The 115,343-nt window shown below is 41.2% G+C and carries 93 protein-coding genes, 4 tRNA genes and 2 pseudogenes (1 of these 99 running past the window's edge); 69 read left to right on the top strand and 30 right to left on the bottom strand.

Translation table 11 applies throughout. From position 1 onward, the window contains the following. The 12 genes from ACSLUK_RS04880 to ACSLUK_RS04825 form a co-directional block, all read left to right on the top strand. Positions 1-98 carry the 3' portion of a hypothetical protein gene (locus tag ACSLUK_RS04880; protein ID WP_448547401.1) on the top strand. It extends 850 nt beyond the left edge of the window, so only the last 98 of its 948 coding nucleotides appear in the window; its start codon lies off the left edge, out of view; it ends in the stop codon at positions 96-98. Next, a complete protein-coding gene (locus ACSLUK_RS04875; protein ID WP_448547400.1) occupies positions 95-1,300 on the top strand; it encodes a TIGR04063 family PEP-CTERM/XrtA system glycosyltransferase in 1,206 nt (401 codons plus the stop codon). The genes ACSLUK_RS04880 and ACSLUK_RS04875 overlap by 4 nt, the downstream gene beginning before the upstream one ends. Continuing rightward, positions 1,300-2,388, top strand: a complete 1,089-nt coding sequence (locus ACSLUK_RS04870) for a glycosyltransferase family 4 protein (RefSeq protein WP_448547399.1) — start codon at positions 1,300-1,302, stop codon at positions 2,386-2,388. The genes ACSLUK_RS04875 and ACSLUK_RS04870 overlap by 1 nt, the downstream gene beginning before the upstream one ends. A gap of 4 nt (positions 2,389-2,392) precedes the next feature. Beyond that, entirely contained in the window at positions 2,393-3,751 is a 1,359-nt protein-coding gene (locus ACSLUK_RS04865; protein WP_448547398.1) for a phenylacetate--CoA ligase family protein, read from the top strand. A 121-nt stretch (positions 3,752-3,872) separates the two neighbouring features. Continuing rightward, on the top strand, positions 3,873-5,198 hold the full coding sequence (locus ACSLUK_RS04860; RefSeq protein WP_448547397.1) for a putative O-glycosylation ligase, exosortase A system-associated: 1,326 nt from the start codon (positions 3,873-3,875) through the stop codon (positions 5,196-5,198). After that, positions 5,191-6,144, top strand: a complete 954-nt coding sequence (locus ACSLUK_RS04855) for a polysaccharide deacetylase family protein (protein ID WP_448547396.1) — start codon at positions 5,191-5,193, stop codon at positions 6,142-6,144. The genes ACSLUK_RS04860 and ACSLUK_RS04855 overlap by 8 nt, the downstream gene beginning before the upstream one ends. Before the next feature lie 2 nt (positions 6,145-6,146). Continuing rightward, positions 6,147-8,441: a heparinase II/III family protein gene (locus ACSLUK_RS04850; protein WP_448547395.1), complete on the top strand. Its 2,295-nt coding sequence runs from the start codon at positions 6,147-6,149 to the stop codon at positions 8,439-8,441. Continuing rightward, positions 8,431-9,864: a right-handed parallel beta-helix repeat-containing protein gene (locus ACSLUK_RS04845; RefSeq protein WP_448547394.1), complete on the top strand. Its 1,434-nt coding sequence runs from the start codon at positions 8,431-8,433 to the stop codon at positions 9,862-9,864. The genes ACSLUK_RS04850 and ACSLUK_RS04845 overlap by 11 nt, the downstream gene beginning before the upstream one ends. Before the next feature lies 1 nt (position 9,865). Next, the gene (locus ACSLUK_RS04840) at positions 9,866-11,068 is read left to right on the top strand and encodes a glycosyltransferase (protein ID WP_448547393.1); all 1,203 of its coding nucleotides are present in this window, start codon (positions 9,866-9,868) and stop codon (positions 11,066-11,068) included. 3 nt (positions 11,069-11,071) lie between these two features. Then, complete coding sequence (locus ACSLUK_RS04835) at positions 11,072-12,601, top strand: lipopolysaccharide biosynthesis protein (RefSeq protein WP_448547392.1); 1,530 nt, start codon at positions 11,072-11,074, stop codon at positions 12,599-12,601. Then, on the top strand, positions 12,591-13,751 hold the full coding sequence (locus ACSLUK_RS04830; protein ID WP_448547391.1) for a carboxylate--amine ligase: 1,161 nt from the start codon (positions 12,591-12,593) through the stop codon (positions 13,749-13,751). Before ACSLUK_RS04835 ends, ACSLUK_RS04830 begins: the two co-directional genes overlap by 11 nt. Further along, the gene (locus tag ACSLUK_RS04825; protein ID WP_448547390.1) at positions 13,748-14,911 is read left to right on the top strand and encodes a DegT/DnrJ/EryC1/StrS family aminotransferase; all 1,164 of its coding nucleotides are present in this window, start codon (positions 13,748-13,750) and stop codon (positions 14,909-14,911) included. Before ACSLUK_RS04830 ends, ACSLUK_RS04825 begins: the two co-directional genes overlap by 4 nt. Here the strand turns inward: ACSLUK_RS04825 and ACSLUK_RS04820 are convergent. Then, the gene (locus tag ACSLUK_RS04820; protein ID WP_448547388.1) at positions 14,900-15,976 is read right to left on the bottom strand and encodes a hypothetical protein; all 1,077 of its coding nucleotides are present in this window, start codon (positions 15,974-15,976) and stop codon (positions 14,900-14,902) included. The two genes, ACSLUK_RS04825 and ACSLUK_RS04820, sit on opposite strands and share 12 nt — an antisense overlap. 163 nt (positions 15,977-16,139) lie before the next feature. On the opposite strand from ACSLUK_RS04820, the gene ACSLUK_RS04815 reads away from it, so the two are divergent. The 3 genes and pseudogenes from ACSLUK_RS04815 to ACSLUK_RS04805 all read left to right on the top strand — a co-directional run bounded on the left by ACSLUK_RS04815 (position 16,140) and on the right by ACSLUK_RS04805 (position 19,214). Further along, positions 16,140-16,970: a polysaccharide pyruvyl transferase family protein gene (locus ACSLUK_RS04815; protein ID WP_448547387.1), complete on the top strand. Its 831-nt coding sequence runs from the start codon at positions 16,140-16,142 to the stop codon at positions 16,968-16,970. A gap of 267 nt (positions 16,971-17,237) precedes the next feature. Beyond that, positions 17,238-18,221 (top strand): annotated as a pseudogene (locus ACSLUK_RS04810) (acyltransferase family protein); the annotation flags it as partial. Between the two features lie 216 nt (positions 18,222-18,437). Beyond that, on the top strand, positions 18,438-19,214 hold the full coding sequence (locus tag ACSLUK_RS04805) for an SGNH hydrolase domain-containing protein (RefSeq protein ID WP_448547643.1): 777 nt from the start codon (positions 18,438-18,440) through the stop codon (positions 19,212-19,214). 433 nt (positions 19,215-19,647) lie between these two features. Here the strand turns inward: ACSLUK_RS04805 and ACSLUK_RS04800 are convergent, their stop codons facing one another. Next, positions 19,648-22,857, bottom strand: a complete 3,210-nt coding sequence (locus ACSLUK_RS04800) for an InlB B-repeat-containing protein (RefSeq protein WP_448547386.1) — start codon at positions 22,855-22,857, stop codon at positions 19,648-19,650. A 275-nt stretch (positions 22,858-23,132) separates the two neighbouring features. On the opposite strand from ACSLUK_RS04800, the gene ACSLUK_RS04795 reads away from it, so the two are divergent. Next, positions 23,133-24,554, top strand: a complete 1,422-nt coding sequence (locus ACSLUK_RS04795) for a mannose-1-phosphate guanylyltransferase/mannose-6-phosphate isomerase (RefSeq protein ID WP_448547385.1) — start codon at positions 23,133-23,135, stop codon at positions 24,552-24,554. Between the two features lie 19 nt (positions 24,555-24,573). Here the strand turns inward: ACSLUK_RS04795 and ACSLUK_RS04790 are convergent, their stop codons facing one another. Then, a complete protein-coding gene (locus ACSLUK_RS04790) occupies positions 24,574-25,785 on the bottom strand; it encodes a hypothetical protein (RefSeq protein WP_448547384.1) in 1,212 nt (403 codons plus the stop codon). A gap of 8 nt (positions 25,786-25,793) precedes the next feature. Continuing rightward, on the bottom strand, positions 25,794-27,356 hold the full coding sequence (locus ACSLUK_RS04785) for an MBOAT family O-acyltransferase (protein WP_448547383.1): 1,563 nt from the start codon (positions 27,354-27,356) through the stop codon (positions 25,794-25,796). A 148-nt stretch (positions 27,357-27,504) separates the two neighbouring features. Between ACSLUK_RS04785 and ACSLUK_RS04780 the strand changes: the two genes are divergently transcribed. From ACSLUK_RS04780 to prsT (ACSLUK_RS04735), 10 genes are all read left to right on the top strand, one after another. After that, positions 27,505-30,195 (top strand): AMP-binding protein, encoded by a 2,691-nt coding sequence (locus tag ACSLUK_RS04780; protein WP_448547382.1) that lies wholly within the window; start codon positions 27,505-27,507, stop codon positions 30,193-30,195. Continuing rightward, positions 30,195-31,610: an MBOAT family O-acyltransferase gene (locus ACSLUK_RS04775; protein ID WP_448547381.1), complete on the top strand. Its 1,416-nt coding sequence runs from the start codon at positions 30,195-30,197 to the stop codon at positions 31,608-31,610. Before ACSLUK_RS04780 ends, ACSLUK_RS04775 begins: the two co-directional genes overlap by 1 nt. A gap of 39 nt (positions 31,611-31,649) precedes the next feature. Further along, complete coding sequence (locus tag ACSLUK_RS04770) at positions 31,650-33,026, top strand: phosphohexomutase domain-containing protein (RefSeq protein WP_448547380.1); 1,377 nt, start codon at positions 31,650-31,652, stop codon at positions 33,024-33,026. Between the two features lie 6 nt (positions 33,027-33,032). Further along, complete coding sequence (locus ACSLUK_RS04765) at positions 33,033-34,097, top strand: GNAT family N-acetyltransferase (protein WP_448547379.1); 1,065 nt, start codon at positions 33,033-33,035, stop codon at positions 34,095-34,097. Then, positions 34,094-34,348, top strand: a complete 255-nt coding sequence (locus ACSLUK_RS04760; protein ID WP_448547378.1) for an acyl carrier protein — start codon at positions 34,094-34,096, stop codon at positions 34,346-34,348. Before ACSLUK_RS04765 ends, ACSLUK_RS04760 begins: the two co-directional genes overlap by 4 nt. A 26-nt stretch (positions 34,349-34,374) precedes the next feature. Next, positions 34,375-35,154 carry an alpha/beta hydrolase family protein gene (locus ACSLUK_RS04755; RefSeq protein ID WP_448547377.1) on the top strand — a complete coding sequence of 260 codons (780 nt, stop codon included), beginning with the start codon at positions 34,375-34,377 and terminating at the stop codon, positions 35,152-35,154. Continuing rightward, positions 35,147-35,974 (top strand): hydrolase 1, exosortase A system-associated, encoded by an 828-nt coding sequence (locus tag ACSLUK_RS04750; RefSeq protein WP_448547376.1) that lies wholly within the window; start codon positions 35,147-35,149, stop codon positions 35,972-35,974. The genes ACSLUK_RS04755 and ACSLUK_RS04750 overlap by 8 nt, the downstream gene beginning before the upstream one ends. Before the next feature lie 107 nt (positions 35,975-36,081). Further along, positions 36,082-38,346 (top strand): non-hydrolyzing UDP-N-acetylglucosamine 2-epimerase, encoded by a 2,265-nt coding sequence (wecB, locus tag ACSLUK_RS04745; protein ID WP_448547375.1) that lies wholly within the window; start codon positions 36,082-36,084, stop codon positions 38,344-38,346. Between the two features lie 87 nt (positions 38,347-38,433). Then, positions 38,434-41,181: an XrtA/PEP-CTERM system TPR-repeat protein PrsT gene (prsT, locus tag ACSLUK_RS04740; RefSeq protein ID WP_448547374.1), complete on the top strand. Its 2,748-nt coding sequence runs from the start codon at positions 38,434-38,436 to the stop codon at positions 41,179-41,181. 9 nt (positions 41,182-41,190) lie between these two features. Further along, a complete protein-coding gene (gene prsT / locus ACSLUK_RS04735) occupies positions 41,191-43,950 on the top strand; it encodes an XrtA/PEP-CTERM system TPR-repeat protein PrsT (RefSeq protein WP_448547373.1) in 2,760 nt (919 codons plus the stop codon). 66 nt (positions 43,951-44,016) lie between these two features. On the opposite strand, the gene ACSLUK_RS04730 is transcribed toward prsT (ACSLUK_RS04735), so the two are convergent. From ACSLUK_RS04730 to ACSLUK_RS04685, 10 genes are all read right to left on the bottom strand, one after another. After that, positions 44,017-44,730 carry a PEP-CTERM sorting domain-containing protein gene (locus ACSLUK_RS04730; RefSeq protein ID WP_448547372.1) on the bottom strand — a complete coding sequence of 238 codons (714 nt, stop codon included), beginning with the start codon at positions 44,728-44,730 and terminating at the stop codon, positions 44,017-44,019. Between the two features lie 365 nt (positions 44,731-45,095). Continuing rightward, positions 45,096-45,821: a PEP-CTERM sorting domain-containing protein gene (locus ACSLUK_RS04725; protein ID WP_448547371.1), complete on the bottom strand. Its 726-nt coding sequence runs from the start codon at positions 45,819-45,821 to the stop codon at positions 45,096-45,098. A 437-nt stretch (positions 45,822-46,258) separates the two neighbouring features. Continuing rightward, positions 46,259-46,969, bottom strand: coding sequence for a PEP-CTERM sorting domain-containing protein (locus tag ACSLUK_RS04720; RefSeq protein ID WP_448547370.1), 711 nt, complete (start codon positions 46,967-46,969; stop codon positions 46,259-46,261). A gap of 472 nt (positions 46,970-47,441) precedes the next feature. After that, a complete protein-coding gene (locus ACSLUK_RS04715) occupies positions 47,442-48,170 on the bottom strand; it encodes a PEP-CTERM sorting domain-containing protein (protein WP_448547369.1) in 729 nt (242 codons plus the stop codon). Between the two features lie 319 nt (positions 48,171-48,489). After that, positions 48,490-49,557, bottom strand: coding sequence for a hypothetical protein (locus tag ACSLUK_RS04710; protein ID WP_448547368.1), 1,068 nt, complete (start codon positions 49,555-49,557; stop codon positions 48,490-48,492). 1 nt (position 49,558) lies between these two features. Continuing rightward, the gene (locus tag ACSLUK_RS04705) at positions 49,559-50,419 is read right to left on the bottom strand and encodes a ThiF family adenylyltransferase (protein ID WP_448547367.1); all 861 of its coding nucleotides are present in this window, start codon (positions 50,417-50,419) and stop codon (positions 49,559-49,561) included. A gap of 12 nt (positions 50,420-50,431) precedes the next feature. Beyond that, the gene (locus tag ACSLUK_RS04700; protein WP_448547366.1) at positions 50,432-51,202 is read right to left on the bottom strand and encodes a PEP-CTERM/exosortase system-associated acyltransferase; all 771 of its coding nucleotides are present in this window, start codon (positions 51,200-51,202) and stop codon (positions 50,432-50,434) included. A 92-nt stretch (positions 51,203-51,294) separates the two neighbouring features. Next, positions 51,295-52,521: a pyridoxal-dependent decarboxylase, exosortase A system-associated gene (locus tag ACSLUK_RS04695; RefSeq protein WP_448547365.1), complete on the bottom strand. Its 1,227-nt coding sequence runs from the start codon at positions 52,519-52,521 to the stop codon at positions 51,295-51,297. Beyond that, the gene (locus ACSLUK_RS04690; RefSeq protein ID WP_448547364.1) at positions 52,518-54,119 is read right to left on the bottom strand and encodes an acyl-CoA ligase (AMP-forming), exosortase A system-associated; all 1,602 of its coding nucleotides are present in this window, start codon (positions 54,117-54,119) and stop codon (positions 52,518-52,520) included. Before ACSLUK_RS04690 ends, ACSLUK_RS04695 begins: the two co-directional genes overlap by 4 nt. Before the next feature lie 93 nt (positions 54,120-54,212). Continuing rightward, a complete protein-coding gene (locus ACSLUK_RS04685) occupies positions 54,213-55,049 on the bottom strand; it encodes a patatin-like phospholipase family protein (protein ID WP_448547363.1) in 837 nt (278 codons plus the stop codon). A gap of 164 nt (positions 55,050-55,213) precedes the next feature. Here ACSLUK_RS04685 and ACSLUK_RS04680 point away from each other — a divergent pair, with 164 nt between their 5' ends. Continuing rightward, on the top strand, positions 55,214-55,978 hold the full coding sequence (locus tag ACSLUK_RS04680) for a S1C family serine protease (protein WP_448547362.1): 765 nt from the start codon (positions 55,214-55,216) through the stop codon (positions 55,976-55,978). A gap of 43 nt (positions 55,979-56,021) precedes the next feature. Here ACSLUK_RS04680 and ACSLUK_RS04675 read toward each other — a convergent pair whose 3' ends face one another. From ACSLUK_RS04675 to gpmM, 3 genes are all read right to left on the bottom strand, one after another. Further along, positions 56,022-56,804 carry a divergent polysaccharide deacetylase family protein gene (locus ACSLUK_RS04675; protein ID WP_448547361.1) on the bottom strand — a complete coding sequence of 261 codons (783 nt, stop codon included), beginning with the start codon at positions 56,802-56,804 and terminating at the stop codon, positions 56,022-56,024. Positions 56,805-56,894: 90 nt separating this feature from the next. Next, positions 56,895-57,995 carry a murein hydrolase activator EnvC family protein gene (locus ACSLUK_RS04670; RefSeq protein WP_448547360.1) on the bottom strand — a complete coding sequence of 367 codons (1,101 nt, stop codon included), beginning with the start codon at positions 57,993-57,995 and terminating at the stop codon, positions 56,895-56,897. An 83-nt stretch (positions 57,996-58,078) separates the two neighbouring features. Then, a complete protein-coding gene (gene gpmM / locus ACSLUK_RS04665; protein ID WP_448547359.1) occupies positions 58,079-59,620 on the bottom strand; it encodes a 2,3-bisphosphoglycerate-independent phosphoglycerate mutase in 1,542 nt (513 codons plus the stop codon). A 287-nt stretch (positions 59,621-59,907) separates the two neighbouring features. Between gpmM and ACSLUK_RS04660 the strand changes: the two genes are divergently transcribed. From ACSLUK_RS04660 to gpsA, 4 genes are read left to right on the top strand one after another with little or no spacing between them, the layout of a single operon-like run. After that, complete coding sequence (locus ACSLUK_RS04660) at positions 59,908-60,336, top strand: rhodanese-like domain-containing protein (protein WP_448547358.1); 429 nt, start codon at positions 59,908-59,910, stop codon at positions 60,334-60,336. 27 nt (positions 60,337-60,363) lie between these two features. Beyond that, on the top strand, positions 60,364-60,618 hold the full coding sequence (grxC, locus tag ACSLUK_RS04655) for a glutaredoxin 3 (RefSeq protein ID WP_448547357.1): 255 nt from the start codon (positions 60,364-60,366) through the stop codon (positions 60,616-60,618). A gap of 47 nt (positions 60,619-60,665) precedes the next feature. Beyond that, positions 60,666-61,175, top strand: coding sequence for a protein-export chaperone SecB (secB, locus tag ACSLUK_RS04650; RefSeq protein WP_448547356.1), 510 nt, complete (start codon positions 60,666-60,668; stop codon positions 61,173-61,175). A gap of 11 nt (positions 61,176-61,186) precedes the next feature. Further along, entirely contained in the window at positions 61,187-62,185 is a 999-nt protein-coding gene (gene gpsA / locus ACSLUK_RS04645) for an NAD(P)H-dependent glycerol-3-phosphate dehydrogenase (protein ID WP_448547355.1), read from the top strand. A gap of 36 nt (positions 62,186-62,221) precedes the next feature. Here gpsA and trmL read toward each other — a convergent pair whose 3' ends face one another. Next, a complete protein-coding gene (gene trmL / locus ACSLUK_RS04640) occupies positions 62,222-62,686 on the bottom strand; it encodes a tRNA (uridine(34)/cytosine(34)/5-carboxymethylaminomethyluridine(34)-2'-O)-methyltransferase TrmL (protein WP_448547354.1) in 465 nt (154 codons plus the stop codon). A 98-nt stretch (positions 62,687-62,784) separates the two neighbouring features. On the opposite strand from trmL, the gene ACSLUK_RS04635 reads away from it, so the two are divergent. After that, positions 62,785-63,660, top strand: coding sequence for a cation diffusion facilitator family transporter (locus ACSLUK_RS04635; protein WP_448547353.1), 876 nt, complete (start codon positions 62,785-62,787; stop codon positions 63,658-63,660). A 10-nt stretch (positions 63,661-63,670) separates the two neighbouring features. On the opposite strand, the gene ACSLUK_RS04630 is transcribed toward ACSLUK_RS04635, so the two are convergent. From ACSLUK_RS04630 to ACSLUK_RS04620, 3 genes are all read right to left on the bottom strand, one after another. After that, complete coding sequence (locus ACSLUK_RS04630) at positions 63,671-64,672, bottom strand: alpha/beta fold hydrolase (protein WP_448547351.1); 1,002 nt, start codon at positions 64,670-64,672, stop codon at positions 63,671-63,673. 72 nt (positions 64,673-64,744) lie between these two features. Then, entirely contained in the window at positions 64,745-66,130 is a 1,386-nt protein-coding gene (locus ACSLUK_RS04625; RefSeq protein ID WP_448547350.1) for an ATP-binding protein, read from the bottom strand. Next, complete coding sequence (locus ACSLUK_RS04620) at positions 66,130-66,807, bottom strand: response regulator (RefSeq protein ID WP_448547642.1); 678 nt, start codon at positions 66,805-66,807, stop codon at positions 66,130-66,132. The genes ACSLUK_RS04625 and ACSLUK_RS04620 overlap by 1 nt, the downstream gene beginning before the upstream one ends. 278 nt (positions 66,808-67,085) lie before the next feature. Between ACSLUK_RS04620 and ACSLUK_RS04615 the strand changes: the two genes are divergently transcribed. Continuing rightward, on the top strand, positions 67,086-67,565 hold the full coding sequence (locus ACSLUK_RS04615) for a Spy/CpxP family protein refolding chaperone (RefSeq protein WP_448547349.1): 480 nt from the start codon (positions 67,086-67,088) through the stop codon (positions 67,563-67,565). 35 nt (positions 67,566-67,600) lie between these two features. On the opposite strand, the gene ACSLUK_RS04610 is transcribed toward ACSLUK_RS04615, so the two are convergent. From ACSLUK_RS04610 to rsgA, 5 genes are all read right to left on the bottom strand, one after another. Next, entirely contained in the window at positions 67,601-69,508 is a 1,908-nt protein-coding gene (locus ACSLUK_RS04610) for a TonB family protein (protein ID WP_448547348.1), read from the bottom strand. A 101-nt stretch (positions 69,509-69,609) separates the two neighbouring features. Next, on the bottom strand, positions 69,610-69,996 hold the full coding sequence (locus ACSLUK_RS04605; protein ID WP_448547347.1) for a BlaI/MecI/CopY family transcriptional regulator: 387 nt from the start codon (positions 69,994-69,996) through the stop codon (positions 69,610-69,612). Between the two features lie 146 nt (positions 69,997-70,142). After that, complete coding sequence (locus ACSLUK_RS04600; RefSeq protein ID WP_448547346.1) at positions 70,143-70,877, bottom strand: glycerophosphodiester phosphodiesterase; 735 nt, start codon at positions 70,875-70,877, stop codon at positions 70,143-70,145. After that, positions 70,877-71,743: an archaetidylserine decarboxylase gene (gene asd / locus ACSLUK_RS04595; RefSeq protein WP_527252147.1), complete on the bottom strand. Its 867-nt coding sequence runs from the start codon at positions 71,741-71,743 to the stop codon at positions 70,877-70,879. Before asd ends, ACSLUK_RS04600 begins: the two co-directional genes overlap by 1 nt. Positions 71,744-71,772: 29 nt before the next feature. Beyond that, positions 71,773-72,807 carry a small ribosomal subunit biogenesis GTPase RsgA gene (gene rsgA, locus ACSLUK_RS04590; protein WP_448547345.1) on the bottom strand — a complete coding sequence of 345 codons (1,035 nt, stop codon included), beginning with the start codon at positions 72,805-72,807 and terminating at the stop codon, positions 71,773-71,775. Positions 72,808-72,952: 145 nt separating this feature from the next. Between rsgA and orn the strand changes: the two genes are divergently transcribed. The 5 genes from orn to ACSLUK_RS04565 all read left to right on the top strand — a co-directional run bounded on the left by orn (position 72,953) and on the right by ACSLUK_RS04565 (position 79,681). Further along, the gene (gene orn, locus ACSLUK_RS04585) at positions 72,953-73,498 is read left to right on the top strand and encodes an oligoribonuclease (protein ID WP_448547344.1); all 546 of its coding nucleotides are present in this window, start codon (positions 72,953-72,955) and stop codon (positions 73,496-73,498) included. 110 nt (positions 73,499-73,608) lie between these two features. After that, positions 73,609-74,094, top strand: a complete 486-nt coding sequence (locus ACSLUK_RS04580; RefSeq protein ID WP_448547343.1) for a DUF4442 domain-containing protein — start codon at positions 73,609-73,611, stop codon at positions 74,092-74,094. A 127-nt stretch (positions 74,095-74,221) separates the two neighbouring features. After that, positions 74,222-77,782: a hypothetical protein gene (locus tag ACSLUK_RS04575; RefSeq protein WP_448547342.1), complete on the top strand. Its 3,561-nt coding sequence runs from the start codon at positions 74,222-74,224 to the stop codon at positions 77,780-77,782. Next, a complete protein-coding gene (locus ACSLUK_RS04570) occupies positions 77,779-77,988 on the top strand; it encodes a DUF1289 domain-containing protein (RefSeq protein ID WP_448547341.1) in 210 nt (69 codons plus the stop codon). Before ACSLUK_RS04575 ends, ACSLUK_RS04570 begins: the two co-directional genes overlap by 4 nt. A 22-nt stretch (positions 77,989-78,010) precedes the next feature. Further along, positions 78,011-79,681 carry a response regulator gene (locus tag ACSLUK_RS04565; RefSeq protein WP_448547340.1) on the top strand — a complete coding sequence of 557 codons (1,671 nt, stop codon included), beginning with the start codon at positions 78,011-78,013 and terminating at the stop codon, positions 79,679-79,681. A gap of 16 nt (positions 79,682-79,697) precedes the next feature. On the opposite strand, the gene queG is transcribed toward ACSLUK_RS04565, so the two are convergent. Continuing rightward, entirely contained in the window at positions 79,698-80,843 is a 1,146-nt protein-coding gene (gene queG / locus ACSLUK_RS04560) for a tRNA epoxyqueuosine(34) reductase QueG (RefSeq protein ID WP_448547640.1), read from the bottom strand. A gap of 20 nt (positions 80,844-80,863) precedes the next feature. Here queG and ACSLUK_RS04555 point away from each other — a divergent pair, with 20 nt between their 5' ends. From ACSLUK_RS04555 to ACSLUK_RS04500, 12 genes are all read left to right on the top strand, one after another. Then, a complete protein-coding gene (locus tag ACSLUK_RS04555; protein ID WP_448547339.1) occupies positions 80,864-82,390 on the top strand; it encodes an NAD(P)H-hydrate dehydratase in 1,527 nt (508 codons plus the stop codon). Between the two features lie 5 nt (positions 82,391-82,395). Then, positions 82,396-82,884: a tRNA (adenosine(37)-N6)-threonylcarbamoyltransferase complex ATPase subunit type 1 TsaE gene (tsaE, locus tag ACSLUK_RS04550; protein WP_448547338.1), complete on the top strand. Its 489-nt coding sequence runs from the start codon at positions 82,396-82,398 to the stop codon at positions 82,882-82,884. A gap of 39 nt (positions 82,885-82,923) precedes the next feature. Then, positions 82,924-84,222, top strand: coding sequence for an N-acetylmuramoyl-L-alanine amidase (locus ACSLUK_RS04545; protein WP_448547337.1), 1,299 nt, complete (start codon positions 82,924-82,926; stop codon positions 84,220-84,222). Positions 84,223-84,225: 3 nt separating this feature from the next. Beyond that, a complete protein-coding gene (mutL, locus tag ACSLUK_RS04540) occupies positions 84,226-86,058 on the top strand; it encodes a DNA mismatch repair endonuclease MutL (protein WP_448547336.1) in 1,833 nt (610 codons plus the stop codon). A gap of 6 nt (positions 86,059-86,064) precedes the next feature. Next, positions 86,065-87,024 carry a tRNA (adenosine(37)-N6)-dimethylallyltransferase MiaA gene (gene miaA / locus ACSLUK_RS04535; RefSeq protein WP_448547335.1) on the top strand — a complete coding sequence of 320 codons (960 nt, stop codon included), beginning with the start codon at positions 86,065-86,067 and terminating at the stop codon, positions 87,022-87,024. 116 nt (positions 87,025-87,140) lie between these two features. Continuing rightward, positions 87,141-87,401, top strand: coding sequence for an RNA chaperone Hfq (hfq, locus tag ACSLUK_RS04530; RefSeq protein ID WP_448547334.1), 261 nt, complete (start codon positions 87,141-87,143; stop codon positions 87,399-87,401). Positions 87,402-87,434: 33 nt separating this feature from the next. Then, on the top strand, positions 87,435-88,721 hold the full coding sequence (gene hflX, locus ACSLUK_RS04525; protein ID WP_448547333.1) for a ribosome rescue GTPase HflX: 1,287 nt from the start codon (positions 87,435-87,437) through the stop codon (positions 88,719-88,721). Between the two features lie 55 nt (positions 88,722-88,776). Then, positions 88,777-89,916: an FtsH protease activity modulator HflK gene (hflK, locus tag ACSLUK_RS04520; protein ID WP_448547332.1), complete on the top strand. Its 1,140-nt coding sequence runs from the start codon at positions 88,777-88,779 to the stop codon at positions 89,914-89,916. 3 nt (positions 89,917-89,919) lie between these two features. Then, positions 89,920-90,804: a protease modulator HflC gene (hflC, locus tag ACSLUK_RS04515; protein WP_448547331.1), complete on the top strand. Its 885-nt coding sequence runs from the start codon at positions 89,920-89,922 to the stop codon at positions 90,802-90,804. A gap of 81 nt (positions 90,805-90,885) precedes the next feature. After that, positions 90,886-91,071 (top strand): DUF2065 domain-containing protein, encoded by a 186-nt coding sequence (locus ACSLUK_RS04510; RefSeq protein ID WP_448547330.1) that lies wholly within the window; start codon positions 90,886-90,888, stop codon positions 91,069-91,071. Between the two features lie 128 nt (positions 91,072-91,199). Next, positions 91,200-92,498, top strand: a complete 1,299-nt coding sequence (locus ACSLUK_RS04505; RefSeq protein WP_448547329.1) for an adenylosuccinate synthase — start codon at positions 91,200-91,202, stop codon at positions 92,496-92,498. 528 nt (positions 92,499-93,026) lie between these two features. Then, positions 93,027-94,271 carry a malic enzyme-like NAD(P)-binding protein gene (locus ACSLUK_RS04500; protein ID WP_448547328.1) on the top strand — a complete coding sequence of 415 codons (1,245 nt, stop codon included), beginning with the start codon at positions 93,027-93,029 and terminating at the stop codon, positions 94,269-94,271. A 55-nt stretch (positions 94,272-94,326) separates the two neighbouring features. On the opposite strand, the pseudogene ACSLUK_RS04495 reads toward ACSLUK_RS04500, so the two are convergent. Next, positions 94,327-94,503, bottom strand: a pseudogene (locus tag ACSLUK_RS04495) (IS4 family transposase); the annotation flags it as partial. A gap of 125 nt (positions 94,504-94,628) precedes the next feature. Then, positions 94,629-94,958 carry a met regulon transcriptional regulator MetJ gene (metJ, locus tag ACSLUK_RS04490; protein ID WP_448547327.1) on the bottom strand — a complete coding sequence of 110 codons (330 nt, stop codon included), beginning with the start codon at positions 94,956-94,958 and terminating at the stop codon, positions 94,629-94,631. A gap of 182 nt (positions 94,959-95,140) precedes the next feature. Here metJ and metB point away from each other — a divergent pair, with 182 nt between their 5' ends. From metB to ACSLUK_RS04475, 3 genes are all read left to right on the top strand, one after another. Continuing rightward, positions 95,141-96,301 (top strand): cystathionine gamma-synthase, encoded by a 1,161-nt coding sequence (gene metB, locus ACSLUK_RS04485; protein WP_448547326.1) that lies wholly within the window; start codon positions 95,141-95,143, stop codon positions 96,299-96,301. 30 nt (positions 96,302-96,331) lie between these two features. Further along, positions 96,332-98,797 (top strand): bifunctional aspartate kinase/homoserine dehydrogenase II, encoded by a 2,466-nt coding sequence (gene metL, locus ACSLUK_RS04480; RefSeq protein ID WP_448547325.1) that lies wholly within the window; start codon positions 96,332-96,334, stop codon positions 98,795-98,797. A 100-nt stretch (positions 98,798-98,897) separates the two neighbouring features. Continuing rightward, positions 98,898-100,361: a hypothetical protein gene (locus tag ACSLUK_RS04475; protein WP_448547324.1), complete on the top strand. Its 1,464-nt coding sequence runs from the start codon at positions 98,898-98,900 to the stop codon at positions 100,359-100,361. Between the two features lie 62 nt (positions 100,362-100,423). Here the strand turns inward: ACSLUK_RS04475 and argE are convergent, their stop codons facing one another. Beyond that, positions 100,424-101,569: an acetylornithine deacetylase gene (gene argE / locus ACSLUK_RS04470; RefSeq protein WP_448547323.1), complete on the bottom strand. Its 1,146-nt coding sequence runs from the start codon at positions 101,567-101,569 to the stop codon at positions 100,424-100,426. Positions 101,570-101,799: 230 nt separating this feature from the next. Between argE and argC the strand changes: the two genes are divergently transcribed. The 16 genes from argC to ACSLUK_RS04390 form a co-directional block, all read left to right on the top strand. Beyond that, positions 101,800-102,825 carry an N-acetyl-gamma-glutamyl-phosphate reductase gene (gene argC / locus ACSLUK_RS04465; protein ID WP_448547322.1) on the top strand — a complete coding sequence of 342 codons (1,026 nt, stop codon included), beginning with the start codon at positions 101,800-101,802 and terminating at the stop codon, positions 102,823-102,825. Beyond that, the gene (gene argB / locus ACSLUK_RS04460) at positions 102,822-103,598 is read left to right on the top strand and encodes an acetylglutamate kinase (protein ID WP_448547321.1); all 777 of its coding nucleotides are present in this window, start codon (positions 102,822-102,824) and stop codon (positions 103,596-103,598) included. Before argC ends, argB begins: the two co-directional genes overlap by 4 nt. A 44-nt stretch (positions 103,599-103,642) precedes the next feature. Next, positions 103,643-104,554 (top strand): ornithine carbamoyltransferase, encoded by a 912-nt coding sequence (locus ACSLUK_RS04455; protein ID WP_448547320.1) that lies wholly within the window; start codon positions 103,643-103,645, stop codon positions 104,552-104,554. Positions 104,555-104,603: 49 nt separating this feature from the next. Next, complete coding sequence (locus tag ACSLUK_RS04450; protein WP_448547319.1) at positions 104,604-105,836, top strand: argininosuccinate synthase; 1,233 nt, start codon at positions 104,604-104,606, stop codon at positions 105,834-105,836. 10 nt (positions 105,837-105,846) lie between these two features. Next, positions 105,847-107,721, top strand: coding sequence for an argininosuccinate lyase (gene argH, locus ACSLUK_RS04445; protein WP_448547318.1), 1,875 nt, complete (start codon positions 105,847-105,849; stop codon positions 107,719-107,721). A gap of 141 nt (positions 107,722-107,862) precedes the next feature. Continuing rightward, positions 107,863-109,047 (top strand): outer membrane beta-barrel protein, encoded by a 1,185-nt coding sequence (locus ACSLUK_RS04440; RefSeq protein WP_448547317.1) that lies wholly within the window; start codon positions 107,863-107,865, stop codon positions 109,045-109,047. 11 nt (positions 109,048-109,058) lie between these two features. Continuing rightward, entirely contained in the window at positions 109,059-109,580 is a 522-nt protein-coding gene (locus ACSLUK_RS04435; RefSeq protein WP_448547316.1) for a polysaccharide biosynthesis/export family protein, read from the top strand. Next, complete coding sequence (locus tag ACSLUK_RS04430) at positions 109,577-111,736, top strand: GumC family protein (RefSeq protein ID WP_448547315.1); 2,160 nt, start codon at positions 109,577-109,579, stop codon at positions 111,734-111,736. The genes ACSLUK_RS04435 and ACSLUK_RS04430 overlap by 4 nt, the downstream gene beginning before the upstream one ends. A gap of 89 nt (positions 111,737-111,825) precedes the next feature. Further along, on the top strand, positions 111,826-112,854 hold the full coding sequence (gene murB / locus ACSLUK_RS04425; protein WP_448547314.1) for a UDP-N-acetylmuramate dehydrogenase: 1,029 nt from the start codon (positions 111,826-111,828) through the stop codon (positions 112,852-112,854). After that, positions 112,847-113,824 (top strand): bifunctional biotin--[acetyl-CoA-carboxylase] ligase/biotin operon repressor BirA, encoded by a 978-nt coding sequence (gene birA / locus ACSLUK_RS04420; RefSeq protein WP_448547313.1) that lies wholly within the window; start codon positions 112,847-112,849, stop codon positions 113,822-113,824. The genes murB and birA overlap by 8 nt, the downstream gene beginning before the upstream one ends. After that, entirely contained in the window at positions 113,821-114,549 is a 729-nt protein-coding gene (locus tag ACSLUK_RS04415) for a type III pantothenate kinase (RefSeq protein ID WP_448547312.1), read from the top strand. Before birA ends, ACSLUK_RS04415 begins: the two co-directional genes overlap by 4 nt. A gap of 122 nt (positions 114,550-114,671) precedes the next feature. Continuing rightward, positions 114,672-114,747: transfer RNA gene (locus tag ACSLUK_RS04410), tRNA-Thr, on the top strand. A gap of 30 nt (positions 114,748-114,777) precedes the next feature. Next, positions 114,778-114,862 (top strand) — tRNA-Tyr (locus ACSLUK_RS04405). A 28-nt stretch (positions 114,863-114,890) separates the two neighbouring features. Beyond that, positions 114,891-114,964: transfer RNA gene (locus ACSLUK_RS04400), tRNA-Gly, on the top strand. Between the two features lie 12 nt (positions 114,965-114,976). Beyond that, positions 114,977-115,052, top strand: a tRNA-Thr gene (locus tag ACSLUK_RS04395). Positions 115,053-115,135: 83 nt separating this feature from the next. Continuing rightward, positions 115,136-115,343: GTP-binding protein (locus tag ACSLUK_RS04390; protein ID WP_448547311.1), on the top strand; the 208-nt coding region annotated here is incomplete at its 3' end.

The following is a 115,343-nucleotide window of genomic DNA, read 5'->3' as shown; positions in this document are numbered from 1 at the left end:
TTAAAGCAAATGTGTACGACGAATTAATATCGGCGTGCGATTCGTTTAACCTACCATCAAGTGATGAAATTGAAAAATATAGGATGGTAAAGCTTTGAAAGTACTACACGTTTTAGATCATTCAATACCTTTACACAGTGGCTACACTTTTCGCACGCGCTCAATTTTAAAGCAGCAGCGCCTCGCAGGAATTGAAACTTGCCATGTCACGAGTCCTAAGCATGGTAATGCGGAAAAAGAAGTTGAAGAGGTTGATGGCTTAACTTTTTACCGTTCTGCACAACCCAAAGGACTGATGTCTAAGCTGCCAGTGTTAAATCAACTAGCGCTTATCAAGCCGATGACAGAACGAATTCTTGAAGTTATAGAGATAGAAAAGCCGGATATTATCCATGCACATTCACCTGCTCTGAATGGTTTAGCGGCACTCAAAGCATCGAAGATTTCAGGCTTACCGGTGGTATATGAAATTCGCGCGTTTTGGGAAGATGCCGCGGTTGATCATGGCACTTGTGCGGAAGGGGATTTACGTTACCGTTTAACGAGAGCGATGGAGACCCATGTTGTTAAACATGCCAATGCGGTAACTACTATCTGCCAAGGGTTAAGAAGTGATCTAATCGCACGTGGATTCCCCGAGTCTAAATTTACGGTAATACCCAATGCTGTAAATGTTGAACAATTCGATGTTATTACGGAAAAAGACGAAGCGTTAGAAAAGGAACTTGGTTTAGAAGGTTGTGAAGTACTTGGCTTTTTAGGGTCCTTTTATGCCTATGAAGGGCTTGATTTGACTGTCGCTGCGCTTGCCGATATTGCGAAAACCAGAGACAACGTGCGATTACTACTTGTTGGCGGTGGTCCACAAGAAGAGAACCTAAAAGCACAGGTGAAGTCACTTGGTATTGAAGATCGTGTCATCTTTACTGGCAGAGTACCTCATGCTGAAGTCGGCAAATATTATAGTTTGGTAGATTTGCTGATTTACCCAAGAAAATCAATGCGATTGACTGACTTGGTTACACCTTTAAAGCCCTTAGAGGCGATGGCACAAGGTAAAGTAGTGCTTGCTTCTGATGTTGGTGGCCATCATGAAATGATTGAAGACAATAAGAATGGCTACTTATTCAAGGCTGATGACATCAACCATTTATCGGAAAAGATAGCTGCGCTGATTGAACAAAAAGACCAGTGGCCGACAATTGTCCGCAATGGACGAGACTATGTGGAAAATATTCGAAACTGGCAAACCAGTGTAAGCAATTACTTACCGCTATACCAAGGCTTGGTGGCTAAGTAATGGCGAGTACGATTAAGCGTGTCACGATCGTTGGCCCTTTGCCACCACCAGCTGGAGGTATGGCTAATCAAACGCGTAAACTGGGTGAATTTTTAAGATCTGAAAATGTTGAAGTAAACATTGTGCAGGTAAATGCATCGTATCGACCCAAATGGATAGGAAAGATCCCTGTGGTTAGAGCGTTTGCACGTTTAATATCGTATATATTGGTACTGAGAGCTGAGCTGTCGAAGAGTGACGTAATTCATATTATGGCTAACTCTGGCTGGTCGTGGCATTTGTTTGCCACACCCGCAATTGTGATTGGTCGAAGTCTCAAAAAGCCCGTTATCGTCAATTATCGAGGGGGCTATGCGCGTGCTTTTTTCGAAAAATCATGGCGGTCAGTTAATTGGTCGCTTAAGAAAGTGCAAGGAATCGTTGTGCCATCGCCTTTTCTTGAAGAAGTTTTCGCTGATTTCGGTTATCAAGCGGCAATAGTACCAAACGTATTGGACGAAACGCTATTTTATCCAGTGAAAAAACCAGTTTCAGCGCAGTTACACGTGATAGTGACGCGCAACCTAGAAGCCATTTATGACGTTGCTACAGCGATTCGCGCGTTTGCATTGATCAAGCAAAAGTATCCACAAGCAAAATTATCCGTTGCAGGGACAGGGCCTGAACTAACGTCATTACAAACGCTGGTCGCTGACTTGTCATTGACAGGTGACGTTACATTTACAGGACGCTTAGGCCCTAGTGAGATGGCGCAATTATATCAACACGCGGATCTGATGCTTAACACCAGTACTGTGGATAACACACCTAATTCTATTATCGAATCATTAGCTTGTGGTACGCCTGTGATTTCAACAAATGTTGGCGGTATTCCCAAGCTGGTTCAGCACGAGCACGATGCATACCTTGTCGACGTGGCTAACGAAAAGAAAATTGCTGAATATGCGTGCAAAATAATCGAAAATGAAGACATTAGAGCCAACCTGATTGAGAATGGACTGACTACAATCAGCAAATTTTATTGGTCAAACGTTTGGCAAAAATTGCAGAATTGTTATTGTCAGGCGATAGAAAAAAACGAGAGTTAACATCATGTTTAGCCGACTATATACCAAATTAGTATCATCAGTGTTGTTTCCACTGCATGAAAAAATGAAAAAACACCAAACGGTGTCAATTAATCGTGCATTGGAAAAGTCTCAATGGTATTCGCAAGATAAGCTAGCCAAGCTGCAATTAGAACGGTTGCGCTCGTTTTTGAGCAAGATCGGTGAAAATGTTCCTTACTACAAATCGTTGTTTGAAGAGAAAGGGTTCAAGCCTGCAAAATTGACGTCCGTAGAACAGCTATCTGAACTTCCATTTCTCTCAAAGGCGGTAATTCGTGACAATTTTGACCAACTTAAAGCGCAAAACGGCGGTGAAGTTAAGCCTTTCACTACAGGTGGTTCCAGTGGCACACCGTTAACATTTTTATTGAGTAATGAACGAGTGAGTCATGATGTAGCCGAAAAATGGCGAGCAACTCGTTGGTGGGATGTGGATATTGGCGACAAAGAAATTGTTGCTTGGGGCTCTCCCATCGAGCTCGGTGCCCAAGATAAGGTCAGAATTGCGCGTGATAAGCTGTTTCGGTCAACGCTTATTCCAGCATTCGATATGGATGAAAGCAAAATCTTGCATTTCATTGATGAAATCAAACGCATTAAGCCGAAGATGTTATTTGGCTACCCCTCTGTTTTTAGTCTTATCGCCAAAACCGCCCAAACGCATAATATTGATATGAATGATGTTGGCATCAAAGTGGTGTTTGTTACTTCTGAGCGTCTTTATCCGTATCAACGAGAAGTCATTGAACAAGTGTTTGCTGCGCCAGTGGCCAATGGCTACGGAGGCCGAGATGCTGGCTTCATTGCACATCAATGCCCCGGTGGAAAAATGCATTTATCCGCAGAAGATATCGTTGTTGAAATCGTAGATACAGAAGGTAATCCTGTTCCTGTGGGCGAAAAAGGTGAGATCGTTGTCACGCATCTAGCGACATCCGACTTTCCGTTTGTTCGCTATAAAACTGGGGATATTGCCGCGATTGATCCAGAGCCTTGTAGTTGTGGTCGCGGATTACCTGCGCTTAAAGAGATTGAAGGTAGAACCACTGATTTTATTGTTGCTGAAGACGGCACCGTCATGCACGGGCTAGCGCTTATCTATGTGCTACGAGAGTTGGAAGGGATTGAAGAATTCAAAATTGTTCAAGAAACTAAATTGTTAACGCGAGTGCAAGTTGTACCAACTGATACGTTAACTGACAAATTGAAAACACAAATAATTGATGGGTTTAAAGCTCGCCTTGGCGACAATGTACAAATAGCGTTAGAACAAGTCGACGCCATTGCAGCGGAAAAGTCAGGTAAATTTAGATACGTTATTTCAAAAGTAGAGGCGGCGTAATTATGGAAAGTTTTCTTTGGGCCTGCAACTTGTGTGCTGTTGTCTATTTGTGCTTTTGGGCTTTAAAAGAAGACGATAAGCCTGATACGAACGAAAATTCAAACGAAAAAGGTGATGATAAGTGAGAGATCTACTTTTTATAGTCATATTTCCACTTTTGGTTTATGCATCATTCAAAAGACCATTTATTGGAGCAGCGATGTGGCTATGGGTTGCCATGCATTTTCCAAATGGTTGGGTATACGGCTTTGCAGGCTCGTTCCGCTATAACTTACTTATCGTAATTTTTGCATTTCTTTCATATGTTTTTTGGAAGGACAAAGGGAAAGTAAGTCTAGATAAAACATCCTTCTTAATAGGGCTTTTTCTTGTTTGGACGCTAATTACTAGCATATTTACGATATCTTTACCGGAATTTGTCTGGGCTGAATGGATTGAATTTCTAAAAATAACACTACTCTACTTTTTCTGCATTGCGGTGCTTCGCAAAAAGTTACATATAGACGTGATGATCTGGGCATTAATCTTTTCGATCGGCTTTTATGGCTGCTTAGAAGGGCTTAAATATATTGCTTCTGGTGGCGGACATCGAATTCACGGACTTGCAGGGCACGTATTGGGTGATCGTAATGAACTAGCATTATCTTTTAATATGTTACTGCCGTTGATGCTGTATATGGCAAATGTCACCGAAAAGAGATTTATACGCCTAGGACTTTATATGGCGGTGGCTCTTTGCGTGGTAGCGATTATAGGCACATATTCTCGCGGTGGTGTGGTTGCCTTGATTATTGTTGCTGGCTATTTTTGGCTACAAAGCAATCGTAAATTACTTTACAGCTGCCTATTTGCGCTAGCTGTAGGGATTGGTAGTAATTATATACCTTCAGAATGGTCTAATCGTATGGACACTATTGACGAGGCTACAGAAGATGGTTCTTTTTTAGGTAGAGTACTGGCCTGGAAAACGGCGGTGTTGATTGCTAATGACAACCCTATTACAGGTGCAGGATTTAAAGGTGGCCAGCTATCAACAGTTTGGCATAACTACGAAGCATATCGACACTTTAACGGTATAGTAGACACTTCGCATATGTCTGAAACGGGCTTTAAAGCGGCTCACAGTATCTATTTCCAAGTATTAGGCGATCATGGGTATGTTGGTTTATTTATCTTCTTAAGCATCTTGCTTGTTGGCTACCTTAAGGCAACAAGGTTATCACGATACTTAAAGAAAAGTGGTCAAGATCCCAAGCTGATTAATTTGTGTGACATGATACGCGTATCTATTGTGGCATATTGTGCTGGAGGTGGCGCGGTGAGTCTGGCATATTTTGATATGCTCTATGCACTATTTGCCATTATTTACGCCATTGAACACCATGTAGTGAAGGTTCCAACAAAGGAAGAAATGGTCAAGAAAAGAAGGGAGAATCATTTTGCTTAGTTGGCTTTTAAAGCGCGTTATACGACATTGTTCAAAAGGACCGAACGGTAACAAACTTAATGTGCTCACGTATCACCGGGTTGATGAATACGTTGATCCCCTGAAGCCTCACACATTAAAGCTGTCGTTATTACGAAGCCAGCTAAAATGGCTTAAGAAGTACTTTAATGTGTTATCTCTACCAGAAGCGATTGAATTAATGGAGAGAGATGAGCTGCCTGCTGGTGCTGTTTGTATTAGCATTGATGATGGATATAGCGATTGCTACTACCATATTTATCAAGCATTAAAAGAAGAGTCATTAACTGCAAATTTTTTCATAACTACGGAGGGTATTTCGGAAGGCGGGTTATGGGATGAATTTGTTATCAATGCGATATCATTTGCACCAAATACGCTCGACAAGATTCACCTAAATAATAAAGTTTATGATATCTCTACATTTAGGAAGCGCCAAAACTGTCAATCTGAAATACTGGAAACCATTAAATATATGACATTGGAAGAGCGTCGGCTTGCCATTGACAATATTTATAAACAAACACAAGCCCCTAAACCAATACCAGCGTTTTTATCACCAAATCAAATAAGAGAAATGCATGACAACGGTATGACGATAGGTGCGCATACGCATAATCATCCTATTATGCAGGTTGAAAATATTAGCGTTTGCGAAGAACAAGTCACTAAAGGACGTAAGATCTTGGAAGATATTATCGGTGAATCTGTCGATTATTTCGCCTTTCCAAACGGTAAAATCGATAAAGACTTTAATGAGGAACATTGTTTATTACTAGAAAAACTGGGTTTCAAAGGGGCTTTATCAACGAATTGGGGCACTCTCGGAAATTTACATGGCGATAGATTCAAGATCAAACGGTTTACACCATGGGATGAAACAGAATGGCGATTTTGCTTTAGGTTAGCACTTAACTATCGGAATTAATTATGTCCATTCGGCGAGCGTATTTTATTGTTGCCGGTATATTTGCGCATGTGGCACTGTTATGTAGCATTGTACTGGTTGCAAAGTTTTTTGATCTAACACCACAACAGTTTATTTATCGGTTGGCAGAAAAGACTGGATTAGCGCAAGGTATTCTAAGCGATACGCTTGTTAATGAAGCATTTATCGAACAAAACTTTCCCGCCCCCTTGCGCCCTCAATTCATCGGCAACTCTCCCAGAATACTCAAGCAGACCGCTTTTTTGCATAGGAACTCCCCACAGGTTGATCTAACCACTCAACAATATAAAAGTTATGATCCTTGTCGGCATAATGGGCCCATGTGGGATACCGCATGTTTCTTAATATCAAAAAGACCAGATTTGGCAGATGTCATAAAGCAACGAATGCTATTATTTGACATCGTAGCTCCTAATGCTAGTGGACACCATGGTAATGGATGGCAGTTGGCATTTATTTACGACAGTGTGAAAGGCTTAATTACACTGACAGATGGTGACCGGAAAGCTATAGAAGAGAAACTTCTTCAAGCGGTTACACATTACTTACTACTTTTGAATGATGATAGCCCATCGCTTTGGCACGGCCGTACTACACTAACCGCACAAATGTGGCTCAGCTATATTGCGCTTGATGCGCCGCCCGAAAAATTAGCCGAGCAGGTAAGTGCTCATTTCTATGGGATGGTTGAAGCGCTTGAAATCACAGAAGGATGGCCAGAAGGTTACAATTATTGGATCAATGCACGTGCCTTTTATGTTGCGCTGGCACTCTCATCTTATCTCCAAGGAACCGAATCTAACATCTGGCATGCGCGAATTAAAGATGTGATGAAGCGTATAGGTAGGTGGCACGTTTATGCCACACGCCCAGATAACATTGTTGAGGGGATTGGCGATGAAGGACCTAGAATCGATCTTAAAGATGAGACTCGTCGTGTCATTGATATCCTGCATCAATCAATTGACGATCCTGTATTGTCTCAATTTTCTGAGAGGCTTGAAGCAATTCATGGGCGAGAAAGCTATTATCGTGGATATCGGTGGGGGTGGTCATTATTTAATTCACAAGTGATGTATGGAAATTCATCTGCGCTCGTCAATAAGCATTATCCGCAGCCTCCGACAATGGATATCTTTGGTAAGAGTTATTTTGGTCAAGCTTATATTCATCAACATTGGCAACCGGATAAGACGTTTATTACGTTTAGAGCAGGTGATTCATTTACCCATCATGGGCACTATGACAATGGTCATATTAGTTTGTTCAAAGCAACCCCATTGTTGGTTAATAGCAGCCAATACCAGGGTTTTAATCAAGAAAACAGACTCAATTATTCCATTCGAAGTGTTGCTAAGAATACTATTCTAATTAAACGCCCCTCAGATAAGTATGATGATGGTGGGCAAAGAGTTACTCAGCCACTTGGTAGTGCAATCTTAAGTCCCAAACATTGGTATGAACAACGAGTTGCTGGTGCAAACTTGGCTGGTGGTAAAATGGAAGCTTCTTACCATGACGACAATATTTCATTTATATCTTCCGATCTGACTACTGCATACGATAGCACGTGGTATGACAGTCAAGGGAAAGGTGGCAAAGTCTCACTGGTAAAACGTAGCTTACTGTACATTTATGATGCAGATTTGTTATTTATTCGAGATCAGATCAAAACGACTCGTGCTGACTACCCCGTGTCGCTCTTATTTCATTCAGTTAACAGACCTTCAGCTGCTCTTGAGGAGGTTATTGAAGGTGACAAAAACAATGGGATTAGTGCCACATCTACTCAGTGGGTGCAGATAGAAAATGGTCAGGGAAAACTTACGCTGGAATTTGTCGAACAAGCCCAGCGAGTTTTCATGATTGGTGGAAACGACTACCAGTTCTATGTGAAGTCATCTCATTTAGACAGAGGGTCAGCTGGCAAAAATATGGTAGAAGGACTGACGAGTAAAGCTAAGCAACAAGCACCAAACTGGCGACTTGAAGTAGAACTGGTGCCAGAAGGTACAAATCATTCAATGGTAACAGTGGCACGGCCAAGCATAGGTGACTATCGTTATGAACGTACAGAAAAGGTCCAATTAACCAATGGGAATACTGCCTATATAACTGAAGACATCGCGGTATTATTTTCGCGTGATCAAACTGCGCTTACCCAACTTCCTATGAATGTTAAACAAGTGTTCATGTGCGAAGATAGTGAAAAAGAACAGGAACAAACATGTTCGACTTCATTGCGTACAATTGATGGAGGCTGGCATGTTAAGTAGGTTTATTAAGGGGATTGCAAAGTACTTTTACGTGACAGGGATATTGTTTCATGGGTTAATGCTCATCGCGCTGATCATCAGTGTAATAGTGGCCGTGCATACCTACAATCGCTACGACTTACCGCCGCAGGTCTTTTTGGAAAGAGCTAGCGCTTCGTTGCAGTCACATAAATCGCCCCTTTTCAACATTCTCGCTAAACCTGTCGATTATTTGGCAACGCTTATTAGCTCGGAAAAAGTAAATTCGCGATACACATTCGATTTAAATAACGGACTTATTGGTGCGCATGCTTCGGTCGAATCACGAAAGAGCTTACTGGGTCAGCACAAAATTTATGTGGAATCATCTGAAGAACTTTTGACGGCAATTTCAGATGCAAGAGCAGGCGAAGACATAATCATTATGCCCGGTGAATACCGGATAAAACGAGGCCGGATTCACCTAGATGCTGATGGTGAAGAATATAGACCTATTCGACTTAGGGCTCAGCAGTTTGGTAGCGTCAAAGTATTACTAGATAGCTTTGAAGGGTTCTTGATCAAAGGAAATCATTGGCACCTTGAAAATTTACAAGTCATAGGCAGTTGCAACAATCATCGCATGTGTGAACATGCAGTACATATTGCTGGAGCCAGTGGTGTAGAGATTAGAAATAACTTGTTAAGCAATTTCAATTCAATTATTAAGGCGAATGGCGTAGGAGATTCAGCAAATAGGCGATACCCAGACAACGCAATAATTGAAAATAATACATTAACCAATGATTCAGCACGAAAGACAATTAGTGCTGTAACGCATATTGACGTGGTTGCCGGTAATAACTGGCAGATCAGAAAGAACATTTTACTCAACAATAGCAAGCAAGGAAGTGACTATACGAGTTACGCTGCATTTATTAAAGGCGATGCGAAGTCTGGCGTGTTTGAGCAAAACATTGTTGACTGTGAGAACTCGTTACCAAATGATGGCAGTACACGGATTGGTTTGTCATTTGGTGGCGGTGGCACTGGCGAGAATTATTGTCGTGATGGTCTCTGTGAGCAGGAACACTCTGATGGTACAATGCGCAACAATTTAATTCTCAATTGCTCCCAAGATGTTGGAATATATATAAACAAGGGATTTAATACGCTCATACATAACAATACTGTGTTAAATTCACTTGGTATCGACATACGCTTTACACAAAGCAGTGCTCGCGTGTTGAACAATCATATTGAAGGTAGTGTAAGAAGTCGCGACGGAGCGCGTGTTGAAGAAGACAATAATCACATCATGCATGATTTCACGGATATTCAACGCCACCTCAGTCAGTATGATACTGACCTATGTGGTTATAATCGCAATAAATTTAGTCCTGTAGGGGCATTAACTGAGAAATGCTTAGCTCAATTGAAGTTACAAATAGAGAATGCAAAATAATATGAAAAGGATACTGATGGTTGCACTAGATTTTCCTCCTTGTAAAAGTGCAGGCGTGCAACGGACATTAAAATTTGCCGAGTATTTGTTAGATTTTGGCTGGGAACCTATTGTGTTAACAGTGGAACCAAGTGCACATGAAAGTGTTGATGACAGCCAAAAAATTTCGGACAAGATAAAACACGTTTACCGTGCGTTTTCATTTAATGCATCTCGAGATTTCGCTATCAAAGGCAAGTATTTAAGTATTATGAAGGAGCCAGATCGCTGGTGGACGTGGCGATTTAAGGCGATACCACTTGGCAAAGAGCTGATTGAAAAATATAAGCCTGACGTGATTTGGTCGACTTATCCCGTGTCTACGGCACACTCAATTGCCTACCATTTAGCAAAGTGGTCAGGAATTCCTTGGGTTGCTGACTACCGTGATCCTGTACAAAGTCGGTATGATGCTTCGGTAAAATCGTACCTAAATCTTGCGCAACGGATTGAAAAAAAGACGATTACTCATGCAAGCAAAGTTGTTTTTACAACACGTAAAGCCTCTATTCTTTATGAATCTCTCTATCAAGATCTGCCGTTGGACAAGTTTCATGTCATTGAAAATGGCTATGACGAAGGAAATTTTGCTTCGTTACTTAATGGGGTGGAAAAGACTAAAGAAAATGATAAGTTTGTGCTGCTACATAGTGGCGCTGTTTATCAAAATGGGCGTGATCCAACGGCTATTTTTAAGGCGTTAGCCAACCTCAAAAAGCAAAATAAAATTTCAAGCGGCTCTTTTGAACTTAGCTTTAGAGGAATAAATGGCGACGCATATCTGCCACTGGTGAGTACCTTAGGTATTGAAGATCTTGTATCGTTTACTCCTTCCATTAGTTACGTGGAATCTATTAAAGAAATGATGTCTGTTGATGCATTATTGCTTATTCAAGGCCCTTTGTTTAATAATCAAATTCCCGGAAAGCTTTTTGAGTATATCCGTTCGGGACAACCTATTTTAGCCTACACCGCGACTTCAGGTGCTACAGCCATGGCAATGACGGATGTTGATATGGCATATCAAGCTGAAAATCAAGCTCAGCTGGAACAACAAATATTGACGCTTTTGACGATTGAAAAACAAGTGCGTTGCAATATAGAGCGATTCTCACGCTATGAGAAAACTAAACAGCTAGTACAGTTGTTAGAGCAAATAGGGTAATTTGTGTCAGATCTGAAAAAACAAACACTAAAAGGTATTGCTTTTCTAGGGGCTGGTAAAAGCGCTGGCAGAATAATTTCATTTATAAATACGCTAATTTTGGCGAGAATATTGGCGCCTGAAGATTATGGCCTAATGGCGATGGCAATGGTTGTTGTCGGTTTTGTTAGATTTTTTAACGATGTGGGGTTTGGTAGTGCAATTATTCAAAGAAAATCTACCTCGCAAGAGCAGTTGTCGGGTGTATTTTTCTTAAGTCTACTCATCAGTAGTACTTTGTTCGTACTTTGTTACTATTTTGCGCCACAGGCCGCTGAATTTTATGAAAATGATGAGATTACGTCAATATTACAGGTTATCGCTGTGACGTTTATTTTCGGTGCGTTTAGATCAGTACCTGAGGCGTTACTTGTTAAAGAAATGAGATTCAAACTGTTATCCGGAATTGAGTTTCTAAGCATTCTTATACAATGTATTGTGACTTTATTGTTCGCTTTATGGGAGTACAAGACTTGGTCTCTGGTTTGGGGGTTAATTGCAGCTTCACTATTTAAAACAAGTGTTACTGTTATTCTTTGTCAGTGGCTGCCTAGCTTAAATACCAACATTAAAGGTGCATTTAGCTTACTTAGGTTTGGGCTAACTGTCACCTATTCCAGACTAACTTGGTACATGTACACCAACGCACAGGTTTTAATTTTGGGTAAAGTTGTGGGAGATAAGCAAACGGGAATATTTTCAATGGCTCAAACTCTTGCAGATTTGCCTACAGCACACATTACGAACTTGGTAATTCAAGTTGCCTCTCCTTTGTTTTCAAAGCTCCAAGATAATTTAAGCGGAATGAACCATGCATTATTAAAGTTAACTGCTGGACTCTCGCTAATCACATTTCCTGTGTTAGCTGGTATGATGCTTACTGCAGAAGAATTGGTTCCTATACTACTAGGTGAACAATGGTATGAAGCTGTTATTCCCATGCAATTGTTATGTGTCATGGCATTTTTTAAGTCAATTGATCCGTTGTTGACACAAGCATTCATATCGATAGGAAAAGCTAATATCACTGCGCGCTATACGACCATTTGTGCTGTATTCGTACCTGTTGCTGTGTTAATTGGCAGTTATTGGTATGGGGTGAATGGAGCAGCTACGTCACTTGCAATTATATACCCTTTATTAATGTTGATTTTACTAGTTTTGGCTAAGAGAGAATACCAACTATCTATTTTGTCTTACGTAAAACAATTAGTGACTCCCATTACGGGCTGCTTATTCATGGCGTTTGCCATTTGGGGTGTTGATGTTCTTTGGTCGCAAACGGAAGAAGATACATCCCTTTATTTAACATTCTTCACCAAAGTTATTATTGGAATTGTCAGTTACTCATTGTGGATAGTATACATCCGTAGAGATGGCATTGAACTGTTGACAGGTGTGTTAGTAGATTTGGGAATTTCAGAGCGCCGATTAAACATGTGGCCGTTCAAAAGAGGTCTGGGGGTTAGAGAAGGAATAGCAGGTGAAAAGTAAAAGTTTTCATAATACCGAGGTTGTAGTTGTAGGAGCTGGCATAAATGCACTTGGGGTGATGCGCTCACTAGGACAGGAATTTTGTACAGCATTGATAACTCAAAAGAATACGTTAGTTAGCCGAACGAAATATGGAACAAAATTCTATGTAGATACTACGACCGATAAACAAATCATTGAAGATTTAATCGCTTTTGGTAGGTTAATCGCCAAGCCAAGCGTATTGTTGTTAACTGAGGAAAAAACGGTTGAATTAGTTAGTGAAAACAGAAAAAAATTGGAACAGTATTTCTTATTTGACTTCCCTTCACATGAACTACTAACAGATTTACAGTCAAAATCTCAATTTCAGTATCTTGCTGAAAAATACGAAGCTCCTATACCCAAAGCGGTATTTTGGACTGCTGAATGCAGTAATGCTTTATTAGATGTATTAGATTTCCCATGTGTTTTTAAGCCCTTACGTCAAGATAAAGCCTATAGTAAGCAATTTAAAAAAGCTTATAAGGTGGAATCTATCGAAGCTGTATATGCACTCTATAAAGAAATAGCACCAGTTATGCCCGATATGATAATACAAGAGTGGATTACGGGTGAGGACAGCGATATTTACTTTAATATTATTTACTTTGATAAGTTGAGTAACCCTGTGATTGGTTTTACGGGGAGAAAACTACGCTCTTGGCCGCGAGGAATTGGTGGAACTGCTAGTTGTGTTGATGCGCCTGAAGCACACGCAGAACTAACTAGATATACTTCTAAGTTTGCCAAGGATACGGGCTTTACTGGCCTCATGGGAATGGAATATAAATTTGATACTAAAAGGCAAGCGTTTTATATGATTGAGCCTACAGTAGGAAGAACAGACTATCAGCACGAAATTGCAACATTATCCGGTACTAATATTTTAACTGTAATTTGTAGTCATTTATTGGGACGAAAAACCGAGAATAAACAAAGAAATTCTGACAAAACTAGTACTATATGGTATGACGAAATAGCGGATGCTAATTCCTTAGCTCACGGCTCACCCACATTTGATAATTTGGATGTAGTTAAGCACGGAGCTGTATTTCGTTGGTATGACTTAGGCCCATATATTTTTAGGCTTAAAGAACGAATCAAATCGAAGATTATAGGCTACAAATGATCCGCACTAACGTTTGTCATTGGGGAGCTCTTGAGTGGAAAGCAATTCTGTCAAGCATCTTCGAACCTACTCGAGGTGAGACTAAATACCAAACATTGCTTGTAGAAATGCTTGAAGCACAGTATCAATGCCACGTTGTGCCTATGAACTCTGCTCGTGCAGCGCTAAAGATAGGACTAGATTATGCTGGATTATGTAAGCCTCCAGCTATTGAAGTAATCATACCTGAATATATTTGTACAAGTGTTCCTGAAACTATTCTTCGTGCAGGATGTATCCCAGTAAATGTCCCTGTTGACAAATATTTGAATATTGATGCATCAAAAATAAGAGAATTTATTAATCCAAAAACTAGAGCAGTAATAGCTCCTCATATGTATAGCAAGCCAGCTGATATAGAGCATATAGAGACTATTTGTCGTGAAAACTCTGTATTCTTAGTCGATGATGCGGCACAAGTGGCGGGGGTGGAGGTTAACGGTAGGAAACTAGGAACGTTTGGTGATATGGGAATCCTGAGTTTTGCACAGGCAAAAACTATCGTCACTGGCGTGCAAGCGTCAGGGGGAGTCCTTTTTTCTAATAATGAAGATCTATTAGTCTATTCGAAGAAATATGCAGCGTCTTTATTACCAGCACATTCTAGGTGGCCAAATTTAATTCATTTTCTTTGTAGTTATTATTTTCAGGGAGTCTTCAAGAACCTTGATTACTATCTTCAACGCATTAAGCAAAAAAGAACGAGCGCTACTCTTGATCACTATGCACCCCGTCAAATATCAGAATTGGAAGCTAGTATTGCCATATGCCAGTTCAAGTCTCTTGCTCAAAGGAAGTGCAAGATTAAAACGATACTTGATTGTTACCGAAGACGTATGGGGCAATTTAAAACATTTGAGTTTATTCAATTGACTAATGATATTAATTATCTATCTAGGCTAATCGTCAGAACACGTAAACTATCTCCTGAAAAAGTCATACAATTCTTAGCTAGTCGAGGAGTTCAAGCTAAAAAGGCCTATGGCAGAGGGTCGGAGGCATATGATTGTTCATCTATTTCGGGGTTATTCGAATTACCTTTACAAAATTTAACTGAAAGTGAAGTTGGCAAAATAATTGAATCTCTATACTTACTTGAAGAGTCCAAGTCAGGTAACTGAAAGTTTCGACAGTTTACATGAATTACTTCCTGTATTAGTTGATGTGAAAAGAAAGCTGTCATCAGGCACAACACCTACTGGAGGATATATGTACGCATACTTAGAACCGTTTACTCTAGGCGTTGCTTCATATGGAAGTGATAGCCTTTTTTCCCAATTTAGACCGTCGGGACTTATCCAAATTGCAGCTTCTTTTTCGATTGGTTGACGGCATAATGGCTCGAAATTCGTTGTAATGATAATCTTGCCCGTTAATGTACGAGTATGGTGGTAAGCTGGACTACCGATTTCTTGGGTACGGGTACGTTTTTTTGTCTCAAAATCGTAATGGTACATATAGTTAATGTCTTGTGCGGAGGCATCTTGGCCAGCATCCATTCCCCATACCAACGCTTTTTCTAATACCACCAATGAAACCGCACGCCAGGTTTGATCTCCACCTTGAAATCTTTTTACGTTTTGCATCTCAATGTCTGCAGTGTAGAACCACGACTGCTGGTCACTATCGCCTGTAGTTATCCAAAACTGTTGTCTATAGTCATCCCAAAATACCCCATGCACATGTTTAACGTCTTCAATGGGAAAAGATAAGCACTTCTCAAACGTTCGCCCATCATTTCCGACTTTGAAAATTGAACTTTTGCGAGTTAAATCGTTTGAGTAATCACCAAAAAAGCAATCGCCATTGTTGGGATTAACTGCGATTCCATTTCTTAATGGGGGCATTGCATCACAGTCTGAAAAGCGGGCGACAACTTTGGCATACTCGCTATTATCATTCGGATCAAATCGATAAATCTTATCGTAAAAAACAACAACAACTTTGGAGGCAAGTTCAACTACATGTCCGATGCCCATTGAAGCCTTGATTGTTGAGATTAACGGGTTTGTTGAAATCTTGTGCTTTATTTTGTCTTTGATGGACGAAGAGTTTGGCGGTAATTGGAAGTATTCTTCCATTTCCTTAGTTTGGTAAAAATAGCGATAGACTGTTTTGTCTCTTACACATAGGCAGTATTCACTATTAGAGAAATGTGGATAAATGTTTTTTCCTAGGTATTCCATTTCTAATCGACGAGGAGCTATCAAACGGTTGGTCAATTGTACTTGAATCTGATAAATTTAACACGAACCAATAAACAAAATGATGTATTAGTAAATTCAATTAATATTAATGACTGGTGTATAACCAGACTTTCACTTACTTTTGCTATAGAAGGGAATTTTTGTGCTGTCAAAAGTTACATCTAAACTCAAAGCAGTTGCAGCTAATGAATATAGAAATCTGTTTCATCGTGCCAACACCATCAATATAAAATACTACGAGGAAACTCTTAATTGGGGTGACAAAATCAATATAGATATTATTGAGTATGTTTCAAAGAAAACAGCTTCAAACTGCCCGCTGGCACACCGCCCCCACCTATTGGGTATTGGCTCTATCCTTGTAACAGCTAATCGAAACAGTGTTATATGGGGGTCTGGCTTCTTGTCTGATAGGCAACGTGTGAAAGAAAAGCCTGCTAAAGTGTGTTCAGTTAGAGGGCCGCATTCTAGAAAAATGTTACTTGATGCAGGAATCGATTGCCCTGAAATATACGGGGATCCTGCGTTATTGTTACCTAAGTTGTATTCTCCTGAATCTCCTGTGAATAAGAAATATAAATTAGGAATCGTACCTCACTATGAGCATAAGTCACATCCGTGGATCGTAGCTGCAAGCCAGCACCCTGATGTAAAAATAATAGATATTCAAACGGACAGTTTGGAAGGGTTTATCGACGATCTACATGAATGCGAGCATATTGCTTCTTCGTCACTTCATGGGGTTATTGCTTCTGACGCGTATGGCATTTCAAATTGTAGAATTGTGCTTCATAAAATGAATTCCTTCAAATTCAATGATTATTATGCAGGAATTGGAATTGATGAATTCACCTCGCTAGAAATACAAAAAGAAACGGAATTTGATATTGACGATATAGTAGCAAACTGCAAAGTCAAGTGTATTAAATTTAGCGCCGACAAGCTCTTGTCTGCATTTCCAATGCAGTTATAATTTTTCATTGTTGTATATATTTGAGTTAACTTCCAATAACGCATTTTAAATATATGGTTATAAGGATATGAAGTTGGAGTTATCTTCTCTCTTCCAATGCACTACATTGTTATTTGTAGAGTCTTGAACTGCGGGGGTGACGACGAATATAGTATTAAGCTGGGCAGTAGTAAATGTTTACTATGCAGTATGCACTTAATCTTAAAAGAAAGTACTTGTTAAATTATCTGCTTCGGTTAATCTAGCGCTTCAATTTTTGATAACCCCGTGGACTATAGAAAAGAAGTAGATGGACTTAGAGCCGTAGCAGTACTACCTGTTATATTATTTCACGCCGGATTTGAACACTTTAGCGGCGGGTTCGTAGGCGTCGACGTATTCTTCGTGATCAGTGGCTTTTTGATAACCAGTATTATTTTGTCTGAAAAGATAAAAGGCACATTTTCTCTTGTTAACTTCTATGAACGCAGAGCGAGACGAATTATACCTGCACTATTTTTCGTTTTATTCGTCACGACTATTTTAGCTTGGGCATGGCTTACGCCTTAACATATGAAAGACTTCTCGGAAAGTCTAATCGCTGTTTCTCTCTTCTCATCAAATATTTTGTTTTGGCAGGAAAGTGGTTACTGGGGGGAAGTTAATGAACTGAAGCCATTATTACATACCTGGAGCTTGGCAGTAGAAGAACAGTACTATGTATTTTTTCCTTTGTTTATCATGTTTATGTGGTCGTTTAGAAAACGTTGGATATTAACAATACTAGTATTCATCACATTGGCTAGCATGGTACTGTCTCAATGGGCGGCAGTAAACCAACCGACTGCTAACTTCTTCTTACTCCCTACGAGAGCTTGGGAGTTGGCTATAGGAGCCAGTATAGCTTTTTATTTTGTTTATCAAGAAACTCTAGCAAGAAGACTTCTTGCAAACAGAATACTAAGTGAAATCTTTAGTAGCTTAGGTTTAATTTTAATATGTTTAGCGATTTTTACTTTCGATGAACATACGCCGTTTCCTAGCTTGTATGCCCTTGTCCCAACTTTAGGTGCTGGGCTAATAATAATGTTCACGTCAAATGAATCATTGACGGGTAAATTGCTGGGATCGAAGTGTTTTGTGGGGATAGGATTGATAAGCTATAGCGCTTATTTGTGGCATCAACAGCTATTTGCTTTTGCTAGGCATATGACCGCTGAGAAACCAGATATCATCATTTTTTCGTGTCTGGCAGTTTGTTCATTAGCGTTTGGTTATCTTAGCTGGAAATATATTGAATCTCCTTTTAGAAACAAAGCGATTTTTACGCGTAATCAAATATTCTCTTTTACGCTATTGGGGTCAGTTACATTTATCGGATTTGGACTAGTTGGGCAATCTACAGATGGTTTTATAGACAGGCTATCTGACAATGCCATAAAGATTCACTTGACGGCGAGTGACGCTAGTAAAATAAACAAACAATTAATGGGGAACACGGAGAATGTGGTGGGAGCCGTATTTGGTGACTCGCATGCGGCGTCCTTTTTACAGTCATTTGATAATGCTTTAAGTAATAAAGGACAAGGATTTAAAAACTACGTAAAATTTGGTTGCCCACCTTTTAGGGGACTTTATAGGCATGATATCGTTAGTTACCGAGACTCATGTGACACGCATTATCAAAAAGCCTACGAAGAGGTTATCGCAGACAATAGCCTTAAAACTGTCTTGTTCATTGCGCGTTTTACGTTGTATTTAGAATCAACAAGATTCGATAATGGTGAAGGGGGCGTTGAAATGGGGGTAACAAATGAAGTCATATATGATGACGTTCAATTTAAGAATGAAATTCGCCCGCTGATACGAAGAAGAGAACTGATTGCTGACAGGATGAAGTTTGATATTAATACGCTACTCAATGCCGGCAAAAAGGTTATTTTAGTTTACCCTGTACCAGAGGTAGGGTGGGATGCGCCAATTATTGGTATTCAAAAAGCCTGGCAAAATAAGAAGGAAAACATAGAAGTTTCTACTTCACTTGCTAAGTTTATTGATAGAAATTCATTCACAATCTCTGTGCTAGACTCATTCGATGAAAGCAAGCAACTGGATAGAATATACCCCCATAAGATTCTCTGTAATACCTTTGTAGAAGATCGTTGTTCGGTAATTCATGAATCCACATCATTCTATGCTGATACTAACCATCTTAGTAATGCTGGAGCGAAAATAGTTATGACCGAGATTATCAAGTCAATATAAACGAAAGAACTGTATTCAGTTGGCTGTGTCTAAAGCGGCTGAGTATCTCATTCTGGTTTGCAACGAACACCAAAAAATCTGTATATTAGTGAACGGCTTGACCGCAGTTCTCTTTTTCTTTTTGGGTTATACTGTGAGGCATGGCGTTGGCTGGAATGCAGTAGGTATAAACAGCTATTCTTTGGAACAAGACAATACCGTGCTCCATGTGGATATTGTCTATAAGCAACCACGTTCGATCTAGCTTATAAGTTAAGCGCCCTTTTTAACTCTATACCCTTTGGTTAATACAGCATTATTCTATTTGTGGCTTTATGCCGAATCGATAACGATTCTGACGACGCAAGGCTCAACATGCGCCAATCTTTATTATATATCTACCCTTGTATGTACGCTTCAGGTGATTAAATCGTACATTAATTACCTCAATAGATTATCTTGGCAATAGTAACCATTTAGGGTTACGTGAATAGGCCTCTTTAACCCTTACATTATCTTCGATGAATTGCCAAAGAGCAGGGAAATTCTCATCTTCAGTTAAGTAAGAAGCGGCGGCCATTCCTATACTGTAATAGCCATGTTCTGTATCACTTTCGTTGGCAAGCCTGTAGGTCGTAGTTGCTACGTAATCTGGATTGTAGTGTTGAAACTTGTTACTAAATGACGTGAACCACTGATTGTTTTCATCTAATGTTGGCACTACATATGCCGAAAACATAACATGGTCAATACTGCTATCTTCAAAAGGACCGGCTAATTGGTTTCCTGCATATTTCAACAAATTTTCTGATTTAAAGCCGAGCTCTTTGGTACGTCCAAGCGCAACAATAACAAAATTATGCATCCAGGGAGCAGTTGCTCTATTAACAAAATTGGTGTTAATCATCGTATCTTTCACGTAGGAAGGGCTGCTGATTCCTTCATGCCAATTTCCATTTGGAGAAGGCACTCCACTGTATGTAAACGCATGCTTTTGCACGGTGTTCTTAGCGTGATCATACAGGTCTTGAAGTTCAGGGTAACTATTAGTCAAACTAAAAAGACCTTCAAACATTGAAATTGCATTCTTTGTTAGTTGATGTAGGTACTCTTTATCTGGCATATCATCAGGCAAAATATCGTATGTATGCACTCGCGTTCTCAAATTCCAGGCTTGACCTCGAACTTCTCCAGAATACAGCGCGCCTTCAGAGCCTGTTGGACCTCGACCATATCGATACGGCTTCGCTTGCGCATTGTTGTTCCCACCAGTAAAAGCCGCAGAGAAAATCATTTCTTCCAAATAGAAATATTCTCCAGTTAACAGGTATTGAGGACTAGAAATATCAGGGTGGTGAGCTGAATCTGGGCGCCATGCGGTCTTAGCGTGCTCACCAACAAACTCGATCTTGTCGTTTTCAGGTATTTCATGCCAGTCAGGGCGAGACACCCAGTGTTTAGGTCTCGCCTTAGGAGCCATGGATACCACTTGTCCTATTGCATCAACAGACTCAGCGAAGTCAAATTTTCTGCCTGTGTCTCCCTCACGTAAATGCATCGGCCAAGCACTAGCTAGGTCGCTTTGAGTTAAAGCAATCTCTTGATGTCGCCAATCTCCAGTAAATATCCATTTTACTGTCCAAGATGGGTATAAACCTATGTCAGGTCTTCCTCCTGCGGTTGCCATAGCACGTTGCCATAATCCGCTGTCATAAATATCTTTTGGTTTATTCTCCCATTTAGCCCAATCTGATTCGATGACACCATTATCAATTATTACGCTCGTGTCAAAATTTGGGATACGTTTAGTTTTAGCTAAGTAATTCACATTGTGGTTGATGGAAATTGGCAGTACCTGGCCGCCTGACCAGCGTACTTTGGTCCAGCGAGACATCGCTTGATGAGGGATATTGGATTTCGAGTAAAATGAAAGTGAGCTATCATCGATTGATATGTCTACTCCATATGTTTGGTCTTGTAGCGTTTCAGTATTCGCATTCTCAGCTATATAGCGAACTTGATATTTATTGATTGTTGGCCAAAATGTTATATAAAACATGGGGCGTACACTCTTGTGGTGATCGTTTCCAACATCGTATATGCGATTCACACTGTGATCTCTTAACAAAACCGTGCTTGCAATTGGCCCAGAAAGCCAAGTGTCATAGTGGTCATGAATGATCATATCTCTCGCCGAAACCGTTTTTTGGCCAGATTCAGGAAAAGAAAATGACATGGACGCAAAAAGTGATGTTGAATCACTAAGCATTTCCTCTTTAGTCATTCCTGTTTCATTCATGGTAGCTTGATTTTCAAATGTTATGGCCAATGAGCTATATGCAGGAAGGTTATCAATTACAAAGCTAATTATTGCATGCTTGACACTACCATCGTCATATCGTTGTTTTACGTTGGATTGCGTTGGAATGGCTATCCCATCGATGACTGCCACAGGAAAATTAGCAATCTCACCTTTAATAAATGGTCGGCCAATTTGAATTGGATGATTTATTCTCGTTTCACCCAGTGGCTCAGTAATGAGAATGGTATTGCTTTCTTTATCGAACAAACTTTCTTTAAAGGTTACGGAAACGGTGAGCGGGCCTGACGGTGTAACTTGACAACTAATGCTTGTTGAACATTGGTTATTCCATTGCGCTAATTCATAGCCATTATCAGCGACTGCTAACAACGTTAATGGGCTGCCATTTGCTACACTAACTTGACAGTTTTGTGAACAGTTGATCGTGTCATCGCCAGTTTTTACACTACCATTGCCTTCAATGTTAATCGTTAATGTTGTCGATTGAACGGTATCAAATGTGGCCGAAACGTTTTGATGTTGCGAAGTTGAAACAATACAATTGCCATTGTTTGTGTCATCGCATCCAGCCCAACCACTAAATACTGTATTGTTGCCTGTTGGTGTTGCATATAACTCAATTGTTTCCTGTTCAGGCATAGCTAATTGACAGTCATTGGTGCATGAAGACTGTTGCCCTACGATGCCTACTTCACCTGTACCATTGCCTAGGAAGTCTAATGAGAGTGTTTTGGTATCAGATGTATCGTGGAAGATAGCAGTAATTTGAACATCGTCGTTTAAAACAATCCTACAGGTTTCGCTGGTACTACATCCAAATACAGCATCCTGCCAAGTGGAAAACTGGTAGCTTGAACCAGGAATGGCAGTCAATGTGATACGAGAGCCTGTGACATACGTATGTTGACATGATGAACCACATTGCATTGGTCTGCCATTCACTGCAACATCGCCTTGACCGACAATATGGACGTTGAGTTTGGAGGCGAATTTTTGCTCAAATATTGCGTTAACTTTTTTGTCGCCATTTATGTTCAGAACACAATTGGTGCTATTAGAACAATCACCTTCCCAACCAACAAACTCACTTTCGTCGTCTGATAAAGGTATTAGTTCAACGGTAGTGTTCTCACTTACGCGCTCAATACAAGCGCTACTACAAGTTTTTTCTAAAGGCTTAATTTGAATGCGATTGGCATTAGAATTAGATTCGACGGTTAACGTTAAATTATATTCATTGTGAAGAGGTATTTCGTTTTTCTTACTAGAATCGCTGGATTGGCATCCGGAGAAAGCGATGATACAACAAACTGCTAAAACCAATTTAGGTAATAATGCCATGAAGTGAGTAACCTATTTTCTTCCCTAGAAGACTGAATTATAGACCTTGGGTTCTTCAATAACTAGCCTTTTACCAAAGTAATTGTGTGAAATTGTTAGATTGCTCAATTATTAGATAATTACCAAATTGTTCGTATTGTACTTGGCTCATTACGCCATAAAACGCCACAGTTGTGGCAAATCATTGATAGGGGTCTAACAGACAATCAACTTTATTCATACGGTCAAATGACTTATGATTGTTGTGAAATTAAATGCCTATTAATGGAATAAACATGAATACAGCGGTTATCTTCCCAACCATTATGTGTGGTGGTAGTGGCACACGCCTTTGGCCATTATCGCGCTCATTAAATCCAAAGCAGTTCTTACCTTTAGTTAATCAAACCAGTATGTTGCAAGATACTTTGCTACGTTTACCCAGCGTAGACAATCAGCCTATTTTTATTTGCAATGAAGAACATCGCTTTTTAGTGGCTGAACAAATTCAGCAGTTGAATGATGGAATGGGAACAATTCTGCTTGAGCCTGAAGGTCGCAATACCGCACCGGCAATCGCGTTAGCTGCATTACGCGCCATCGCATCCGAGCCAAAAGCTGTGTTGCTAGTGCTAGCAGCGGATCATGTAATTGAAGATCATTCAGCCTTTCACCAAGCGATTAACGTTGGCATGACTGCTGTCGAAAAAGGCAAGTTAGTTACGTTTGGTATAGTGCCAAATAAACCTGAAACAGGTTATGGATATATTAAACGGGGGCATGAGATAGGTAATGGATTCCATGAGGTTGCTGAGTTTGTCGAGAAACCTGATTTAATGACCGCAAAGCAATATCTCGATAATGGTGATTACCTGTGGAATTCAGGCATGTTTATGTTCAAAGCAAAAGATTATCTTGCTGCATTAGAACAGTTTAGACCTGATATTCAGCTTGCTTGTAAAAAAGCCATGTCAAATACGACAGAAGATTTAGACTTTTTACGTGTTGATAAAGATGCATTTCTTGCGTGTCCTAGTGAATCTATCGATTATGCTGTTATGGAAAAAACACAAGAAGCAGCAGTTGTACCGCTTGATGCGGGATGGAATGATGTTGGCTCATATGCTGCCTTGTGGGAAGTATTGAATAAAGATGATAATAATAACGTCCTCAAAGGCGACGTGATTGCCAGAGACACCCACAATAGTTTAGTGATCAGCGATAAGCGATTGGTGTCTACGCTTAATGTGAGTGACTTGGTCATAGTAGATACGCCTGATGCTGTATTAGTAGCGAACAAGGACAGTGTTCAAGACGTTAAGCATATTGTAAATGAGCTGAAAGCGAACGGGCGCAGTGAAGCTAGTCTGCATCGAGAAGTATATCGTCCGTGGGGTAAATATGACTCTGTTGACAATGGCGAACGGTTTCAAGTTAAGCGCATCACAGTGAAGCCGGGTGCTAAACTATCGGTTCAGATGCATCACCACCGTGCCGAACATTGGATTATCGTATCTGGAACGGCAAAAGTGACTATAGACGAAAAAACAACGCTGTTAAGTGAAAATCAATCCACTTATATTCCTATAGGAGCGGTTCATGCGTTGGAAAACCCTGGAAAACTTCCTTTAGAAATGATTGAAGTGCAATCAGGCAGCTACCTAGGTGAAGATGATATTGTACGGTTTGAAGACCGTTACGGCAGAGCCGAGTCGTAATTATCTTCATGCGAAAGAATTAGAGCGTCTTATTGAGTTCAAGACGCTCTTGCAATAACACCCATTGCTCCGCTGTTGACCATAACATAGTACGTTGAGTATTTATCATGTCATCGATATTGTCTGGTGTAAGAATCACGCCGTGTTCTGTTATACGGTCGTTGCTTCTAATTGTCTCGATAATTGTTTCACCATAAGAACTTTTATAATGTGCGGGCTCCCAAAACCATAAAAGCTCGCCTGTCTGGTCAATTGCTTCAGTTGTTCTTGCATTAATTAAGCTAAAATCCCACAGATTAACTTCATCATAATGCTTACCATCTAAAAATTTCACCAATGCCCATTTCCATGCTAAAAACTCTTCCCAATACCCTGCTTGTTCTATCGCATGTAGATAACTAAAATGGTAGGGATTAATAAATAGACGGAAAGTAATGTTCTTTTCTTGGCACAGGCTTATCAGGCTTTCTAGCTGGTCAAACTTGGGTGAAGTGAATGTGGAATTGCTGGGAAATAGTATCCAGTTGCGCGAAGCCAGCTTACCCAAAAGCCAATCGAGCTTTTGTTTGTACAGTGCCTCGTATCCTTCGTACTCTATAATGTGTTTGTAGCCATTTGCGATATTAAATCCTGACGGTGTAATCGTGTTGACATAGAAATTTTGATTAGAGAAAGTATTAAATGTCGCTTGTAGGGCATCAAGAGAGAATAGTAACTGATAGGAAACCGCTAGTTTCTCAGAAAAATACGCGTACATATTATCAGTTCTCGTACGAAGGTATTTATCATAGCTTCTCTTGGAATTCGCTAAATTGAGTTGTTGTGATAATTCGTCAGGTGCGATAAGAAAATCGAGAAAGTCGATACTCATGATGATTTCTTTTAAATCAGAATTGTTTTGTATGACATCTTTAGCATAATCTATTTGCATATGGAGTTTGGCTCCTGGCAAACCTTGGTTGTATACGCTGTTAGAGGCGAAATGTTTAGAATCATGTGGTAGACCCATTTCAATACGAGAGTTTCCAACAAGCAAAACTTCGGGAGAAGTCTCAATTACACGATATGCTTTTATAATCCGCGATCTATTTCCCGCTTCGGGCTTGATTTCGTTAATCCCTTCAATGGTTGGCGACCAATACATGGCAAATGGATCAATGAACCAATTCGTTATGCCAACAATGCCAAAAATAATAAGTGCAGTCGTCAGAAGGGTTTTAATATAAGACATGTGTCATCCTAAAACTGAAAATATAAGAATTCACTAACTTGCGATAAAGTCAGAAAACCAAAGGCCAACATTGCGCCCGTTAGAATCGCCCAGTGTTTCTTGTCTAGCCATTGCAGTGAATAAGTTAGCTTTTTCGCAGGCCAAAGTGCGTTGTTAGTCTCAAATGCAATCATATTGAGTGAGGAGCGATGCTTTGAAAATATATCCTGTACAGTTGGTAATACCAAAACAATTGAAAGTAGTCCAAGAATCCAAAGCCATGACTTAATAAAGGCTGTGCCACCGATAACTGAATTACCAGAAAAGGATGCTAGGTCAACTCCAATACTCTGTGCCCTAGCGACGATGGCGTTTGGAATAAATATATCATTCATGCCGATCATGCCTTGTAAGAGGTTGATCGCCCCGTCCAGTGTTGTTGCTCGGAAAAACACCCAGCCAATGATGACGGCAGTAAAGGTGATGAACCAAGAAAAATATTTATATAAAAAGTTAGTTCCTAAATTTTTCGAAATTGGCTGTGTTATATACTGCCATGCATGATTAATGACTAAATAGGAGCCATGTAAAGCGCCCCAAATTACAAAATTCCATCCAGCTCCATGCCACAAACCGCCTAGTAGCATAGTAAGCAAAAGGTTTGAATAACGCTTCACGTTTCCTTTTCTATTTCCACCTAGTGCAATATACACGTAATCCCGTAGAAACTTAGACAGTGTCATGTGCCACCTTCGCCAGAACTCTGAGATATTGGTCGCCTTATAAGGAGAATAAAAGTTCAGTGGTAACACAATCCCGAAAATTCTTGCCAATCCAATCGCCATATCGGAATAGCCTGAAAAATCGAAATAAAGTTGAAACGTATAGGCAAGTACTCCACTCCAAGCCGCGAAGAAATCTATACTAGTACCTTGGTCTGCAAGCGAAAAGATAGGTGTAGCATATACCGCTATGCCGTCAGCGAGTACAGTTTTTTTGAATAAACCAATTGCAAAAATAGACAAGCCAATTTGTACATCATACGCATTGAGAGTGAATGCTGATTTACGTTCAAACTGAGGCAACATTTCCTTGTGATGAACAATTGGTCCCGCTATTAACTGAGGAAAAAAGGATACAAATAAGGCGTAGTGCAGGAAGCTGTACTCGTGCGTAATGCCTTTATGCGAGTCAACTAAATAAGCTATTTGTTGAAAAGTAAAAAATGAGATTGCTAACGGTAGGATGATTGTCCCTAAGTTGTAGTCTGTGCTAGCTACAGCATTAATATTCAGTACAATGAAGCCGGCATATTTAAAATAAGCAATCGCCGTTAAGTTTGTTACTATACCGAATGTTAGCAAAGGTTTGTTAGGTTTTTTCCCCAATGTTTTACCGATCCAGTAGTTAAACACCATTGAACCAACAAGCAGAATCAAATAGCTCGGATTCCACCAAGCGTAAAAAAACAAAGAGCAAGCGACTAACGTTGCAATTGCTGACTGGTTTCCCCACCTTTTTGCTGTTGTAAAAAATAACAGTAGACAAGCAGGGAGAAAAATTACAATAAATTCAAAGGAATTAAATAACACTTATTTCTTCCATGATCTTTCGATATCATTTCCGATATTTTACTTATTGTGCTTGTAAATGTCTTGAGAATATTTGGTGTAAGTGATTCGATTGTTGAGTCGTTTTTATTTAAGTCGCAAAACATATAGTGCATAGAGGCTTTTTCAAATGTTATTCGTTGAACAATTTGAGTTGTATAATGACAAAGTTGCGTTCTATTTGGCGGATGGTCGCCAAGTAACTTATCGTCAGTTATTACTCAAATTGCAGTCTAGTGCCAGTGAATTAGGCACAACAAAAAAGCTTGTGGCAGTGGAGTGTAGTAATGAAATTGAATCTGTCATTGCATACTTAACTGCGCTATACGCAAAACATCCTGTACTACTAGTGGCAGAAGGTACTTGTTCTTCTCAAAATCAAATTCTTGATACCTTCAAGCCTGAAATGGTATTTAGCAAGAACAGTGCAGGGAAATGGTGTTGGCAACAGTGTCATAACGAAGTAAGTCAATATCATGAAGATTTATGCATTTTATTGTCAACTTCAGGAACAACGGGCAGTGCCAAACTCGTTCGTTTATCACAACAAAACATCCAATCGAATGCCTTAGCAATTGCTGAATATCTCAATATAGATAGTGAACATACGGCGATAACTACACTGCCTTATCATTATTCTTATGGCATGTCGGTCATCAATTCACATTTAGCGGTTGGTGCCAGTATCGTCTTGACCAATGACTCTGTTACAGATTCATCATTTTGGCAATTGGTAGAAAAACACCAAGTATCAAGCCTTGCTGGCGTGCCTTATACGTTTGAATTGTTGGAAAAACAAGGGGTTCGCGAGAAACATTACGCATCACTTAAGTACATTACGCAAGCTGGTGGCCGATTACCAATGCCACTAGTAGAAAAATACACGCAATGGGCAGAGGCAAGCGATAGTCAGTTTTATGTTATGTACGGGCAAACAGAAGCAGCTCCTCGAATTGCCTATGTTCCGCCAGCTTTGCTTGCCGAAAATGGTGATTGTATTGGGAAGCCTATTCCGGGTGGTCAAATTGAACTTCAAGATGAAAATGGGAGTTTCATTACTGAGGAAGATACGGAAGGCGAATTAGTCTACTACGGTGAAAATGTCATGATGGGGTACGCAACCGAAAAAAGCGAGTTGCAACTGCCATCTGGCGATAACATTTTAAGAACGGGCGACTTGGCCGTTCGTAAAGCCAATGGCCTATTCAAAATCGTCGGACGAAAAAGTCGGTTCTGTAAACTATTTGGTTTGCGTATTAGCTTAGATGAAGTTGAGGCTGAAGTTCATCGCCTTGGTATATCTTCGGTCGTTGTAGGGAATGATGATTTTATTACTGTAGCGGTACTTAAAGCAGGTGAGGAGCTGAGGATTACAGAATATCTTGCGACTAAGTACAAGCTTAATGTTGAATCATTTATTGTCATGACGTTTGACGAATATCCGTTGCTACCATCAGGTAAAGTTGATCAACGAAAAATACTGTCATTGGCTGCTGAATCTAGACAAAATGATACGAGCTATGAGTCATTACTCGCTGCTTACCAAAAAATTATGAACAACCCTGAAATTGTCGAAACCGATAGTTTTGTTGGCATTGGCGGCGATTCGTTATTTTTTGTCATGGTGTCAATTGCCGTAGAAGAATATATCGGATATTTGCCTGAAAACTGGGAAGGGACGAGTATTTGCGAGCTAGAAGCGCTTAAGAATAATCAAGCCCTTGCTCAGCCTGAAATTAGACGACCTACCGCCATTCTTAGTATCGTCTTGATATGTTTGTCGTTGATCTTTGGGGAAGTATTTCTACAGTCGTATATTTACTATAAAACGGGAAGGAGTGCGCTTGCATTATTAACTGATCAAAGTGCGAGAGTATTTAATGAAGAGTTAGGGATCTTTACCTATCGTCCAAATTTACAGCTCAAAGATGCCAAATCTGATGCAATCACGATGAAAATAAATAAAGTTGGCCTGCGCAGCGAACCTATTCCGGAGAATAAGAACGATACGCGTATCGCAATATTAGGTGCATCTACCGTCGCTGGCGCATACGCAAAGAATAATCAAAGTACATTCCCTGCATTGTTTGGTAAATATCTGCAGGAACAAACAGAAGGAAATGAAAGCTTTCATGTGATTAATGCGGGTATCGAAGGACATACACTAGTGCACACCAGCAAACTTTTTGATGGTGTAGTGTCTCAACTTAGCCCTGATGTAGTTATGTTATATCCCGGTTTTAACGATATTTCATTGTTGTGCCGTGCCATGTCAGATTCAGAAAAACCTGCTTATATAGGTATCGACTACCCTACGTTGCCTACGTGGGTAGAAACCAAGAGCATGATACGTAAAAATACTACTCAGCTAAGAGCAAATAATACTAGTGAGGCTAATTTATTAGCGTTAAGTGATGTGGATGCTGGGGTATATGGTAATCGCGTACGTGAAATTATCACCTCGATAAAATCCCAAGGCATACAGCCTGCATTGATGACTGTATCTCGCGCTTACGCAAATACAGATGAAGCAGTGGCGAATAGCTTTTTAAAAGATTCTTTGTATTACTATAGTTGTCTGAATGCCGAAAGCTTAATGGCAATTGGTGATATGTATAATGAGCAAATTAGGTTGGTAGCGAAAGAAACGAACACACCGTTATTTGATTTGGCCAAGGTCATGGCAGGGGGACGCAAATACTTTGTTGATGGGAGTCATTTTACCTACGAAGGTGAGCAATATGTCGCGCGCTTTCTCTTAGATCAATATCGTCAGTTACACCCGTATAATCAGTTGAATATTGCACAGGAGGACAAGTAATGTCTATAACGTCGTTTTCTTTCTTCTTCCTGTGCTTGTTTAGTTTTTTTGTTTGCCAATTCACTAATAAAAACAGTACTAAAAAAGCCTTCTTACTATTAATTAGTTACTACTTTTATATGACCATTGATTGGCGATTTGCAGGTATTCTTCTGGTGCTGACCTTGGTTAATTATTTCGCAGGCCATGTGATTAAAACCAGCGTTAACCAGCAAGTACGTAGATTTGCGCTCAGCTTGGCCATTATTTTTAGCCTAGCGGTTTTATTTTACTTTAAATATCTCGGCTTTTTAGTTGAATCATTATATGAGCTATTGTCTGGTTTTGGCTTAGAAGGCAGAAGCCCATTTGTCGATATCATTTTACCGATAGGCATATCGTTCATGACGTTCCAGTCAATCACTTATCCGCTGGATTTGTATTCTGGAAAGCTAGAGAAGAAAAGCTCATTCGGCGACTTTGCGCTATTCATGTCTTTTTTCCCACAGTTGTTATCTGGCCCTATTGTTCGGGCATCATTCTTCATGCCGCAGTTAGAGCACAATCACAAAGGCAGTGGACAGGAACTCATGGAAGGGGCAACACTTATTTTGCGAGGACTCATTAAAAAAGTCGTCTTTGCTGATATGTTAGCGGTACAACTGGTAGACCCGGCTTTTGACGATCCAACCTCATTTTCCTCCGTTTTTCTTATCATTGCCTTGATAGCTTATAGTTTTCAGGTGTACATGGATTTGAGTGGTTATACTGATATTGCCATTGGCGTTGCTCGGTTATTTGGCTACCGTTTGCCTATCAACTTTAATCGTCCTTATCAAGCCACGAGCATAGCTAACTTTTGGCAACGTTGGCATATCACCATGTCTTCATTCTTTAGGGATTATTTATATGACGCGATCGAAAAAGCCAAGTTCGGTAATATTTATACGAATCTACTGATCGTATTTGTGGCGATTGGTATTTGGCATGGTGCAGGACTAAACTTTGTTGTTTATGGCTTGATCCATGGTAGTTTGGTTGGCTGGGAGCATTTTCGTAAACAGCAACGTGATAAACAAGGGTTACCACCAATTATTTATCGCGGCGTCGCGTTAGTCACGAGAATTGCGGGTATATTCACCATCATTATATTAACGCGACTGCTCTTTAGAGGGGATGGTTTATCAGCGTGTGCCCAGTATTTTCAAGCCATATATCAGAACTTTACCCTCGTGTCCGAGCTGCCTATAATGGCACTTGTATTGCTCATGTTGTCAGCGGTATTACACTTTTCACCTGTTAGGTATCGCGATCAGTTGATGCAAAAAATGACACGAACACAACCGCTGATTTATGCGGGCGTGTATACCAGTGTTGTTTATATTTTGGTTGCGTTTAATCAAGATGTTGCCACATTTATTTATTATCAGTTCTAGCTAGCATTGGCAGCTGGAATAATTATTAAAGGACACACTATGCCAAGTCACGACACGCTTACCTGTTTTAAGGCTTACGATATCAGAGGTAAACTCGGTGAGGAGCTTAATACGGATATTGCTTATCGAATTGGTCGCGCATTTTCTCAACACACTCAGGCTAAAACCGTTGTGGTAGGCGGTGATGTGCGCCTGACTAGCGAAGAGTTAAAACTGGCACTATCTAATGGCTTAATGGACGGTGGCACAAACGTGATAGACATTGGCTTGTGTGGCACTGAACATATCTACTTTGCGACAAGTCACTTACAGTGCGACGGTGGTATTGTTGTCACTGCGAGCCATAATCCCATTGATTATAATGGTATGAAATTGGTCAGAGAGAACAGTAAGCCAATCAGTGGTGATACTGGATTGCATGACATTAAAGCACTTGCTGAACAAAATAGATTTGACGACGTCGCGTGTAAAGGCACAGCGAGCACCGAAGATATTTCAGAGGCTTATACTAAACATTTGTTGAGTTACATTAACGCTGAAAATATTAAACCGTTAAAACTCGTCGTTAATGCGGGTAATGGTGCAGCAGGCCCGGCTATCGATGTGCTAGAGCAGCACTTTTCAACATTGTCATTGCCAATAGAACTAATCAAAATCCATCATGAACCTGACGGCAAATTTCCAAACGGCATCCCCAATCCATTACTCATTGAGAACAGAAGCGCGACGGCCGATGCGGTAAAAGCGCACAATGCAGATATGGGGATTGCTTGGGATGGTGACTTTGATCGCTGTTTTCTCTTTGATGAGAACGGTGAATTTATCGAAGGCTACTATATCGTTGGCTTGCTGGCACAAAACTTTCTGGCTAAAAGCCCCAATGAAAAAGTCATTCATGACCCTCGGTTAACATGGAATACCATTGACATTGTTAAGCAGGCGAAAGGTACACCTATTCTAAGTAAAACAGGTCATGCCTTTATTAAAGAGCGCATGCGTAAAGAAAATGCTGTGTATGGCGGTGAAATGAGCGCACATCATTATTTCCGTGATTTTTTCTATTGCGACAGCGGTATGATCCCGTGGCTACTAGTAGCCGAACTGATTTGTCAAACGGGCAAACCGTTGTCTGCGTTGGTACGAGAGCGTATCGAGGCCTATCCATCATCGGGTGAAATTAACAACCGCCTTGACGATCCTAAGTCGTCTATTGAGCGCGTGTTAGCACACTATAAAAATGACGCATTAACGTGTGATTACACCGACGGCATTAGTCTCGAATTTGCTAATTGGCGTTTTAATTTGCGCAGTAGTAACACTGAACCTGTGGTGCGCTTGAATGTTGAATCAAGAAACGACACCGCGCTGATGCAACAGAAGACACAAGAAATTCTTGAAATTCTGTGTCGAGCGTAACTGCTCATGAATGTCGCTACACCTCAATATCGTTGTTTAGAGATTAACGATCCTCAAGTCGTTCAATTATGCGACAAACATGCGGCGCTGTTCGAACAAACCTATGCCTGGTTGAGTGCGACTAAAGATTTATTGCAGGCCAGCAAAGAAGAATTGAAACTACATACGCTGGTTGATAATGACAACCAGCATCTTTTATTACTGTGGCCGCTCATACATCGTCTGGAGGGCAACACCCAGCAAATAAGTAGTGTGACAAGTTGTTATAGTACAAACGTTTTACCCTACTATGTTTCACAGTCAAACAATACTGCACTTACTAAGCAGTTGCTAATTGAGGTTAGTCAGCGTTATCCGTGGGACGAAATACGGATTGGGCCGTTTGATTGCCATCGTGTTAGTGGTGCGTTGCTAGCATTGGAAAAACCTCAAAAAGACTATTCAGTGATCGGTCATTGGTTTGTTGATCATGTAAGTCACTTTTCTGAATATTTGTCGCAGCGTCCGGGTCAGCTAAAGAATACATTAAAACGTAAAGCGAAAAAGCTCTACCAAGATCACGAGGTCAAAATCGTATTTGCCAATACGCCGACACAATTCGACTCGCTATATACTGATTATCAACAAATTTACCGAGATAGCTGGAAAGGAGACGAAGCAAGTTATCAATTTATCGCCGAAGTTAGCAAAGCTGCTCTTGCTCAGGATAAGCTTAGATTTGCGGTAATGTACGCAGATGGCAAGGCTGTTGCTGCGCAAATTTGGTTCATACAACACAGCACCGCTTCCATATTTAAGCTTGCCTATGATCCGGAATTTAGCCATTATTCGGTAGGTTCTATACTCTCTGAAGCCATGTGTGAAAGAGTCATTGACGATGACAAATGCCATACAATAGAGTTTGGCTGTGGAAATGAAGCTTATAAACGAGCGTGGATGACACAATATCGAGAGCGCAGAGTAGTACAAGTATTTAACGGAAAAACCATACTCGGCAAGATGCTTATCTTCAAACATATTTATCTCGCACGATTGAAATCGATACTAAAGACAATTTTAAGAAAAAAATGAATAGCAAAGAAGCCATACTGCAAGAATTACAATCCGTTTTATCTGGGATTATGCCTAATTATCAATCAACATATTGGTGCGAAGATACAGCATTGTTTGGTGCTATCCCTGAATTTGATTCAATGGCGATTGTTAGCCTGATCACTGAGCTGGAAGCGCGATTTGACATTGAAGTTGATGATGAAGATATCTCAGAAGAGAATTTTGCCAATATTGGCAATATTGTCGAACTTATCTCAAACGCGAATTAGCGCACCGATTATTTATTGAAATGAACATGCTCAATGCCTCTTTCGTACAATCCGCGTTGACGGATCTTAAATACTTTCAGTTATCACGTGTGTGCAAACCGGCACGTGGGACCGTAGTATTTGTGCAGGGGCTATTTGAAGAGTTAAACCAAAATCGACATGCTTTCAATGGCATGGCACAAATGCTGACAACGCATGATTTTAATACCATCCTTTATGATGCTGTGGGTACAGGCGACAGCGAAGGGGATTTAACCGATGTCTCGTTGTTGTTATGGCACAATCAACTGCTTGAGGTAGTGCAAAATGCGCAACAACAGAACGAAAACCCTGTCTCGATTATTGTGTTTGGTTCTGGCGCTCTGTTATTAACAGAAGAGGTTCTAAAATGTGCCTCTCATGTTCAATTGTGGCAACCTGAATTTAGTGGTAAAAGGCTAGCCAAAAACTTAGGTCGCTTGGCAATTCTTAATCAAATGCCAATTAGTGAAGATGACGAAATCATCAACGTATCAGGCTACCAAGTGCCACAGGTATTATGGCAATCGTTGAAACAAAATCCCTCACCTGCGTTCGCCAGTTTTGCACCTAAGATCGAATGGTTTGAGCTTATCGACAACGAGCAGCAGCAAGTACCACAGCTTCGACAAAATTTGGCACAATCCGTTTTTGGTGATTCGTTTTCGGTAGTGTCCATAGTGCAATCAAAGTACTGGCTGGCCAATGAGTTGATACAACCTGAAGCTTTATGGGCGCGGGCAACAACCGCCATCGAAGCCAGAGCAAAGGAATCCGCCGTTGAGTAAAGAAATGCCGATTGTTTTTCCGTCGGGTAACCATTCGCTCGTGGGTATTATTCATCAAAGCGAACAGCCGAGCACTAAAGGCGTGGTCATCGTTGTTGGTGGACCACAAACCCGTGTGGGGAGTCATAGAGCATTTGTTGAATTAGCGCGGTTTTTGGCGCGCAATGGCGTGAACGTTTTTCGCTTTGATTATACTGGTGCAGGAGATAGTGACGGCAAGCCCGCTCACTTCACAGAAGTCGTTAATGATATTGAAGCGGCGGTGACCACTTTCATTGCCAAGCAGCCTCAGCTAAACAGTATATGCTTATGGGGCTTATGCGATGCCGCTTCTGCTATCGCAATCTACATGAATGGCGAAAGCAAACCCGATCATGTTGATCGTTTAGTATTGCTAAACCCTTGGGTAAATCAACCACATACACAAGCGCAGACAGTTCTAAAATACTATTATTTAAAACGATTATTTTCTCGCCAATTTTGGCAAAAACTTTTTGCTGGAAAAGTAGCTTTATTGACAAGCGCTAAAGAAATTCATAGTTTTTCTAAGCAAAGCCAACAAATTTCAGCAACTCACTATGTAGAGACCATGCTGACAGGGATTAAATCGTTTGACGGTAAGGTGCTTATTATCATTGCGGAGAATGATCTTACAGGCCAAGAATTTTGTGCATTGGTGGAAAAAAACAAGCAGTGGCGTAACGTCATGGCGCGCGATACGACGGAAATAATCACCATTGATACTGCAAATCACACATTTGCTCATCGGCAGTGGAAAGAAACCTTAAATAACCTGTCGTTAAAGCTAATACAGGCCTAGAGAAGCGCATAGTAATTGGTTACAATGGTTTGATTGAATGCTCAGCGCCTTGGGCTAAGCTTGTTTAAGTTAATTTTGTCTTTACTTCCAGATTAAGGAAAATTCATATGAAAATTGGGATTATAGTAGGCACTCGTCCCGAAATAATAAAAATGGCTCCTGTTATTCGAGAGTGTCAGAATAGAGGGATTCCATATTTTATCATTCATTCTAATCAGCATTATTCTGAAGAAATGGATAGCATTTTTTTCAAAGAATTAGAATTACCTAGCCCACATTATAATTTAGGCGTTGGTTCAGGATTACACAGTAACCAAACGGGCAACATCTTAATTCAAATGGAACCCATTCTACTGGAAGAAAAGCCAGATGTTGTACTAGTTCAAGGCGATACAAACACTGTTTTGGCTGGCGCACTAGCAGCGTCTAAACTCAATATTAAAGTTGGTCATATTGAAGCAGGTCTGCGTAGCTATGATCGAATGATGCCAGAAGAAACCAACCGCATATTAACCGATCACATGAGTGATTATTTATTTGCCGTTGGCCCAAATCAACATGCGATTTTGTCTAAAGAAGGCATCGACCAAGAAAAAATACACACAGTGGGCAACACAGTATCTGACTCACTATTTCAACATTTGGAAATTGCGGGCGATAAAAGCAATATCCTAGATAAGCTATCACTAAAAGCGAAAGAGTTTTTCTTGGTAACAGCTCATAGAGCATCCAATGTTGATATTCCTGCGCATTTACAAGAACTGTTAAACCTTTTTGACCGCCTACATGAAAAATACAGCCAACCTATAGTGTGGCCTATTCATCCTCGCACGCAAGCGAAGCTTAAAGAATTTCAAATGGAAGTGCCTGGCTATTTGAAATTGATTCCACCGATTGGTTATTTGGATTTCATCCAGTTACAAAAGAATGCGCAGTTAATTCTGACTGACTCTGGCGGTATTCAAGAAGAAGCCTGTCTGTTAGGTGTTCCGTGTATTACATTACGTGAAAATACCGAACGTCCAGAATCTATCGAAGTGGGTGCCAATGTACTGGTAGGGCGTGACGCTGATAAAGCCATAGCAGCAGCTGAAAAATGGCTTGCTTCCGGTGATTTCAGCTGGGAAAACCCATTTGGCGACGGTCACGTAGCCGAACTTATTCTTGATATTATCACGAACACTAAAGATGTCGCCGAGGAAGAGCGCATCATTGCGAAAAATGAGTCAGTTGCCGTTGTTGGTATGGGCTACATGGGCTTACCGATTGCCAGCTTAATTGCGCAAGCAGGTTACAACGTGACTGGTGTTGACTTAAGCAAAGACAAAGTAGACGCCATTAATCGTGCAGAATGTCCGTTTGATGAAGTTGGCATGCCAGAACTCATCAAAAAAGTGGTATCACAAGGCTTCTTGAAAGCTTCAACCGATATTCCAAGCAGTGATACTTACTTAGTCGCTGTACCTACGCCTCACAAAGACAATCGTTGTGATCGTAGCTATGTGTTCAGTGCGGTTGATGCTATTGCCAAAGTAGCTAAAGATGGCCAAACGGTTATCGTAGAATCAACGATTTCGCCTCAAACTAGTTTAGCGGTAGAACAACGATTTGCAGACTTAGGCTTAAAAATAGATGTGGTGCATTGCCCAGAACGTGCGATTCCTGGTCAAACATTACATGAGCTAGTTAATAACGATCGCATCATTGGTGCGTCAAATAGCACGGCACAAAACAAAGTGAAGCGAATTTATCAAAGCTTCGTTAAAGGTGAAGTATTCTTAACGGATCTTACAACCGCAGAATGTGTCAAATTAGTTGAAAACACATCTCGTGACGTGGGTATTGCGTTTGCTAATGAGTTGGCTGAAATTGCTAAAGAGCTTGATGTAAACGTTTATGAAGTGATTAAATTGGCGAACCGTCATCCTCGAGTCAATGTGTTAACGCCTGGTCCAGGCGTGGGTGGTCACTGTATTCCAATTGATCCGTGGTTCTTGGTAGAAGGTACCAAGTCTGGTGAGTTGGTTCGATTATCACGTAAAATTAATGACGAGCGTCCGAATATTGTCGCTCAAGAAGCGCTTAACCTTGTATCAAAAGCGCAAGGCGTCAAGGTAGGTATTCTTGGTGTTGCTTATAAGGCAAATGTAGACGATTGTCGTGAAACACCAGCCGATGCGATTTTAGCGCAATTTAAAGAGTCAGGTGCAGAAGTCAATTATCATGACCCGTTTGTGCCAACTTGGGATTGCCCTCGACAAGAGAGCGTTGCTGAGTTGGACAGCTGGGCCGATGTGCTAATTCTCGTCACAGACCATACATGTTACGACGACATTAAGGTAACTAAACCGCTGCTGAATACGCGTGGTTAATAAGACAAAAGCTCACTGATGTTGGTGAGCTTTTTTTATGAACAGTTATTAACAACAATAATAAATTGAAGGGAAACAGGGGTATATATGAAATTAACACATACCGCCATCACTCTGAGCTTAGCATTAGCATTGGGCGCGTGCTCAGAAACAGAAACCGCAGCCTCCCATTTGGCGCAGGCAAAACAGTATTTGACGCAAGATAAAGTTCAAGAAAGTGTTATTGAATTAAAAAATGCTATCAAATTAGAACCAAACAACAATGAAGTTCGTTTTGTTTTAGGTCGAATTTATCTTGATGCTGGTGATGGGGTTAATGCCGTAAAGGAACTGGAAAAGGCTCGTTCACTAAAATACCCCGATGATAAGCTAATTCCTTTGCTTGCACGCGCTTATTTAATCTCGAATGCAGATGTTGAATTACTTGAGCTAGACACGAGTGTATCTACTTTGTCCAATGACAGTAAAGTGCGCTATTACGCCTATGCGACGCTAGCTCATGTACGTGCTAATGAGGCTGAAAAAGCAAAAGATACGGCAGAAAAATCAAAAAATGCACAAGCTGCAAGCCCATTTGCTACATTGGCAAATGCTTATATCTTGTTATCTGAAAATGAAATAGATAAAGCCGATGCGCTAGTTGAAAAAGCATTGGGCATTGATGCTGATAACCCTGAGCTTGTCATGTTGAATGCGCAGATCGCGACGATTCAAAAGGACTATCAACAAGCGGCAGAACAGTACAAAAAATATCTAGAATTACAACCAAAATCGCGCGTGACCTATTTGATGTTGGCTGATGTATTAATCAAAACAGAAGGTTACCAGGAAGCTGAGCGTTATGTTGATGCTATCCTAGCGAATATTCCTAACCAACCATTAGCCAACTATATTAAGTCCGTGATTAAATTTGCGGAAAAAGACTACAAAGCAGCGAGTGAATTTTCTGAAAAAGCTATTCAGTCGGGCAATAGTATGCCACATGCTAAGCTAGTTGCTGGTAGCAGTGCATTTCATCAAGGAAATTATGAGCAAGCTAACTATCACTTAGAACCGATTGTTCAGTATCTAAAGGCAGATCATGCCGCTCGAAAAATGTTTGCAGTCAGTCAATATCAATTAGGCCGAGTTGAAAATATCGCCGAAAATTTAGCAGGCTACCAACCGTCAACTGAAGAAGATGCTGCATTTTTATCGTCATTGAGTGTTAACTTGTTCAAAATTGGTGCTAAAGAAGAAGCAAAGAAGATTGCTGAACAATCTGCTATGGCTGAGCAGTCAACAGCTAAACATACTGCGCGCCAAGGGATCATGAAATTAATGATGAACGATCCAACAGCGGTGAGCGATTTAGAATCAGCACTTAAAGAACAGCCAGATTTGATAGGTGCTGAATTAGCCATTGCCTACGCATCGTTAGAAGAAGGCGATTATGATAAAGCAATGTCAATCGCCGAAAAATGGATTGCAGAGCACCCAGAAAAAGCGGGTGGTTACAATATGCTTGCCGCTATTGCAATGCGTAAGCGAGATCTTGAACAAGCAGAAAAACACTTGTTGGTTGGCCTAGATAAAGAGCCAAACAATTTGTTTGGCCTGACGGAAATGTCACGTGTATTGGTACGGTTAGACCGAAAGTCAGACGCAGCCCAATATGCACAGCAAGCCGTAGAGCAGTACCCTGATAGTATCAAAGCGCTGCGCTATCAATTTGCCGTGAATAAAGATCAGCAAGCGTTAAAGGATATTGAAAAGGCCTACAATAAAACGCCAGAGAACCTGAACTTTATTATTCTATATGCTGAAGCGCTAATGGATTTAGGCAATTATGCAGACGCATTAATCGTTGCGAATAAGGTGGAAAATAATGTTAATACACCTAAGCAAATCTGGCGCATCAGGCTAACAGCTTTAAATAAACTGAATAATATTGATCTGGCGCAATCAGTCGTTGACGACTGGATCCAAAGTAATCCATATCATCCAGAGCCGATATTATTAAAAGTTGAATTTTTGGTTAAAGAAAAAGAAGCGCAACGTGCATTGAGTTTATTAGATCGCGCATTATCAGGTAATCATGTAGGTAATATGTTTATGCAATCGGTTAAATTGCAGATACTACTTGACGATCACCGCGTGACAGAAGCTAGAAAACTCTATGCGCAAATCAAAGATAAAATCACGAACGATAGTACCAAGGCGGGAATAGAAGGACGAATTGCTATCATTGATGAGCGTTACGAAGACGCGATACCATTGATGTCTCAGTTTTACGACTCTTTTCCATCTACGCAAAACGCTTTGTATTTAAGTCTTGCTTACAATAACCATGGTGATTCGGACAACGCTATTGCTAGTCTAGAAAAACACTTAAAGACTTTTGATAGAGATGACAGAGTGCGTACTGCATTAGCTAACCTTTATCTAAAATCAGATAAGAGTATGGCTTATAGTAAATATGAGCGCTTAATCGAGTCTCAGCCTAATAATGTGCTGGCTCTTAACAATCTCGCATGGCTCGCAATGGAAAAGGGCGAGCTTGAGACTGCAAAGGGTTACATTGAGCGCGCATATTCGTTAGCTCCTACATTACCGAATGTGCCGGATACATTTGGCCAAATTTTACTGAAAATGGACAAAAAGCGAGAATCTTTGGCAAAAGCGAAAGAAGCATATGAGTTGGCCAAGGGTAGAGATGTCGACATCAGTTTAAACTACGCACAAGTGCTAGTTGCTAATAAGCGTAAAAATCAAGCCAAAGAATTATTGGACAGTATTATTGTGAAAAATACTGAGCAACAAGCAAAATTAACTGAACTAAAAGAACAGCTGTAAAGGATTGTCATGAAACCTACACTTTTTAAATTAACGACTGTCGCGATATTAGTCGCTGGATTAGCAGGATGCTCTGGGGAAAAATCAGCACAAGAGCATTTAGTTTCAGGACAGCAAGCAATTGCTAAACAAGAAATTGAACAGGCGATTATTCACTATAAGAATGCGGTAAGGCTAGCACCCAAAGATGCGTCTATGAGATTGGCATTAGGTAAAGCGTACATTCAGCTAGGTGATTATTTAGGCGCTGAAAAGGAACTACAAAAATCGATTGATTTAGGAATTAACGATAATCAAGCGCTTGTTTCTTTAATAAGAGCAAAGGCAAAACTGGAAAAATTAAGCGAATTAGATGAGTTACTTGAAAGTACTGATATGCTCAAAGATGAAGAGTATATTCAAGTGCTTATTGATTCAGCCATAGCATTTTTGAGTGAACGCCAGCTAGAGAAAGCACAAGATCTGATTGATCAGGCAAATGCCATTGATGCAGATTCAAACTATAGCACGCTAGGTCGGGCTTATATTGAGTACGCTAATGGTAAATTTAAAGAGGCATCAGTGCTACTTAGTGACAATCCACTATTAGGTGATGACGGCTCAGAAGCGACATTATTGAATGGCCATTTGTTATTTGCTTTAGAACAGTTTGAAGAAGCCATTGATGTTTACAAAAAGTATCGTGCTGCGCATCCAGCAGCGCATTATGTCAGATTCTTTGAAACCAATAGCGCATTAAAGGCTGGCATGTTCGACGTAGCAGAACAAGAAGTTGACGAATTACTTAAACTGACCAAAGGCGCTCCTTTAGCGAATCAATATAAAGCGCAAGTTGAATACAACAAAGGTAACTACCAAGAAGCTTATAACTTTGCTGATCTGGCTGCAAAATCGAACAGTGAGTTTCTGACAGCGAGAATGATTGCTGGTGTAAGTGCCTACATGCTAGAAAACGATGAATCAGCTTATAACTACTTAAACCCATTAGAGAAGTTTTTAACCAATTCACATCCGGTCAAAAAAATCATCGCGGTACTAAAAGTACGAATGGGGTATGTAGATGAGGCTATTCAGTCGTTTGATTCGCTGTCTGATTTAACTGAAAATGATGCATCATTTTTAGCCGATGCCAGCACACAAATGTTAAAAGCCGGTGACTTTGAAAGTGCGCGTGAAATGATCGAAGAAGCGATCAACTTAAACCCTAACGATGCTAATTTGGTTGCTAAGAAAGGCTTTATTTTGCTTAGCCAAGACGATTTAACGGGAATTGATGCACTTGAAACCGCCTTGTCACTAGACCCAAGCTTGACCGAAGTGGAGTACTCATTAGCGCTCCAATATTTGAAGGCCGGAGAAGACAAAAAAGCGCAAGAAATTGCCGACAATTGGTTAAAAGAGAATAACAATTCTGCATCAGGCCATTTGCTACAGGGAATGATCTTCGTGCGTAGCAATCAATTTGCCAATGCTCAACAAAGTTTTGAATCAGCTTTAAAAACTGAGCCAAACAATACGGGCGCATTATTTGGTTTAGCAGGCGTGTTTGAGCAAAACGGTTTAATGCCAAAAGCAATTGCCAATTATAAGCAAATCGTCAAACTTAACCCAAGCCATAAAGAAGCGATTGCTGCATTGATTAAAGCGGGTATAAAAGCAGGCGACATTAACCAGTCAATCGAAAACATTGAAACGGCTTATGCGGAACACCCACAAAGCGTGTACTTAGCGATAGGGCTAGCGCAGCATTATCGCCTTACGCAACAGCCTGAGAAAGCAGTTAAAGTGCTAGAAGAATTAGAGCAAAAAAATGATTTACCATTGTCATACTGGTTAACGCTAGGTGATGGCTACATGGAAGCCAAGCTTATTAACAAGGCGCAAAGCACTTATGAGCAGGCTATCAAGGCGACTACAGACAACTATTTGTTTTATACACGCCTAATCAGTGTTTACGAAATTAGTGAAGAGTTCCAGGCTGCATTAGATATTGCCGAAAAAGCCTATAGCCTTTATCCCAAAAACACACGTTTAGAGGCCTTGCTCGCTTACTTCAAGTTCAGAAACAAAGACTATGCCGGTGCGCTTAAAGAAATCGAAAAAGTAAATGCGAAAAATATTAAACATCCTTTTGTCGATACAACTGCTGGATATTTAGCAATTGTACAGAAACGATATAACGATGCTATTGAATCTTTTTCGGCCAGCTTTGAGATGCAACCCGATGCTAAAAACGCGTTGAACTTAGCACGTGCACTAAAATATAACGGCCAACAGGCTGAGGCAGAGCAAACGCTAGAAACATTCCTAGAAAATACGCCAAATATTGGGATCCGTTTTTTCTTATCTAGCCTTTATTTACCAAAGGATAAAGCGAAGGCTGTTAAGCAATACGAGCTGATTCTTGAAGCACATCCTGAAAATATTGTTGTCCGCAATAATCTAGCGTGGATGATGCTAGAAGATAACAGTTTAGACAAAGCGCTTGAACACATTGAGTTTGCCTACAATCTGCAGGCTGACTTCGTTCCTGTGTTAGAGACATACGGTGTGATCTTACACCGCAGAGGTGACAAGGAAAAAGCAAAAAATGTATTGCAACAAGCGGTGTCTAAAGGTTCAACAGATGCGCGAGTATTAGTCGTTCTTTCTGATATCTTGGTTGATGAGAATGATATTCAGTCGGCTAGAAATTTACTGGTCAAAGTAAAAACGCAGGATGAAGATGTATTATCTCTATTGAGAGCCGTTAAAAAACGTATGAATTAGAGACGTAGATTAGCTAATAAAAAAACCGCTCAATGAGCGGTTTTTTGTTTCTATTACAAAGCTAGTTTAAGTACGCATTCTACTTCTGGCAAATCCAAGAAGTCCTAAGCCAAGTAATGCGATTGTTGCAGGTTCTGGAATTGAGTTACCAGTTAATTCAAAGGTGCCTCGAAGAGGTGCAGGTCCACCAGCCCCAGCTGGCTGAAAAGAAGATGAAAGCACCATGTCAGACCCGTTTGCTTCACCATTTGTATCAAAATTACCCATAGCAAGGCCGCCAGTTGCATCGAGTAAAGAGCTACCTGTACCAGTATCTGAGCCTGTACCCAAATCAGTACCAGTACCTGTTAGCAAGCCATTTCCAGTTAACTCTAACCATAGCGTTCCATCACCTGAAGTACCTGCTGTTGCTGCATAATCAGGGGTGTGGTCAACAAAAATCTCAATGAACAAATCTTTGAAGGTAAAGTCATTGCCAACAAAGCTTACAAGCTCCATAGAAAAGGTAAAGGTTAATTCACAGCCAGGACAAAACTCTAAGGTATTATTTGTGTCGTTGTTCATTTGATCGAAAATACCAAAGCCACTGACTATGTCGCCAGGGTTTACTACAAAGTTTTCAAATAGATTACCCGCGCTAAAAAAGTCTTGTGCAGCTGGAAATGCATTGGTGCTATCTGGATCCCATACTACACCACCAACATTGATGAATGATGCTTGAGCGGAAAGTGATAACCCTAGTGCAGCTGCGCCTGCTAAAATTCCTTTCTTCATGTTCATGATACTATCTCCAACGAATATTAATGGTTTATACAGATGTAGTGTAATAGGCATAGGGCATGCCAATAGTGGCATTATTTAGGTTAGTCACTGTAAAGTTGAGTGTTTTTTGTACAGTGCGGTTTTGGCAAATGACGGAAAAATCGAACTGTGTAAAAATTTATGACACTTTTAATTCGTGTAAATAGAGCTCAGTTTTGTTGTGTTAAACATGGCCGAGAAGGCGAACTAGCGTGAATAAGTGCTTAGAGGGGGATGAGCAATGTTGAGAGTACTATTGTGCGGGTAGTATTGAGTTCAATGAAAAAGCCCGTTCAATGGAACGGGCTTTTGATTGTCACTGAAAGTTTAATTAGATGGACTAATTAAGCTTTTCTTCTACGTGAACCAGCAAAACCTAATAGACCTAGGCCTAATAAAGCAATTGACGCTGGCTCTGGAATTGAGTCACCAGTAAGTTCAAAACCGCCTTTCAACACACCGTCAGTACCTGAAGGTTGGAAAGAAGATGAAAGAACCATATCAGTACCGTCTTTTTCACCGTCTGTGTCGAAGTTGTCAGCAGCTAAGCCACCCACTACGTTTAATAATGCAGAACCAGTACCTGTGTCAGAACCTGTACCTAAGTCAGTACCGATGCCTGATAGAGCACCTGGTGCAGCTAGGGCTAACCATAAGTTACCGTCGCTAGAAGTAGCAGAAGTTGCTGCGTAGTCAGGTGTGTGATCAACAAAGATGTTGATTGCTAAGTCTTTAAAGTTGAATAAACCAGCATTGCCAGCTACTGGAGTGTAAGATACCAACTCCATAGAAAACGTGAATGTTAATTCACAACCCGGGCAGAAAGCCGCTGCATTGTTTTCGTCGCTGTTGAACTGATCGAAAATACCAAAACCAGTAACAACGTCACCTGGGTTTTGAGCTACGCCTTCAAATAAGTTACCGCTGCTGAAAAAATCTTGTGCAGAAGGGAAAGCGTTAACGCTATCTGGATCCCAAACAACACCACCAATGTTGATGAATGAAGCGTGTGCTGAAAGTGAAAGTCCTAAAGCAGCAACACCTGCTAATAATCCTTTTTTAATGTTCATGTTGATTTATCTCCAACGTAAAAATTTTGAAATTCTTGATTTATGTAATTGTCGGTATATTAGCAGTTGTTGTGCCAGTTTTTTCTTGGTGGCTTTAAGTTATTGTATTTTATGATTTTAATGTTGACTTGTTTTTTCGTGTTACTCTGTTGTAAATTAGGGGGTGTAAAATTTTATGACACTTAATTGTACCTAAGCACAAAAAAATACTTTCGAGAGAATAGGAATCACAAATAACGTATTCTAGGTGTTTGAATTAGCGTTTGTTAATGCATAGGTTGATTGTAGATAAGCTCTTCGAGACAACTAGATTAAGGATTGTGTTATCGATATATAGTTGAATTCGAATTGAACACTTTTTTTAGCAATTTTTTAACTGCCAGATAAATAAGCCCGTTAATAACGGGCTTACAATAAATTTTGTTATAGGGGGCTAGTTATGCGCCTTTCTTACGAGAGCGGGCAAAGCCGAGTAATCCTAAACCTAATAGCGCAATAGAAGCTGGCTCAGGAATAGAGTTACCGGTTAATTCAAAACCGCCTTTAAGTACATCTGGTGTGCCAGAAGGTTGGAATGACGAAGATAGCACCATATCCGTACCGTCTTTTTCACCGTTCGTGTCGAAATTTCCTGCGGCTAAACCGCCGTCAACGTTTAACAATGCACTACCAGTACCCGTATCAGAACCAGTACCTAAGTCAGTCCCCAAGCCTGTTAAATTACCAGCTGCGACTAATGATAACCATAGGTTGCCATCGCTTGACGAGCCAGCCGTTGCTACGTAATCAGGTGTGTGATCGACGAAAATATCAATCTGAAGGTCTTTAAAGGTGAAGACATTGCCTACAAAGCTCACTAATTCCATTGAAAAGGTATAAGTTAATTCGCAGCCAGGACAAAATTCAGCCACGTTGTTAACATCGCTGTTCATTTGATCAAAAATACCAAAGCCGTTTACTATGTCTCCTGGATTTTTAGCGACGTTTTCAAATAAGTTGCCGCTACTGAAAAAATCTTGTGCTGCTGGAAAGGCATTTACGCTATCTGGATCCCAAACCACACCACCTATGTTAATAAACGAAGCGTGTGCAGATGCCGACAAAGCCAACGAAGCTACGCCAGCTAATAACCCTTTTTTAATTTCCATGTATTATCTCCAAAATACTTAATTAAATTTTATCCAAGTCGTTACGACGGCATTAAAAAAGCATAGTGTGTGCCAAAAGCGTTAATAAGATTGCAATAAATTGTTTACACAGGCTTTTTTACACAAGGATAAAATCCCAGAAATTTCTCAATTTAGATGTTTGTAAATTATCGCGACACTTTGGTTGAACAAAAATCCTAAAATAACAATGGATTGCCTGTACAAGCGTACAAAAATGGCGGTGATGTAAGCGGGTATTAATTGCCCTTAGCGTTTTATTTTGGAATTTTGGCAGTAATATATCGGGGTTGGGAAAACCATCTGTCTGATTTGAAAATTAGTATTAGTGTCTAGAGCTTGTTCTGTTGGGAATACTTCATGACCCAGCTATAATTTTAACTAGGCCAACAAAAAAGCCCGTTCAATGGAACGGGCTTTTGATTGTCGCTGAAAGTTTAATTAGATGGACTAATTAAGCTTTTCTTCTACGTGAACCAGCAAAACCTAATAGACCTAGGCCTAATAAAGCAATTGACGCTGGCTCTGGAATTGAGTCACCAGTAAGTTCAAAACCGCCTTTCAACACACCGTCAGTACCTGAGGGTTGGAAAGAAGATGAAAGAACCATATCAGTACCGTCTTTTTCACCGTCTGTGTCGAAGTTGTCAGCAGCTAAGCCACCTACTACGTTTAATAGTGCAGAACCAGTACCTGTGTCAGAACCTGTACCTAAGTCAGTACCTATACCTGATAGAGCACCTGGTGCAGCTAAAGCTAACCATAAGTTACCGTCGCTAGAAGTTGCAGACGTTGCTGCGTAGTCAGGTGTGTGATCAACAAAGATGTTGATTGCTAAGTCTTTAAAGTTGAACAGACCTGTAGAACCAACTACTGGAGTGTAAGATACTAGCTCCATAGAGAATGTAAAAGTTAATTCACAACCAGGACAGAATGCGGCTGCATTGTTTGTATCGCTATTGAATTGGTCGAAAATACCAAAGCCAGTAACAACGTCACCTGGGTTTTCAGCTATGCCTTCAAATAAGTTGCCACTGCTGAAAAAATCCTGTGCAGAAGGGAAAGCGTTAACGCTATCTGGATCCCAAACAACACCGCCAATGTTGATGAATGAAGCGTGTGCTGAAAGTGAAAGTCCTAACGCAGCAACACCAGCTAATAATCCTTTTTTAATGTTCATCATTCTACCTCTGAAGTATCTGTTTATATTCGGTTTTTAATATTTATGTTCGATTGTTGATTTTTAATATGCATGCATGGTGCCAAGTTGACGAAAATACTTGTGGTATTATGTTTTTAAAGGCCTGTAGAGATGGTTCTGGCAGTCGTTAATACGACTGGATTTTCGCTGCTGTAAAGAATAGTGACACCTGAACTTATTGTTTTTGTGTGTTTTTTGTACAGTTGTTGTTTGGTGAAATGATTGATCTAGGGAATCGTTACATACAATCTGCGAGAGGGCGGTGAAAGAAGAGTATGAGCAAAGCTATATATCACTTTGCTCAACCAATATATTTTTGCGTCGGGTATTTCAAAAATGTAGAGAGTTGGCGTCGTTTTGTTCTATGTTTAACGCTACCATTTCGTCCTAGACGAAAATACATTAAGCCAAAGCCACTGTCTGGATGTTTGAGCGCTTGCATCATTTGTCCGATTTCTGCCATCTCTGACTTGTATTTTGGTTCACAGGCAACAAATCCTAATGAGAAAATACCTGGCGCAGCGTATGGTTGCAGCGACATGCCTAATTCAGTCGCCTTTAACCATAGATGCTGAAAACTTCTCCCGCCTTCAATTATTGACACTCTATCGTTGTCTTTTATAGAGAGTAGACACAGTGCAGGAGAGGTAATGATAGGCAAATATACTGATCTCATGCCAAGCATTTTATGCGCGCCTATTTTATTTAGGCGGTTCATCCACTTCCAAGAACTAAGCAGCTTAAACATTGGCAAAGCAGGTTTTTCAATTGCTAAAACTTCGACAGGCATGCCTTCGTCGGCATGGGTATTGTCAAATTTTACGGTAGAGAAGAGTTCTTGGTGCAGAATTTTGCTTTTAAATCGAATTGATTCTGCTTTAGTGATTACTGGCAGTGCGGGAGGACTGTTGCCAAAAGACACTAGATCATAGGTCAATTTACATGACGAATGCTCAACGCATTGCGCTAGCTGATCTAATTCTTCTGCGGCAATTTTACCTTTGAAAGGTAAACGTCTATCGGTACATCGTTTATTAATGAATTGGGCAAGGTCGCCGTTAGGTGCTTTCTCACTTGTTTCAAAGCTGATATTTGCTACGTGAGAGTCATCTTTGTCATCTGGAAAATAATGACAAGTATGCTGATAGCCCAACGCATTGGCCGCAATGATGCAGTTTTCAATAACCGCGCCTAATGCTATATCTGCCAACACCCAACGATTATCTGAAGCTTTACCTGCTCTCGTTGTGTCTATCCATAGTTGTAGTTGATTCTCTTGCCATGCATAAAGCATAGGCTGACTATTGTCAGCAGACGGCGCATTGATACCAGCAGTAATAATTTCCTGCTGGTGTGCTAAGGACGGCATACTAAATCCCAAACTGTATCTTTAATGTTTCAAATAGCTTCATTTGTTGTGGGTTAGTATGACCACCCTCAAGGTATGACTTCTCAAATTGATTGGTGTAGGCATCGAAGTGCTGTACCCATGGTGCATTGAGAATTTCTCCACGGTTAAGAAACATCTTCGCTACTTGGCTTGCTGCTACACCTGCGGCTAACTGACATCCGACAATCGTTGATGGGCCCTTTTTATTTGCCAAGTCGAGACGTGAAGGATCAACCAAATACTGGCTTTGTATTGCCGTAGGCGTTAAACCAATAAAAAATTTAAGGTACTGTTCATTTTCAGTTAACCCATTCATTCCAAAGTGTTCTTCGAAAGTCATGTCGCCGGGCATAAAGTTAATATATGCAGTACCCATACCGATAGGCGCAGCCGTGAGAGCAGGAATACGTTTTTCAGCACACTTTTCAAAAACTTTAATACGAGGTGGCATTGCAAAGAAGTCTAAAGAGTCAACGTAGCAATCGACATCTTGTAAAAATTCATCAGTATTGTCGTCGTTGATTCCGTCAGGAAAGGCGCGAATGTCAATTTCTGGGTTTATCGCCTTTGCCATAGCAACCATAGTATCTAGCTTTGGTTCATCGTAAGTACTGACATTTGCCCCTACTTGTCGATTGGTGTTTTCACACGCGAATAAATCAAAATCGGCGACATTAAATTTTGTGATACCTAATCGAGCGAGTGTGACGATGTGCGAACCACCAACACCACCTAAGCCTGCAATTGCGATTCTTTTTTCTTTTAAATGACGTTGCTCGTCTTCAGTAAACCAGCCTATATTTCTTGAAAACGCTAAGTCGTAATCAAATGCATGTGCCATGTTCACACTCCGTTATTTTTCTTTTAGGTTGGTATGAGGAATTAAAAATACCTGCTCTTTTAGATCCGCGTATATGATTTCGTACAATGTCTTTATTTGATCAGATAAATTCAATAAGAAACTTTTTTGGTCAAGATAAAACATTGCGCGACGTCCATGATAGTCCATTTCTTCACCGATTTGCTGGAAAGGCAGGCCGAATCGCTCTAAGCGTCTACTCAGTCTGGGCTCCATCATGACAACCATACCAATATGATTACAAATGTTAGCTAATGCTAAACCGCCTAAATATAGCCCCATTGCGATGTTTGGAAAGTTTCTGCGTTCGTCTTCAGAGTATACCGTTTCGGGGTTCACACTATTAAGCACATAAGGGACGTTTTTTTCTTTTTCGCGTCGCCTAAAACTTGCTAACACTGCGAGTCGCGATATTTCACCGAAGCCACCACGCGGGAGTTTTGTTGTATCAAGAATCTCAGGCGTCGCACTATGTAAACAAAATTGCTCAAAGGGGAGCTTTTTGTTTGGTTCATCAATGGGAGGAATAATGAGGCGAATGCAACCCGCATATACGCCAGTTCTGCGGTGCTCAAGTAAACAATGGTACGCATATTCATCGCATTCGTCGGATTCCATTCGATCGGCATTCTCTGGTTCCCAACCAAGTTCATCGCTGTAAACACCGTAACGAATTCTAAAAGCTTCTTGTCTAAGCTCTTTGGTGTTGGCAAAACGTACGCGAAAGTATTGATTGAAATTCTCAGCAATTGAGTATTGTTTCATTCTCTTGATCACTTTCCATAATTGTCGGTTAATGACTTAACTATAACAGTTTATTATCTATTTACACATTTAGTGTGACATCGAACAATATATCAAAGAAGTATTTCATATACACTTGATTGACTTAAAAAATTAATCGGACTTGCGGTTGCACCATATGCGCCTGAGCGCATAACGGCGACGTAATCACCGATGTTTATATCAGGCAAAATAACCTTATTTGCGATTATGTCCAATGGCGTACATAGTGGGCCAACGATATTGACCGCTTTTTCTTTTGGTTCAGCTTCCATCTTATTCGCTATAACAACAGGGTAGTTTTTTCTAATCACTTGGCCAAAATTACCCGAATTCGCCAGATGGTGATGCAATCCACCATCGCAAACCACAAATGTCTCGCCTCTGGATTCTTTTTTATCAATCACTTTGGTGATATAAACGCCAGCTTCGCCTACAAGATAACGTCCTAATTCCAGAATAATATCGATCTCGCCAAAAATCGATTTTTCCTGCTGAAGTAAGTTCTTTAAGTTTTCTACGATTGGTATAACATCGAGGTGCGATTCACCGGGAAAGTAGGGGATACCAAAGCCGCCGCCAATATTGACGTATTGAATAGCGCAGGGTGATGCACTCAACAGTTGCTTAGCAAGATCTATCGTACTGGTGTGGGCTTCAATGAGGCTTGTGGCATTGAGGTTTTGTGAGCCAGTATAAATATGAAACCCTTTTAATCGAACTAAATTGGTATCTAGGCTCGGCAAAAAATCCATTAATTGTTCTTGGTCAATGCCGAATGGTTTTGCACCACCTGCCATTTTCATACCGGACGCTTTGAGTTCAAATGATGGATTTACACGAAATGCGACATTCGGTGTTTTAGCCAGTCGCTTCGCTATAGCGGTGATTTGATGAAATTCATGGAACGATTCAACATGTAGTGTCGCGCCTGCAGTAATTGCGGTGATGAGATCACTTTCTTGTTTCCCAGGTCCAGCAAAGCTGATCTCGCTAGTAGGCATAGAAGTTTGCATAGCAAGCAAAAGCTCTTTGCGAGAAGCGACATCAAAACCATCTACTAAACCCGCCATATAATGCACCAAACTTGGCAATGGATTCGCCTTAATTGCGTAATGCAGTTTAACCTGAGATGGCAGAACGTTCTTAAGCTGTTTGACCTGATTAGCCATAATAGTCTTGTCATAGGCATACAAAGGCGTTGAACCAACGAGGTTTTCTAGCTCTGCAGCCGTATGATTGCCTATTAATAATTGTTCATTACTGATTGTGAACGCATCTAAAGGGGCATGCGGCTTCATTGTGCACTCCTGCATAATTGCTCGTATTGAGTCTTAACGGTAGTGCGATCAATCTTACCATTGGCATTAACTGGCAGCTTATCAGTCAAATGGCAATATTGAGGCACCATATAGTTCGGTAAATGGATTTTGCAGTGCGCTATAACTTGTTGCACGTTTAACGATGAATCGCGTTGCTTGTTTTGTTCAACGACTACGCACACTGCTTGTCCAATGGTGTCATCTGATACACCAAAGGCAACAACGCCGCTAATTTCGTCAACTGCATACAGGCATTGTTCAATTTCAGTTGGGCTAATGCGGTAACCTGACGACTTTATCATTTCGTCATTTCTACTAACGAAATATAAGTAGCCGTCTTCATCAAACTTAGCGCTGTCGCCTGACCATACCGCCATTGATTGATTGGGTACTTCACGTAACACATTCGGCGCGGGTCTGAAGCGTTTAGCTGTCGCTTCCGGTTTATTCCAATAGCCTAGGCTGACCAAAGGCCCACAATGGACTAATTCACCTACTTCATTTACTTCACACGGGCTGCCATCAGGTCTTAAAATGAGAATTTCCGCATTGGGTATCGCTTTACCCATAGACGTTGGACGCTTGCTTACCTGTTCGGGCGGTAAGAAAGTAGAGCGAAACGCCTCTGTTAAGCCATACATTAAATAAGGGCGCGCATTAGGCATCATATTCTGTAGCTGATGCAATGTGTCAACGGCAAGAGCACCACCAGAATTGGTGAAATAACGAACTGAAGCAAGTGACTTATTATCTACGTTTAATTGGATAAATTGCTGCCACAAAGGAGGGACGGCCGCTACACCAGTGATCTGATGCTTTGCAATCGCGCGTATAATGTCGCGTGGCAATAGGTAATCCAATAACACACAATGCGCACCAATATAAATTGCTGAAATAAGCTGATTTAACCCATAGTCAAAACTAAAAGGTAGCAATGCTAGCAAGGTATCGGCAGATGAATTTTCTAAATAAGTTGTGACCGATTGTGCACCCAATATCAGATTACTATGAGATAAAACGACGCCTTTAGGTGCGCCTGTACTACCACTGGTGTACAAAATAGCTACCATGTCATTGCTTGTACCGTGGTAATCGGCAATTTGCGCACCTTCAGCGTTGGCAAGCCAGCTTGTCCATGAATGCACTGTGAATTGGGCGTTGATGAAAGTTGCTGGCTCAAACTCGTCGACTAACACAACGTGCTCTAACGAAGATATGTGCGGTTGTGCTGATTGCAGCTGTTCTAAACGAGCACGATTGGTCACTAATACACGAATTGTACAGTCATTAATAATGTGGCTGACTTGCGGTGCTTTTAATGTGGCGTTTATAGGAACAAAAGTTGCACCGATTTTACTGGCTGCCAACATACACGCTACGTTTTCAAAGGATTTACCTAAATAAATACCTACCCGATCGTAACGAGATATATCGAGACGTGTTAATGCTCTAGCCGTTGCATTAGTTAATTGCAGTAGCTGATGGTAGGTGAGTGTGGTGGACTTGAGTGTTAACGCGGGATTGTCAGCGTACTTGCTGACGGCTGATGTTAACAATTCATGTAAAAATACCGTCATGCATCGTCCTGAAAGAATATAACTCGATCTGTGGTGGTTAATATAACGAAAACTAATAGTAACTTAACTTTTATCGCGTAACCACCTGATTGTTTATGCGGTATCTCGTTCTTCAGACAATGCTTTAACTTTAATTGGCAGTATTTTAGTGGCCGTATGGTAGCCTTTGAAAAACAAGGCCTCTTTTTGTGCTGGTGTCATAGTAAAATCTACTGCCGAAGACAAACCTGTATTGACGACTACTGTGTTGTGCCAAAACGCATCATTGATATACTCGCGTGAAATGGTTGTCATGAAGGTACGTATAAGCAGAGTGACGTAATTAAATATTGGAAAGAGCCCTTTAATTTTGACGTCATCATATTCATATTCACCTTTTAATCGAAAGCAAATCACGGGGGTGCCGTCTTCAGCCCAATCTCGGTGAAGGGCATCTTCCGATAAAATACTGCCATCAACCATTAAATGTTTGCCAAATGATTTAAAGCTAAAGACTAAGGGAATAGACATTGAAAATCTTACGGCCAAAGAAACTTTTACGTCAGGGGTACGCTCTTTGTTAAAAATGACTGGCTGTCCTCTGGCGACATCTGTTGCTACAATGTGTAAATTGTATTTGAGCTCTCTAAATGTCTTGCCATCAAGTAGTCTGTCTACCCAACGTTCAAATACATCGCCTGAGCTTAACCCGCCATTTCTGATCAGCTTGATTAACGAAAACTCTCTAAACTGATTGTAGTCAGTGTGTAGGGCAATATGTTTGATTTCGGCTAAAGACAATCCAGCCGCATATAAACTGCTCACAATGCTGCCACCCGACACACCAACAATGTGATCGAAGTCGATGTTAAATTCATCGAGTGCCTGTAATATGCCGACATGCGCTGGCAAGCGTGTGCCTCCACCTGCAAAAATTGGGACAATCTTCATAGAACTCGTAGCTTCTTAGTCGAAAAAATGGTTATATTTGTGCATAGCCAGTTGAAATAAATATTTAATTCAATTGGTATTAATTACAAATTATGGTCAATATTTTCGGATTTGCGTAATTCAACGTTTCGAATATGACTCTATCAGTACAATATGGAATTTATATGAAACTTATTTGGGGCATTTTCTTCGTTATCTTTAGTGTAAGTCTGTCAGCAAATTCTTCAACGTTGGCAGATACAGTTGCCAAAATTAAGCCCTCAGTGGTAGGGATTGGTGTGTATACGCCAACGGGTCGGCCAAAGAATACGCTGACAGGATCAGGCTTTGTGGTAGGTAAAGGGCAATATGTGGTAACTAACCATCATGTGGTACCTGCAGAATTAGATAAAAAATTACTGCAAGAAATGGCTGTGTTTGTGGGGAGTGGACAATCAGCGACAATTCGCAAGGCGAGCGTTGTTGGTTCATCGCAGCGACATGATTTGGCTATTTTGAAGATAGAAGGTAAACCACTCAAAGGGGTTGAACTAGCGGGTTCTGAATTCGCGAGAGAAGGGAGCTATGTTGGATTTACAGGCTTTCCGATAGGGTCCGTGCTTGGGTTGTATCCAGTGACACATCGCGGCATCATTGCCAGTATAACGCCAACGATTACGCCAGTGGCAAATGCGAAACAATTGGATGTACGTATGCTGAAAAAGTTGCGCGAACCATTTCTTGTTTATCAATTGGATGCAACGGCTTATCCAGGCAACAGTGGTAGCGCACTGTATGATGTTGATAGCGGTCGAGTGATAGGTGTTATTAACAAAGTCTTTGTGCAAGAAAGTAAAGAAGCAGTGATTAGTAACCCAAGCGGTATTACTTATGCGATCCCAGTGAAATATTTACATGAACTTATAACTGAGTTAGGGATTGCCATCTGATCTCGGAGGTTCCTAAATCATTAGCGTGTTACACAGATATCGCTCAATCACCCGATAAACTCGCACTGTGCGTGTGAGATTCGTTTAGTAACTGAGAAATGCCGACTAATTGAATATTGTTCGCGGTTAGCTCGGGTAGCAATTCGCTAAGTGCTTCAATCGTTTCTGGGTGCGGGTGGGCAATGGCTACGGCGCTTCCAGAAACGTTGGCTATTCGGATTAATTGCGCAAATTGTTTGGTAATGTAGTCTCGCGACAATTGGTTATCTAGGAATACCTGACGGCTAAGTGTTGGAACACCGAGTATTTTTGCAACATCTTTCGCTCGACTAAGTCGCGTTGTCATACTGTCGACAAATATGTGGTTGTGCTCTTTCAGGTATTTCATTGTCCAGAACATTGGCTTGTACATTTTGGTCAGCTTACTGCCCATATGATTATTGATCCCAATAGCGAACGGGATCTCATCAAAAGCATCATTCAATGTTGTGCGAATCGCTTGTTCATTCATTTCTGTCGTTAGTCCGCCGGGCCCTAAAAATTTACCATTTTCGGCTTCCATTGGGATATGAAGCATAACGTCTAGGTGACGTTCGTGAGCAAGTTGCGCAAGTTTTTTTCCGTGAGGTGTGTGTGGGAGAACGGCAAACGTTATATCGCCAGGTAATGTCAACACAGCTTTGTCACTGTATCTGTAGCCGATATCATCAATAATGATAGAAACTTTAGCTGAAGGTTCATTGCCATAACCCTTTGCAGGGAAAATGATAGCGAATGTGAAGAGGAAAACCGTTAGTAATAAATTGCACACATTAATTATTATCATTATTCGTTTAAACCTAAGCCTAGCAACATTTCATATGAAAGCGAAACTCCATTGGTATTATTTAACACGTTAATTAATGGTGTATGTTGATTATTTACACCAGAGTTTCGGATTAACTGCTTGGCCATTATGTCTAATTTCAAAGTACAGTGCAGGCTGAGCCTGGCCACCACTTTGCCCCGCCAATGCTATGGGTTCACCTGTTTCAACGCGATCGCCAACGGATTTGAGCAGTGTTTGGTTATGACCATACAAGCTCATATAGCCCTTGCCATGATCAACAACGGTTACCAAACCATAGCCTTTTAACCAGTCGGCAAATATCACGGTGCCATTGTGTATCGTTTTGACTGTGCGGCCAACTGGGGCTGCAATTAAGACACCTTTCCATTTCAGATATCCTTGCTTCCTAGAGCCAAAACTGCGCTGAATTTTCCCTTTTACTGGCCAACTGAGTTTTTTCTTCAGGTTAGCTAATCCTTCAAGCGTTAACGAAGCCTTGTGTTTTCGAGCAAGTTCTTCTAATGCTGCTACTAATGCCTGTTCTTCTTGCTCGAGCTGCGCCAAACGCTGTTTACCCGTTTTTAGTCGCTGGTTCATCGCTTGAACAACGGCTTTTTGCGAAGTAATACTGGTTTGTAGCTCTTGTTGTTGCGTAATTTGTTGTGCAGCTAGTGCTTCATATTTGGCTGATTGTTGCTCTTGTTCTTTGGTTACCTGTTGTAGCTTATTAATGGTTTCTTTGAATCCATCGATTTGTTTCATGCGGGCATCGTTAAGGTATTGATAGTAAGTGACCGTACGTTGAACATTGGCCGGTTCTTGTTGATTGAGAATTAGCTTTAGATAGTCGTGATGCCCAGTTGAGTATGCCGTGCGCAATTGCGTTGCGAGTATGTCTTCTTGTTTGGCTTTTTTTTCTGTTAGTGATTGTGCTTGCTTTTCTAACTCGGCCAGCGTTTGTTTGGTTTCTTCAAGCTTTTGTTGCGTGTTTTGCAGCGATTTAGCGACCTTAGCAACGGCTAAATCTTTCTGATGTAATTGTTTTTGTAGTGAGGTTAACTCAGTATCGACCTGCCTGATTTGCGCCTTTTGCTTGGCTATTTCGGATTTAACCGAATCCAATTGTTTGTTAGATTGTGACTCATCTTGGCGATACAGTGCTGCAAGTGTCGATGGAGATTGCAGCATGCTGATGCACAGGAATACCAACAACGTCACGAATGACGTTGTTGGCTTACAATTGTTGTAACCGTGCTTCATCAAAAGCGAGATTACACAAGCTTGACTAAAGAAGTGCCGGTCATTTCAGGCGGCAGTTCCATGCCCATTAATGTGAGTACCGTTGGTGCGATGTCACTCAATGCACCTGTAGGTGCCATTTGTGCATCTCGACCCACGTAAATCAGCGGTACTGGTTCGCACGTATGTGCTGTGTGCGCTTGGCCAGTAGACGGGTTAACCATTTGCTCGGCATTACCATGATCTGCGGTAATTAAGCATTCACCACCTACTTTCTCAAGTGCGGTAATAACGCGGGCAATACATTTGTCAACTGCTTCGCACGCTTGTACAGCTGCATCAAATTTACCCGTATGGCCTACCATGTCGCCATTTGGGTAGTTACAAACAATAAAGTCATAATCGCTGCTTTCTATCGCTTTAACAAGATTGTCAGTGAGTATGGTTGAATTCATTTCTGGTTGTAGATCATACGTTGCTACTTGTGGCGATGGAACCAGTACACGTTTTTCGCCATTGAATTCATCTTCGCGACCACCACTGAAAAAGAACGTTACGTGTGCATATTTTTCAGTTTCAGAAATTCGTAGTTGTGTTTTCTCGTGTTTCTCAAGCCATTCACCTAATACGTTGGTTAATTTTTCTGGTGGGAAAGCGCAGCTTGTATTTATGTCGGCGGCATATTCAGTCAACATCACAAAATCACTGATAGCGGGTACATGCTTGCGACTAAAACCAGAGAAATTTGGTTCGGTGAAACAACGAGTAAATTGTCTGGCACGGTCCGCTCTAAAATTCATAAAAATGAGTGCGTCACCATCATTAATCTTTATCGAGTCACCCGTTGGTGCTTTGATCGCTGAAGCTTGAACAAACTCATCGTTTTCGTCACGAGCATAGGCAGCTTCGAGCGCATCCAATGCATTGCCATAACTAAACTCTGCTTGGCCAGAAACCATTAAGTCATACGCTTTTTCGACGCGATCCCAGCGTTGATCTCTGTCCATTGCGTAGTAACGACCAACAATTGATGCAATTTGCCCTGTACCGAGTGCCTGGAATTTTTCTTGTGCTTTTTCTAGAGAAGCCTGTGCGCTTCTTGGTGGCGTATCTCGTCCGTCCAAAAATGCATGTAAATAAATATGCTTAGCGCCTTGCTGATGCGCTTTGTCAATCATAGCAAAAATATGGTCTTCGTGGCTATGAACGCCCCCAGGCGACATAAGACCAAATATATGAACCGCTTTGTTGGCATCAACTGCTTTTGAAACTGCATTTGTTAACGCAGGATTCGATTGAAATTCACCGTCTGCAATTGATTTGGTGATTCGGGTGAAATCTTGATAGACGATTCTTCCCGCACCTAAATTGACGTGTCCTACTTCAGAGTTGCCCATTTGGCCGTCAGGTAATCCAACTGCCATGCCAGAAGTGTTAATTAGCATGTTTGGCTTAGATGCCATTAGCTTATCTAGCGTTGGAGTATTTGCATGAAAAATTGCATTGGACTCAGCTTTTTCACTGTACCCCCAACCATCAAGAATAATTAACACAGTCGGTTTTTTGTTTGACATAGACAACTCTTTAAAGCAACAAATTAAAAACTGTCGCAGTATATCAATCTCTGGTAATAATTTCTCGTCAAAAAATAGACAAATTTGTTCTATTCAGCAGAGTGTTTTTTCGGTGAAACGCTCTTAAAAGTAACAATAAGTAATATTGAACGACAAAACTCGAGCGAGTTGGCCTTGGCACTCATACATTATGCTCAATTGAATCGATTACACGGACTTTACGCTGTAAAATTTATGATTAATCTGTATACTGTCGAGCAAATTAATCGGTTCCAATAGAATTAGCAATGGATCAATTTACTACCTTTTTAGCAAACAACCCTATGTTAACAGCCGCTTGGGTTGGTATTTTTTTAGCAATAATCTTTATTAGTATTCGTATTAAACTGTCGCCTATCAAACAATTAAGCCCTCAGGAAATGACTTTCCTTGTAAATAAACAAGAAGGTGTAATTGTTGATACTCGTTCAGAAAAAGAGTTTAAAACGAGTCATATTGTTGATTCGAAGCATGTAACAGCTGAAAAAATTAACAAGAACGATATTGCGAGTCTTGAAAAATTCAAAGAGCGCCCCATCATTGTGGTATGCACTGCTGGCATTAGCGCGTCGAAAGCCGCCGATCAGCTAGCAAAATCAGGTTTTAAACAAGTAAATATTTTGAAAGGCGGCATGAATGCCTGGATAAATGCTGGTTTGCCTGTCATTAAAAAATAGTAACGTTCTAAAATGAGATGTACAGCTATGGTTGAGATTTATACAAAAGTAACATGTGGTTTTTGTATGCGTGCAAAGGCATTGCTTGAGCATAAAAATGTCGCTTACACGGAAATCAAGATCGATGGTAACACTGAATTACGAAACGAAATGATTGCGCGTAGTAATGGTGGATTTACAGTTCCTCAGATTTTTATTAAAGAACAACATATAGGTGGGTGTGATGATTTATACGCATTGCATGCACAAAACAAATTAGATCAATTATTAGCGGCAATTTAATGTTTGCATATTGTCGAAACGAATAGTCAATATAGTAGGAAAATACCATGGCAGATGAAATTCAAAACAACAACGAAGGCGGTGAACAACAAGCGGCGCCACAATTTGCAATTCAACGTGTTTATACGAAAGATATCTCTTTTGAAACGCCTAACTCTCCAGCAATTTTTCAAAAAGAGTGGAAACCAGAGTTAAAATTAGATCTTGATACACGTTCTAACAAGTTAGCAGACAGCACGTATGAAGTTGTTTTGGTTTTAACTGTAACTGCAACTGTTGAAGGTCAAACTGCCTTTTTAGCTGAAGTACAACAAGCGGGTATCTTTACAATTGGTAATATGCCAGAAGCTAATTTAGCACATACTATCGGTGCATTCTGTCCTACAACATTGTTCCCATATGCGCGTGAAGCAGTGTCAAGCCTAGTGAATCGTGGTTCTTTCCCACAAATCAACTTAGCGCCAGTGAACTTTGAGGCGTTATTTGCTAGCTATGTTCAGCAAAAAGCCGCAGAAGCACAAGCAGCTCAAGCAGCAGCTGGCACAGAAGCACACTAACAGGCATTTATATGCAAACTGATATCAGTGTTATCGGGGCGGGGTCTTATGGCTCCGCCCTTGCTATTTGTTTAGCGAGAAATGGTAATGTCGTGAAGTTGTGGGGCAGAGATGCTACACATGTTCAATTGATGGCTGATTCTCGTTGTAACGAAAAATATTTGCCTGGTTGTGCTTTCCCAGATTCGTTGATATTAGAACCTGACTTAGCCAAATGTGTATCGTCATCCTGTAATGTGTTGGTTGTGGTTCCCAGCCATGCCTTTGGCGATATGCTGGCTCAGTTAAAGCCGCATTTACGCAAAGATGCTCGCGTTGCATGGGCAACTAAAGGGTTAGATCCACAGTCTGGTCGTCTGCTTCAAGATGTAGCGCGAGAAATACTCGGCGATGATATTTCACTGGCTGTACTTTCAGGGCCGACTTTTGCGCGTGAGATGGCTGCCGGATTACCAACCGCTATTTCGTTATCTTCACTAGATGATACATTTGTGGCTGAGTTATCCGATTTATTGCATTGCGAAAAAGCGTTTCGCGTGTATAGCAATAACGATTTTATTGGCGTACAACTTGGTGGTGCGGTCAAAAATGTTATAGCCATTGGCGCTGGTATTGCTGATGGCATAGGGTTTGGTGCAAATGCCAGAACCGCGCTTATCACGCGTGGATTGGCTGAAATGACCCGACTAGGCGCTGCGTTGAATGCTCAACCACAAACCTTTATGGGTATGGCGGGTTTAGGCGACCTTGTACTCACTTGTACTGATAATCAATCGCGCAATCGCCGCTTTGGCTTAGCACTGGGCAAAGGTGTCGAAGTAAAAGAAGCGATGGACGAAATTGGTCAGGTAGTTGAAGGCTACCGTAATACCAAAGAAGTTTACATGTTGGCACAACGTGTTGGCGTTGAAATGCCAATAGTTGAGCAAGTGTATCAGGTATTGTACCAAGGAAAAGCTGCAAAGCTTGCCGCATACGACTTGCTATCGCGAGAGCGTAAGTTTGAATAACAACCTCACGCGCTCAAAAGGCTAATTCACTGGCTATCACACGGCGTTAGCAAACCCTAGCTGACGCCATGCTTCATAAACGATCACAGCCGTTGCATTGGACAGATTCATACTTCTGCTGTCTTTTAACATTGGAATGCGAATTTTGTTATTGTCATCAATTTGCTGTCGTACTGATTCCGGCAATCCCGAGGTTTCTGAGCCAAACAACAAGTAATCACCTTTAGCAAATTCTACATCACCATAGTAATTAGTCGCTTTAGTTGTGACAGCCAATACACGATTAGGCGTTTCACTGGCAACAAACGCATCATAACTTTTATGGCGTTTCAAAGCGGTAAATTCGTGATAATCCAAGCCAGCCCTTTTAAGTTTCTTATCATCCAAATCAAAGCCTAAAGGTTCAATTAAGTGGAGTCTGAAGCCTGTGTTGGCACAAAGTCGAATGATATTCCCTGTATTTGGTGGAATTTCTGGCTGAAAAAGAACAACGTCTAGCATAGCGAGTCTCAATAAAAGTATAATGTTGCGCATTATACTGTTATTAGATCATGTGTGAAATTCACTTACAGAACTTTCTTTTTGGGAGTACATAAGCATTGGTTGAACATCGTTACGCATTGTTAGTACGGCGGGCAGCGCTAGGCGCTATGGTGGTAGCGGTTAGTTTAATCATTATGAAGCTGTATGCATGGCTGGTGACCCATTCAAATGCGATGCTGGCGACCAGCACCGATTCATTATTGGATTTGTCTGCATCGCTGGTTAACTTCTTCATGCTAAAAATCGCCTTAAGCCCGCCAGACCACGATCATAAGTTCGGTCATGGAAAGGCAGAAAGCTTAACAGGGCTTGCGCAATCGGCCTTTGTATTGGGATCGGCCATCTTGCTGATGTTGCATGGCGTTGAAGCTACGTTATCGCCAACCAAGATAGAACAGAGCTCGGTGGCTGTAGTGGTTAGTGTGCTATCCGTGATTTTGACCAGCATTTTGGTCGCTTTTCAATACTATGTAGTAAGACAAACCAATTCGACCGCAATTAAAGCAGATGCCTTGCATTATCAATCCGATATCGCCATGAATTTTGGTGTTTTAATATCACTGTTGCTTAGTAGTTCTCTTTACCCGGAAGTTGACGGCATTTTTACAATTGCTGTGGGTGTTTGGTTAGTGTTCGGTGCGGTGCAAATTGCGAAGCAAAGCGTAGATGATTTGATGGACAAAGAGTTACCCGACGCTGAGGTAAACAGAATAAAAGAAATTATTGCCGCACATGACAAACACTTGGGATATCACCAATTAAAGACGAGAAAAAGCGGTTACTTAAAGTTCGTTCAGTTTCATCTGCAATTATCAAATACTATGCCGCTGCTGGAAGCTCATCAAATTGGTGAGAATATTGCCGCTGATATTAGAAGACAACTCGCTCCTGCGGAAGTGTTAATCCACCATGATCCGATTGACCAAACATAGCTATCTCAACTTAGTTAAATTGCTCGAACCAAGTCAAAGCCTTGGTTAGTGTTGCTGTACGATAGCAATCTTGTTCAAAGAAAAGTTCATGTTTCGCGCCTTCGATTACAATGGGTTGTTCACATGTGATAACAGAAGGCGTTTTCTTTGCCAGTAGTTGGCAAAATTCACTTTGTGCCTGATTGCTGACAATCGTATCTTGACCCGCTTGAAATACTAACAGTGGCGTCGCTAATTTAGTTGCATCGCGGATAATGTTTTTGTTCACAGCGAGTGCTTGTTGTAGCCATTGGAAAGTTACGCCGCCAATTTGAAGTGCTGGCATATTTTGGTAGAGTTGCGCAAAAATCTCGTGTCTGATTTTGGAATGACTGAGATTATTATCTTCAAACGTATGCGGCTTGTATGGTCCTTGTCCGAAGAAATACCATGGGACGCTATCGAATAGTTGACTAATACGGTGTCCAGCTAAGATGACGAGTTTGGCGAGCCATGCAGGGATGCCATTGCCATTGATGGCTATCATGGGGGAGCAAAGCACTGCTGCCTTGACCAACTTGGGATAGCGTTGCATTAATCTTAACGCGATGGCGCTGCCCATTGAGTGCGCTAGCAGCAACGGCGGTTGCGAGCAATGCTGGGCAACTATGTTGTTAATAAAATACTGCAAATCAGTCGCATATAGCTCAAAGTCTTCAACATAACCTCGATGTGGATCCGCTAACATTCGCTGTGATATGCCTTGCCCGCGATGATCAATAATAAACACACTATATCCATTGTTATAAAGATCAAACACGAGTTCCTGATATTTAAGATAACCTTCAGCACGACCGGGGGAAATGACGATGGCTTGCTTTGCTGAAGGATGAATAAATCGCGCGGTGGCGATTGAAATATCGTTAATGCCCTTGAATTGCTCAAAGTGGCCAGATTGCCAAAATGTTGCAATGGTGGTTGTTATTAGCGTTGTTAATTGGTGTTCTTTTGTAATGCTAAACGGCGATGTCATAACTAAAGTCCCTTAAACAACATCACACAACTGCTCAATAAAACGTTAATAATGTCACCAGGTTATCTTTGTTTATTCGAATATTGGTAATGTTAGGGTAATTGTCAGGCCATTGCCATCGTTATTTCGGGCGCTAATCGTACCGTCATGCGCTATTACTGCTTGTTTGGCAATTGCCAACCCTAAGCCAGTACCGCCGGTATCTCGATCGCGAGCTTCCGCAACGCGATAAAAAGGTTCAAACAACTGCGCTAAAGAGGATTCAGGCACACCTGTACCTTCATCAGTTATCTCGATGATGATGCTGTCTTGCACTGTGGTTAAAGTAATACGTACGGTAGTCTGTGGTGGGCTGTATTTAATTGCATTGGTGATAATATTGGATATTGCACTGGCAATTAGTTGTACATCAAAAACGGTTACCAAAGTGTCGGGCAAATTGGCTTGAATCGAGATTTGCTTCTCTTGTCCTATAAACTGACAGTCGTCAACACAATGCCTGATAACCGCACACAAATCTTCTTTTTCTTTATGAGAATGATTAATGGTGTTTTCTAACCGTGAAAGTGACAATACATCGGCAATCATTTCATCTAATCGAGAGACTTCTTTTTCACAACGATTTAAATAATCAGTGAGTGCTTTGGGATCGAGCTGACTTTTCTGCGCGAGCCCGAGCGCAATCTGTAGTCGGGTCATGGGTGAGCGAAGTTCATGTGACACATCACCCAAAAGCCTTTGGTGCGCACTGATATTTTTCTCAAGCTTTAGCGCCATCTGGTTAAAACTGTGGGCAAGCTCACCTAACTCGTCTTTGCGAATAAAAGCTGCATCTACCCGCGAGGACAAATCACCATCGCCAAATTTGGCGGCTGCTTGTTGCATTGCTTTGATTGGACGGCTAAGCGAACGGGCGAGTAACCAACTTAACACTAAACTTACGATCAACGGAATTATGACACGGGCCCAAGCAGGAAGTTGGAGTACTAAAGAGCTAATGTGTGGAGGATGGCCTCGAGCCGTAAGGTAAATTTGATACGGCTCATGCTCTAATTCGACCAGCAGTGGCCCTGTTATTCGAGCATATGGGAACTGAATAGTAGTGAGAGTTGAAAACGTGTTTTTCTCGATGTAATTGATAAGGTGACGCGGTAATCTGCGCTGAGGTTTGATTACTTTGTTGGTGCCAACTTGTTTGACTATGAGGTTTGTTCCATGTTTTCGCATTGAAATACTCACCAATTGTTGCGCCGTTATGTCAGGGCGTTTTTCAATTCGTTTAGCTATTTTTTTCAATCGCTCCATTTCAAAGGGGAGAGGCGGAAGAATGACACTTTCTTGTTCGAGCTGGGCGGAAATGATGCGAGTGGCAGCAATAGAAACCGTCGCGATTATCCAAAACCCGAGAAATAGTTTAAAACCAATGCGCCTAAACGGCTTAAACGCATGCGACAGCATTAGCTTTCTCCTGCTAGAAAGATATAGCCTGCACCGCGAACTGTTTTTAATTTATCGCTATCACTGTGTGGCAGCAATTTCTTGCGAATATTGCTGACGTGCATGTCGATACTACGATCAAAAGGGCTGAGCTTTCTGTTAAGCACTTGCTCTGATATCTCTGATTTACTGACAATTTGACTGGCATGGCGCATGAGTAAATCAAGTATCTGATATTCTGTGCCGGTAAGTTCTACAAGTTGCTGGTGGCAAGTGACCTGCCGCGTGGCATGGTTGAGAAAAACGCCATTCACTTCATTTGTGTCGGTTTGTTGTTCTCGGGCACTCACTATTTCTATTCGTCGCAATATGGCTTTGATACGCGCCAGCAGTTCTCTGTGTTGAAATGGCTTGGCGAGATAATCATCTGCACCCAATTCGAGACCAAGTACGCGATCTGCATCATCACCTCTTGCCGTTAACATAAGAATAGGGGTTTTATGCCGACCACCCAGCGCTTTTAAAACGTCGAAGCCATTTAATTCTGGCATCATCACGTCGAGCAAAATAAGAGAAAAGGATTCGTCGTACGCTCTTGATAATCCGCTGAGTCCATCATGACAGCAATGCAGTTCAAACCCCTCGAACGCTAAATATTCTTTAAGCAGGTTGCCAAGTTCTTTGTCGTCGTCAATCATGAGGATTTTGGTAAAGGTAGTCTGCACAGCAATCTCGCTTATTCGCTATATGTCTTCAAAATTATCACATAAAAATGCGCAACGTACCCAGTATCATACCTTAACTTACCCATGGCAATAATGACCTTTACATAACCTTTACACAAGGCTTGCGTTTCTTTTCATTGCATTGTGTATTCTGATACCAGCTAACTAATTTATGGGTTCTATGGATGTTTTACATTGTTGAACTCGTTTATATAAGTACATTTTTAACACATACAATTGAGGAAGGTCATATGAATACGAAATTATCGAATGTCTTAACGGGAATCGTTCTAGTGGCATCTGTGACGACAATGACGGCGATAGCACAGCCAACGATGTCTGCTAATGAACATCTAGATAGCGTTGCCCCTATGACACATGAAGGGGCAGGCCAAAAGCAAAAGCGCATGCTAAAACGCATGGCTCGCCATTTGGCGTTAACAGACGAGCAGGTTTCGCAAATTAAGGTGATTCGCTCAGAGGCAAAGACAGCACGCGAAGCAAACAAGTCTGTTATGGACGAGTTTCGAAGTCAAATAAAGAGCCTTATGACGAATGAGTCCTTCGATGAAGCTGCATTTACAGCATTACATACGCAGTATCAGGCGGCTTTGACAGAGCAAGCTGTGCTTAAAGCAAAAACGAAGCATGCTATTTTTCAGGTGTTAACTGAAGAACAACAAATCAAAGCACAAAACATGCGCAAAAAGCATCGAGGAATTAGGCTGTAGCACATCAGTTATTGCAAGGATGCGCCTACATACGTTTAGTCTGATAAGCTGAAAGAGAATATTTTTGTAATCGTGGTTTCAACTGGCTTGCCATTTTTCTTAGCTGGTTGAAAGCGCCACTTTTCAATTGCTTTCTTAATAGCGCCACGGAAAAAATGTACTTTGCTTTTTTCTTCAAATAGCACATCCGAGACCTTGCCATATTTATCAACCGTAAACTCCACAAGCACGTCTAGCTCGATGCCTTTACGTTTGGCTGATGATGGGTATCTAGGCTCGATTGAGCGCAACAGAACAGCATTGGTCTTAATCGACGGCTTGCTATTATCTTTCTTGCTTGTGATGGAAGGTTTACTGGTGAAAGTATCTTCTTCTAGCTTCAATAATGGTTGGTTCACAGTTGTGGCTGATTCAAACTTCTTAAAGTCGTATTCAATCGCTGTTGTTGGCATATCTGCTTTGGCTAAATCAGCAATCGTTTCTGCATAAGGATTAGCATTTTTAGCGCTTTTATCTTTAGAGTCTGTGCGTGCGAAAGCTTGTTCTACTGGTGAGGCTTTACGTGGTGTCGCTTTGGTTTGCATAGCATTCTTGGCTACGACTTCAGTGGTTGAGCTTTTTTGCTCAACGTCAACCTGTTGGCTAACTAGAATTCGTTGACTCGGCTCTTCCAATGTTAGCTGAGGTCGTTGGCTTTCAACCGACGCAACGATTGGCGCCTCTGCCACTGGTGCATGGCTAGCTGTTTTTACTGTTGTGGACTCGGTAGGCGTTACTTTTGCGTACGTTTCGTCTTTAGGTAAATCATTTGTCGTATTTTTTACAATCGCAGGCGTTTGAAGTTCTTTACTTTCTTCACTGGGCTCGTCTAAATAATACGAAACTATTGAAGAGTCGGTAAGTTCTACAGGTTCTACAGGCGCAATAAATTGATTAAAGTCGGTATCGTTAGTGATTCTAAAAATAGAAAACTGACCTGCCGTTAAGTCAAAGACAGTAAAGCTCATTAATGGTTTGAACAAAACAAGTGAAATTGCAAACACGATGAATAACGAAGCCATCCATTTTCCGGATTCTTCGTTGCTTGAACAGTGTGGTTCTGCATCCACTAACCGTATGACACGCTTTTTAAGATCGCCACCTGAAGCTGCCATTGCCATGGAAGGAATCGAATGGCGACGCTGATGAACGTGGCACACACTTGCTGTTTCTGTTAGTGCTCTTGCATAAGCAAGGGGCTTTTGACAAACAGAGACTGCCATGTCGTCACTACAATATTCACGTTCATTACGCATTTGTTTCGACACCCAGCGTACCGCCGGATGGAAAAACAGTAATATTTCGACCAGTGTCTGAATAAAGTTAACTAGGTAATCATGTCGACGTACGTGCGCTAATTCATGCAGTAATAACATGTCAAGTTGGCTTGGTGTTAACCCTGTTAACATAGCAGCAGGAAGTAACACTACCGGTTTTAGCCAACCGATAACCATAGGCACTTGTGATTTCATTGAAATCAATAGTGTCGGCGCTTTACTTAAGCCAATTTGACGGACTAAGTCATCGAACCGTTGTTGTAGTTCTTCATTGACTGGCAGTACGTGGCTCTTAGGCAAGCGATTAACACTGTATAACTCCATGAGCAACTTAGCTGACAAGCACAATACGACTGTCATCCAGCCTACAGAAACGTAAGGAAGGATTTCTAACAAATTGATAGAGGCAAGTACTTCTTTGCCGTTGATTGCAGCTATACCATCACTGTCAAAAGATAATGGGAATGGCGTATTTACAAGCTGAGTATAGTCTGGAGTGTATATATAATAAAACGTTGCTATAGGAATGAACAGATTGGTCATCATTGCAAGCATCGCCCAAGCATATCTTTGTCGCGTCTTTTGGTAAGACGTTAAACTTAATATCAATTTTAATACAGCCGCCACGATACAACCCTGCCACAAAAAGTGAAGTAAGGTTAAAGCTAAGCTGTAAAATATTGGGCTATTAAATATTAAATCCATGAAATTGACTAAAGTAAATCTAACTACTCTTGTTTTTCTAACTCGTTTAACATTTGACGAATGTCAGCGATTTCTTCTTTACTTGTGGACTCATTCAACGCACGCATAACGAGCTTTGAAGTAGAACCACCAAATGCCTTCGATATCAAATCACGAATCAGTGAAGATTGTGTAAAGGTTTCACTATTAGCTGCAGCATATACGTGAGCTCGGTTACTCTCATCGCGAATTACTAAAGACTTCTCGTGCATTATCTGTAGTATTTTCAGTACAGTGGTATAGCCTGTCCTTTGTGTTTCGCTCACGGCTTCATGAATTTGTCTTACAGTTGCAGGACCGATTTTCCATAGTACATTCAGAAGCGTCAACTCAGCTTCTGTTGGCTTGAATTCATTATTATCTCGAGCCATCGAAATTCCTCAATTTAAAAAAACTGTCATTTTATACGAATATAATCGTATCTTGCGTTGAATAAATGAGCAACGGGAATTTACACAAAAATAACAAGATGTAGATTAACTTGTTGAAATCGTTGTGAATAAAATTTGCACAATTGTTACTCATCTATACATAATTGTGCAAACTTACGAGTTTTTTCTGGATAATTAGTAAAAATACCGTCGACTTTGGCATGATAACATTTTTCTATATCTTCGAATCTATCAACGGTATACACGTAAACCTTTAACCCTCTCGCGTGAGCATCTTCGACTAACTCAACGTTTAAACTATCAATGTCTTGATTGACGTATTGAATTGAAAGTTGTTCGGTGAATTGGCATTGCTCATATGGAGCGTGGGCGATTAGTGCTGCCAGTGAATAATCGGGATAGACGGTACCAAAAAAATGCAAAAATGTATGATTGAAAGAAGAGATAATAAAATGCTCTTCTGCATATGCATAATGGGTCATTGCATGACTAATGCATTCATTAAGAGCAAAACAGATATTGGTTAAAATTGTGGGATCAGTAACAGTAGTTTTGACTTCAATGTTTACAGCGACTTTTCCATTGATGCTCGCTAAGGCATCATCGAGAGTCAGCAAGCATTGGCCTTGCCCTAACCTCAAGGCGGTTAATTCAAGTATCGAGTACTGATTGAAATCGCCATTTCCACTGGTAGCTGTATCTAGGTATTGGTCGTGTAGAACGACGAAGCTTCCGCTTTCAACATGATATTGCACATCGAGCTCTATGCCATCGGCATCCTGCTTTATAGCATGTTCAAATGCTAAGCGAGAGTTCTCTGGATATTGGCCGCTTGCGCCACGATGTGCAAATATTTTCATTACTCTTTCACAAGCGTTGCATAAGGTTGTCCTAAACGCGTGACTGTGTCGGGACCATCTTGTTCATTGAATTCCACCATTTTAGGTGAAAACGTCGATACAACAGTAGAGCCCAACTTAAATCGGCCCATTTCATCGCCTTTTTTGAATGTAATAGCATTGCTTCCTTCGGCAGGGTATTGCCAACGAAAAACATCTTTACCCGCCGGTGGCGTAATTGTACCCGCCCATGTAGTTTCAATGCTTGCAACGATTGTTGCGCCAACTAACACCATGGCAAGTTGACCATGTTCAGTGTCAAAGATTGTAACGACACGCTCGTTACGTGAGAAAAGATTTGGGACATTATTAGCTGTAAGTGGGTTAACAGAGAATAATTCGCCCGGAACATAAATCATTTCGCGCAGGGTTGCGTCCATTGGCATGTGAATTCGGTGATAATCCTTAGGTGCTAGATAAATACAAGAAAATTTACCATTTTCAAAAGGTTGAGCAGTTTCTTTATCACCACCTAGTAGGCTCACTAAGCTATAGTTGAAGCCTTTTGCCTGAATTAGCTGACCATCAACAATATCACCTTGTTGGCTTATTGTTCCGTCTACCGGAAAACAAAGCGTATTTGCATCAGTATCAATTGGACGGACGCCATCTGCTAGCTCACGAGTAAAGAAATCGTTAAATGTCGCAAAATCTTCTGCCCGCTGATATTTGGCTTCCGCCATATTGATACCATATGCTTTGATAAAAGATTTAATGGCTCTAGTTGTTAACCATCCAGCTTCTGCCGCGGCAAATTTACCAACAAACCTAGACAAAGCGTGTTTAGGCATAAGATATTGCAAGGTAATTTTTAGTTTATCTAACAACGTTGTGTTCCTTTAAAGTTACTTGTTTTCTAATTAAATCGAGTGGTTTGAATGTGCTCATCTAAACTCGCGAGAATGCGCTGAAAGCTGTCAAGGCGACTAGCGTCTATTTTGCCATCATTTACGGCTGCTACGAGTGCACATCCGGGATCTGTCTGGTGTTTACAGTCTCTGAATTTGCAGGTCCCGAGAATGTCTGCGAATTCAACGAACCCCGTACAGACATCTTGCGGGGTCATGTGCCATAGACCAAATTCGCGAATGCCAGGAGAGTCAATGAGATCGCCACCTTCTTCAAAGTGAAATAGTCTGGCTACTGTAGTGGTATGTTGGCCAAGCCCAGAGTTGCTTGATACTTCCTTTGTATCTAACGCAAGATGTGGCATTAATGAGTTAGTAAGTGTTGACTTACCCACGCCGGATTGGCCGACAAATATACTGGTATTATTTTTCAGCATTGACTTTAATTCGCCTAACCCTTCACCGGACTTATTACTCACATACGCTACGCGATAACCAATTTTACGATAAATATCCATTTGCTCTTCGATTATTTCCGCTAATTCTTCTTCAAGCAAATCAATCTTATTGAGTACAATAATCGGTGGGATGCCAGTGTTTTCTGCGGCCACTAAGTAGCGATCAATAATATCTGCATTGAATGCCGGCACTATCGACGAAATAATGAATATTTGTGAAATGTTGGCCGCGATTGGTTTTACGCCATCATAGACATCAGGACGTTCTAATACTGAATTACGCGGGTGAACAGCTTCTATTACACCTGACACTGAGTGTTCGGTTGATTTTCCCTGGCGCCAAATAACACTGTCACCACACACCAGAGAGTCTATACTTCGGCGTAAGTTACAGCGAAATACTTCACCTGTGGGTGATTCAACGTCTGCGTGTTGCCCAAAACGACTAATTACAATCCCTTCTTGTGCATCACCTAACTCACTGTCTTGCCATTGCACTGAGTCTGATTTGTTGCGGATCTTTTTTGCTTGATTCGCTTTGATTCGCCTTACTTGACCTTTTGTGAGTTTCTTTGATTTTGCCACGCGTTTTGTTCAACTTAGTCTGTGTTTATGTATAATGCATCCTAAATGCATAGAGTTAGTCATTTAACATGCTAACGTATTATACTGATTAAATCTGCGATCAGCTATCAATAGTAAAATCGTCTATGAATAAAAAAGGAAAGTTATGTCCTGTAACGAGACAAATCTAATTTGGCTAGACCTAGAAATGACAGGACTTGATCCCGAACACGATGTCATCTTGGAAATTGCTTCAATTGTCACTGACAGCGAATTGAATATTTTGGCGGAAGGACCTGTGTTTGCTATCGGTCAAAGTAGTGACGTGCTAGATAATATGAGCGAATGGTGTGTTGAGCACCACGGTAAGTCAGGGTTAACGCAAAGATGTCGTGATAGTAAAGTTACTATTGAGGAAGCAAGTGAGAAGACTATAGAGTTTTTAAAGCTTTATGTTCCTGCGGGGGTTTCTCCAATGTGCGGCAACAGTATTGGCCAAGATCGTCGTTTTATTAACAAATATATGCCCGAATTTGAAAAGTACTTTCATTATCGCAATCTTGATGTAAGTACGGTGAAAGAATTGGCACGCCGCTGGAAGCCTGAAGTACTTGAACTGGTTGTTAAAAAAGGTGTTCATTTAGCATTGGACGATATTCGAGAGTCAATTGCTGAACTCAAGGTATATCGAGAGCACTTTTTCAAGTGTTAATGACGCGTTCTAGTTGAAAAGCACAGTTTGTGCTTTTTTTTATATTTTTTCTTGAAGGTCTGACCAGTTCGATCAACAATCGATAGCATCGCTTATTTACGAGAATCGAAATGAAAAACAAATTCAGTCGCATCATAGCAACATTAAATAAAGCACCAGAGAGAATTCGTCCTTACTTACTCACTAAAGCGTTTAGTAGCAAAGTTAAGTTTGCTGGAACCACAGGGATCCGCATTCAATCGATAGATCATCATGAAGTCATCATTGACTTGGCCAATAAACGCAAAGTACAAAATCATATTGGTGGTATTCACGCTATTGCCGCGGCAGTGATTGCGGAATCGGCTACTGGTATTGTGTTTGGCATGAATGTGCCTGACAGCGCACTGCCATTGCTGAAATCTATGAATATGGAATATCAACGCCGTATGGAAGGTGATATTACTGCCAGAGCATATCTGAGTGATGAGCAATGTCGTCAAATACAGGCAGATGAAAAAGGAAGCTTGATTATTCCTGTGGAAATTACAGATAGCAGCGGGCAACAACCCATTCAATGCACAATGGAATGGGCTTGGGTACCGAAAAAGCGTTAATAATTGCTATAACAAGAAGGGTTTTTCATTTCAGCAGATAAAACATTTATCGCTTTAACCAGCTTGTAGAATTTCATACACTGTCGTTTGTTTTGATTCTTTTAATTATTCAGTGACGATGGCGAACATGGATTCCAGCAAGACTTTGTATCAAATAGTGCTTAGTAAGCTTAGGTTTAGTGGCTTAATGGCACTATTACTTGTTTCGGGTTTAGTAGCGCTTGTTTTTTACAGGGAAGCTCAGCTGCTTAGTGTTCAAGAAAAAACAGTACCTGCATTAAGCCAAGCCCAACAATCGTTGGCACTTCAAATAGGGAGTTTGCAGGTGTTACATAACATACTGCAAAGCCGAGAAATTGGTGAATTAGCGCAGCACCAAAGTACTTATGGTGAAAGACTCTTCGAATTTGACCAACAGAATATTTTATCTCCGTTGTTGATTAAAAAGTTTCAAAGTGAAAACAACCAATTCACGAGTGATTTAGCTCGGCTTGCTTTAGAAGCTGAAAAAAATGATCAACTTAAGCGTAGTTCCATCATACAGTTGCGCTTATTGGTGGATGAGTTTAGTACGTTGATATCAGAGGTTCGCAATGAAAAGAACGAACTCTATCTACAAATTACCCAAGACAATGTTAATGACCGCGTTACTGCGTCAAGAGCTAAGGCCTATGCGGTTATTTCTGAGCAATTATCATTTTATGAAATGACCTATCAGCAAATCAGGGAAGTGAGTGCTGGGTTTGAACAACTTGATCTGCAATTCTCATTGGAAAAATTTAATTTCATCACTAATCAATTGAAAGATACGCTATCGCAATGGCAAGACAGATTCGACAATGTCGCCAATTTTAGCGGTGCCGATCAGCGGGTCATCGTATTATTACAACAACTCAATGAGTTAATGTATGAACAACAACGGACGGTGGCAAAGTGGCGTGGTCAGCTGAGAATAGTACAAGGTTTTCTTTCGTTAATAACTCAACATCAACAGCATTTTGCTACACGCCTATCAGCTACAGAACTACCTAAGTTAACACCTGTGGCTTTAATGCCGCCAATCGTTGCTGAACTTATCGCAACATACATTCCTACTAGTCGAAATGTGTATTATGACCTTGTTGTACTGCTAGGTTTTATCGGTATCGCTATAGTTTGGTGGCCTTTGTTACGTGTTAAGCGTCAAATTGCCATGTTTAGTCAAGCGCTTTCTCATAGCCTGGCTAGTGGCAATGCCGAACAGACGGATGAACAGTCTGGCAAAGATTCACCTATTCGCGAGATTACGGTTGTTAAACAAGCCATTGCGAGTGTATCTGAATTACCGGAGAGTAAAAACAGCACCGATGTCACTAGCCAATCGCTTTTATTGCGAGAGGACATGCTATACGAAGAATTGCAGACCGCATTTTGGTCAATAGATGCGCAAGGGAAAATTCAGGGTGAATATGCGTGCAAGCTTTGTGCAGAACACGCCAGCCAGCAAATTGCATCTTGGCGTGTACTGTTTGATAAACCTTCCATACATAAATTGTTAACAGCGGCGAAGTTGGCTAAAGCAACTCGTGTGGTTCAACATTGTGCCGTAGTAACTATTGCTCAAAAACACGCGCAGGTATCGGTACATTTTGATGACATGCGTTGGCACGGCAGTATCGTGCTAACTGAGTTACTTTTTGAGAAAGAACAAGCGTTAGGTAAGTTAGAACGCAGCTTAACTGCCGAAAGAGCGGCAAAGCATCAACTGGCGATGGAAAGTGCTGGGCAACTGAGTCGCATGATTATGCAAACAATGTTGCAAAGTCAGAATGTGTCAATGGGAGATAACGTGTCCTCACTTCCCGTTTATCGCCAATTAACACGTATTTTAGACTGGTGCCGACAGATACAAATTAGCAATGCGTTACAATCAACAGATCACGCTTTACAGTTGAGTGATGTTGAAATTCATCGCGAACTTGATGCTATCGCTTTCAATGTAGGTGCAGAGGCTAATCTTCAACGTAATATTGTATTCTTACAAGTTGCTCCAAATGTGTTGCAGCATGCTAAGCTTAATATTCGCTTATTCCATCGAAGTATGAAAGGCATAGCCCGACTCTTGCTGGCAGACGTATTTAATAGCCAATTGGTGATAAAAATAGATGTCATAGAACAAGACGAGGGCAAACAAATAGTCAGTATTCATTTTGATGTGATAACGGACAAGCCAAATCAAGAACTACCTGAGCCAATTAAACACTTACTTGAGTTTTCATTTGTCGGCAACGACTATGCGCCACAAACGGTGAGATACCTACACTTATTACTTAAGGCTAATCATTGTGAGCAACTCAATGCCTTGATCACAGACAATGGCATTAATCTTACGTTCCAAATGCCGCTAGCGTTTGCCTCAGGCGACAAAGTTGATAAAACGATTGAGCCCCATGCGGTTAATTTCTCAAGCAAGAATATGTTAATCGTTTCACAATGTTCTCATATCATTAACTCAGCATCTGCTGCGTTGACCAGCGCACAAACGCACTTTGAAGTTCTACACGATGTGAATTACTTTTCACAGCAGCTGTCGGTTAAGCACCTTAATCACCATCAAGTGAGTGTAGTTTTACTAGGCCCTGAATTATTGAAAGATAATATTGATGGCATCAAACAGCATTTGTTATCGCTACCGAGCAAGCTAAGACCACAATTGTTTGTTATGCAATACCCTTTTAATCAAGTGTTGCATCGCGTTGGTTTTTATCAGTTCTCTTCTACACCATTTGACCAAACCGTATTGCTTGCCCAGCTAAGTGAATTGTTTGAATCAGGCGCAGCAAGTAATGAAATATTACCCGCTGAACGTTTTGGGCATTCGCGGTTTAATAATACACAAGTAGAGGTGTTATTGGCGGTGTCTAACCCATCGCAACATCAAACTATGTATCGACTGCTTCACTGGATGGGGTTACAAGTGCAGTTTGTTTGTCAGCCCAGCAACATGTTAAAACACTGGCAAAGTGGACGTTACCTGATCTTAATCACCGAATTCGAACAATCACCGTTTGTCGAAATGGATGTTGGCAATAAAGTAAGCCGCGCTGTATTTACTCTGACAGAACAATTGTTTGATCAAGGGGCACACGGTGGTAACTGGCAAGTTGATGTATTGCCAGCTATAGATGAATTAGACGCGTTAATATCGACATTTTCTCCGTGGTTAAATGAAGTTGCATTTGGTGAAGGCAATGCCAAAGCTCGTAGTGCTAAATTACTTGATAATAGCTTAACTCCGGTGAAAACCGTTGAAAATGAAAGTATCGTCGACGAAATGCTTCCGATAAATGATACTGGAGACGGTCAGGCTAGTTCGCCACTACCATTAGCATTCAATCTTCAAGCGTTTGCGAGTAATCAAGGTGGTGCGGAAATCGCAGGACTAATGATTGATGAATACATTTTGCAATTATCCCAAAATTGTCAACAATTTGAAGAGGCATTGGCTCAAGAGCGTCTTGACGATATGCGATTAATCACTAATGATAGTTTGTCTATTGCCAAAATCGTCGTAGCGCCTGAATTAATTGAAACAAATCAAAATATTCTTAAAGCAATGGCCGATGGGGACTATGCTTTAGTTAAGGCATTGAGTAAAAAGTTAACTGTGTTAGTCACCCAATTTGCACAATCAGCAGACGCGATATGAAGAATCAGGACAAAGCAGAAGCATCGACAACAATGAGTCCGTGTGTACGGAATTGTTGTTTAAATGAAGACGACATTTGTTTAGGGTGTTTTCGTCATATTGATGAAATCGTTGCATGGCAAAGCTTAACCAATGAGGGCAAGCAAGCGGTACTTCTTGCATGTGAAACACGCAAAGCAAAATGCAGTATTGCCAAGAGTTGTTAGTCAGAATATTCGAGATTTATTAATGGATGAAGAATTAAAAAATTCACTGCGAGATGTCAGCCAATTAAACGTGTTGATTATCGACAACATCACCTTGGTGCATGATGTGCTTAAACAGGCTCTTTATGGTATGGGCGTACGAGAAGTAAGAAGTGCACAGAGTGCCTATTATGGCTTGCGCTTATGTAACGAGATACACTTCCACATTATTATTTGCTCCTTCGATTTTCAAAGTGACAAAGATGGATTTCATCTTCTCGAAGAACTGAAATTTAAAGGGTACGTAACCAAAACGACCGTTTTGATATTTTTGAGTGCTGAAACGGGTGAGTCACTGGTTAACTCAATTATTGAGTTGCAACCTGATGATTTTTGGGTGAAGCCTTTGGCTCCAAAACATGTTCAAGAAAGGATGCGATACACCTTAGAAATAAAGCGGATATTATTTAATGTCTATTGGGCGATGGACAATAAAGAATATTCCAAAGCGATTTATTACGCTGATCGCCACTTACTTAATAAAAAGCTGGCGAAGTATCATCCGCAAATAAACCGCTTAAAAGGCGAAGCGTTACTGCGATTATGCGAATATTCAGATGCCGAAACGTTTTATAAGCAATTGTTAACTCAGTACAAATATTCGTGGGTATACACTGGCTATGTGAAGTCGCTGCTTAAACAAGGCCGAATCGATGACGTTAATGATATGGTAGAAAAGCTAATCAAACGTCCAGAAACCCGCTTTGCGATGCACGATATGTTAGCGCAGTACCATATCGAAAATGAAAAATATGATCTTGCGTATGAAGAAATCAAAAAAGCGACAGCGTTATCGCCGCGAAATATTGAACGCAATAAAAAGTCATGGGATCTGGCGCGATTAAATCATGATCATATGGGGCAATATCAAGCGACCAAAAATATTGCTATTCATGCTAAAAACTCTATTCATGATTCGCCGGAAATTCTGCTCAATGTTATAAGAGCAGGAGTTGATTTGGCTACCACCATCACAGACGGCAGTGCCGATAACTTGCTAAGCCAAACTGAGCAATACATTAAAAAATTAGAGTCGAGTTATAGCGATGCGCATTTGTTTAAAGAGCAAGTAATGGTCGCTCAAGCGAGAATACATATTGCCCGCGACAATAATAAGCTGGCTGAGCGATTGATAGAAGCACATATATCTTTAAAGCCAACTCCTCGGCTAGAGGATAACTTAGATAAAGTTAAAGTGTTCCATGAACTGGGAATGCGAGAAGAAGCATTGAAGTTGTTACAGGCGATAAAAAACCAAATTTCAGGCGAGTCTTTAACCAGCCAGGTGGTTAATCGATATGTTGAGCAAGAAATGAAAGAACGCTCAGATATCCATTTTACGCCGAAACATTTGTATGAAATGGCTATGGAGCACCTAGAAAAAGACAGGTTAAAGCCAGCAATTGAATCGATTAGTCAAGCAATTCAACTGGCACCGGGCAATCACAAATTTTCGATTAGCCTCCTCAAGATGTTAATTTCATCTAAAGAAAGAAATGAGTATGAAGATTCATTTAATGAATTGTCTGAATCTGTCCTCACTGCATTAAATGGCAAAAAATTAGAAGGAAAGACTGGACAGGTTGCTCAAGAACTCATAGAAAAATGGCAGCAGTTGACCGAAACTGTCAGCAGTACAGACACTGACGATTAGTCGAGCAACATTGCTACTAGGCGTCTCTGGGTAAGCCTTTTTCAATTGAGCGAATCAAACGCCCAGTGAGACGTATATTGGCATCCACTTTAGCTTGTGCCTTTCGTTCAGCCTGCTGGCTGAGTGCCCATTCAATATGTTCAGCGACTAATGGGCTAGCGGAGGCTAATTTCTCACTGAGATCTTTTATTATTTGATCGTTGTATGGTGCGTTGCCTAGCGCGGTGGCAATGTTGCGTTGCCACGCATCAAATCCTATGCGTCTGATTGGGGAACCCGCTGTTTTTTCTAAAAATTCTGTCTCTGTCCACGCAAATAACGTTAGCAAACTGATTTCGTCAAGTTGTTGTCGGGGACTGAAGTCATCTTCGTTAGTTAGCGACGCAAATTTATTCCATGGACAAATAAGCTGACAGTCATCGCAGCCATAAATACGATTGCCGATCAACGGTCTGAATTCTTCTGGAATAGCTCCTCTAAGCTCGATGGTTAAGTAGGATATGCACCGTCTGGCGTCAACTGTGTAAGGTGCAACAATGGCGTTTGTCGGGCAAATTTTAATACAGGCCACACAATTACCACAGTCGTTGCTTGGCGCTTTATCAATGGGTAGGGGAATATTGACCAGTAGTTCACCTAAGAAAAACCATGAACCAGCATGTTTGTTGAGTAATAAACTGTGCTTGCCAATCCAGCCTAACCCTGCCTTTTCAGCAAGTGGGCGTTCCAAAATAGGTGCTGAATCGACAAATGGTCGAAAATTAAAATTTTCGCAGTGGGCCTGAATTTTATCACCCAGTTGTTTAAGCCGTTTTCGCATTAATTTATGATAATCGCGCCCAAGGGCATAACGACTAATATAGGCTTGATCCTTATCTTTGAGAATCTTTGCAAATTTCGCATTAGCGGGTAAATAGTCCATCCTAACGCTGATTACGCGAATCGTGCCAGGAACGAGTTCAGCTGGTCTCGCGCGCATAAGACCATGTCTGGCCATGTAATCCATTTCACCGTGGTACTGGTTTTCTAACCACTCCGTTAACTTAGCTTCATGTTCACTTAAATCAATATCAGCAATGCCAACTTCGGCAAAGCCAAATTCTTTTCCCCAAGCCTTGATTTTCTCGGCTAATTCTTGATAGTTGATAGTAATAGCTTGCATGAAATGATGACGAATTAAAAATGACAGTAGCACTGCTCGAGAGTTTACCACAATCTGCTTATTCAGCGACACAAGTGCTGGAAAATGAGGGTAATGTCGCGAATAAGCTAGGCATTAACCTTTATGAACTAATGGAACGTGCAGGGCACGCTGTATTTGAACATATCAAACGACATTTGCCAGAAGTAAGTAAGATCTGCGTGTTGTGTGGTAAGGGTAACAATGGTGGAGATGGGTTTGTTATCGCTAGATTAGCCCAACAACAAGGCTGGCAAGTGACCGTTGTTACTTTCTGTGAAGTCTCTGTCTTCAAAGGAGACGCATTAACGGCATTTGAAAAACTTAGCGATCAAAATATCTCTATTATGAATATTTCTGATGCTACATTGTCCGGTGAATTCATCAGGCAGCTGCAAGTTGAATGCATCGTTGACTGTCTGTTTGGTATAGGTTTCAAAGGGGAGCTTGCGGGCAATTATGCTCTTTGTGCAACGCAAGTAAATCAGACTGCTATTCCAGTCATAAGCGTTGACATTCCCTCCGGCCTAAATGCTACTTCAGGGACACCAGCCAAGACATGTATCAAAGCTACTCATACCGTTACATTTATTGCGCCAAAACTAGGGCTCGTTACGGGTAACGCTTTGCACTATACCGGAAAACTTTTTCTGGCAGACTTAGGTATTGGTCAGTTATTTCAATCGATGGTCAACAGTAACGTGTACATTGAAAATGAAAAAGCGATCCCTCGACGTCAAAAGCGACATGTTAATAGCCATAAGGACAGTGTTGGATTAGTGCTGGCGGTAGGAGGGAATATCGGCATGCCAGGTGCTATTAGGCTAACTAGCGAAGCGGCTTTACGCAGTGGGGCAGGTTTAGTCGCAGTGCATTGTCATCGTGACAATAGAGTCATTGTCGCCAACGGTCGGCCTGAGTTGATGTTTTCTTGTGGTGAATCTGACACTGCTATTGAGCAACGTCTTTTGACAAGAGCACGTGCACTGGTTTGTGGGCCAGGGCTAGGCAGAGATAAATGGGCAGAAAGGCTATTCAAACTAGCGTTTGCTCAAGATAAGCCACTGGTGATGGATGCCGATGCCTTGCATTTTTTAAGCAAGATCGGCTGCATTCAGCCAAGGAACAATTGGGTGCTGACACCACATGTAGGTGAAGCCGCAAAACTGTTGGGAGTTTGTGTAAGTGATATTGAACGCAACCGATATCAGGCTGTGAGAAATATCGCAGTAAAATATGGCGGGATATGTGTACTAAAAGGTGCAGGCAGTCTAATATCCGACGGCTCGAACGTATGGGTGAATACTTCTGGTAATCCAGGAATGGCTTCTGGTGGCATGGGCGATGTATTATCAGGTACAATTGGGGCATTATTGGTACAAATGCAAGATTTATGTGAAGCAACTCGGCTTGCTGTTTATGTACATGGTAAAGCGGCTGACTATGTTGCTGCGCGACAAGGGCAGGCAGGCATCTTGGCGAGTGATTTGTTCCATGAGATTCAATACTTACTAAATGAGGAAGCTTAACGCTTATGTTGTCAACTACACCGTTGATTTCTAAACAATTTACACTTTCAGACGAACTGGGAACAGTTGCATTTGGTCAGAAGATGGCTGATCTCGTTAAATCGAGTCTAAATAAAGGAATTGTTGTTTACCTTAATGGCGATTTAGGTGCCGGAAAGACTACTTTGACGCGTGGTTTTGTTCAAGGCATGGGGCATACTGGCAACGTAAAAAGCCCAACTTACACGCTAGTGGAGCCGTATGAACTCGGTACTTGGCAGGTTTATCATTTTGATCTATACCGACTTGCTGATCCTGAAGAGCTAGAGTTTATGGGAATTCGAGATTACTTTGCAGAGCATTGCAATTGTTTTATTGAATGGCCAGAAAAAGGCACAGGTCTATTGGCGAATCCAGATTTAATTATTGATATAGAATACCAAGACGAGCACAGGCGATTACAAATATCGGCATATACTGATATTGGTCATCAGCTTGTGAGTTTGTTGCAGTAGCATTTCGAGGTAACTATGAGAGGTTTTACAAGTTGTTTGATGAAATTAATTTCATCTATTGTCTTGTTAATAGTTATCTTTCCAAGTTATGCCGTTAACGAGATTGATGGTATTCGTATTTGGCCTGCACCGGAAAATACACGTGTTGTATTTGATTTAGCGAGTAAGCCTGAATACAGCTATTTTTCTTTGTCTTCTCCTCAGCGGCTGGTCATTGATTTACAAGATACAAGAAACGCGGTTGCCTTAACAAACCTTGCTGCCAAAGATAAGCGGATCAAAAAAATTCGCACGTCTAAAGCGAAAAATGCGAAATCGATTCGCTTAGTCTTGGAGTTACAGGAAAGCTATGATTTAACTATTTTTCCTTTGGCTCCTGCTGGTCAATATGGTCACCGATTAGTGATTGATTTGTTTGACAAGCAACGCGCGAGTCAAACGGCTAAGAAAATACCGCCGAACGATAAACGAGACTTAATCATCGGTATCGATGCAGGTCATGGTGGCGATGATCCAGGATCGATTGGTCATAAGGGCACGCATGAAAAGCGTGTCACGTTGGCAATTGCCAAGAAACTTCAGCAATTGGTTGATGCTGAAAAGGGCATGAAGGCGGTGATGATTCGCACAGGTGATTATTATGTGCCAGTCGGACGTCGTAGTGAAATCGCTCGGCAAAAGCAGGTGGATCTATTGGTATCGATTCATGCGGATGCTTTTTATACTCCACAACCATATGGTGCGTCTGTATGGGTAATTTCAAACCGTCGTGTTGAAAGTGAATTAGCGCGTTGGTTGGTAAACCGTGAGAAAAACTCAGAGCTACTTGGCGGTGGTGGCGGCGTCATAAAAAATACCCAAGATGATAATCTGGCCAAAACGCTGGCTGATATGAATAAAGAACATTCATTGGAAGTTAGCCTAGGCATGGCAAACGATGTCATACAGTATTTGCGAAAAGTGACTAAATTGCACAAGAAAACACCACAACACGGTAACTTTGGTGTGCTAAAGTCATCTGATATCCCCTCTATCCTCGTAGAGACTGGTTTCATTTCTAATCACAACGAAGAGAAAAACTTGCTTTCTCGCACACATCAAGCAAAATTAGCCGATGCTGTTTTTAAAGGCATCCGACAATACTTTACTGAACACCCGCCAATGGGCAGCTATTATGCTTCTATCGGTTATCATAAACATAAAGTTAATCGCGGAGAGTCTCTGTCGGTAGTGGCAAAAAAATACAAAGTGACCGTAGAGCAGATAAAAAAAGCGAACAAAATGAATTCTAATGTCGTTCGCATTGGCCAAACGCTTAAAATACCACGCGCAGAATAATAGATGACAATACAAATACTACCGGCTCAACTCGCTAACCAAATAGCTGCAGGAGAGGTGGTTGAACGCCCAGCTTCAGTTGTAAAAGAGTTAGTTGAAAATAGCTTAGATGCAGGTGCAACCTCGATAAAAATTGATATTGAGAAAGGCGGGGCGAAGCGAATACGCATATCGGATAACGGTAAAGGTATTGCAAAAGACGAACTCACATTGGCACTGAGCAGACATGCCACGAGTAAGATTAAAGATCTTCGTGATTTAGAAGGCATAAGTAGTCTTGGATTTAGGGGCGAGGCACTGGCGAGTATAAGTTCGGTTTCACGATTAACGCTCACCTCTAAACCGGAAAACCAAGAAGCTGCTTGGCAAGCTACTGCTGAAGGCCGAGATATGCAGGTCGAAGTTAAACCTGCGGCACACCCTAACGGCACAACGATTGACGTTGTAGATTTATTTTTCAATACGCCAGCTCGCCGAAAGTTTCTACGTACAGAAAAAACCGAGTTCAGTCATATTGATGAAGTTATTCGTCGCATTGCTCTAGCGCGATTCGATGTCACATTCACTCTGACGCACAACCAAAAGCTGGTGCGACAATATCGGTTACAAGCTGATAAAAAACATTACTACAAGCGAGTGGCGCAAGTATGTGGTAACAGTTTTGTTGAGAATGCTATTGAAATCGCTGTAGAGCACGATGGCATGAATTTATGGGGTTGGTTGGGCAACACGCGTTATACACGTAATCAAAATGACCTCTGTTATAGCTACGTGAACGGGCGCATGATGCGTGACAAATTAATTAATCATGCTATTCGACAAGCTTATGGTGAGCACATTGCAGCGGAAACATATCCTGCATTCGTGCTCTTTTTAGAACTTGATTATCGTGAAGTAGATGTTAATGTTCACCCCGCCAAACATGAAGTGAGATTTCATCAAGGACGTTATGTTCATGATTTTATTCTTTCTGTTTGTGCAAAATCTGTCGTTCCGGCAACACAGGAACTGTCTACACAAGCACTAGCAGAACCGTTAGAGCCCGAATATATTGCACCGCTGCGCAGTCAGGCAGTGTTTGCTTCTTCTGGTGCAAACACTTCATATCGTTCTGAAACACGGCGTGATAATGCAATTCACGGATCGATGGCCGACGCGAATAAAGCGTATCATGAACTCATGACGCCAAAAGCATTAACACCGGATGTAATAGCATCAAACAGTGGTCCAAGTCGTCTATCGGATACTGTTGAAACAACTCATGAATCAAATGTTCTTCAAAGTGACGACGTTCAATGGCTCCATTTTGTCGAACCACATTATGGGCTACTTTCTCTCAAGGGTAATTTGCGTATAGTGTCACTCAAACAGTTACACACTGACGTTGTTATGTCGTCAATTCAGCAGCAATGGAGAGGAAGTTTAACGAGCCAACCGTTGCTAATTCCAATCCGGATAACGTTGACCGAAAGCCAAAAGTGTTTATATGAGCGCCACGCCGAATTTTGGCAACGAATGGGTGTAGTGCTTAATTCTGTTAAAGGGATGGTGTATCAAATTCGTGAATTTCCAGCTTTGCTTAGAGAAACGGACGTATTGAGTAGCTTGCAACAAATCTTTGAGTATGTAGACCGAATAGATGCTAACGAATTAGTAAATGATGAACCATGGCGTATGGCATTGGTTTCAGTATGTGTTCAGCAAAAAGTATCAAAAGAAGCGTCTTTATCCATTTGGAATCGTTGGTTAAAACTAAATTTAAACGATCAAGTTGAGCAATTAGACTTGAAAACGGTGGAGGTCGACCTCACATCGACCCTAAAGCAGTTTCAATAACCCGATATGTCAGCAATTTCGACGATAGAAAAGTATCTTACAACGCATGAGCCTCCCGTAATTTGTCTTATGGGACCTACCGCGTCTGGCAAAACAGCGCTTGCGATGGCGCTGTACGATGCTTTGCCTTGTGAAATAGTTAGTGTTGATTCTGCCTTAATTTATAAGGGCATGGACATAGGCACTGCTAAGCCGACAGACGAGGAATTGAGCAAGTATCCTCATCGGCTGATCGATTTGCTTGATCCGAAAGACAGTTATTCGGCGGCTGATTTTTGTAAAGACGCACTTAGAGAAATCGCTGATATCCGTGCCAGTAACAAAATCCCACTACTTGTGGGAGGCACTATGATGTACTTTAAGAGCTTGATTGAAGGTATATCGCCATTACCTAACGCATCGCCGGCAATAAGACAGCAAATAGAAGATGAGGCTAATGAAAAAGGCTGGGACGCATTACACGCCTATTTAGCATCAATAGACCCTATTGCTGCTGAGCGTATACACCCGAACGATCCACAGCGCTTAACTCGTGCGATCGAAGTGTATCGCTTGACTGGAAATACTTTGTCACAATTAACAGAGACTAAAGGTGAGAGTTTACAAGGAGATGTTCTACAATTCGCAATAGCACCCAAAGAGCGTGCTGATTTACATGAGCGAATTGCCCTCCGCTTTCATATGATGATGGAGCAGGGGTTTAAGGACGAAGTTAAGCACTTACGTAAGCGCAAAGATTTGCATGAGAATCTTCCATCAATTCGTTGTGTAGGTTATCGTCAGATGTGGGAACATTTGAATGGTGACTATGATGAAGAAGAAATGGTGTTTCGTGGTATTTGCGCGACGAGACAATTAGCAAAACGCCAGTTGACTTGGTTAAGAAATTGGCCGAATCTAGAGTGGCTAGATATGGAAAGTCAAAATAATCTTGAGATAGTCTTGACACAGTTAAGCAAACTTTAAACTATGTTGTATAATTGTTTTAGTACTAAGCGGCTAGTTTTATTATAAAAAAGAGCTAATATAGTATTTTAATTTATGCGTACGTTTTCACTAAAAATAACAAAAGGGGCCAAATAATGGCAAAGGGGCAATCTTTACAAGACCCATTTTTGAATGCACTACGTCGTGACCGCATTCCTGTAGCAATTTATTTAGTTAATGGTATCAAACTGCAAGGCCAAGTTGAGTCGTTTGATCAATTCGTAATATTACTCAAGAATACCGTGAGTCAAATGGTATACAAGCATGCTATTTCTACTGTCGTGCCTGCACGCGCGGTGAATACAGCACCACAAAATCAGACTGGTTTTAATCAACCAATGGATTCTCAGGATTAATGAACAAATGTAGTATTGTGTGGAGTAGTTCGTTTGTTTGATAGGTATCAGGCGGGTGAACAGGCGATACTTGTTCATATTGATTTTCCAGATGAAAACACCCGAGAGGATTTACAAGAATTTGAAATGCTTGTAAGTTCTGCGGGAGTTAATGCATTAAGCGTTGTTACGGGTAAGCGAAATACACCACATTCAAAGTATTTCGTTGGTAGTGGCAAAGTTGAAGAAATTGCCGAGGCGGTGCGTTTATTTGAGGCTAACGTGGTTTTGTTTAACCATAGCTTGTCCCCTTCTCAAGAAAAGCAGATCGAAGCAGTTTGTCAATGTCGAGTCATTGACCGTACAACGCTAATATTAGACATATTTGCTCAACGTGCACGCACCCATGAAGGTAAACTGCAGGTTGAGTTGGCGCAACTAAGGCACATTAGCACGCGCTTAATTAGAGGCTGGACTCACTTAGAGCGCCAAAAAGGTGGTATTGGCCTTAGAGGGCCGGGTGAAACTCAGCTAGAAACGGATAGACGCTTGTTACGCGAGCGCATGAACAATATTCGTAAACGGCTAGAAAAAGTTGAAAAGCAGCGTCAGCAAGGTCGTCGAGCAAGGAATCGCGCAGAGCTGGCAACGGTTTCATTAGTTGGGTATACCAACGCTGGTAAGTCAACGCTCTTTAACCAATTAACGCAAGCTGAGGTGTATGCTGCCGATCAATTATTTGCGACGCTCGACCCAACATTGCGTAAAATTGATGTGGAAAATGTAGGTCGAATCATACTGGCGGATACCGTTGGTTTTATTCGTCACTTACCACATGACTTAGTTGCTGCTTTTAAGGCAACATTGACGGAAACGCGTGAAGCAGAATTACTGTTGCATGTTGTTGATATTGCTGATGACAAACGTCAAGATAACATCGAACAAGTTGAAGCCGTATTAGATGAAATTGGTGCTGGCGAGGTGCCTGTTTTATTAGTATGTAATAAGATTGACTTACTTGATGATGCTGCACCTCGTATAGACCGGGATGAAAACGGCCTGCCAATACGTGTGTGGCTTTCTGCACAAACAGGTGAAGGGCAATCATTATTATTTGAAGCGCTGGCGGAGCGACTTGATAGACAAATTGTGAGTTACAGTCTTAGAATCCCGCCGAATTACGGAAAAATTAAGGGTCAACTATACAAACTCAATTGTATTGACCGTGAAGATTACGACGAACAGGGCAATTGCCTTGTCGATATTCGGTTATCAAAAAAAGACTGGAACAAATTTATAAAACAAGATGAAGCTGCTATTAAGCAGTTCATTGCGAATTAACTAATTGGTACATTGACCAATCAAAAGATTTTAATTTTATATAGCGGAGTACGTTATGGCGTGGAATGAACCGGGGAATAATGATAAAGATCCCTGGAAAAACAAAGGTGGTAAAGATCAAGGGCCACCTGATTTAGATGATCTTCTTAAAGATTTAGGCAATAAAGTTGGCGGTGTTTTTGGTAAAAAACCATCTGGCCCAAGTAAAAGCTTTTCAAGTGTTGGCATTAGTTTAGCGCTGATCATTGCTGTGTTGGTTTATGCATTTAGTGGCTTCTATACCATTAAAGAAGCAGAGAAAGGCATTTTACTAAGATTTGGCCAATATGCTGGTACAGTGGAGCCTGGTCTGGGATGGAAATGGACATTTATTGATCGCATTATTCCTGTCGACATTCAAACGACACGTGATTTACCTGCTTCTGGATTCATGCTTACGCAGGACGAAAATGTAGTTCTCGTAGAAATGCAGATTCAATATCGTGTGGTTGATCCAAGAAACTATGTCTTTAGTGTTACTAATGCAGACGATAGTTTAAGTCAGTCTTTAGATAGTGCACTTAGATATGTTGTTGGCCATGCAAAAATGGACGATGTGTTAACGAGTGGTCGTGAACAAGTGCGTCAGTCTGTTTGGAGCGAATTAGACAAAATAATCGAACCATACAATTTAGGTTTGATTATCGTCGATGTTAACTTCAAAGATGCGCGTCCGCCGGAAGATGTAAAAGATGCATTCGATGATGCAATCGCAGCACAAGAAGACGAAGTGCGTTTTCTTCGTGAAGCGGAAGCGTATGCTAAAGGCATTGAACCAAGAGCTCGTGGACGAGTTAAACGTTTAGAGCAAGAGGCATTGGCTTATAAAGAGCAAATCGTATTAGATGCGCAGGGTGAGGTTGCTCGTTTTGAGAAGATATTACCTGAATATCAAGCTGCGCCTAAAGTGACTCGTGATCGCCTTTATATTGCCACCATGGAAAAAGTGTATAGTAATACAAGTAAAGTAATGGTTGATGTTGAAGGGGGTAATAACATGTTGTATTTGCCGCTAGATAAAATCATGCAGCAGCAAGGCTCGCCTATGAGAACTATCCCTACTACGGTGCCAAACATGTCGCAATCAACACCGTCTGATAACACTTCGCCTACATTATCGGGTCGAACAGATAGATTTAGCAGCGGGAGAAATTAATCAATGAAAAACTTTATAGTAGCGGTTGTTGCCGTATTGTTTATTTTGACTGTTTCTTCAGTGTTTATCGTATTTGAAGGACAGCGCGGAATTGTTTTTCAGTTCAACAAAATCAAGCGTGATTCAGCGACTCAAGAAATGATGGTTTATGAACCTGGTTTGCACTTTAAGTTTCCGTTAATTGAAAATGTTAAAAAGATAGATGCGCGAATTCAAACACTTGATGAACCAGCCGATCGTTTTGTTACGTCTGAGAAAAAAGACTTGATGGTTGATTCATACGCAAAGTGGCGTATCGTTGATTTTTCAACTTATTACTTGAGAACGACTGGTTCAATAGAGAATGCTCGGGCATTATTAAAACAGAAAATTAATAATGGTTTGCGTACCGAGTTTGGTTCTAGGACGATCAAAGAAATCGTTTCTGGTGACCGCGACGCGATAATGTCAAAAGCGTTGGAAAGTGCTGCTAGCAGTCGCCAAGATTTGGGTATTGAAGTAATTGACGTACGTGTAAAAGCGATTAACTTACCGAAAGAGGTGAGTAATTCAATTTACGATCGTATGCGTGCCGAACGTAATGCTGTAGCGAAAGAGCATCGCTCTCAAGGTCAGGAGCAGGCGGAGATAATTCGCGCTACTATCGATGCCAAAGTAACGGTTATGTTAGCTAATGCTCAAAAACAAGCATTTGAAATTCGTGGTGAAGGTGATGCTTTAGCATCGAAAGTATACGCAGATGCGTACAAAAAAGATCCCGAGTTTTATAGCTTCTACAGAAGCCTAGCTGCATACGAAAATACCTTTAATAGTAAGGACGATATGCTGGTAGTAAAACCTGATAGCGACTTCTTTCATTACTTGAAAAGCAACACAGCGAAAAAATAGTGATGACTAATCGAAAAAAACCATGACATGTGTCATGGTTTTTTTTAGCTAATAGCCCCTGAAAATAAGGTTAAAATAGAAATGACGATTGAGTTATTCATTAAAGCCCTAGCAATAGCGTTTATTCTTGAGGGAATTGTTCCTGCACTATTTCCTAACAAATGGCGGGCGTATGTTGTGAAGCTTATCAATGAAAGCCCACAGAATATTCGCCGAATAGGTATAACATTAGTGTTAATTGGTAGTTTGATCTTTTTTTCGGTTTAATCATAAACCCGTAACTTATTCAAAAATTGTCGGATTTTAAAATTGCTTTAAATTCCACCAACAAGTGCTTGGACTGAGTTCCAGAATTTGATAGAATCCCCGCCTAATTTTCTTTCTAAATTGAAAACATGGGTAAAAACGTCGTAGTTCTGGGCACCCAATGGGGTGACGAAGGTAAAGGTAAAGTTGTTGACTTATTAACGGACAAAGCAAAGTATGTTGTTCGTTACCAAGGCGGCCACAATGCAGGTCATACGCTAGTCATCAATGGTGAAAAAACCGTACTTCATTTAATTCCGTCAGGTGTTTTGCGTGATAACGTAAAATGTCTAATTGGCAACGGTGTAGTGCTTTGTCCTAAAGCATTAATGACAGAAATTAAAATGTTAGAGGATCGTGGAGTTCCTGTTCGCGAACGATTGCTAATCAGCGATGCGTGCCCTCTAATACTGCCTTATCATAATGCGCTTGATGCAGCACGTGAGAAAGCACGTGGTAGCAAAGCTATTGGCACTACTGGCCGTGGCATAGGTCCAGCGTATGAAGATAAAGTAGCTCGACGTGGTCTACGCGTTGGTGACCTTTTCTGCCCTGAAACATTTGCGGCGAAGTTAAAGGAAATTATGGAGTACCATAATTTCGTTTTGACAACATATTACAAAGTAGACCCTATCAGCTATGAAGAAGTTTTAGCTGATGCCATGAATGTTGCTGAAATTATCAAAGGCATGGTTGCGGATATCACTGAGTTGCTTGATCAAGCACGTAAGAATGGTGATTCTATCATGTTTGAAGGTGCACAAGGCACATTACTAGATATCGACCATGGTACGTACCCATACGTTACATCTTCAAATACAACAGTTGGTGGTGTTGCAACTGGCTGTGGTTTTGGCCCACGCTACCTTGATTATGTTTTAGGTATAACGAAAGCATACACCACACGTGTTGGTTCAGGACCTTTCCCTACAGAGCTTAATGATGAAATTGGTAATCATTTAGGTACTGTTGGCCATGAATTTGGCGCGACTACAGGTCGTGAGCGTCGTTGTGGCTGGTTTGATGCTGTTGCTATGCATCGTGCGATTCAAATCAATAGTATTAGCGGATTCTGTTTAACTAAGCTTGATGTTTTAGATGGCTTAGAGACATTGAAAATCTGTACAGGCTACAAAACAGAATTTGGTGATGTTATTACCGTGCCGCCAACGGCTGCTGAAGGCTACGAAAAAGTAACACCGGTCTATGAAGAGTTGCCGGGTTGGACAGAATCAACAGTTGGCGCAACGTCGGTAGATGCACTTCCAGCTAATGCTAAAGCTTATATTAAGCGCATTGAAGAAGTGACAGGCGTACCTGTAGATATCATCTCTACAGGCCCAGATAGAAATGAAACGATTATCTTAGTTAATCCATTTAATGACTAAGCTAATGCGTTAAGCATTTAATTCGCTTTATCGAAAACGGCTCTAACTACTAGAGCCGTTTTTTTTGACTCACGTTATAGTTTTTTCCATGCTACTAGAGCGATTTTAGGTGAAACAGGACCGACTATATTGGTTGCATAAATATTCGGCTATTTATGTTGAGTCTGATTTTTACTGCAACTAATATTTCTTGTATTTGTTGTGAATGGAAGTTAAATGTATTCAAATTCTGCAAACTGTATTGAACTTGGCAAACTTGCATAAAGTGCCGCTTCTTTAGGTTTTTGGGCAGAACTTTTAGTTTTATATAGATAAGTGAATAAATATAGTCAGTATTTCGATTGTTTATGTGAATTATTTTGTTAGTAAGTCTATATTTAATATAGCTTGTAGCTAATTTTTATATATAAATACCCTTGAATCATCAAGTCTGTTTGCAATAACATATATTGCAATAATAAAAAGAACGAAAATAGCTGACTGCTCCGAGCAGTGTATAAATTACAACTAACGCATTAGGATAAAGACATGACCGATTTACGACAGCAAGCTTTGGACTATCATGAATTCCCAACACCGGGAAAGATTTCTGTCGAATTAACAACACCAGCGGAAACCAGCTTAGACCTGTCTCTTGCATACAGCCCAGGTGTTGCAGAGCCAGTCAGAGCGATTGCCGAAAACCCAGAGGATGTGTACCGTTATACGGCCAAAGGTAATACCGTAGCGGTAATCACCAATGGTACCGCTATTTTAGGGTTGGGTAATCTGGGGCCTATGGCATCTAAACCGGTCATGGAAGGCAAGGCATTGTTATTTAAAAGATTTGCCAACCTTAATTCATTTGATATTGAGGTTAAACACAAGACTGTGGAAGAATTTGTCGACACAGTTGCTAACATTGCCGACAGTTTTGGCGGTATAAATCTTGAGGATATCAAAGCGCCAGAATGTTTTGCTATCGAGAAGGCGCTGATAGAGCGTTGTAAGATCCCTGTGTTTCACGACGATCAACATGGTACGGCAATCGTAACAGCGGCTGGGATGTTGAATGCTTTGGATATCCAAGGTAAATCCATTCAAAATGCCAACATCGTTTGCATGGGGGCAGGGGCTGCGGCAATCGCATGTATGGAGCTTTTGATTAAATGCGGTGCCCAACGTGAAAAGATTTACATGTTAGATACCAAAGGCGTTATTCATACGCGTCGTGATGACTTAAACGAATATAAGAAGTTGTTCGCCAATAATACCGATAAGCGTACATTGGAAGATGTTATTGATGGCGCAGACGTATTTGTCGGTGTTTCAGGTCCAGACTTACTATCAACAGAACATGTTCAAATGATGGCTGATAAACCAATTATTTTCGCTTGCTCGAATCCTGATCCAGAAATTAAACCTGAAGTTGCAATGGCCGCTCGCAATGATGTTATCGTTGCAACAGGGCGTTCTGATTATCCTAACCAAGTGAACAATGTATTATGCTTTCCGTTTATTTTTAGAGGTGCACTAGATGTTCGTGCACGTACTATTAATGATGAGATGAAAGTTGCTGCGGTACATGCTATTCGTGAACTTGCTAAAGAGCCTGTTCCGGCAGAAGTTTTAACAGCATCAGGAGATGAAGCGTTGGAATTTGGTCCTGACTATATTATTCCAAAACCTATGGATAAGCGTCTATGTGCTAAGGTAGCAAAAGCCGTTGCGCAGGCAGCAATAGATTCAGGCGTTGCTGCTTTAGAATTGCCTGAAAATTATATGGCAGACTAAAGGTAGCCATATTTTAGCGCAATAAAAAAGCCAGCGTTGTGTGCCTGTCTCTTGATCACAAGTCAGACTCAAGAGACTGAGCTAACTCATAACCTTCAAGGATGGTTTTCAATTTAAACCATCCTTGCCATATCACCTTAACTGAAGCACGGCCTGTGCGTTTGGTATCTTTCCAGCCACCTAATTTAGCCAGTTCTTGATAAGCCCATGACATATTAGGCACTTTCTCTGGCAGGTTTAATTTAGTTCAAAAAATCCCTGCTAATTACTTAGCAGGGATTTGTGTATAAGAGACAGGCTATAAAGCTGGCTTTTTCGTGCCTAAAGGCTTATACCAATCCTTTATGCAGATTGGTATTAATCATCCTTACTTTCAAATTCGCTGAAATCCGTAATTCCACGCGCTTCAAGCGCCTTACGAACACTTTCAGGGAGTTTTTCTTGATTGTCTTTAGCAAGATCCGCATCATCTGGCAGCGGCTGACCAGTAAAAGCATGCAAAAAAGCTTCGCATAGCAGCTCGCTGTTAGTCGCATGTCTTAAATTATTAACTTGTCGGCGTGTTCTCTCGTCAGTTAACACTTTTAAAACACGCAAAGGAATTGAGACGGTAATTTTTTTTACTTGCTCACTCTTTTTGCCATGTTCTGCATATGGGTTGATATACTCACCATTCCACTCTGCCATGGACATACCTCATTAGTAAAATTCTTTATTATAATAAGAGAATTTTACTAGTTGTTTTGTTTGAGTCAACTATGAATGTGTAGAGGGTTAGATGTCTAAAATGGCTTGACGGTGTTTTTTAAATTGTTTAGAGTTATAGACGTCCAAACATCCAAATGGTTAAAGTTAACTTAGGGGCTTGCATGTCACAGAAAAAATTTGCCACAACCGCAGTAAGAGCGGGTATCAATAGTGATAAACACCATGGCGCAGTCGTCCCTCCGCTTCACCTTTCTAGTACCTATTCTTTAAAAGGCTTTAACGACAAACGAGATTTCGATTATTCTCGAACAGGCAACCCTACCCGATCTTTGTTTGGGCAAGCTATTGCTGAACTTGAAAATGGTCAAGTTGGCATCGTTACCAGTACAGGCATGTCAGCTGTTCATCTTATTTGTCAATTGCTGACAGTCGACGACACCATCGTTATTCCTCATGATTGCTATGGCGGTAGCTATAGACTATTTACACATCTGGCTAAAAAAGGTCAATTTAAGTTAATCGTTGTTGATCAGAATGATGAACCGGCATTAGCAGAAGCACTTCAGTCAAAGCCAAAGGTCGTGTTAATCGAAACGCCAAGCAATCCGCTACTTCGCTTAGTCGATATCGAAAAAGTTACAAAGGCGAGTAAAGCTGTTGGTGCATTGGTCGCGGTAGACAATACCTTTTTGTCGCCCATTCTGCAAAGGCCGCTAGATCTAGGTGCAGACATTGTATTTCATTCCACAACAAAATTTATTAATGGACACAGCGATATTGTTGGTGGTGTTTTGGTCACGAAAACAGAAGCATTGGGCGAGGAACTCGCGTGGTGGGCAAATTGTATTGGTATTACAGGTTCTGCATTCGACAGTTATATGGCACTTAGAGGGCTGAAAACGCTACCGGTAAGAATGCAACAACATCAACAAAATGCGGATGCCGTTGCCACTTTTTTATCTGCGCATGAAGCCATTGATGCTATTTACTATCCTGGACTTGAAAGTCATCCAGGCTATGACATCGCAATTAAACAACAATCTTCATCTGGTGCAATGATGAGCTTTGAAGTAAAAGGTGGTATAGCAGCCGTTACGCGTTTATTTGATGCACTCGAGCTGTTTACACTCGCTCAGTCGCTCGGCGGTGTTGAGAGCTTAATTAGTCACCCTTCAACAATGACACATGCTGGTATGGAATTAGCCGCGCAGGAAGAGGCGGGTATAACGCAATCGTTGGTGCGTATTTCTGTTGGCATCGAAGATATAGAAGACATTCTTGCCGATTTGGCGCAAGGATTATTAGCAAGTCAACAAGTTTGACGCTGGTTAGGAACATATTTGGTATTAATAATGAACGCTAGAATTGAAAATGAAGTATTAGCCGCCGCAAACAACCAGTTGTTGAAACATACGATTCAAATCCATAAGTTTGGTGGCAGTAGCTTAGCATCAACGCAATGTATTAATCGTGTCGTTGAAATCATCAAACAGCATTGTCAACTAAACGATGTTGTTGTGGTATCAGCCAATGGTGGCACGACTGATGCGCTATTCTCTATTATTGAACAAGCAAGGGCACACGATGCTGCCTTAGCAGAATCTATCAAAGCGTTAGAATTGTGCCAACACGAGTTGATTACAGCGCTATTAAACAAAGGTAGTGCAGCAAGACTACTTGACTTGCTTCAAATTGATATTGAGCAGTTAAAATCGTGGATAAGTGAAGATATAGCACTGTATATCAATGATATATTGGCATTTGGTGAAGTATGGTCAGCACGATTGTTGTCAGCTGTTCTAAACCAACAAGTTTGTCCAAGCCATATGATTGACGCGCGTGACTTCTTACGCATTGATAATGAAGTGAATTGCAACGTAGATTTTGACCAAAGTACTAAGAGATTTCAAGAACTTGTACAACCAAGCAGTTTAACCGTGGTAACTGGTTACATTAGCCGTGATGCAGCAGGGCTAACAAAGACGCTAGGTAGAAATGGCAGTGATTATTCTGCAACGATTATGGCTGCCATAACACAAGCCAGTAATGTCACTCTTTGGACCGATGTAGATGGTATCTATAGTGCTGATCCTCGTATGGTGTCATTGGCGCGTAAGCTACATCGTCTTCCTAATGGTGTAGCACGTGAACTCGGTCGATTAGGTAATCCTGTATTACATGCTAAAACGCTGAAACCATTAGAGCAGCATGCGACCCACTTACATGTGGCAAGTAGTTTTGCCCCGGAAGTAGGCGGTACTGAAATCGGAAAATTTGGCCAGATTGCCAAACAGGAACTTTCAGTGACTTTTTTGAATGACTTGCTGTTAGTTCGATCTGAAGGATTATTAGCTGACCAAGGTAAGCATGCCGCTGCGCTTTTTGACCCAATCTGCTTTGATAGTAAAAAAGGGGTAGCTGTTATTCGCCAAGAACAGCAAAAATCTGTTAGTCAATTTCTGGCGAGCAGCGATAAAGAAGTGTTATTCAAACCAGTGTCAATTCTGGCAACGGTTGGACATAAAGTAGCGACGCATGGCAGTGTTCGCGCACGGTTTAGGCGGGCATTAAAAACGCAAGAGCCAATCGATATTTTGCCTGCGGAAAGTAAGCACAGTTTAATCGCTATACTTGCACGACCATGTTCAGTTGAATTGCTCAATAATATTCATCATGACATGACGAAAGATGCTCGTACTATTGGACTGGTCGTGGCAGGACTAGGCAATATTGGCAAACGATTTATTGAAATGTTACCAACGCAGTTAAACAAAGTTGAGGCGCTTGAAAATGTTCACTTAGTAGGTTTGGTAACCTCGAAAAAAGCATTAATCAATAATGACGGTATTGATGTCAAACAAGCTAACGAACAGTTTGAACGATTTGCACAAACATATGACAACGAATTACTGTTGTCATGGTTAAAGAATCATCCTTACGATGAGCTTATTGTGGTTGATAACACCCCTAGTGAGGAATTTAGCGCGTTATATCCCGCTTTTTTTAAACAAAGTATTCATGTTATCGGTGCAAACAAATGGGCCGCTTCTTCTGATACCGAAAATTATGAAAACCTGCTGACACTCGCTAAAGCCAATCACAGTATCTGGTTGGGTAACACAACTGTTGGCGCAGGATTACCAGTGAATTATGCGATTAAAGATTTACTCAATAGCGGGGATGAAATAAGAGAAATAGCTGGAATTTTTTCTGGTACGCTGTCTTGGCTATTTCAAAAGTATGATGCACAAGTACCTTTTTCAACGTTGATGAAAGATGCATTAGCACAAGGGTTAACTGAGCCCGATCCTCGTGAAGATTTGTCGGGTAGAGATGTGCAGCGCAAACTGCTGATTTTAGCGCGATTAGCAGGATACTCGTTACAACTCACCGACATTGAAGTACAAAATCTAGTACCTGAATCATTACGCGATATCGACAAGGAATCATTTCTTGCTAAAGCTGAGCGACTAGATGATTTCTTCTTATCTGAATTTTCACAAGCGAAAGCGAGTGGGCTTTGTATTAGGTATGTCGCACGGTTTGCTAACAACGGTGGTAAGCTAGTTGCCAGCGTAGGACTAGAACATTTACCAGAAAATGATGCTTTCGCTAATTTATCTCCATGTGACAATATTTTCCAAATTACGAGTGATTGGTATTGCGACAATCCGTTAATTATTAGAGGCCCAGGTGCTGGTCGCGATGTGACTGCCGGTGGGTTACATTCAGACTTAGTGGCCATTTGTCAGCAACTAAGTAACCGAAGCACGCCCGTGAAAATTAAGGGGTTACTTGACGAAGATAAGAAGGCTTAGCTATAGCTGAATGTAATATTGTTGCGGTAAGAAATTGCAGAACGGTCATTTTTGCGCGATTATTAGTTATTAATTAGAAGGTTACTTATAGAAAGGTTTCATGTCGATTAAGAAACACAGTGATACGCATTCCACTAAACATGTAAAAGTATTGCTGAAAAAGCTCTATGACAGTAGCGTGGTTAAAGACTCGCTGCTGGATCAAGCACTTGCCTATTATGAAGCGCAACCTATTAATCAACACAAACTTGATGAACTTAAGTTTGAAGTGAATGAACTAACTGCGAATGAGACGGCTAAAGATCAACAGCGAATCGACCAATTAGAAGCCGAATTTAGAGAATTTAAACAAGATTTACGGTACGAGAGTAGCCAACGGCACAAATCTTTGTATACGCTTTGTCAGGACATTCTCACGTGTACAGAAGGGACAACGTTTAAAGAAACTAATCGTAAAACGGCGCAGTTATTAGGCATTATTCAACTAATTAGTCCAACGGAAGGCATGCGTGTAGCCGAAATCAATGAAAAGCATAAGCCTTTATATCGCGCGGTATTGTGCTTACGACTACTCGATCAGCTGTGTATTGAAGAGGCGAGCATTGTATCTTCTGGCTATATTCATGCTTTTAAAGCAAATATTTCAGGCGAAGAGTACAAAGAGTTTCCCTCACACGATCCAGCAGCCTATAAGGCATTTGTTGAAAATGTAAAAATTCCATTGCTAATGGCTTCTTTAATGCAGGATATTGGAAATTATCATCCGGATGCTCAATCAATCCTAAACGGCAAGGAAGGGGCTAGTAATAGGCACAGAACGCTTAAAGTTGAGGAGCGAAAAAAACTCCTGCAAATAAATTATCGTGAAACGCTTAAATTTCTAGTCGATGGTATTGGCGCGCCAATATATGTCGGTAACTCAAAAGCAGACCGAGACAAATTCAATATTAATGAACATAAAAAATTAGTGTTCATGAAGCAACTGCTAAAAGAGAGTGTCGCTCCGAAAGAAGGCATAGGTAATCTACTCAAAGTACCGCAAATTTACGCTTCCATCATTCTTTCAACTAAGAGCAGTTACAACTTTAAGTTGTTACCTAAAGTTTACCAAGCGCTCGACCAAAATGCGGAACGGGGCACGTGTTGTCCATTAGTTGTGGACTCTCTTCGCAAAATCACGGGAGATTTTCCCCAAGGATTTGGTGTAACTTATATTCCAGAGTCTGAAAATGGTGAACAAGTTGATCGATACGAATATGCCATCGTCAATCAACTATACCCAGAGGCACCAGATTCCCCACTATGCCGCACAGCAACCCGTCATCTCACTTTTTTGAGTTTTGGACAGGACATAGCTCTACCTCCTGAACGTAATCTGTATTTTGTTGAAACGGCCCAACAGTTTTCTACCATCAGCAAAACCCGATTAAACGAAATTCTTGAAAAGTTAGCGTCAAATTATCAAGAACGGAAAAAGTTAGATTTACTGCCGCGTTGTTGGCAGGCTAATGATTATTTTTCAATATCTGAAAACCAAAAACTCTGGAACAAAGCAGCAGTGTAGACGCCTGATATTTCAGCTCCAATAAGTACTACCATTATTTGCTTGAACACTCATCATATCAATCATGTTAAGCAATATTGTTTAATAGCGTGCATCAAAAAGCGTTCTGTCTGCGTTATTTCGCTATGCAGCAAAAATTCATTGGGCTGATGAGCTTGGCTAATTGAACCTGGTCCCAAAACAATCGTTTGGCAGCCTAGCGATTGAATATAGGGGGCTTCAGTAGCATAGTTAACAGCGCAACACTTGTTCGTCGTTTCTTTTTCTGAAAAAGCGACAAGTTGAGAAGACGCATCCTGCGAAAAGCTTGGAGAACTGGGATGTAATTCCGTAACCGTGATGCGTTCAGGAAACTGCTGCTTGATGGGAGCCAAAGCTTGTAACAGCAAAGCGGTAAGTTCTTCGTCTGATTGTCCTGGAATAGCACGTAGATCAATATCCAATTGGCAATAACCGCATATCCTGTTAGCGTTATCACCGCCCCTAATCGCCCCTAAATTAAGTGTAGGGTATGGCACTTCGAAGGCTTCATGTTGATATTGTTTCGACAATTGAGACTTTAGTTTCAACAAGTCAGTTACAACCTGATGCATCAACTCAATTGCATTGATACCTTTATCGGGTTGGCTCGAATGACCAGATTGGCCTACGATGGCAATTCGATGTGACATATGTCCCTTGTGCATTACAACAGGTACTAAAGAGGTTGGCTCGCCAATAATGGCAGCATCAGGTCGAATGAGCTGTTGTTTGGCAAAGAATCGTGCTCCTGCCATTGTGGTTTCTTCATCTGCGGTTGCCAGTACATATAGCGGTTTGTGCATCTTTTTAAGGTCTAGATGTTTACAAGCTTGCAATATGAAGGCAAAAAAACCTTTCATGTCACACGTTCCAAGCCCGTAAAATCTGTTATCAGCGTCTTTTAATTTGAAGGGATCACTTTGCCATCGGTTCTCGTCGTATGGAACTGTGTCGCTATGCCCAGATAATAATAAGCCTCCTTCACCACTACCCAGCTTTGCTAGCAAGTTATATTTATTCTTGCTATGCGGGACTTGTTCAATGCTGATAGTAAACCCCAATTGCTCAAACCAAGTTGCCAACAATTGAATGACAGGCAAATTTCCCTGATCCCACTTTGCATCTGTTGAACTCATGGACGGCGTAGCAATTAACGCGCTGAGTGCAGCTTCGAAATTTGGTAGCATGATAAACCTTTAAAATAGTTATGCTCTTTTGTTGCATATCTACCCATGTGTTGATATGCTCTGCGCAAATGATGACTAACGTAAAATCAAGATTACGTAAAATGCGTACTGACTGCAATAGCGGTTTGTCAGGTTTTTGTGGGTTTTTTACGCTAGGGCGTTACTTTGTTGGTAATACTTATTAATTTTTTGGTGTTGCATAGAATTGCAAAATTAACTGTGGTGGGGTAATGAAGGTAGCAATAGTAGGTGCAAGCGGTTATGTGGGGGCTGAACTTATCGCATTGATAAGTGCTCACGAGGTGATCCGTTTAGAACATGTGCTTGTTTCTGAAAACAGCGATGCTAGTGGCCAATTAGTTTGTGATTTACATCCAAAGCTAGATAAAGTTTGCCACTTACCACTAATACCGTTTTCAGAACAATGGTTTGTTGAAAATGTGGATTCTATTGATGCCGTATTTTTTGCGACACCTCATGAATATAGCGCTCTATGGGCGGAAAAGTTCCTGAATGCAGGCAAGAAAGTATTCGATTTATCCGGCGGCTTCAGACTAAATAATGCAGAAGATTATCCCAAATACTATGGCTTTAAGCACGCAAACGTTGATCTATTGCAAAATGCAATTTATGGCTTAGCTGACTGGTATGCTGCCGATATTGCTAACGCTTCGCTTATAGCGGTACCTGGATGTTATCCAACAGCCAGTTTAACTGCGCTGAAACCCATTACTGAACATGCGTTGCAGCTTGATAACACCTTGATCGTTATTAACGGTATTAGTGGTGTGAGTGGTGCTGGTAGGAAAGCATCACTTGCCACAAGTTTCAACGAAGTGAGCCTAACGCCGTACAACTTATTGCAGCACCGTCATCAACCAGAAATTACTCAGGAAGCTGGTGCTAAGGTGATCTTTAATCCGCACCTTGCGCCATTCAAGCGTGGCTTATTAACTACGGTTACTTTGCAGCTAAAGCAAGGCGTAACAATTTCCGACGTGTCAAACGCGTACACCGCAGCCTACCAACACAGTCAGATTGTTAGAATAAAGCAGTCACCCCCTAAAATTGATGATGTTGTTCATACACCATTTGCCGATGTTTATTGGCAATATGATGAACAAACACAAACGCTTGTAGCCTGTTGTGCAATCGATAATCTACTTAAAGGTGCTGCATCGCAAGCAATCCAATGTGCCAACATTTCTTTGGGTTTGCCAAATGCCTATTGTTTAGTAAAAGGAGCCTTGCTGTGATTAAGCCGTTAGTGATTAAAATTGGTGGGGCAATTTTAACGAGCCAAGATGCGTTGTCAAAGCTGCTGGAAACTATCAAATTGATGAAAAATCAAAAGGTGGTGTTGGTACATGGCGGCGGTTGTATGGTGGATGACATGCTAGATCAGGCAGGGTTTACTTCAGAGAAGAAGAACGGCCTGCGAGTTACTCCGAAGTCACACATGAACATTGTCAGTGGCGCTTTAGCGGGCACAGTTAATAAAGCCATTGTTGCGCAGGCAATGGGTAAAGGTTTGTCAGCGGTTGGCTTATCTTTAGCCGATGGTGGAATTGTTTCATGTGAACTAAATCCTGCTGACCTAGGCTGTGTTGGCTTACCAACTGCCAATAGCAGTAAGCTGCTGGATACGCTGTTGAGTAGCAACTTCTTGCCAGTTATCTCTTCAATCGGTGCCCTCAATACTGGTGAACTGGTTAACGTCAATGCAGATGATGCAGCCGTTGTCATTTGTCAGTTACTCAATGCCGAGTTATTGCTTCTGACGGACGTTAATGGTGTTAAAGGAAGTGATGGAGCTTACCTTACATCAATTGATCAATCACTCGCCGAGCTCTTGATCATTCAAGGGGTAATCTCTGGTGGCATGACAGCAAAAATTAATGCTGCGTTAAATGCAGCTAACCAATTACGACGAAGTATCGCGGTTGCGAGTTGGAAGCATCCTGAGCAAATCGTTAATTTGCTCGCAGGTGAAGCCATTGGCACCCGCGTACAACCTAGCTTGAATTAATTTATTTTTCTATTGGTTTTTAACTTCGTTTAATTGGAGTACTTATGTCTTTTTCTCATTTTCTCGCTGACGATCAGCTAGATAAATCACAACTCGAGTCGCTAATCTCGCTCGCAAAAGAAATCAAAAATAACCCTGCAAAATTTCAGCAATCGCTAGCTGGAAAATCGATTGTCATGTTGTTCGAAAAGCCGTCGTTGCGCACACACATTAGCTTCGACATTGGCATACAAAAGCTAGGTGGACATGCGCTATATATTGGTCAGCAAAATGGTAACTTGGGTGCACGTGAACGTGTATCTGATGTTGCCAAAAATCTCGCGTGTTGGTCTGATGCTATTGTTGCAAGAGTATTTGATCATCAGGTACTTGAAGGACTTGCTGAACACGCCAACATACCGGTCATTAATGCACTATGCAATTTGTATCACCCGTGCCAAGCATTGGCCGACTTCGTTACGTTATCGGAGCAGTTTGATGACTTAAGCAACGTTAACTTAGCCTATGTGGGTGACGGCAATAATGTGTCTCATTCGTTGATGCTAATGGCTGCAACGTTAGGTGTAAATTTCACTTTAGTTTGCCCTAAGCAATATAGCCCTTCGGCATTCATTTATAGCAAAGCCCAAACGCTAGCGGCTTCATCAGGTGCCAAATTGCAATTGGTGAACGATGTAAATGATATTGGCTCTCAAGATGTGATCTACACCGATACGTGGATTTCAATGGGCAATAATGCTGCGGAAAAAGACATCATCAAAGCCTTTACGCCATACCAGGTCAACCACTCGGTAATGTCTCACGCGCAAGCGTCGAAGGTGATGCATTGTCAACCCGCTCATTTAGGGCATGAAATAACTCAGTCACTTTTTGACAGTGAGTGCTCAATTGCAATGCAACAGGCCGAAAATAGGATGTGGGCACAGAATGCGGTGCTGGTTTCTTTACTTGGTTAACGCATAGTCTTGATTAAACATAAAATTTACGAATTCTAAGGTATTAAAAATGGCACTAGCAAAGAATAAACAAATTAAAAAAGTGGTACTGGCTTACTCGGGTGGACTTGATACATCAGCGATCATCCCCTGGTTAAAAGAAAATTACGATGGTTGCGAAGTAGTCGCGTTTTGTGCAGATGTAGGACAAGGCGAAGAGGAGTTGGCAGGTATTCAAGAAAAGGCGATAGCGTCTGGCGCGTCAGAATGTCACGTTGTTGACTTAAAAGAAGCCTTTGTAAAAGATTATATTTACCCGATTGTGAAAACGGGGGCAGTGTACGAAGGGCAATATTTGCTCGGCACGTCAATGGCGCGCCCTATCATTGCCAAAGCACATGTTGAAGTCGCGTTGAAAGTTGGTGCGGATGCCGTTTGTCACGGTTGCACAGGTAAAGGAAATGACCAAGTACGCTTTGAGTCTTGTTTTGCCGCATTAGCACCACATCTTACCGTGATCGCACCTTGGCGTGAATGGGATATGGTCTCACGTGAAGACCTGTTGAATTACTTAGCCCAAAGAGACATTCCTTGTTCGGCGTCACTCACCAAAATATATAGCCGTGACGCTAATGCTTGGCATATCTCACATGAAGGTGGTGAACTGGAAGATCCTTGGTGTGAACCGTCTAAAGAAGTTTGGACCATGACGGTCGATCCTATGGATGCTCCCGATGTGCCTGAATATGTCACGTTGTCGTTTGAGCACGGTGAACTCGTGTCAGTTGATGGTGAGAAAATGACGCCATACCAATCGCTAGTCTACCTAAACAATAAGGCGGCAATTCATGGTGTCGGTAGGATTGATATCGTTGAAAACCGTTTAGTTGGTATGAAGTCGAGAGGCTGTTATGAAACACCGGGTGGTACCGTACTTATGGCGGCATATAAAGGTTTAGAGTCGCTGATACTGGATAAAGAGTCGTTAAAATTCAGAGAGTCAGTGGCATTGGAGTTTTCACACGTTATCTATGACGGGCGTTGGTTCACGCCTTTAGCCAAAGCTCAACTGGCAGCGGCCTCTTCACTGTCGGAGCAGGTAACTGGTGATGTAGTGGTTAAGATGTACAAAGGGCAAGCCATTGTAACGCAGCGTCAATCACCAAATAGTTTATATTCGGAAGCGTTTGCTACATTTGGTGCCGATGACGTATATGACCAACAGCATGCAGAAGGCTTTATTCGTTTGTTTAGCTTGTCGAGCAGAATTAACGCATTGAAACAGTCGACTCAATACGAATAGGGGAATAATTATGGCTTTATGGGGAGGCCGGTTTAAGGCTGGCAGTAGCGATCTATTTAAAGCATTTAATGACTCATTGCCTTTTGACTATGTTTTGGCAAAACAAGACATACAAGGTTCAATTGGGTGGTCAAAAGCGATTCATAGTGCGGGTGTGTTAACGCTTGAAGAACAGCAGCAAATGGAGCAGGCACTCACTGACTTGGCGATCAAGGTGGAATGTGGTGATGTCAATATTCTCGATTCAAATGCTGAAGATATTCATAGCTGGGTAGAGTCGGAATTGACGGCTCAACTCGGTGATATTGCAAGAAAATTACACACGGGTAGAAGCAGAAATGATCAGGTGGCGACAGATTTGCGCCTTTGGACTCGTGAACAAATTGATCTGCTAATTGAAGCATTAAACATGTGCCAACAGCAGTTGTTAACATTGGCTGAAAATAATCAAGAGCATATCTTGCCGGGTTATACACATTTGCAGCGCGCTCAGCCAGTAAGGTTTGCCCATTGGTGTTTAGCGTATATCGAAATGTTCAAGCGTGATGCCAGTCGGTTAAGTGATGCCCGTAAACGGCTCAATCAGTGTCCTTTAGGTAGTGGCGCGCTGGCGGGAACTACTTATGCGATAGACCGTGAACAACTCGCTCAATCTTTAGGATTCGACAGTGCTTGTGTCAATAGCCTTGATGCCGTTTCTGACCGCGACTTTGTGCTTGAGGTACTATTCGCAGCCAGTGCCAGTATGATGCATTTATCACGGTTTGCAGAAGATTTGATTTTCTTCAACTCTGGAGAAGCTAATTTTATTACATTAGGCGACCAAGTTACGTCGGGATCTTCATTAATGCCACAGAAGAAGAACCCGGATGCCTTGGAACTCATCCGTGGCAAATGTGGCCGGATATACGGTGCGTTGCATGGCTTACTGGTGACTTTAAAAGGCTTGCCAATGGCCTATAACAAAGATTTGCAAGAAGACAAAGAAGGTTTGTTCGAAACTGTTGCTCAATGGCACAGTTGTTTGTTAATGGCTGCTGAAGTAATCAATTCAATAGAAATAAACAGTGCTTCGTGTCAAAAGGCGGCCCGCGAAGGTTATGCTAATGCAACTGAACTAGCTGATTATCTTGTTGGTAAAGGGATGCCATTTAGAACGGCGCATGAAGTGTCGGGTGAAGTGGTATTATATGCGCTTAGTCAGCAAGAGCCGATTGAAAGCCTCAGGTTAGATGAACTAAAACAGTTTTCGTCATTAATCGAGGATGATGTATATCCAATATTAGAGTTAGAGTACCTCGTTGATAAGCGGAATATTCTTGGTGGCACGGGCATTAAACCTGTCAGTGATATTATTGCGAAATATCGCCACAGCTTAGGCACATCAGATTATACGGTTCGCGATGCGAAACTTACGGATATAAGGGCAATTAGCAAACTGGTTGACTATTGGGCGAGCAAAGAAGAAAACTTGCCCCGTGCCGAAGATGAATTAATCAAGTCGATTCGCGACTTCGCTGTGATAGAGGAAAATGGTCAGGTTTGTGCTTGTGCTGCACTATACATATACAGCACTGGTCTTGCGGAAATTCGCTCGCTTGGGGTTTCGGTCAATTATCAAGGAAAGGGCTACGGTAAAGCGCTGGTAGAATACTTGTTAGAGCGCGCGACAAAGTTGTCACTAAATCGTATCTTAGTTCTAACGAGAAAACCGGAATTCTTTCAGCGTTTAGGATTTTGCTTAGACAAGAAAGAAAAGCTGCCTGAGAAAGTGATGAAGGACTGTGATCTGTGTCCTCGACAAGATAACTGCGACGAAACGGCTTTGCTTTATCATTTAAACGAAACACATTTTAGTGACTTAGCCATAAGAGAAGTTAGCTAACAACAATACCGCTGAATTATCAGCGGTTTTTTTTGGCCTAAATTACGATGCGTTTTGTAAAAAAATTGTATCAAATTGCTTGTGTTCTCTCGTTAATTACGGTGCAATGACAACAAATAATAAAAACGTTGTAGGTTGTTTATGAAGCTACGTGGTAAAGGCTTATTGGTAAGTTTACTGGGAGGGGTATTTAGTTCCCTCGTATTTGCACAAAACTCTTCAGTTGCCAGTGCGGCAAATTTGTTTGAAGTGTCTCTGTCAACTGAGTATGGTTATCTTGATAACTTCCTTTATCAACCTGAACAAGAGCAATCAACTGGCTTTTGGCGTATCGCTCCGAGTGCTAAGATGAAGGCAGCCTCTGGCGCACAACTATATTCTCTTGCATTGTCGTCTGAGCTTTACCGACATGCTGAATTTTCACATGACGATCGCACAAATGCTGCACTTGAAGCGGGTTATCAGTACAAGTTTGCACATAATAAGCGATTTTTCATTCAGGGAACGTATGATCAAGTAGGTGAAGAGCGCGGTACGGGTTTGTCTATTGGTGATGCAGAGTCAATCGATCGCCCTGATGAATGGCAACAAAGTGGTGCCTCCCTTGGGTATCAATTTGGACATGAAGAGTCGGTGGCACAACTAACGGTTGAAGGAGGCTTTGACACAAAGCGATATAACACGCGCAGAGCAACTACACGTAATTTAGACCAACAATCTATTTATGCTGGACTATCGTTCGATTATTTATTGTCTGGCAAATCTTATATAGGCACTGAAGCAAAGGTTTCTCAATCAGACTTTAAATACAATAACACACTTAACGAAACTAAGTGGGAAGCGTTAGTTGGTTACCGTTGGCAGTCAACCGACATTACACGAGTGAGTGCGCTTATTGGTTACCAGCATATTTCGTTTGACCAAGCGCTTTTACAGGATGATAGCAGTTTAAAATGGAAGATAGATGGTCACTGGCAACCGTCAGATTATTTTTCGGTTTCGTTATCTTCATCACGCGACTATGTTGCGGCGAATCGGCTAGCAGATAGTTTTCGTGTTGTTGATAGATATCAGCTTTCTTCCATGTATGCATTTTCATCACACATGAAATTAAATGTGCTCTTAGGTATTGATGACGAACAGCTGATTTTCGCTAATCGTACCGATAAAGAAGATTATCTGGTCGGAGAAGTCGCGCTGCATTATAATCGAAATGATTGGTTGTCTTTTTATGGTAAGTTTAATTTTCGAAGTTTAGATAACTCTGAACCGACACTTAATTACCAAAGAAATAGCTTTTCAATCGGTTTTAGTGTTAGTATCTGAGATAAAATTGGATGAAATTTATGCGATTTTGCTTGTTGTTGTTAATTTGTTTACAGGTAACGCATTGTTATGCAAAAGATTATAGGGTTGGGCCGGGAGACCATATTGAAATTTCGGTATATGGTGAACCAGACTTAACCAGAAAGGTTAGGGTGAATAAATCGGGCATAATTTCGTTTCCATTTCTTGATGATATTCAAGTTGTGGGGTTAACAACGAAAGAATTAGAAGCGACTATTCACAACGGATTACTCGGTGACTACTTAGTTAATCCGCAGGTACAGGTTGCAATAGTCCAATACCGGCCTTTTTTCATTCATGGTCAGGTTAAAAAACCAGGAGGGTATCCATACCAAGAAGATTTGACGCTGGATAAGGCGATTGCACTTGCAGGCGGACTAGCGAGCAGGGCGTCTAAAACTGATTGGAAGATAACACGTGTTGTTGACGGGAAAACGATAACAATTATAGGTACTGTCGTTACGGAAGTTTATCCGGATGATATTATAGAAATAGAGCAAAGCTTTTTTTGAACACCATAGAATCTAATCATCATAATGCGTTACAAGACGAGGTCGCACTTCAAGAAGTGCTTACACCGTTATGGACGCGAAAATGGAAAATTCTATTCTTTTCACTATTGCTAACGGCCATGGTGGCATTTTATGTTTCTTTGCTTAAACCTTCATTCCAAGCCACTTCGATTCTACAAATAGGTAGTAATAAACCGCGTAATACTTTGTCCATTAATGATGCCTTTAATGAATCAAGTGCCAGTAAAGAGCAAATTCAAACACAATACGAACTTTTACGTTCGAGAAAATTTGCAGAACGTGTGATATCGCAGCTAAATCTCACGCAGCATATAGATTTTAATAGTGGCAAATACAACGACAAAGTAAAATTTTTAAGTAAGCTTAATAAGAGCAACGGCGTACGGCCTATCGGCCAAGTGGCGTCGATGTTTCGTCAACGCCTTACAATTTCACCGATCGCGGGCACTGAGTTTGTCAAAATTACTTTTGCCACTTATACCCCTGAGCTAGCTAAGCAAGTCGCCAATCAGATAGGACAAACCTATTTGAAATATCAAGATGAGATTCACAGCGCATCAAAAGAAAGTACGTCACAGTGGCTAGTCGACCAACTGGAAGAACTGGGCAAAAAACTGGAACTATCTGAGCAAGCGTTGCAAAGTTATCGCGAATCAGAGGGGATAGTTGATATTCAAGGTGTTGTTGGCCTCGTTGGCGCGGAATTAACAGAATTAACTTCTTCTGCTTTACGTGCCTCAAAAGAAGCCGATGATTTAAAGGTTACATATGAGTATGTGCAAGCTAATAAGAACGATATTGTGCAACTCATCGACTTACCCCAAGTAAGTAAGCAGCCAACTTACATCGAACTACAACGCTCAGAAGAAAAAGTGGTACGTAAATTTCACGAGCTACAGCAAAGGTATGGTCCTAAACATCCTAAATACATTGCGGTACAGGCTGAGTTGGAAGCGATCAATCAACGTATTGCTCAACAAGTAAATGACATTGTTTTGTCAATTGAGAAAGATTATTACGCTGTGCTCCAGATGGTTAAAGCAACTGAATCGAGGTTGGCAAAAGCTAAAGCAAATTATCTTCGTTTAACTGGACTCAATAATAAGTTCTCTCAACTTAAGCGTGAAGTTGAAACGAATAAAGAGCTATACAATAACTATTTGGTCAGGCTGAAAGAAGCTGACGCCATGGGGAATTATAAATCAAACTTTTATGTGCGATTTATTGACAAAGCGGTAACGCCTAAGAGTCAATTCAAGCCGAACAAAACCATTATCGTTATCTTGAGCTTTATCGTCGCTGTGACACTAATTTCAATCATCATTATTATGCGAGAAATGCTGGTTGATACCTTGAATTCAAGACGGAAACTCGACAGCTTTCATGAAGCCAATATTTTGGCTGTGCTGCCGAAAATTAAACCAAACAAAATTGATCCAAACGATAAGACGTATTACAAAGATAACCGTTTTACTGAGGCGATTCGTACATTACGAACCGCCTTATTGTTTAGTGGAGAGAAGAAGCCTCCAAAGATAATCGCTATTACTTCATCGGTACCTAATGAAGGTAAGTCGACCATAGCATTACAGCTGTCACGCTCTTTTGCGGAAATGGAAAAGGTATTACTAATTGAAGCAGATATGCGACACCCAACTGTAGCCAAAAACCTCGATTTAGATCTATATCGTCCAGGATTATCAAACTTGTTGGCTAAGACACATCAAATCAATGAATGTATTTATCGCGACCAAACGGCAAAGCTTGATATTTTGACTTCCGGTATTTCACCGGCCAACCCGTTGGCATTCTTATCGATGAAACGGTTTAGTATGTTGCTTAAAGTATTTGGCAATTTTTACGATCGAATTATTATCGAAACACCACCCGTAAATGCGGTGAGTGATGCCGTGATTATTTCAAAAGTGGTTGATAGCGTGCTGTATGTGGTGCATGGTGGAAAAACCAAACGAGATCAAATCTTGTCGGGATTACGCATGTTGCGACAAGTAAATGCACCAGTAGAAGGGGTGGTTATTAATCATAGTGAGAACATTAACACTGAAAAATACCACAATAAATACTATAACAAGAGCAACAATATCATTAATCTACCCGTTAGAAAGCAGGGTTAGTAAGTAGTTGTTCAACACCATCACACTTTCTTTAATGTGATCCTGAATAAAGTCACATATAATACACAAAACTCGTCATTTATCACGTTATGCACCTAAAAGAAAATTGTTCTCTCACTCATCTGAATTCGTTTGCGTTATCCGCGATTGCGCCCAAATTATATGAACTTACCAGCCTAGATGAATTGTCGATATTTGAATCGCTGGCGGGTGAAAATATCTATATATTGGGAGAGGGCACAAATACTCTGTTTATTGAAGAGCTTACACCTATAATTGTTCGCCTGTTGATTAAAGGTATTACGATCACTGAAACAGAAGACAACTTTATTGTGACAGCAGCTTGTGGCGAGAACTGGCATCAGTTAGTTGAATTTTGCTTGGAACAAGGCATTAACGGCTTAGAAAACCTTGCTTTAATACCCGGAAGTGTCGGGGCTGCGCCAATTCAAAATATTGGTGCATATGGCGTTGAGCTCTCAGATTTCCTGCAATCAGTTGATTGGTATGAATTTGGCTCAGGCACAGAAAAGCGCATCGACAAAACAGATTGTGCATTTGGCTATAGAGATAGCGTTTTTAAGCAGGCGTTGAAAGACAAAGGGGTAATCACCAAGGTAACTCTAGCTTTGCCTAAACAATGGCAGCCCGTTAAAAACTATGCTGGTTTGAATGAGCTACCAGATAAAGTAACGGCAAAAGAGATTTTTCAAACAGTCATCGAAATACGCCAACAAAAGTTGCCCGATCCTAAGGAAATTCCCAACGCAGGAAGTTTCTTTAAGAATCCTATTATTTGCAGTTCAACGTTTCAGGCATTACAGCATCAATACGCTCAGGTACCACATTATGTGCTTCCGGACGCCTCAATCAAACTGCCTGCAGCTTGGTTAATTGAACAAGCCGGTTTCAAGGGCCAAACCGTAGGCAAAGCAGGTGTACATGAGAAACAAGCGCTAGTGCTAGTTAATCGTGGTGGCGCGACCGGAGAAGATGTTGTTTCACTAGCACAGCAGATAATAACAACTGTTCATCGGGTTTTCGGCATAAGATTAGAACAAGAAGTACGTACGGTGGGACAATTAGGGTATCAAGTGATAGAGGTGCAAGGTGGCTAGTTCGATTAGGGAAAGGTTAATTGAGCAGCTGGCGGCTGGTCAATTCGTCTCAGGGCAAGTAATCGGAGAAACGCTCGGTATTAGCAGAGCAGCCATTTCTAAGCATATTAAAGCGCTTGAAGAAATGGGGATTGATGTTTTTCGTGTCACAGGTAAAGGCTATCGACTTGCTGAACCACTTCAACTATTAGATAAGCAAATCATCGCTAACTATTGTGCGAGCGTATGCAGTGCCAACAAAATAGAAGTTCACAGTGTCATTGATTCTACCAATACCTTCCTACTTAGACGTATACCTAATCAAGTGCAAAAAGGTCAAGTGTGTGTAGCAGAGTTTCAAAGTGCAGGACGTGGTCGACGAGGTAGAACTTGGGTGTCACCATTCGGATCACACATATACTTTTCTTTGTATTGGTATTTGGAGCAGGGCATGGCAGCAGCCATGGGGCTTAACGTGGTAGTCGCACTCGCAATAAGTGATGCTATTCAAAATTTATATCAGCTTAATGCACAGCTTAAATGGCCTAATGATATTTATTTAAATGATAGGAAATTGGCTGGTATATTGATCGAGTTGGAAGGACAAGCGTTAGAACCGTGCCACAGCGTTATAGGTATTGGCTTGAATGTAAATATGCCAGAGCAGATGGCAGAGAAAATTGACCAACCATGGTCTGATATTCAATCGCACGTGAATCAAAGTGTCGACAGAAACGAACTTGTTGGCGAACTCATAAAGTGCTTGAACAAACGTCTTTTAGCGCATGAGGAGTCAGGGATTTCATCGATGGTGAATGATTGGCTACAACGAGACAAATATTTGAATCAGCGGGTAACCTTGATTTCCGGTACTAAAGAAACCACTGGAATTTGCCGAGGTATCAATGCCCAAGGGGCACTATTGCTTGAGCAGCAGGGTGCTGTGAAGCCAATCTATGGCGGTGAAATTAGTCTAAGGCCTGCGCAATGACATTATTAGTCGATATTGGTAATACCCGCAGTAAGTTTTGCTTAGTACTGCCCAATGGTGAGCTGTCAGATGTTTTTACAGTTGCGAACGAACAATTTACCGCTGAATATCTTTCGGACAACTATGCGGATGTTGCAAAAGTATTTGTGGCTAGTGTAAATAATCCTCGACTATTTGCGACTATTTCTGCTTGGGGGAAGGAACACAGCATTGCGACTGAAGAAATCAACACGGAGAAACACGCATTCGGTGTAATCTGCGCATACGAACAATATCGCAATTTAGGTGTAGATCGTTGGTTGGCGATATTAGGCGCTAATAAGCTGTATCCTGATCAGCCTGTGATAGTTATTGATGCAGGAACTGCACTTACTATCGACGCAATAAATAACGATGGGGAACATTTAGGTGGTTGGATACAGCCAGGTATTCAAACAGCACTTGACGCTATATTACAACGCACGACTAAAGTGTTTGGTAGTCGAACGGAGTTATCGGAAATGACTTTTGGTGTTAGCACTGAGCAATGTTTGCAGCTAGGGTGCTGGGCGTCGGTTGTTGGCAGCGTTAAACTTGCACATGATCTTTTTGCCAAAAATACACCGAGTATCAAGCTGGTTTTTACGGGCGGTGATGGTGAATCTCTGAGTACGCAAATCTCTGGCGATTGCGTTTACCATAAAGATCTCATATTTCATGGAATGAGTCGTTATCTGAACAGATAACGTTATATTTCCTGCCTTTCTTGCGTAAAAAAACATCAAACGATCAGAAAGTGATTTTTTTTTCAAATAAATTGTTGCAAGGGGCAAAACATTACACTAGAATTCGCACCACTTAATGTAGTGCCGACTTAGCTCAGTTGGTAGAGCAACTGACTTGTAATCAGTAGGTCGCCAGTTCGACTCCGGCAGTCGGCACCATTAATACTCTTTTATTAGAGAAAAGAATTTGGAGGGGTTCCCGAGTGGCCAAAGGGATCAGACTGTAAATCTGACGGCTCCGCCTTCGGTGGTTCGAATCCACCTCCCTCCACCATTTTTACAGAGATATTCTGATTGAAAATGCGGACGTCGTATAGTGGTAATACCTTAGCCTTCCAAGCTAAAGCTGCGGGTTCGATTCCCGCCGTCCGCTCCATTCTGTTGTAGTGCTGATATAGCTCAGTTGGTAGAGCGCACCCTTGGTAAGGGTGAGGTCGGCAGTTCAAATCTGCCTATCAGCACCACTCCAAAATATTCAATTAAGAATTTTCTTAAAAAATTTATTTATACTTTTTACTTTTGTTAATCTACCTAGAGGTATTTTAAAGTGGCTAAAGAAAAATTTGAACGTTCGAAACCGCACGTTAACGTTGGTACAATCGGACACGTTGACCATGGTAAAACTACATTAACAGCTGCTATCTCTGCAGTGTTAACAAAAACTCACGGTGGTGAAGTTCGCGATTTCGCACAAATCGATAACGCACCAGAAGAGCGTGAGCGTGGTATTACAATCAATACTTCTCACATCGAGT

The sequence above is a fragment of the Thalassotalea fusca genome (assembly GCF_053485835.1).
Note: the sequence above shows the minus strand (reverse complement) of the source record. Positions and strands in the feature narration are given on the sequence as shown.

What these genes read in the sequence shown, in the direction of transcription:
- ACSLUK_RS04780 (WP_448547382.1), top strand. Translation starts at nt 27,505, where the DNA reads ATGTTATTCGTTGAACAATTTGAGTTGTATAATGACAAAGTTGCGTTC.
- ACSLUK_RS04500 (WP_448547328.1), top strand. Translation starts at nt 93,027, where the DNA reads ATGACCGATTTACGACAGCAAGCTTTGGACTATCATGAATTCCCAACA.
- ACSLUK_RS04510 (WP_448547330.1), top strand. Translation starts at nt 90,886, where the DNA reads ATGACGATTGAGTTATTCATTAAAGCCCTAGCAATAGCGTTTATTCTT.
- secB (WP_448547356.1), top strand. Translation starts at nt 60,666, where the DNA reads ATGGCAGATGAAATTCAAAACAACAACGAAGGCGGTGAACAACAAGCG.
- ACSLUK_RS04710 (WP_448547368.1), bottom strand. Translation starts at nt 49,557, where the DNA reads ATGCCGTCCTTAGCACACCAGCAGGAAATTATTACTGCTGGTATCAAT.
- ACSLUK_RS04615 (WP_448547349.1), top strand. Translation starts at nt 67,086, where the DNA reads ATGAATACGAAATTATCGAATGTCTTAACGGGAATCGTTCTAGTGGCA.
- argE (WP_448547323.1), bottom strand. Translation starts at nt 101,569, where the DNA reads ATGCTACCAAATTTCGAAGCTGCACTCAGCGCGTTAATTGCTACGCCG.
- ACSLUK_RS04755 (WP_448547377.1), top strand. Translation starts at nt 34,375, where the DNA reads ATGCTCAATGCCTCTTTCGTACAATCCGCGTTGACGGATCTTAAATAC.
- argH (WP_448547318.1), top strand. Translation starts at nt 105,847, where the DNA reads ATGGCTTTATGGGGAGGCCGGTTTAAGGCTGGCAGTAGCGATCTATTT.
- ACSLUK_RS04450 (WP_448547319.1), top strand. Translation starts at nt 104,604, where the DNA reads ATGGCACTAGCAAAGAATAAACAAATTAAAAAAGTGGTACTGGCTTAC.
- ACSLUK_RS04770 (WP_448547380.1), top strand. Translation starts at nt 31,650, where the DNA reads ATGCCAAGTCACGACACGCTTACCTGTTTTAAGGCTTACGATATCAGA.
- ACSLUK_RS04580 (WP_448547343.1), top strand. Translation starts at nt 73,609, where the DNA reads ATGAAAAACAAATTCAGTCGCATCATAGCAACATTAAATAAAGCACCA.
- ACSLUK_RS04415 (WP_448547312.1), top strand. Translation starts at nt 113,821, where the DNA reads ATGACATTATTAGTCGATATTGGTAATACCCGCAGTAAGTTTTGCTTA.
- ACSLUK_RS04685 (WP_448547363.1), bottom strand. Translation starts at nt 55,049, where the DNA reads ATGAAGATTGTCCCAATTTTTGCAGGTGGAGGCACACGCTTGCCAGCG.
- tsaE (WP_448547338.1), top strand. Translation starts at nt 82,396, where the DNA reads ATGTTGTCAACTACACCGTTGATTTCTAAACAATTTACACTTTCAGAC.
- ACSLUK_RS04850 (WP_448547395.1), top strand. Translation starts at nt 6,147, where the DNA reads ATGTCCATTCGGCGAGCGTATTTTATTGTTGCCGGTATATTTGCGCAT.
- ACSLUK_RS04695 (WP_448547365.1), bottom strand. Translation starts at nt 52,521, where the DNA reads ATGAAGCCGCATGCCCCTTTAGATGCGTTCACAATCAGTAATGAACAA.
- ACSLUK_RS04870 (WP_448547399.1), top strand. Translation starts at nt 1,300, where the DNA reads ATGGCGAGTACGATTAAGCGTGTCACGATCGTTGGCCCTTTGCCACCA.
- ACSLUK_RS04715 (WP_448547369.1), bottom strand. Translation starts at nt 48,170, where the DNA reads ATGATGAACATTAAAAAAGGATTATTAGCTGGTGTTGCTGCGTTAGGA.
- ACSLUK_RS04555 (WP_448547339.1), top strand. Translation starts at nt 80,864, where the DNA reads ATGACAGTAGCACTGCTCGAGAGTTTACCACAATCTGCTTATTCAGCG.
- argC (WP_448547322.1), top strand. Translation starts at nt 101,800, where the DNA reads ATGAAGGTAGCAATAGTAGGTGCAAGCGGTTATGTGGGGGCTGAACTT.
- ACSLUK_RS04690 (WP_448547364.1), bottom strand. Translation starts at nt 54,119, where the DNA reads ATGACGGTATTTTTACATGAATTGTTAACATCAGCCGTCAGCAAGTAC.
- ACSLUK_RS04720 (WP_448547370.1), bottom strand. Translation starts at nt 46,969, where the DNA reads ATGGAAATTAAAAAAGGGTTATTAGCTGGCGTAGCTTCGTTGGCTTTG.
- wecB (WP_448547375.1), top strand. Translation starts at nt 36,082, where the DNA reads ATGAAAATTGGGATTATAGTAGGCACTCGTCCCGAAATAATAAAAATG.
- ACSLUK_RS04630 (WP_448547351.1), bottom strand. Translation starts at nt 64,672, where the DNA reads ATGACATCGCCGTTTAGCATTACAAAAGAACACCAATTAACAACGCTA.
- ACSLUK_RS04790 (WP_448547384.1), bottom strand. Translation starts at nt 25,785, where the DNA reads ATGTCTTATATTAAAACCCTTCTGACGACTGCACTTATTATTTTTGGC.
- ACSLUK_RS04700 (WP_448547366.1), bottom strand. Translation starts at nt 51,202, where the DNA reads ATGAAACAATACTCAATTGCTGAGAATTTCAATCAATACTTTCGCGTA.
- gpsA (WP_448547355.1), top strand. Translation starts at nt 61,187, where the DNA reads ATGCAAACTGATATCAGTGTTATCGGGGCGGGGTCTTATGGCTCCGCC.
- grxC (WP_448547357.1), top strand. Translation starts at nt 60,364, where the DNA reads ATGGTTGAGATTTATACAAAAGTAACATGTGGTTTTTGTATGCGTGCA.
- ACSLUK_RS04800 (WP_448547386.1), bottom strand. Translation starts at nt 22,857, where the DNA reads ATGGCATTATTACCTAAATTGGTTTTAGCAGTTTGTTGTATCATCGCT.
- ACSLUK_RS04600 (WP_448547346.1), bottom strand. Translation starts at nt 70,877, where the DNA reads ATGAAAATATTTGCACATCGTGGCGCAAGCGGCCAATATCCAGAGAAC.
- ACSLUK_RS04575 (WP_448547342.1), top strand. Translation starts at nt 74,222, where the DNA reads ATGGATTCCAGCAAGACTTTGTATCAAATAGTGCTTAGTAAGCTTAGG.
- ACSLUK_RS04475 (WP_448547324.1), top strand. Translation starts at nt 98,898, where the DNA reads ATGTCGATTAAGAAACACAGTGATACGCATTCCACTAAACATGTAAAA.
- prsT (WP_448547374.1), top strand. Translation starts at nt 38,434, where the DNA reads ATGAAATTAACACATACCGCCATCACTCTGAGCTTAGCATTAGCATTG.
- prsT (WP_448547373.1), top strand. Translation starts at nt 41,191, where the DNA reads ATGAAACCTACACTTTTTAAATTAACGACTGTCGCGATATTAGTCGCT.
- ACSLUK_RS04825 (WP_448547390.1), top strand. Translation starts at nt 13,748, where the DNA reads ATGATCCGCACTAACGTTTGTCATTGGGGAGCTCTTGAGTGGAAAGCA.
- trmL (WP_448547354.1), bottom strand. Translation starts at nt 62,686, where the DNA reads ATGCTAGACGTTGTTCTTTTTCAGCCAGAAATTCCACCAAATACAGGG.
- ACSLUK_RS04840 (WP_448547393.1), top strand. Translation starts at nt 9,866, where the DNA reads ATGAAAAGGATACTGATGGTTGCACTAGATTTTCCTCCTTGTAAAAGT.
- hflK (WP_448547332.1), top strand. Translation starts at nt 88,777, where the DNA reads ATGGCGTGGAATGAACCGGGGAATAATGATAAAGATCCCTGGAAAAAC.
- ACSLUK_RS04435 (WP_448547316.1), top strand. Translation starts at nt 109,059, where the DNA reads ATGAAATTTATGCGATTTTGCTTGTTGTTGTTAATTTGTTTACAGGTA.
- ACSLUK_RS04805 (WP_448547643.1), top strand. Translation starts at nt 18,438, where the DNA reads ATGGGGAACACGGAGAATGTGGTGGGAGCCGTATTTGGTGACTCGCAT.
- ACSLUK_RS04705 (WP_448547367.1), bottom strand. Translation starts at nt 50,419, where the DNA reads ATGGCACATGCATTTGATTACGACTTAGCGTTTTCAAGAAATATAGGC.
- miaA (WP_448547335.1), top strand. Translation starts at nt 86,065, where the DNA reads ATGTCAGCAATTTCGACGATAGAAAAGTATCTTACAACGCATGAGCCT.
- ACSLUK_RS04775 (WP_448547381.1), top strand. Translation starts at nt 30,195, where the DNA reads ATGTCTATAACGTCGTTTTCTTTCTTCTTCCTGTGCTTGTTTAGTTTT.
- gpmM (WP_448547359.1), bottom strand. Translation starts at nt 59,620, where the DNA reads ATGTCAAACAAAAAACCGACTGTGTTAATTATTCTTGATGGTTGGGGG.
- ACSLUK_RS04675 (WP_448547361.1), bottom strand. Translation starts at nt 56,804, where the DNA reads ATGATAATAATTAATGTGTGCAATTTATTACTAACGGTTTTCCTCTTC.
- murB (WP_448547314.1), top strand. Translation starts at nt 111,826, where the DNA reads ATGCACCTAAAAGAAAATTGTTCTCTCACTCATCTGAATTCGTTTGCG.
- ACSLUK_RS04605 (WP_448547347.1), bottom strand. Translation starts at nt 69,996, where the DNA reads ATGGCTCGAGATAATAATGAATTCAAGCCAACAGAAGCTGAGTTGACG.
- metL (WP_448547325.1), top strand. Translation starts at nt 96,332, where the DNA reads ATGAACGCTAGAATTGAAAATGAAGTATTAGCCGCCGCAAACAACCAG.
- ACSLUK_RS04455 (WP_448547320.1), top strand. Translation starts at nt 103,643, where the DNA reads ATGTCTTTTTCTCATTTTCTCGCTGACGATCAGCTAGATAAATCACAA.
- hfq (WP_448547334.1), top strand. Translation starts at nt 87,141, where the DNA reads ATGGCAAAGGGGCAATCTTTACAAGACCCATTTTTGAATGCACTACGT.
- ACSLUK_RS04625 (WP_448547350.1), bottom strand. Translation starts at nt 66,130, where the DNA reads ATGCTGTCGCATGCGTTTAAGCCGTTTAGGCGCATTGGTTTTAAACTA.
- ACSLUK_RS04795 (WP_448547385.1), top strand. Translation starts at nt 23,133, where the DNA reads ATGAATACAGCGGTTATCTTCCCAACCATTATGTGTGGTGGTAGTGGC.
- ACSLUK_RS04760 (WP_448547378.1), top strand. Translation starts at nt 34,094, where the DNA reads ATGAATAGCAAAGAAGCCATACTGCAAGAATTACAATCCGTTTTATCT.
- orn (WP_448547344.1), top strand. Translation starts at nt 72,953, where the DNA reads ATGTCCTGTAACGAGACAAATCTAATTTGGCTAGACCTAGAAATGACA.
- ACSLUK_RS04820 (WP_448547388.1), bottom strand. Translation starts at nt 15,976, where the DNA reads ATGGAATACCTAGGAAAAAACATTTATCCACATTTCTCTAATAGTGAA.
- ACSLUK_RS04845 (WP_448547394.1), top strand. Translation starts at nt 8,431, where the DNA reads ATGTTAAGTAGGTTTATTAAGGGGATTGCAAAGTACTTTTACGTGACA.
- ACSLUK_RS04565 (WP_448547340.1), top strand. Translation starts at nt 78,011, where the DNA reads ATGGATGAAGAATTAAAAAATTCACTGCGAGATGTCAGCCAATTAAAC.
- ACSLUK_RS04570 (WP_448547341.1), top strand. Translation starts at nt 77,779, where the DNA reads ATGAAGAATCAGGACAAAGCAGAAGCATCGACAACAATGAGTCCGTGT.
- ACSLUK_RS04730 (WP_448547372.1), bottom strand. Translation starts at nt 44,730, where the DNA reads ATGAACATGAAGAAAGGAATTTTAGCAGGCGCAGCTGCACTAGGGTTA.
- ACSLUK_RS04440 (WP_448547317.1), top strand. Translation starts at nt 107,863, where the DNA reads ATGAAGCTACGTGGTAAAGGCTTATTGGTAAGTTTACTGGGAGGGGTA.
- ACSLUK_RS04670 (WP_448547360.1), bottom strand. Translation starts at nt 57,995, where the DNA reads ATGCTGCAATCTCCATCGACACTTGCAGCACTGTATCGCCAAGATGAG.
- ACSLUK_RS04865 (WP_448547398.1), top strand. Translation starts at nt 2,393, where the DNA reads ATGTTTAGCCGACTATATACCAAATTAGTATCATCAGTGTTGTTTCCA.
- ACSLUK_RS04620 (WP_448547642.1), bottom strand. Translation starts at nt 66,807, where the DNA reads ATGATTGACGACGACAAAGAACTTGGCAACCTGCTTAAAGAATATTTA.
- mutL (WP_448547336.1), top strand. Translation starts at nt 84,226, where the DNA reads ATGACAATACAAATACTACCGGCTCAACTCGCTAACCAAATAGCTGCA.
- ACSLUK_RS04725 (WP_448547371.1), bottom strand. Translation starts at nt 45,821, where the DNA reads ATGAACATTAAAAAAGGATTATTAGCAGGTGTTGCTGCTTTAGGACTT.
- ACSLUK_RS04765 (WP_448547379.1), top strand. Translation starts at nt 33,033, where the DNA reads ATGAATGTCGCTACACCTCAATATCGTTGTTTAGAGATTAACGATCCT.
- ACSLUK_RS04660 (WP_448547358.1), top strand. Translation starts at nt 59,908, where the DNA reads ATGGATCAATTTACTACCTTTTTAGCAAACAACCCTATGTTAACAGCC.
- metB (WP_448547326.1), top strand. Translation starts at nt 95,141, where the DNA reads ATGTCACAGAAAAAATTTGCCACAACCGCAGTAAGAGCGGGTATCAAT.
- ACSLUK_RS04680 (WP_448547362.1), top strand. Translation starts at nt 55,214, where the DNA reads ATGAAACTTATTTGGGGCATTTTCTTCGTTATCTTTAGTGTAAGTCTG.
- metJ (WP_448547327.1), bottom strand. Translation starts at nt 94,958, where the DNA reads ATGGCAGAGTGGAATGGTGAGTATATCAACCCATATGCAGAACATGGC.
- ACSLUK_RS04505 (WP_448547329.1), top strand. Translation starts at nt 91,200, where the DNA reads ATGGGTAAAAACGTCGTAGTTCTGGGCACCCAATGGGGTGACGAAGGT.
- queG (WP_448547640.1), bottom strand. Translation starts at nt 80,843, where the DNA reads ATGCAAGCTATTACTATCAACTATCAAGAATTAGCCGAGAAAATCAAG.
- hflC (WP_448547331.1), top strand. Translation starts at nt 89,920, where the DNA reads ATGAAAAACTTTATAGTAGCGGTTGTTGCCGTATTGTTTATTTTGACT.
- ACSLUK_RS04545 (WP_448547337.1), top strand. Translation starts at nt 82,924, where the DNA reads ATGAAATTAATTTCATCTATTGTCTTGTTAATAGTTATCTTTCCAAGT.